We start from the raw sequence: 115,343 nt of genomic DNA, 5'->3' as shown, positions 1-115,343 counted from the left end.
AGTACTCTACCATTACCAAACCTTTGGTTTTCTTATCTCTAAAACCAAAGCGATTTTTGGTGAGCATTTTATTCAATCGGTCAACCCAATAAACACTCCTAAATTTAAGATTCAAAAAACCCTTTACAACAGAAAATGATTCTAAATCTTCTGAATTGCCAACCATATACTGACCCAGCGCATTGCCGGTTTCTTCGGGCGACTTGGCCGATAATTTGGTAAGGGGAAATGTAACAATGGTAAACTCTCCTTCAAATTCCTTCCGTGTATTCTGAATCTGAATCTCTTCTGGCTTTAAATCTGCATTAAAAATTTCCTTTACACCTTTTGAAGCGAGTTCTTGTATCTGTGTTTCTATTTTTCCCATCCGTTCTAATCTTTTTTTGGCAGAAATATTTCTGCCATCATACATCGCGCACTTCCGCCACCCAGTGCTTCAATAGTATCAAGCGAGCTGTGCAGTATTTTCGCGTGATTTTCTATAATTTCTATTTGATCTGGCCGCAGGGAATTGAATGCTGCCGTGCTCATTACACAATACTCCTCGCCTTTATCATTGCACACATTAAGCATATTTCCTGCAAAATGTTCCTTCTGGGCTTCAGTGATTTCAACTATCTTCTTACCCGTTTCCTTTAAGGTGTCTTTTACAATTTTGCGCTCATTCAAATCATCGATGCAATTTAAGCAAATTACCGAGAATTTTGATCCCAAACACATCATTACATTGGTGTGATAAATGGGTAGTCGCTCATCATTATGGGTTTGGTAAGCTTTAAAGGCAACAGGCTCATAGCCAAATCGCTGGCAAAAAGAATCGAGTACATCCATATCGGTACGCTCACTAATCGCAGCATATACCAGCATGTTTTCACGATCGAGAATCATACTCCCCGTTCCTTCCAGGTAAAGCCCTGCATTTTCGAATTCTGAAAAATCTTCAAGCTCTTCTACTTCAAATCCGAAATCGTCGGCCAGAATATCAAATATTTCTTCACGTCGTTCCAATCGGCGGTTTTCGGCATACATGGGGTACATCGCTATGCGCCCATCTGCGTGAAATGAAACCCAGTTGTTTGGGAAAATAGAATCGGGCGTGTGGGGCTCGGCGTCATCTTGAAATACATAAACGCTTATCCCTTCGGCACGGAGCTTTTTTACAAAAGTATCAAACTCTACAGTGGCCCTTTCATTTGCTTCGCCGGGGTCTAAATTGTCCAGAACTTTCTGGTAATAGTTATTCACTGCGGTTTCGGCGTTGTAATCAAAACTCGCCGGTCGCATCATCATTATATGTGCTGTAATCTGTTTGTTCATATCGTTATTTCGTTCTTCTAAGTGGCAATGTAGAACATCGCAATAAGCCTTCCTGCTTACTTATTTCGCCGTAAGGCACTTCTTCTACTGTAAAACCACGTTTTCTCAACTCAGTATTTAATCGTGTAAAATTCTTTTCAGAAACAATGACCTCGGGCGAAATTGAAAAAACATTTGAATACATATTATACATTTCTTCGCGGGTTATTTCTATTATATTCTCTTCTCCAAAGTAGCTGCGCAAAAATTCAACATCTTTTTGATTCTTAAAACCGCCGGGGAAAATTATTGCCTGATCTTTTCCTATTGGCTGAAAGCAACAATCCAGGTGTAGCGCATTTGCCCTTGGGTCATCATCGCTCTTTACAAGTTCAAAAGCGTGCACCTCATAATGCGGAAATTGGTTTTTCAAAAAATCCACTCCTTCCCTATTTGTTCGGCTTACCTGATACATGTTAAAATCTTCGGGTTCAGAATAACCTATAAACAACTTTCCGTTCCAGGGCATTACATCGCCACCTTCGGCGCGTATTCCGTCGGGCATTTCGATGATTTGGTTGGGGTTGATTTGATCAAACACGTAATCAATGGCATGTACCTCTTCATCGCGTTCTTTGAGCACATTTGCTACAACAATCATATTATCAATTACAAAACAAATATCGCGGGTGAAAATTTGATTCAAATCTTCCAATATTTCCGGCCTATATACTTTTACTCCGTATTTGGTGAGTATATTTGCAAAGGCATCCATTTCGCGAACAGTATCTTCTTCGGTAGGGTATTGTCCTTTCCGGATAAACTCTTTCGATTTTGGGTCGTAGGCATTGTCAATGGTTGGAACAGATCCCGGAGAATTTGCAACACCCAAAACCACAGCTTCGAGCTTACTGGTTTCATTTTTAATATGAAGGTCTATCATAAAATAATTCAAGAAATGAATGGCCAAATTTAGCCAAGAAAGCCTGATTATAAAGAATGAAGTAGAGATAATGATAGATTAATCTTGAAACCTTGCCTAAAAATGTTCGTATTGCTTGAATGAAACACTCCGAAAAGGGTTAAAACTGTCTTAAAAGTCAAACTAATACGTACCACCGTGAGTACCAATACCCCAGAAACTTCCAGATACACCGCCTTAATTATCAAACTTTTATGGCTTACCCCTATACTTATTATGGGTGTATTAATTGTAGCCTGCAATAAAATTTCGCCCGGTAGTTTTTCAGGCAACATAAACGAAGGTATAATAGAGTATAAAGTCAGCTTTCCCGAAATGGGAGAAGAAAGCCTTACGGCAACTCTAATGCCGGAGATTATGATTTATGCATTTAAAGAGAATGCTTTCGCATCTTATTTTGAAGCGGCAGGTGGCGTATTTAAAAACCGCATTATTGCCGATAGAAATCTCAAAACGGTAGAGCATCAGCTCAAGGTTTTTAGAAAGAAGGTAAAAGTAATGATGGATGAAACTGAAGTGCTGCAAATGCTGGCTGAGTATCCAAAAATGCAGGTTATTGAAACAGAAGTGATTGATACTATTGCGGGTTATCCCTGCCAGAAAGCTATTATCGTATTTGAAGATGTAGAAAAGTCTCAAATAGACGTTTATTACACCAAAGCCATTGATATGGAAAAGCCGAACTGGTGTACCCAATACCACGAAATAGATGGTGTATTGATGGCTTATGAAATTGTAGAATTTGGCATACGAATGCGACTTGAAGCGATTTCAGTTAGGCCTGAAAAGGTAATGCCCGATTTATTGAATCCCAAAGAAGACTTTACCCCCATCTCAAAAGAATCAATGGATGTAGAACTTTCGCAGCTTGTAGAAACATTTGAACTATGATAAATCAAAAGGCACCTTATCTCGTATTTCTTTTCGTTTTTGGTTTTTCGAATTTTTGCTTTAGCCAGTTTGAAGGAAAGGTGTATTATGAAATGACTTATGAAAGCAACGATCCAGAAACACTAACATTTATAGACATGCTTCCAAAACAGAGCACTATGTCTATAAAAGGTACCCAAATGCGGCTTAATCAATCTCTTGCAGGCGGTGGATCACAGGCTTTTATCACCAATTCAGATTTGAAAACAAGCATTTTGCTCATGAAATTTATGGGTCAGGAATTTCAAGTAAAGATGAATGAAATGGAAATGCTAAAGCTCGAAAAAGCAGAATCTTTTAAGATTGTAGACGGCACAAAAACGAAGGTAATCGCGGGTTATACGTGTAATCAGGCGTTTGCCCTTTCGGGAAAAGATTCACTCGAAATTTATTACGCTCCCGAATTAAGAACCCTATGCGTACTGCCACAATTTGCAGATTTAAAAGGAATTCCACTACAATATGAAATTGCAAAAGGCAAAATGCGCATTTCTTTTCAATGCTCATCTGTGTCGGTAGAAAAAATTGACCAAGCCGTTTTTACCGTTGATGAAAGTATTAAGCAAATCCCCTTTGAGCAGTTCGCACAGTCGTTTGCAGTTTCGAAGTAGGGTTGGTTCTAGTTTCGATATCTTGTGCTCAATTTGTTTGCCATTGACATAAAATTTGGACAGACAAAATAAGCTTTCAAAAACCCACCGAGCATTGCACCTCAAATCATAAACCTGAAGTCATAGATCAATTAAACCAAAATCGAACCTCAGTAGCCCCCTGCCCATAACGTTCAAAATCTGCATCGTAAAAGTTACAATTTTCTATTTTTGAAAGTATGTGCCGTATTTCTGCACGCAAAACACCTTCGCCAACGCCGTGGATAACAACCAGCTTTTGATATTTCTCCTTTTTGGCCAGTCGCAGCAAGCGTTTAAAATGATCTAACTGGATCATTACCATCTGATGGTTTGATAAATGTGCGGTGCGATCTACCAATTCATTGATGTGCAAATCTATCTCCAGGTAAGTCATTTTGCCATGAGCAGACACAAATTGCAAAATCTCTGCTTCCTTTGCCTCGGTGAGCGATTCAGGAAGATCGATTTCCCGCTTTGAATCCAGATCTGAGTGGTCAATATTGTATTTACTTTCCAGATGCGTATTTGCGGGCACCACATCATTTACTGACATTTCCCATTCAAAGCCGTGCTCATCTTCCACCACAACAAGATCTACGCCAGCGGATATTACTACTCCACTGCCAACTTCATTCAAAAATCTAACCCTATCGCCTATCTTAAAATTCACTTCCAGTTAACAAATGCTAGCACGGTTTTCGCTAAGTTTGCCGCAAATTTACAATCTTGTCAGCGTTCTCAACTATTTATTATGCTTAAAAAACCCACATTCGTAATTCTTACTCTTGCGGCTCTAATTGCGTTTTCTATCGCAATTTCTGCATATACCAGCGCCGAAGACAAAGATCAAAAACAGAGGGAAATTTCAATTGGTTTTTACAATGTTGAAAATCTTTTTGATACACTAGACGACCCTGATAAAGACGACGATGAATTTTTACCCTCAGCCGAACGCGAATGGAATGAAGAGCGATATGCAGATAAAGTGGAAAAATTGAGTACCGTAATTTCAAAACTCGGCAAAACACTTCCAACGATTGTAGGATTGTGCGAGGTGGAAAACAAATCAGTAATAGAAGATTTGGCCAATGCCAACGCACTAAAAAATGGCGACTACGCAATAGTGCATTACGAAAGCGGCGATGAACGCGGTATTGATGTGGGAATGCTTTACCGCAAAAAGCAGTTTAAAGTCATTTATTCAAAACCCATTTTTGTTCCCCTTCCGGAAACGGAAAGACCCACCCGCGACATTCTTTATGTAAAAGGAAAAGTAACTAAGGGGCCAGAACTCCACATTTTTGTAAATCACTGGCCATCTCGCTGGGGCGGACAGGAAGAATCTGAATTTAAACGATTGAGCGCCGCAAAAACCCTCAAAGCTGCTATAGACAGCGTAATCGGCACCAACCCCGATGCACTTATACTCTGCATGGGCGATTTTAACGATTATCCGAGCAACGTATCTATTACAGAAGTTCTCAAAGCCGACTCGCTTAATACCAAATCGAAAATGGTAAACCTAATGCACGGCCTTCAAAAACAGGAACGCGGATCGTACAATTACAAAGGAGAATGGGATTTTCTGGATCAAATAATCGTGAGCCGCACCCTTACAGATTACAAACTTCCGGATATCGTTTCGGCCAGCACGAAACCTTTCTTCTTTGACGATATGCTTTATCTTAATGAAGAGTATGGCGATATAAAAACCAATAGAACTTACGGTGGTACCAAATACTTTGGTGGCTATAGCGATCACTTGCCGGTTTATACGATTTTGGCTTATTAATCTCGACTCCGCATTTCGACAAGCTCAATAACCACTCGATTACCGCTAAGTTTTTGGTGTTTGATTTTTGGTTTTTCGTTCCCCGTTCGGGCTCTTCTGGTCGTTGGATTTTTGACAAAGTCATCGCTGCACGTCTCTTGAGGGGGCGCTTAGTCCGGCGTACCGCCGGGATACCTTTTTGAAAAGATTTCCAGACCAGAGCGAGTTAATACCTCTCAATCTGGCATTGAGTTTGTCAAACGCCGCCTACACCTCATTGCTACTATCGAAAATCAGAAAAGAAAGCCGAAAAAATCTTGAAATACTCTAAACCAAACACTAAAAAAAGAAGAAGAACCATACGCCCCGCAATCTGCTTATAGCTTAAAGCTAATGTCTTACAGCTTTTTCAAAAACCCACTAAACCCAGCGCAACCGACCTCGAGACGAGCGACTCGAGACTCGAGACTTTTAACTAAATTCCTCTCCCAGGCAACCATTCCCTAAATTGACCCCTCTAAGCTAATAGAACAAAAAGAATTGTACACGACCGAATCTGAAATATTAGATGGCTGTCGCAATGGGGAACGCATTGCACAGAAAGCGCTGTACGACCAATATAAATCGCAGATGTACTCACTGGCTTATCGTATAACAGGAAATTTTGAAGACGCAGAAGATGTGCTCCAAGAAGGTTTTCTGAAGGTTTTTCGAAGCATTGAAAGTTTTCGGGGTGACAGTAAGGCAGGTACTTGGATTCATACGATTATGGCGCGGACAGCTTTAGATCGCGTAAAAAGTAAAATGCAGTTTACCGATTTGGAAATTGTGCCTGAAGTGGCAGATGAAAGCAATTATCTTTCTGTAGAATCAGAATATCTTGAAAAAGCAATTCTCGGACTTCCCGACGGATACCGTAGCATTTTCACTTTGTTCGAAATAGAGGGTTTTAAGCACCGGGAAATTGCTGATATGCTCGCCATTTCAGAAAACACATCGAAAAGTCAGTTGCATAAAGCGAAACGGATGTTGCAAAACAAACTCAAAACCGAAATGTGATGACCGGAAATGAGAAGCGACATATCAAAGACCATTTGCCGAAGCATTCACCGGATGATTCTGTATGGGATAAAATTGATGCACAGCTAAATTCAGAAAGCGGTGAGAAGTCAAAAAACAATTCTAAAAAACTGAAGATATTTTTACCGCAGCATAATCCATCAGAAAATGTTTGGAATGAAATTGATCACAAATTAGCTGCTGCAGAAATGCGGAGCAATTTGCCGAAGCATGAGCCTGATGATGAACTATGGACAAAACTGGAAGCGCAGATTGAGCAGCCGGAAAAAACAGAAGGAAGAAGATATTTAATTCTGAAATGGGCTGCGGTACTTATTCTCGCATTGGGATCGGCAGTGATTTTAAAAATTATAATAAACGATAAACCGAAACTGGAATACCATGTAGAGTGGGAAGATGCTCGCGAACCGGCAGCTGCCGATACAGATCGCAACGGTTGGGACGGCATTGCAGGCAACGAGCTGATTGAGCAATTGTGCCTGCGCTCAAAAACAGTCTGCGAAACGCCCGAATTTAAAAATCTGGAAGAAGAATTAATACAACTCGAAAAAGATCGCGCAGAGATAGAAGCACAGATAAACCCCTATGCTGACAATGGAAAACTTGAGCGCATGCTCGTTCACCTTGAGATTGAACACAGCAAAATAGTAAATGAAATGACCCGGAAATTACTATGAAAATTAGTCGTATCCATATCGTTTTAGTCATCCTGCTTATGCCCATTGGGATTCCATTCGCGGAAGCGCAACAAGCCATACAGGTGGTGAGCACTACCCAGAAAGAAAGCTACTCGTGGACAGATAAATCACGCTTGTTTATAAACGGCGAGCAGGCAACTATTGAATTGAGCACTTACGGCGGCACTGAGCTAAAATGCGAAATTGTACGCGCATCCCGCCACAGCAATAAAGAGCAGGCAGAAACAGATTTGAAGAAATTGAAATTAATCGCAGATCAATCCGGAAAAACCATTTCACTGCGCAATTATGTTGAATTATCAGGATCCGATAAGCGTCCCGAATCAAAACTAAAGACCACTTATAAAATTCAAATTCCCATAAATGTAAAAGGCTCGATTGAAATCTGGAATTATTTTGGAAATATAACTGTAGAGGATATTTCAAGCGATATGAAGTTCAAGCTCGAATTTACAAACCTCAATCTCACAAATTTTTCCGGGATAGCCGAGATGAAATTAAAATACGGAGAGATCAACCTCAAAAACATTTCAGGAATCATTGATTTAACATCCAACCGAACGAATATTACCATTGAAAACCTCACCGGCTCTGCCGAAATAGATGCGACCTACGCTGAATTGCGGATTTTGAAAATAAGTAAAGCCTTGAGATTTGCGGTAAACGCAGATAGAAGTGAAATCTTTCTTGACATCGCTTCAAAAACATTAATGAACTATGAAATAAAAACTCAAAATTCGGAAGTAAAAAATCTTTCATCCAAACAATTGGAATCAGTAACCGACACGGACGGGAGCCAAAAGTATCACTATAAGGCTGCCGGCAACACCGCCAACGCTGTAATTCAATTGAATACCGGAACCCTAAATTACATTGTGCAATGAGGAAATTAAATACATACCTATTGATATTTACAATTCTCGTGTCCGTAATTCTTGTCGCGCCTACAGGTTTATCTGCCCAGCGAGACACAACCGGAACTGCTGCAAAAACAGATTCCATAATTGAGTACCTCACTCCTCTGGAATACGCATTTATGATGCACGAAGAAACCAAATTTATGCTTCGGGCACCTGCTGTAGGTGTGGGTGCGGAAGTAGAACTCCTTCCTTATTTCACATTGATGGGACAACTGGAATTGCGCAGCAGTCAAATATCTTCTCCTTCTTATTTTACTTTAAATGCAGAACTACGTCTTTATTATAGTAGTAAAAAGAAGGGTGTAAGAAATATGTCAGGAAATTACTTTGCCTTGGGTTACGATAATCCTACTATTCCAAATGAACAAAATGAGCAGTATTATTACGGGCGATGGGGCATTCAACGTCGATTTCTAGGGAATGGACTTATTGACTTCGGTATAAATGCTGGGTATAGCACATACAGAAAGCTTAATAGATTTACCGATAACACTTATTCGCGGGATGCCATTTTTATTCAATCCACAGCTCTAGTTGGATTGGGTCTTGTCTTCGGTAATGAAAAGGCACTAGATAGAGATAGACTTTGTCCGGTAGTGAAGTGTTATAAAAAAGAAACCCTCCTACTTAAAATAAACACCACCGACCTGTTTTCGGTATATAAAGCTACAACTGAACGCTATGATGAAATAAGGATAAGGCCAAAAATTGCTATTGAGCAAAAACTTTTTGATCTGCCTGTTTCAATTGGTGCCGACTTCGGGCTAGAATATTATTCTCGGACAAGTAGTAAAGAAAATCCGTATTCAAGAAATGGCAGATCTAGTCAATTTACGGCACGCCTGCAAGCGCGCTATTATTACAATTTAAAAAACAGAATCCGCAAAGGAAAATGTGGAGATGGGCTTTCGGCTAACTATATATCTTATGGGTATAATAGAAATTATGAATTCTATAATGATTCTTTCAGATCAGGAGGATCCGGGTACACTATTTCCACAGGTATTCAACGCACATTTAGCGACCATTTCTACTTCGATGTTGAGATGGGTTATCAAAACGGATCGAATCCATACAATAATAATATAGATTTTAATCTTTTCGGAGATATCCAACTGGGAATAAAATTTTAACTAATTCAGACTTTCCTTTTAAATATTTTATTAAACAAATTAACACTAAAAAAAATGAAAAATGCTCTACTTTTAATCGCAATTACAGCCAGCATGGCCTCATTTGCACAACCTTCTTATACGCTAACTACTTATACTTCAGATTATGCCGAATTAACCAACCCTGCTATCGTCACCTATAATGATGTGGATGATGACACGTGGAACGACCCCTTGTTTATTTTTTCATTTGGCTTTGATTTCGAAATAGGAGGTGAAATTTACCCTTCCGTAACCCAGTTTGGTGAAGGGGCTTATATGGCTTTTGGCGATATTGAAGTTGAAGATACTCTACATATTTTCGGGCTTCAAGAAGATCTAGTAGATGGAGATTATCTTGAGGGTCTTGCATCATCAGAAATATCTTTTAAAACAGTAGGAACTGCCGGAGATCGTATTGCTAAAATTCAATATCAAAACGTAGCGTTTTATGACGAAGTAACAAGCTCCGAACCTGCTGCAGAGAACAGAATGAATTTTCAACTCTGGTTTTATGAAAATGGCGGAATAATGGAAATTCACTATGGCAATTCTAATTTGCCCAATCCTGATGTGGCATTTTTTGGAAATCAAGGCCCGACAATGCTTCTGGGTATAAATGTAAGCCTTTACACAATATGGGTAGAATATGGGGCTACAATAATCGGCGACCCTACGAATCCCACACTATTTGAATTTACGACCTTCCCAGATGGAGAATTGCAAATAGGACTAGATGGAATACCAGAATCTGGGCGTGTTTATCGCTTTGCTCCATCAAGTCCGGTAGGAATTTTTGAAGCAAATGCTCCAGAATTTAGCGTGTATCCAACAGTTACTGAAAGTAATCTACTGGTTAAAGGCGAAACGGATGCCAATTCCGGGTACCGTATTATGGACATTACCGGTAAAGAAGTAATGACCGGGAAAATGCAAAACAACAGCCCGATTAATGTATCGAATTTAAATGCAGGAGTTTATCTTATCTCAATAAATGGGATGAGCAATGCTGCTAAGTTTATTAAGCAATAAAACTCCGAAATAGAAAATCTAAGAGACGTTAAGCGCTACGTGTGGCGGCTTTGTTAATTGGTAAGAATTTTTTTTTGTAAATAGAATTAAAAAATGCTTTTCGCAATATTCCTTGAATTGTAAAAATTATTCATGTATTTCGACTTCGCTAAACACGACCCGCTTGTGGAGAAGAAGGAAAGGAATCACAAAAAAGCTCCTGGCTCCTTTCGCCCAATCTAAAAACCAAAAACCAAACACTAATCACTTGTATCCACCTGCCGCTCAATCTCTCCCAAAGAATCAAAAAGCTGCTCAAAGCTATCAATCACAAAATAAGTATCCTGAATAATCATATTGTTATACGTCTTGTTCAGAATCGTTTTTACATCAAAAGGCAAGTGGGTCGGTTCGTTACTCACACTATATTTCGTTTCGCCGTGCGACGACATAATTCCGGCGCCGTAAATTTTAAGGTCTCCGCTTTCGCGAATAAGGCCAAACTCGATGGTAAACCAGTACATTCTGCCCAGTTTTTCTAGTATCTCGGGATTATCGAGATGCTTCATCGCAATTTTTGAGAGTCCGTGAAAGAAGGCGCAGAAGGTTGTATTACTCAATAACGGCACATGGCCAAAAACATCGTGAAACATATCGGGCTCTTCGAGGTAATCGAGCTCACTCATTTTTCGCAACCAGGTGGTAGCTCCGAAAGTCTTACGCTCCAGTTTTGGAAAAAACTCTTCGACAGGGATAATATGTGGCACCACATCAATCTTCCAGCCTGTAGTTTCGCCCAGAAGTTTATTCACTTCGTTAAAATGTGGAATGCGGTCGGCGGTAAAATTAACCCGCTCCAGCGCGTCGAGGTATTCCTTTGCTGCGAGCTTTGGCAAAATCTCCATCTGGCGGCTGTATAGCAATTTCCAAACTGCAAAATCTTCATCGGTGTAAGCCGAATAGGTCTGAATCATCATTTTTTTAAAATAAAAAACCCGGGTCAAACGAACCGGGTAGTGTAACTTATTAAGTGATATACTTATCCCAGCCCGAAATAATCAGAATAGTAATAAGTATATGTGTTGTTCATTTTCATTTGAAAATCAAATCTATGAAAGTAATTTTTACCAAACAAAATTTTTCGTAATTTTATTCCAACTCAATTCCACCAACATGAAGTACCTAAAATACGCGATGCCATTTATTCTGCCGGTTCTATTCTTTTGCGGATTGAACTTTGGAGATTGGGTGACTTTTGCACCTGTTATTTTTGCCTTTGGCTTTATTCCCGGATTGGAATTGCTGATCAAACCAAATGCACAAAACCTGGAAACCGCAGAGAATGAAATGCGTCGTGAAGACCGGAAGTATGACGTTCTGCTTTACCTTGTTGCTCCGGCAATATATGCCTGCATTGTATTTTATCTATTTGCGTTGCAGCAAATGCCGCTTGAGTTTTACGAAAAAATGGGTCTCACACTCTCGCTTGGTGTCATTCTTGGCGGGCTGGGAATAAATGTTGCACACGAACTCGGACACCGAACCAAAACATTTGAGCAAAATCTCGCCAAAATACTTTTACTGCCAAGTGCCTACATGCACTTTTTTATAGAGCACAACCGCGGCCATCACAAAAATGTGAGCACACCCGATGATCCCGCATCATCGCGACGGAATGAATTAGTTTACCAATTTTGGATTCGCTCGGTGGTTTTGGGCTATATCTCTGCCTGGAAAATCGAAAACCAAAGACTTATCCGACAAAACCAAAAAGCCTTTACACTGAAAAATGAAATGCTAAGGTTTCAGCTTATTCAAATAGCTTTCTGGTTGCTTATCGGTTTCACTTTTGGATTGGAAATTCTGATCTGGTACACAGGTGCAGCGATTATAGGCTTCTTGATGCTCGAAACAGTGAATTATATAGAACACTACGGATTGATGCGCTCAAAAATAACCGATTTCAGATACGAGAAGGTGCAACCAACCCACTCGTGGAATAGCAACCACGCAATTGGCAGGCTCATGCTTTTTGAACTTTCGCGGCACAGCGACCACCACTTCCAACCTCAAAAGAAATATCAAATATTGGAACACCACGACCACAGCCCGCAAATGCCTACCGGCTATCCCGGCATGATGCTTCTTAGCCTTATTCCGCCACTCTGGTTTGCGGTAATGAATCCAAAAATCACAAAACCTCTAAAAGCAACTCAAATACAAACGGCTTAAATCTACGTATCTCTTAAAGAAATACCTTAGCTTCGCTTTTTTAAAAAATACCAGAATCCTATAAATGGCCTTTACGGAAGACGAATACCGTGATGAAGAGAATCGGTTGGAGCATAGCCCCGTGCGCCGACGGCTTTTTATTATAATTTTTGGCACCAGCACCTACATCGGAAAGCTTTTTGACATTATCCTCCTCGTACTTATCGGTGTGAGTGTTTTGGCTGTAATGCTCGAAAGTGTTAGCTATATACAAGCTACTTACGGAGCTGTATTGCGAATAATAGAATGGGTAGTAACTATATTTTTCACAATAGAATACATCGCCAGAATATGGGTGGTAAAAAAACCGGCCCAATATATTTTTAGCTGGCTGGGAATAATCGATCTGCTTTCTATTTTGCCGACTTATTTGAGTTTCATCTTTGTAGGCTCACAGGGTCTCGCCATTATACGCGCATTGCGGTTGCTACGGGTGTTCAGAATATTGAAGCTTATGCGCTTTGTTTCAGAAGCACAGGTGCTTGGAAAAGCACTAGTTACCAGCCGACATAAAATTACAGTATTCTTCTTCTTTCTGCTCATACTCGTTTTTATCCTCGGCAGTATAATGTACCTTGTAGAAGGTGGAAAAGGCGGATTTAACAGCATTCCGCTAAGCATTTACTGGGCCATTGTAACCCTTACCACAGTTGGGTTTGGCGATATAACACCCACCACCGTGCTGGGCCAAATGATCGCTTCGGTAATTATGCTTCTCGGATATTCCATAATCGCCATTCCCACAGGAATTGTAGGAGCCGAGATTTACAAAGGTGTAAGCGGCAAACAAGCTGCCAACGTTAATACCAATCGGCTTTGCACATCTTGCGGAGTTGAAGGCCACCGATACGATGCCGAGTATTGCAGGAATTGTGGAGCAAAGTTGAACCATTCTGAATCTAAATAGCTTTTCCTGCGTATTCACGTATTGAGTACTAAAATTTATAAAAAGAAAATCTTGATAAGTTTGAAATCACGTGTAATTGCCACTGCGCTCAAACACTATCTTTGATTTACCCTATAGCTTAAACAGCATGCAAATGAAAAAATCTACCCCTGCTTTTTTATTGCACAAACATATTCTTATCCTTTTCGGATTCTTCTTATACTTCGGCACTCTGCACGCCCAGGTATCTATAATATGTCCTACCGATATTGTGCAAAACAATGACCCTCTTGAATGTGGTGCAATCGTTAACTATACTCCACCTACAGGAACAGGAAGCGGCACAAACATTACAACAACTCGCATTGCGGGCCCGGCTTCCGGGTCGTTCTTTGACGTGGGTACCACTGAAATAATCTTTGAGGTAACCAATGATGAGGGTGCGCAAAACCAATGTGCATTTTACATCACTGTAAACGACACCGAAAATCCAGTTTTTCAATGTCCCGCCGATTTTTCAGTAAATGCCAACGCGACCACCTGCTCGGTCGTTGTAACTTTCGCTCTTCCGGTTGCCACCGACAATTGTGGTATTTTTGCTATTTATCAATTTGCAGGTTTGCCCAGTGGATCTTCTTTTACGGTTGGTGAGCATTTTCTCGATTTTACAGCTTTCGATCTGGAGGGAAATCAGGCGTTTTGCCGCGTTATTCTCACCGTTCTTGATGTTTCCGATCCTATTATTACCTGCCCCGCCGATATTACCGTGTCGGCATCTGCCTCATGCGATGCTGTGGTAAATTATACCGCACCGGTTGGTACTGATGGGTGCTCTTCGGTAAATACGGCGCTCACTGCGGGCATTGGTTCGGGAGGATCTTTTCCTCTTGGCACAACCATTGAATCTTACACAGTTACAGATGCTTATGGCAATACAGCCTCGTGCAGTTTTAATGTGAATGTAGTTGACAATACACCACCTGTAATTAACTGTCCCCCAAATATTACAATAAATATTGGCGCTACCGGTTGCTCTGAAATAGCTACATACGATATGCCTACTGCTACGGACAATTGCGGGCCGATAACCATTACCCAAACCCAGGGGCTTCCATCTGGCTCCACTTTCCCTTCGGGATACAATGTGCAGAAATTTACAGCAACAGATGCTGCCGGAAATACTGCCATTTGCCAGTTTACCATCTTTATACAGGAAACCGTTCCACCCGTAATATCGTGCCCTGCAGATATTGTTGTGAGCAACGACCCGGGCGAATGCGGCGCAGTAGTAAACTATCCGGCTGTAGTATCTTCTGATAATTGCTTAGACGCCAATACTGATTTGATTGGAGGTTTGGCATCAGGTTCAAATTTTCCGCTGGGGGCAACGCTAATTACTTACGAGGTTCGAGATAATTCTGACAACGCAGCGTCGTGTAGCTTTACTGTAACCGTGCTCGATACTGAAGCTCCGGTTTTTGAATGTTTGGATATTATCGTTCTGGCAGCTCCGGGCACTTGCGATGCCGAAGTTCTATTTTCTGCACCCACAGTTTCAGATAATTGTCTTTTAGATAACATAGTGCAAACTGGCGGCCCTATCAGCGGAAGCACTTTTACTCTTGGCAGCACTCCAATTGAATACACCGCCACAGATGATGCCGGAAATGTTCAAATCTGTACATTTAATATTATCGTTACCGACGATGAAGCACCTGAAATTACCTGCCCTGCCGATATTAGTTTTACCATTCCCGGTGATGCGTGTACAACCCTGCTCACTTACCCCGACCCAGTAATTACTGACAACTGCTCCGTGGCAGGATTTACCGTAATAAGCGGCCCCCAAAGTGGCGACGTAGTTGACGCCGGGATTTACACCGTAGAATTTGAAGCGACTGATGGAAGCGGTAATACAGCTACTTGCTCCTTTAATATTACGATTGCAGAGACCGAAGATCCTATTTTTGTGGATTGTCCCGGCGATCTGGTTTTCTCGTCCGATGCTGAAAGTGTTTGCGAGGGAATAGCGATTTTTGATACCCCCACGGCGAGCGATTGCAGCGACGTAACTGTTGCTCAAACAGGTGGTTTGCCTTCCGGCGATGTATTCCCGGGCGGAATAAACCCCGTAGAATTCACTGCTACCGACCTATTTGGAAATACCGCCGTTTGTACTTTTAACATTATCATTCAGCAGGCCGATCCCATTGCGATTACCTGTCCCGAAAATATTATAATCGCCGCCGATGCCGGAACCTGCGAAGCCGTGGTAATATACGACGACCCGGAAACCAACGACTCTTGTAATATTGCCACCACTACCCAAACTGCCGGTCTGCCTAGCGGTAGCCTTTTCCCGGAAGGGGAAACTACAGTGGCTTATGAGATTACCGATTTGGCCGGCAATACAGCCACTTGCAGCTTTACCATTACAATAGTTGATGAAGAAGCACCCGAAATAACCTGCCCTGCCGACATTAGCTTTACCATTTCCAATGACGAGTGTACTACATTGTTGACTTATGCCGATCCGGTAATGACCGATAATTGTGCCGTTGGTGGATATACCTTAATCAGCGGCCCTGCGAGTGGCGATGTGGTAAATGCTGGAATATATACCGTAGAATTTGAAGGCACAGACCTAGCCGGAAATACAGCGTCTTGCTCATTCGAAATCACGATTGCTGAAACGGAAAATCCTGTTTTTGTAGACTGTCCTGGCGATCTGGTTTTCCCGACCGATCCCGGTATTGCATGTACCGGTATTGCTATTTTCGATACGCCCACAGCAAGCGATTGCAGCGATGTAGTAGTTACTCAAACAGGTGGTTTGCCTTCCGGCGATGTATTCCCGGCAGGGACAAACCCGGTGGAATTTACTGCAACCGACCAATTTGGAAATACGGCTGTGTGTACCTTCAATATTATTCTTCAACCTTCCGATCCTATTGCCATTACCTGTACTGACGATATTGTAACCCCAGCAGATGCCGGAACTTGTGAAGCCCTTGTGAACTACGACGCACCCACTACGAACGACTCATGTAATATTGCCACAGTTACCCAAACGGCCGGCTTACCGAGTGGAGCTGTATTCCCGGAAGGGGAAACCACTATAACTTACGAAATTACCGATCTGGCCGGCAATTCGGCGACTTGCAGCTTTACTGTAACAGTGGTTGATGAAGAAGCACCAGAAGTAACCTGCCCGGCCGATATTCTTGTAAACATTCCCGATGGAGACTGTGCCGCCGTAGTTGCCTACGGAGTGCCGGTTGCCACTGATAATTGTGCATTGAGCGATTTAAGCTTAACAGCAGGACTTGCTTCGGGCGAATCATTCCCGGCAGGCATTAACACTGTGACCTTTACCGCCACCGACGCTGCCGGAAATACAACATCATGCAGCTTTACGGTTAGCATTATCGAAGCCGTGCCGCCAACCATAACTTGCCCAGTCGATATTATTATCGACAACGATCCCGGAATTTGTGGAGCTGTGGTAGATTATACCGCTCCCGAAGGAGATGACAATTGTGGTGGTGCTGCCACTGCACTTACTGCCGGCTTAGCTCCGGGTAGCGAGTTTCCGGTGGGCATAACAGTTGTAACTTATACCGTTACCGACTTATCAGGAAATCAAACAAGCTGTTCGTTTAACGTTACCGTAAATGACACCGAATTGCCGGTATTTGACTGTCCGGAAAACGTCGCTGTAAATTCAGCACCTGATATCTGCGGAGCGGTTTACAATTTTGCCCTTCCCGAAGCGACTGATAATTGTACCGACATATTGATTGTATCTCAAACCGGTGGACCAACCACCGGAAGTACACTCGCGCTTGGCGAAACCGCATTTGAATTTACCACCCAAGACGATGCCGGCAACACGGCAACTTGCAGCTATACGGTAACGGTAGTTGATGCCACTGCGCCTGTATTTACAAATTGTCCAACAGATTCTACCTTGTATCTGGCTCCGGGATCGTGCACAGTTGTAGCAGATTATGGGAATCCACTGGCATCTGACAATTGCAATGTAACCGTTTCGCAAACTGCAGGCCCATCAAATGGTGCTTCGCTAAATCCGGGAAGTTACGCCTATGAGATTACAGCCACCGACAATGCCGGAAACAGCACGCTTTGCACCTTTACCTTTACGGTTCTTGACACTATTGCGCCGGTTATTATATGCCCTGCCGATTTTGAAACCTGCGATTTAGTTCCCGAATTTGACTTGCCTACTGCTACTGATAATTGCGAGATTGCGGCAATTGTGCAGATTGGCGGACCGGCGGCAGGAGCCACATTCCCGGAAGGGGAAAACACACTGACCTTTGTAGCGGCAGATGTAAACGGAAATACCGATACCTGCTCGTTTAAAATAATGGTATTAGAAAATGCTCCAACGGCAAATGCGGGCGCAGATGAAACGCTCTGCGACGAGACTTTTACTACCCTTACCGGAAATGACCCCGAAGGTGCAGCTGCGGAATGGACTCTCGTGGAAGGCAGCGGAATAATAGACAGCCCTAACAGCGCGCAGACAGCTGTAAGCGGACTTGGCGCGGGAACGAACCAATTTGTTTACGCGCTTGACCCTGAAACGGGATGTGATGTAAAGACCGACACAGTAACGATTTTTGTAGAAATAGGAGTAAGTGTAATCGCCAGTGCCGACAAGCTGATCATGTTTGGAAGCTCTACTACCCTCTCTGCATCACCATCGCCGGAAGGCGGAACTTACAACTGGTCGCCACCCGTGGGGCTTAGCTGTACAGACTGCGACCGACCTGTAGCGATGCCGGGCGAAACCACACCATACTATGTAACCTACACGAGTGTAATGGGTTGCCAGGCTACGGACTCAGTGTTAATTCGCGTATTTAAAGAATTGCCAAATACCATAACACCCGATGGCGATGGGGCAAACGATGTGTGGAATATTCCTGAAATTGAAAAATACCCCGATGCCCATGTCGTCATTTACAACCGCTGGGGAAATTCGGTTTATGAAAGCACGGGCTACCGCGATCCGTGGGACGGAACGAACGATGGAAAGGATCTGCCTACGGGATCTTACTACTACATTCTGGATTTCAAGACTGCCGGAATGGATAATTTGAACGGAACAGTGAACATAATTCGATAAGACATGAAAACGAAAATCTACATACTCGCAGGTTTGCTTTTCCTTTCTTTACAAGGAATTATGGCACAGCAACTGCCACAGTTTAGCCAGTATATGCAAAATATGTATGTGCTAAATCCTGCAGCATCGAGCCTTGATAAAGATATTGATATAAATCTGGGATTCAGACAGCAATGGGCTGGTTTTGATGGTGCGCCGCAAACCTATTACGCAAATGGATCTGTAAATCTGGGCAAAAAGCCAAAGGTGTTGCAAAACCGGTATTCCATCCCGATTAGTCGTCGCGACCTCTATAAAAGTACTGAAACCATTCGCTATGCCAAGCATGTGGTGGGAGGAATGGCGGCAATAGATGAGTACGGTCTTTTTAAACGCACCTCGGTAATGGCGAGCTACTCGTACCATATGCCGATAGCCGATAAATACTGGCTGGCAATTGGAACCAGCTTTGGCTGGTATGGTCTTACTTTTGGAAGCGATATGGTGGTTTTGGAAAACCCAACAGACAATACCTATTCCGATTTTATTGCAAATGGTACGCAATCAAATTTATTCGATATCAACGCCGGAGTTTTTCTGTACAGCGACCGCGCATTCTTGGGATACTCAGTGTATCAGATTGCTCAAAATGAGATTAATCTAGGCAATGAAGGTACTGAAATGAACTTTAGCGATGCCAGATTAAAAATACACCAGTTTGCAACGGTTGGCTACAGCATTCCGGTTTCTGAAAACGTAGATCTTACGCCCAGCCTACTATTTAAAATACTGGGTCCTGCCCCACTCTCTGTTGATGTTAATGTGAAGGCCGAATTTCGGGAAAAGTTCTGGCTGGGACTGTCATATAGAAATGAAGACGCCGTATCTGTGCTGGCAGGTCTGCACATAAACGACTGGATGAAGGTAGGCTATGCATATGATTATGTTACCTCTTCAATTAATAATTTGAGTAGCGGAAGTCATGAAATTGTACTCGGATTTCAATTCAACAAAAAATAGAAGAAGAATGAACCCATTTAAACTATTTCTCATCATTGGTTTTATCGGATTCTGTGCATCTGCTACCGCACAAGACGAAACTATATCTTTCGCTCCGGCGCAGAAAATGACCAAGGCTATAAATAGCGATGCCGAAGAGAGTTTTCCTGTTATAAGCGCTGATGGCAAGAAGATGTATTTCGCAAGAACGTTTCACGCTTCCAATAAAGGTGGGAAGTACAGCGGGCAGGATGTGTGGACGAGCGATTTAATAGACGACACTTTTGATAGTGCAAAGAACTTTTCGGAGATCAACACCAAAAAAAGTGATGTGGTGGTGGGCACTACAGTAAATGGAAACCGGCTTTACTTGCTCAACCAAACCAATGCTGCCGGCGACCCAGTTCCCGGTTTGTCTGTTATAAATTATAGCGCTTCCGCGAATAAATGGAGTGATCCGAAAGCGGTGGTGATTCCCGATTTGAATATTACGACCGAATTTTACAGCGCTTATGTGAGTCCCGATGAAAATTTTATACTTTGGTCGTTGCCGGTAGAAGGCAAGACCCAAAACAACGATCTATTCATTAGCCTTTCCGGCGATCAGGGCACGACGTGGACTCAGCCCATACCCTTAGGAAGTGAGGTGAATAGCGCCAATGACGAAATAAGTCCTTTTTACGATACCCAGAAAAAACTGCTTTTCTTTTCGGCAAACCGACCTGAAAATCCGGATGATTACGACATTTATTATTCAAAGCTGCAAGACGATTCATGGACACAATGGTCGGAACCGGTGAATCCCGGAAACGCTTTGAACTCCAAGTATTTTGATGCCTATTTTTATTCGACAGAAGATGGCACTGCCTACTTTAGCAGCAATAGAAACGATTCGCTTTCGAGCATTTACCTTACAGATTTAACTATTTCAAAACCTGTTTTAGACAGTTTGGAAATGGTGGATGCCGATTTAGAAGTGGAACGGAGAGAGCCGGTGTTGATCATAGAAACTTCTGCAAGCGGCAAGCAGGTAAACCGCTCACTTGAGACCATGACAAAGGCTGAGCTTCTCGACTCCGAAACGTATATCCGTTTTGTGTATTTCGATTACGACAAGTACGATATCAGTGCAAAATACATTGAAGTACTCGATGCCGTGGCGCGTATTCTGGATGAGTATCCGTATATGACCTTGCGCATAGAAGGACATACGGACGCCATAGGAAGCGATGCTTACAACAAGGTATTGAGCGACAACCGGGCTGCTGCCGCAAAAGAGTTTTTGGTGATAAACGGAGTAATTCCCGAACGGATTGCTAACGAAGGAATCGGCGAAAAAGATCCGTATGCGTCAAATCTTACTGATGAAGGTAGGGCTTTGAACCGACGGGTTGAGTTGTTCTTTAGGGAAAAGTAATTGATTTGTGGATTTGCGGATGTGCGGATGTGCGGATTTGAGAATTTTGTAGAGAGAGAGAGAGAGAGAGTTGATTGATTTCATGTTTTCCCGTTCTATTTTTCAAGATAAACTGGTTCTCATGGTTATGTGGGTTTCTCCTAGGCTCGTTTGAGCTAATTACGATTCGGTGCGCAAACGCTCTCGTCCCGCTATGCCTTTGGCTTGATAAACTACGGGTTGTTTTTTCTGGCGTCCCGCCAGGCATTCATGATGATATGTTTGTTAGTTTTTGATCCATGTTTTCGTTGAGATATGTCGCCCTGTAAAGGCTTTGATGAATTTGGTTATATAACACAGGGCTGCACAGCCTCGACGATTTTTAAGCTCCCGGGGCTGGCTGCTTACTCCCGCGGATCGGGATCTGAAGACCTGTGCTATTATATGTCGGCCATTCAGGCCTTGAGCGTTGCGGCAGTAAATTTACGTCTTATTCAATCCAAACTAGATGAAGTTTTCTGCGACCACTCCACGCGAATATTTGCGATTCACGTGGTTTCAGTCAGCTTTTAATAAATCAATCTCGTTCTAATTGCTGTTTCAATTATCCTGAACAACCTGATCAAAGGATTGAACATTTATTAACCCATCAGTTAAACTATATTTCAAGACCCAAAACATTTGTTTGTTTGCTGATGGATTATACTCAGGCGAGATCAATTGCAGAGATAAAGTGTATTGGTTGTCATCTACAGAAAATTTTTCTATTTCGAAATATTTCTGGATTGATAAGAAAAACATATCCTGTTTTTGCTTAGCTACAATGCATAGTTCAGACTCGTTAAAGTAAGCAGCAGCAGACTTGTCTAAATTCTTTGTGGAGTTAACAACTACAATTTTTTTACAATTCTTTTTATCTGATGTAGCTTCTAAACCATAGGCATCAGCTATTTTCGACTGGGTTAATGCATATTCCAGTCCTGATATAAGAGCAGTTTTAGATGATTGATTTGAGGTACCCGGAAGCAATCCAACAATTGCAGCGATAATGAAAAATTTGGAGATCATGGTTGATGTGTTTAAGTTAGACTACTAAGATACAAATCTAAAATCAACAAATTACTTTGGAAGTGCGTAAGTAGCCTCGCGATAAATCGACGAGGCTACTAATCATAAATCAACCTTTGTACCGAGAACGGTTGGCGTAATGGTGCGCATATGCAAGGGAATAATTAAAACATGCCTCGCGATAAATCGAGGAGGCTACGAATCATAATCTCAACCGTTCTGCTTTTTTCTTTGCTTCTCCATTTTTCGCTGAAGGCGTTTGTCTTTGGCTTCGAGCACATCTTTGGCAGCGGGGGTTTTTACGTCGCGTAAGTCAACTTCAATCTGACCCGACTCAATCATTGACACAATTTCTTCTATCTGGTAGTCGGTATTATCTATTGCAGGATCGTAATTTACCTTGAGGTCAGAACCAAACATTACGGCTATTCCCTGCCACATAAAAGCGGTAAATCCATTTTTGAGTTGCTTGATAAGTTCATAGCTGGTATTTCCGGTTTCGCGGTCTATGAGTTTGATAAGTACCACACCCTGGCTGCGTGTCATTTTATTGATTTCGCCCTCAAACTCGGCTTTTAAATCTTCCTCGCATTTATCGAGATATGCGTCGCGGGCGGCTTCGGTATCAAGGAGCGAAAGATTTTCATTGTATGCTTTAATGAGTTTTCCGGCGACTTTTGCGTAAGGATAAGTCTTAACAACATTGCGATGCAACTTGTCGTACTGACGCTGATAGCGTTGACTTCTCCCTTTTCTACTGCTTGAAATATGTGCTGGACGTAGCGTAACCACTGGAATTGTATCGCCATCTACCACTATGGTTTCAAGCAGGTACAAGCCCTGATATGAATCAACATTGGTTCCTGATTGCGCATTCGCCGAAAGGCAAAACAAAAAACTTAAAAATACGAATGAAATTAGTGGGCGCATATATCGTTAAACGTGAATTTTTTGCGAATGTTTTATCGCTATGGTACCACATAAACAAAAAGCCTGCCTAAAATTTTTCTCTTAGTAATGTATTTGGTGTGAAGACCGACGTGCGCAGATATTCTGAACAAGTAAATAAAAGCGCGCAGCTTATAAAACTGCGCGCAATGAACGTAAATATCTAATAAAGTATGAGGAATAGAAAATGTAGTTAAGCCATTACTTCTTTAACTCTGTCGGCAGCATCTTGAAGCACTATGGCCGAATGTACTTTTAAACCTGACTCATCAATAAGTGCTTTTCCCTCTTTGGCATTGGTACCTTGCAGGCGCACGATGATAGGTACATTTATATCGCCTATGTTTTTGTACGCATCTACAATACCCTGCGCTACGCGGTCGCAACGAACGATACCGCCGAAAATATTAACAAGGATAGCTTTTACTTTTTCATCTTTCAAGATAATTCTAAAGGCTTTTTCTACACGTTTGGCATCGGCTGTACCCCCTACATCTAGGAAGTTTGCCGGCTCACCACCGCTTAATTTAATAATGTCCATGGTAGCCATTGCGAGACCGGCACCGTTAACCATACATCCCACATTACCATCTAGTTGCACGTAGTTAAGACCTGCTTCACCGGCTTCCACTTCTGTAGGGTCTTCTTCGCTAAGGTCGCGCATTGCTGCGTAATCTTTGTGACGGAAAAGAGCATTGTCATCAAGAGTAACTTTTGCATCAACAGCTATTATGCGGTCATCTGATGTTTTAAGTACAGGATTAATTTCAAAAAGGCTGGCGTCGCAACCTACGTAAGCATTGTAGAGAGATTCTACAAATTTTACCATTTCTTTAAACGCTTTGCCACTAAGGCCAAGGTTGAAAGCAATTTTTCTGCACTGATAGCCTTGAATGCCGAGGCCTGGATTTATTACTTCCTTATAAATAAGTTCGGGCGTTTTTTCGGCTACGGCTTCAATGTCCATTCCACCTTCGGTAGAGTACATAATGGTAACTTTTCCGGTAGCTCTGTCGAGCAATATGCTCATGTAAATTTCGCTTGGCTCGCTATCGCCAGGGTAGTAAACATCTTCGGCAATAAGCACTTTGCTCACCAATTTACCTTCGGCAGACGTTTGGGGCGTAATAAGCTGCATACCCAATATTTGCGAAGAAATTTCTTTCACTTGATCAAGGTTTTTGGCAATTTTTACTCCCCCACCCTTACCTCGGCCTCCGGCGTGAATTTGCGCTTTAATCACAAACCAGTCCGAACCGGTTGTTTCGTTGATTTTTTTAGCTGCTTCTACGGCTTCTTCGGGAGTATCGGCAACGAGACCGCGTTGTACGGCCACGCCAAATGAGTTGAGTATTGATTTACCTTGATATTCGTGAATGTTCATGGGTATATTTTTGTTTGCCGCAAATGTACGCAGCCCTGTTAATTATTCAAAGGAATCTTGATTTCAGATTTATGATTTATGATTGGGGTCCGGGTTTGGTGGGTTATTTTGGATAACAGCTTGCATATAGTCACTCCTCGAACACCCTCAGTTTACCACGCTTTTTAGCGTGGCGTCTCGCCATGCCTTTGGCTTGGTAAACTACGGGTGGCTTTTTCTGGCGTCCCGCAAGGTGGTTTTTGAGATAATGTTTTAGGGGATTCGCTGATATTGTAATGCTGCGGCAAAAATTGATGATTAGACTATTTATGTGATTGATTTCAACAATCTCTTTAAACGCGACAGAAAGAGATGCGGAGCATCGCGGCTCTCCTATATCACATTTTTCATTAATGATGGTTTTTGTTGCGTTTGCGATTAATGAAACTTCATTCTGACCCCATTACCCAACCATAAATACAGAACACCACAAATTCCAATTTTCCACGACGAAAAATATTCTGATTTACTACATTCAACTCTCTTTCTTCTTCCATTCTACAACATAACGATCCGATTGGAACAATAAATTCTACTTTTTCCATAAACTGCCGCGAGACTAGCGACTCGAGACTATTTTCAGCGCATAAAATCAACCAAAAGGCTTCATTTAAAATTACCTGTCATTAAACTCAATCTTTAACTTAAATTTGTGCTTGTTGTTACTTTTTTCAACCATTAGCCGTCACAAGGTTTTAAAATATGAATAGATTTTTCCTTTTTCTCATTCCTATATTATTTATTCCTGCATTGGCAAAAGCCCAAGGCATAAGGGGAACAGTAATTGACCAGGACGGCGAACCTCTGCCTTTTACTACAATTTATGTGCAGCAAACCGGTTCGGGCAGTGTTACAAACCAAATTGGGAAATACGAACTTCGGCTTTCACCGGGCACCTATTCCATAAGTTTTCAATTTCTAGGCTATAAAAGCGAGCAGATTTCGGTAACTGTCGCCAGTGAATTGCTAACGCGCGACATCGTTTTACAACAGCAAGCATACTCCTTACAAGCCGCCGAAATAGACGGAGGAAAGGAAGACCCGGCCTATAAAATTATGCGAAAAGCCATTGCTAAAAGCAGCTATCACCGCCAGCAAGTAAACCATTATACATGCGAGGTGTATTTAAAAGGAGGTGGCCGACTGGTTGATGCACCCTGGTTTTTGGAAAAGACATTGAAAAAAGAAGGGCTAGATACCTCGGCGACCTTTGTTACAGAATCGGTTTCGGAAATAACCTACACCAGGCCAGGCGATTATAAAGAGCGGGTAATTAGTATTCGCAGCACTGGCGACGACCAAAATACGAGCCCGATGAATTATATTAACAGCTCGCTGTATGAACCTGAGATTGCCGGTCTTATCTCTCCTTTTTCGCCAAAAGCTTTCGCATACTACAAGTTTAAATACGTGAGTACTTTTTCTGATAGAGGCTATCAAATAAATGAAATTCAGGTTATTCCGCGTAGCCGCGGCGAAGATGTTTTTGCCGGAAAAATATATGTTGTAGAAGATCTTTGGGCTATTCACAGTATAGATCTCTACTTTGTAATTCAGGGAATTCGCATTGAAGTAAATCAAGTTTTTGCACCAATAAAACCCAGTGTATGGATGCCGGTATCGCACAAGTACGATGGTACAGGAAAAATTCTTGGATTTACATTTGAGTTTCAATACCTCGCAACGGTGAGCAAATACGACATTACAGTAAATAACGAACTGGCAGACACCTTTACGGTACTCGACGAAAAAACAGAACAGGAAGCCATAGAATCTCGCGACAGCAAACCGGAAACCGATTTGGAAAAGGCAAAAAAATCATCAGAAGACAAACTGATGAATGGCGAAGAGCTTACCCGAAAGGAATTGAGACACCTCATGCGCCAATACGAAAAGCAGGAGCGCCAACAGACCGATGAGCCCGCTGTAATACAGTCGCGGGATGTAAAAATAGATTCGACAGCTTATGGTAACGACAGCACTTATTGGGCACTAAAACGCCCTATTCCACTCACTGTTCGCGAAGAAAAAGGATATGATCTTCAAGACAGCCTGGCCATAGAGCAAATAAAACGCGAAGAAGGCGACACGCTTAATACCGGTAAAGAGTTTAAAATCTATGACTTAGTATGGGGCAACAGATATGACTTGGGAAATGACAATACCCTCCAGATAAAAAATGCACTCGCATCTATCCGGTTTAATAGCGTAGATGGATGGAACTTTAAATACGCACTTAGCTATTTCAAACGTATTGACAAGGACAGGAAGCTAGAGATTTCTCCAGTTTTCCGGTATGCTTTCGCGCGAAACCGAGGGTTTGGAACTCTAAAATCTGAATTTTCATATGGTAAAGGCCTGATGAAAGGAAGCAAGATAAATGTAGAAGGCGGCTATTATTACAGCCAGTTTAATGAACGTGAACCTATTGCCACATTTACCGATGCAATTTCGTCGCTCTTTGTAGAAAACCACTTTATGCGGGTGTACGACAAAAAGTTTATTGAAACCAATTGGGAACATCGCGTAAGGCATAACCTCAAATTAAAACCATCGGTAATTTTTACCGAGCGCATCGAAACGTTTAACAATACCGATTATGTGTGGTTTGACAATCCTAAGAAAGAATATTCAGAAAATGCACCCGTAAGCCTCGAAATGCCAGATACTCATTTTGGACGTTCACGGGCTTTTAAAGTTTATCTGGGTTTTACCTGGAAGCCCTGGTCGCGCTATTATAAAAGCGGCGAAACGTATTCAAAAGCAAACAACCCACCCGAGATTAATGTAACTTATGTTAAGGCCATTCCGGGTGTTTACGAATCTACAGCAGATTACGACCTGGCGAAAATTGAAGTGAAATACCGCTTTGACCTCAACCTATTTGGAAAAATTGCTGTACGCAGTGAGGCCGGTAAGTTTTTGCGCAACAATACCATGGAATTTATGGATTACGCCCACTTTATGGGAAATCAAACCATATTTACCCGCTTCGCGCAAATGCAGGGTTACTCTATTGCTCCCTACTACGATTATTCCACTAACGATCAATACGTAAGCACTTGGATTAATTACGAGTTTCGTCAGTTTCTGCTTACCAATATCCGCGTTTTGCGGCTAACCGGGGTGAAAGAAAACATCAATATCAACCACATTATTACCCCCACGGTTAATCATTATTTAGAGGTAGGATACAGCATCGATAATTTATTCCGGTTTTTTAGAATTGATGTTACCGGTGCATTTCTGGATGGAAAATACGCTGATTTCAGAATTCAATTGGGAATTACTACCGATTTAATTTCTTTCCAGTAATATATTTTATACCTTTTGCCTGAAAATCTTAAACACTATGATCTTAGCAGTTGGACTCACTACACAATTAGGACTTGTAATCGGCTTTATTGTTGCCTTAATTATTTTTGCGAGGTATATGAATGCCCGATCGAAGAAAAAGAAAAAACACAAGAAATATAAATAAGCCTTTTTTCTAATTGGGTCAAGCTTTTCCTTTTCGGCGAATGACAGCAAGCAGATTGCCCTGCTTAAATGACATTCGTTTCTAATCGATATATCAAGAGGGTAAGCCGCTACGATAAAAGATGATGGCGTTCTTTTCGATAAATTACACTTAATTAACTGACATCCAAATGGGTATAAACTGGATATTTCTATTGATCGGCGGTCTATTTGAAACGGGCTTTGCAATAAGTCTTGGAAAAGCTCAACATGCCTCAGGCAAAGAAATGTGGATGTGGTTGCTCTCCTTTATTATTTGCGTAAGCATAAGCATGCTGCTTCTTTTTAAAGCTATGGGTGGCGAGAATGCCATACCGGTAGGAACAGCATATGCCGTATGGGGTGCCATAGGTGCGATTGGAACAGTGATAATGGGGATTATTTTATTTAAAGAACCGATAACCTTTTGGCGCTTATTTTTTCTCTCAACACTTGTTATTTCTATTGTGGGTTTGCAAATAGTGAGCAGTAATGTTCCAGCAGAGTAGCGAGTCTGATCCAACTATTTGCTAAGGTGATCCAATGATGTAAAGCTGTTTTTATGCCTTAAACTATAAACAGGAATAAAAGCCGAGCTCATTCTTTTGCCTCAAATTATAATTTCCGAAAACCCTTCGTTTCATTTACTCACAAACCCTATCTTCGCAGGCTTATGATCAAGGCGAGTAAAATTATAAAAACTTACGGTGATTTAGAGGTGTTAAAGGGCGTGAATCTGGAGATAAAAGCTGGAGAAGTGGTTTCAATTGTCGGCGATTCAGGTGCGGGAAAAACAACTTTGCTGCAAATTCTTGGCACGCTTGATAAAGCTACTTCGGGTAGTCTGTTTATTAAAGGCACGAATATTAACAAACTCAGTAAAAGTGAATTGTCGGTTTTCCGAAATCAGGAAATCGGATTTATTTTTCAGTTTCATCACTTATTACCCGAGTTTACTGCACTGGAAAATGTGTGTATGCCCGGTTTTATTGCCGGCTTAAACAAAGAAAAAGCAGCTATCCGCGCATCGGAATTGCTAGAAAGGCTGGGCTTGAGCCACCGGAAAGATCACAAACCCGGACAGCTGTCTGGCGGTGAGCAACAACGCGTGGCCGTAGCTCGCGCATTGATGAACAGTCCCGCAGTAATCTTTGCCGACGAACCTTCAGGAAATCTCGATTCAAAAAATGCAAACCATCTGCACAACTTGTTTTTTGAGCTTCGCCAGGAATTCAATCAAACTTTTGTAATCGTAACTCATAATAAAGATCTGGCAAAAATGGCCGATCGAACACTTACGATGGTTGATGGTAAATTTGCAGCGCCACTGCCAAAAATTGCAATTTGAAGAAATCAGAATTAATAGTTTTACTGAATGAAAAGGCTGAACAATACAATCGCACCGATTTTATTGAGACCGATCCTATTCAGATTCCACATCGCTTTTCAAAGAAGGAAGATATTGAAATCGCTGGCTTCCTGACATCTGTAATTGCCTGGGGTCAGCGCAAAACCATCATTAACAATGCGCTAAAACTAATGGAGTTGATGGACAATGCTCCGCACGATTTTATTCTCAACTTTAAGGAGAAAGACTTAGCCCGGTTTCAGGGATTTGTTCACCGCACATTTAATTACGATGATTTGCTGGCTTTTTTAAATGCTTTGCAGCGAATATACAGATCAGAAGGCGGGCTGGAAAACGCTATAGCCGAAAGTTTTAAAGTCGATTTGCAAAATCCCGGTACCGGATGGAATACATTTAAAACTAATTTCTTCTCTGGCCCACATTTGGTGAGAAGCAAAAAGCACCTACCCGATCCCTTAAAAGGATCTGCTGCCAAGCGGATGAATATGTATTTGCGTTGGATGATTCGATCAGACGAAAAGGGCGTAGATTTCGGAATTTGGAAAACCATGTCGCCCGCCCAGCTATATCTCCCGCTCGATGTGCACACTTCGCGTGTTGCGCGCAAACTCAAACTCCTTTCGCGTAAGCAAGACGACTGGAAAGCTGTTGTAGAACTCACAGAAAAGCTAAGAAAATTAGACCCGGAAGATCCGGTTAAATACGATTTTGCCCTGTTTGGACTTGGCGCCTTTGAGAAATACTGAGTTTAATTCTAAAAATCAAATCACCGGATTGCTAAGTGCGTACCCATTTTTAATACGCTTCGTATTGATAAATAAATCAAATTTGCAGCTATGATAAAGCTCCTCTTAACTATTCTGCTTCTGGCAATTGTGTATTTTCTGGGGCCGTCGCCAAAAACACCCGAATACGGCTCTGCCCTCTCTGTAATCCCTGAGAATCATACAGAGTTACAAGACTTTGTAAACAATCAGAATGCGCTGCACACGCTGAAACGAGGGAATGAAGCGAAAATTGTTTGGAACGATCCATCAATAAAATCCAAAACGAAGGTGTCCATACTTTACCTCCACGGGTTTTCGGCCAGCCGACGCGAAGGTTTCCCAACACATGTGCGATTCGCAGAGAAATACGGTTGCAATCTTTATCTGGCTCGGCTTTCAGATCACGGCATAGACACCACTGATGCAATGGTTCAACTCACCGCCGACCGTCTCTGGAATTCTGCAAAGGAGGCATATGCCATAGCCAAAAATCTGGGCGACGAAGTAGTAATAATGAGCACTTCGACCGGGGGCACGCTCGCCATTAAGCTCGCTGCAACCTATCCCGAAATAAAAGGCCTGATTAACTTTTCGCCCAATATGGAAATAAACGATCCTGCTGCATTTCTGCTGAACGATCCCTGGGGTTTGCAAATTGCCAGACTCGTTTTTGGTGGCGATTTTAGAACCGTTGAAGCGAGCGATGAATACAAGAAATTCTGGTATTCTACCTATAGACTTGAAGCGGTTGTGGCGCTTGAAGAATTGGTAGAAACGATTGCCACCAATGACACCTATCGGGAAGTGCATTGCCCTGTTTTTAGCGGTGTTTATTACCGGAATGAAGAAAATCAAGACCCGGTGATTAAAGTATCTGCTGTGCGTGATATGCATAAAAACCTAGGCACACCAGCCGATAAAAACGTTTTGGTTGAATTCCCAACGGCAAACAACCACGTTATTGCCAGCGATTTACAATCTGGAGCTGTTCCTGAGGTTTTCGAGGCTATTTCTGCTTTTGCAGAAGAGAAATTGGGAATGACTAAAGGTGGTGAGTGATAGTTCCATAAAAACGCCTTCCCGCCCCATCACTGAGCTAATCTCTATACACATTTCGACGCCGCTCAATGCAACACATCTTTTGAGATCTAACTTACTTGGTATAATGTAGGAGCGAAGAAATATGATACTTTTAGAATCCTTATTTCAATAAATCCATTTCTACGACAATCCAAAGCACTGTCTATCAATGCTTCGCGCACACCCAACCTACTTCGACAAGCTCAGCACATCGCCTAAATGGGGAGCTTCCAACGCACACATTAATGTTCCATGAGAACCATAATTTCAGATAACCTTCAGGTCGTGGTGAGGTGGTATTTTTATGAATACCATTATTCCCTTATAAGAGGTGTGCGGTGGTGCCCTTTTACTCATAAGTGTTTATTTTATAAGGTATTCGTGAGTCGTTACGCTAATTTGGGATAGGGTGCGGGAAGGCCTTGGTATTCAGACAATTGTATGATCTAAAATTAAAAATTGAATTTCACCTGACGATGTGTATAGAGATAAGATCCCTGAAGGGCGCCACCGCACATTTTAATGGTTCATAAGTGGATTTAATTTTTAAGAACGACCCAACAGAAAAATAAACACAAAACACTTATTCGTGCATTACCTTCGGTGAGATCGCTTTCGCTAAGTTCGTGGCAATTTTTTTCCCGCCACAAAATCTTTATTCGTGCATTTCGACATGCTCAATAACCACATTAGTGGCAACTCTTTTCCCACAAGTCCTTATTACTTGGCATCCCTTTAAATCCCATTTACCAAAATTTAAAACTAACCATCCGCCCTAAAATTATAATCTGTGTACATTCGTCGCTCAATAAAATTTGGAAATGAAACAACTTTTACTTCTCTGCTTGCCCTTTCTAATACTGGCTTCGTGCACTTCTGATAAAGGCAAAGATCCCATTTTACTAATCACCAAAGAAACCGGCATTGAGCAACTCTATAAAATGAACGGAAAAGGGAATATCGAACCGCTCTTAAATGATTCGGTAAAAATCTCAAAACCAATGTTATCTCCCGACCGCACAAAACTTGCCTATATGAGCGAAGACTTTGGCAACTGGGATGTTTATATATACGATTTAGAGAGCGGCGAGACAGTAAACGTAACGAACAGTCCGGCAATCGAAGGCTTCCCCGCCTGGTCGCCAAATGGCAATAAACTTGCCTTCATGTCGTCAGCCGAAAACAACCGTGACATTTACACCAGCAATCTAGATGGGTCAAACTTAGTACGTATTACTACTAAAGAATCTATTGAGTCTGAACCACTCTGGAGTCCTTCAAAAAAAGAGGCTTTGTATTTCAAGTCAACCGATGGGCGCTTTGAGACCCTTTATCGAAAAGATTTGGAAAGCGGACAAATGAGTGAAATCGGACTACGAGGAGGCGCGCGTAACTCGCTGCGCATCGTGCCGGGCGAAAAACAGATTTCGTATATTCAAAATGAGCCAAATAAAAATTCGTTTATGCTTTTTGACGAAAACGAAATGAAGAATTATTCCCTCTACGAAACCTCTTCGCGCATGTCGAGCTACGACTGGTCGCCTGATGGTAAGCAGGTAGCTATTGCTATAAACGGGCAGTTAGAAGTTTATGATTACTCTTCAGAAAATGGTCTTGGACCTAAATTCGTAATAGAGAATGCTGCGTATCCCGCCTGGGCTAAATCCGGAAAATCAATTTATTATAATAAGCGAATTGACGGTGTTTTACAAATATTTAAACGCAACCTGGAGTCAAAGAAAGAAGAGCAACTTACCAATTCTACTTTTGATAGTACCGACGCGCTTCCTTATTAAAATAGCATCTTTATATAAAGTCCGCTATCTGCTTTGCACCTCTTTTGCAAACAGTCATCCCGCCACAGCGGGACTCCTTGGCATATGTACGCACTCCCTATGGTCGAAAGTTCGCGCGTCTGGTTATTGAACTCTATTGGTCAGACACTTAAATGTCTTATCAGAGCTGAAACACGCAGCATTAACAGGTTTTATTAATCCGGTGTGCGCGCATCCTTGATTCTTAAAACATTCAATGTATATTTGACCCCCGACGATCATAAACGAGTACGTCTGTATGCAGTTTTTATATCCAGCTTTTCTTTACGCCCTTGCTGCCCTTGCGATACCCGTTATCATACACCTTTTTAATTTCAGGAGGTTTAAGCGCATTCCCTTTACCAATGTGCGGTTTCTGAAGGAAATTAAACATCAAACGCAAAGTCAGAACCGTTTAAAGCATCTGCTTATTCTTTTAATGCGCCTCCTGGCCGTTGCCTTTTTGGTCTTTGCATTTGCCCAGCCATTTATTGCCGAAAACGACACAACTGCCTTAGAAACGGGAAAATCTGTTTCGGTTTTTATAGATAATTCCTTTAGCATGGAAGGCGAGAGCGAAGCGGGTGTGATGCTCGAAGTAGCCAAAAACAGGGCTTTAGATATTGCCGAAGCCTACGCCGCTACAGATCGTTTTCAATTGCTTACCCAAGATTTTGAAGGGAAGCACCAGCGCCTTGTCGGCAAAAATGAGTTTACCGATATGGTACAAAACATTGCGGTGAGCCCACAATCGCGCGGCATTCAAGAAATACTAAACCGGCAAAACGATTTGCTAAAATCAGACGATTCGGGAAACGTAAAAGAGAACTACATTATTAGCGATTTTCAAAAATCTAGATACAACTTAGCCGAAATTGAAACCGATACCACAAGTACCATTTCACTGGTTTATATCAATCGAAATTCTCCCGCCAACCTCTACATCGATTCGGTTTGGTTTTCGTCGCCCGTTCGCAAAATAGGCGATTCTGAAAAGTTGAATGTGCGCATTGCCAATACGGGATCTGAAGCGGTGAAAGATGTACCCCTTAAGCTCACGATCAATGGAGCGCAGGCAGCAATAGGTAGTTTTGGAGCTTCCGCGAATAGCGCGACAGACACCATTCTTTCGTTTGTCCATGACACTCCCGGCATCAAGCGCCTTTCGGTTACGATAGATGATTTTCCGGTAACTTACGACGATACTTACAACCTTTCGTACAACGTATTTAAAGAGATTAACACCCTTGCTATCAGGCCAAACAATGCCGAGCGCGATCCGTATCTTACAGCGGTTTTTAAAGGCGACTCGAGCTATGTATATCAAACCGTATCTGTAAACGACGTGAACTATGCGGAGCTTCCCAATTACGATTTGATTATTCTTTATGAGTTAAATCAAATTTCGTCTGGCCTTTCGGCAGAGCTTAAAACATTTGCTTCAAGTGGTGGTAGCGTTTGGCTTATCCCGTCCGAAAATCCGGATTTAGATCAGTACAATGGCTTTCTCGCCGATATGGATGCGGGTGGAATTGCGAAAATCGTTACTGGCAATTTTCAAGTGCGCAGCTTAAACACCGAGCACCCGCTTTACAAAGGAATTTTCCAGAAGCTTCCGCGAAATATCGATTTGCCAAAAGCCGAGAAATACCTCAAATATTCACGTTCATTAAGTTCAAATGCAGACGATTTGATGACCCTGGGCAACGGCGACATTTTCCTGACAAGTTACAATACCGGTCAGGGAAATTTTTACGCCCTGGCTGCCCCGCTAAGCATTCCCGGCAATAGCTTTTCGCGACACGCCTTATTTGTAGCCACCACGTTGCGCATGGCCGAGATGAGCCGCTCCACTTCAGTAAACGCGATAGATGTAGGCAATTATTTTACCCTTCCGGGAATGGCGATGGGAACAGAATCTGTATTTCACTTGGTGGGAATAGATGGAAAAGTTGACGTAATACCACAGCACAATGTGCGCAATGGGCGAATAGAAATCAACCCCGGCCCTGATGTAACCGAAGCTGGAAATTACGACGTAATTTTGGGAAACGACACGCTGGCCGCAGTTGGTTTAAACTACCCACGTTCAGAGAGCAATCTCGCCTCGTATACCATGGCCGAACTGGAAGAAACAGTAAAGGCTATTCCCGGAAATCCAATAAGAATTTACGATGGCGATTCTGCTCAATTGAGCAGAAGAATTGAGAAAGCGAGCAAAGGCACCGAGCTGTGGAAAATCTGCTTAATTTTAGCTCTGATTTTCCTCCTTGCCGAAACACTCCTTTTACGCTTTTGGAAAACACAAAAAACCAGAGTTCAGACCCCACAGATATAATACCTGATCCGCATGAAAATCCGCATTTCAAAAGCCACAATCGTAGATGAACGCCATCCCGACAATGGAAAGAAAAGGGATATTTTAATCGAAAACGGTAAGATTACTAAAATTGCTGCTTCTATAAAAACCGAGGTTGATAAGGTTATTGAAAGCGAAGGACTCTGTGTATCTATAGGCTGGATGGATATGCGCGCCAATTTCCGCGATCCGGGCGATGAGCAAAAAGAAGATCTGGAAAGTGGATTAAAGGCTGCTGCAAATGGCGGATTTACCGCTGTGGCGCTTATGCCATCTACCAATCCGCCGATAGACAATAAGGGGGCAGTGGAGTATTTGCTCAATCGGGCAAAATCGGGTAAAGTACAAGTTGTACCAATTGGTACGATTTCTAAAAAGCGCGCCGGCGAGAGCCTTGCCGAAATGTACGATATGTACCGCGCCGGGGCAAAAGCATTTAGTGACGATAAAGAATCTATTTCAGAATCGGGATTGCTGCACCGCGCACTTCTCTACACCAAAAATTTTGATGCAACTGTTATCCATTTCCCTTACGATGCCACGCTCATTCCAAATGGGCAAATTAATGAAGGTGTACAATCTACACTGCTCGGCTTAAAAGGTATTCCGGCTATTGCCGAAGAGATGATGGTTGCACGCGACCTAACCCTCCTCGAGTACACAAATGGGCGACTTCATCTCGGCCCGGTTTCATCGGCAATGTCTATAAAGCGTATCGCTTCCGCGAAAAAGGACGGATTGCGGATAACTTGTGAAACCACTGCCGCTCACATCGCCTACAGCGAAAATGAGCTCGAAAATTTTGACACGAATTTTAAAGTTCTTCCTCCACTTCGGTCAGAACAGAATAGAAAAGAACTTATTAAGCTCCTCAAATCGGGAAAGATAGACGTAATAAGTTCTGATCACAGCCCCGAAGATGAAGAGCATAAAAAACTGGAGTTCGATTACGCCAATTTTGGAATGGCCAGTATCGAATCTTTCTTTCCGGTGCTTTATACAGCCGTGGGCAGCTCAATGGATTTAGCTAAACTTGTAGCCACTTTCAGCATTAATCCCCGGCGTATTCTCGACTTAGAGATTCCCGAAATAAAAGAAGGTGTTCGTGCAAATTTGACTCTTTTCAGCATTTCAGAAAAAACTGTTTTTGAGAAAATGAACCTGAAAACAAAAGGGTATAACGTGGCCGAAATTGGAAAAGAATTGAACGGAAAGGTACTGGCGATATTTAGCTAACCGTACCACTCATGCCAACATTCCTCTTAAATTCAGCTCTTTTTTCTTGCCTCTCATGAGGAAATAATTGCCCTCAGAATGTTGCGGTTCTTCCCAATACGTTCCCCAATACTAGACTCTACACAATATTTCACTTTTTAAATTTCGCTTTGTAACCAGTACTTGCAGCGATTTTTAGATCATGTTAAAAGCGTTTCCTTACAGTAGGCACTAATATTGTCCTACTTAAGAAAAATACTGTTATGAGCATTAAAGACAAATACAACGAAGAAGCAATTGAAAAAATAAAGGATCTTGCAGAAGCAATAGACTTCACTATGTTTATTACCAACCTGGAGAACGCCCCACTTCACTCCGTCCCAATGAGTACTAAAAAAGTAGATAATCAGGGGAACATTTGGTTTTTGACAAGTATCGAACATGATACAGCCAAGCACATTGCGCAGAATGAAAAAGTGCAACTAATATACAGCAAGCCCGGCAATATGGAATTCCTTAATCTATATGGCGAGGCCCATCTTGTTGCAGATAGAGTTATAATCAAAGATCTCTATCAAAGTGCAGATGATTCGTGGTTTGACGGCGACGGTGATCCCAAAATCAGAGCTATTGTTGTAAATCCGAAAGAGGCTCAGTACTGGGAGCCAAAAAGCAATAAAGCGGTTACGCTCTTTAAAATGGCCTATGGCGCCATAACCGGAAATAAGGTAGATATAAGCCAGGAAGGTGAGCTGCGACCGTGATAGATTTATCAGCTCAATGATCACTTTTATGCATTTAGTGAATGTGCATTGATTATTTATGAATATTAAACTTTACAGATTTATCTAAGCACTAAATTATTGCGCTCATTGAGTCGCTTTAATAATCATTAATCCCAAAAGCATTTCAGTCTTTTTTCTGCGCAAAAATTTTTTAGAATTTCGCTAATGAAAACAACTGTAAAAAAAAAGTACTTTATTATTAGGTAGTGATAAGTGATCATTTACAGATCACTCGTTTATATTTAAGTGTATTTATTTTATCTTTAGCCTTCACAATTAACCAAAACAACCATGGCTCAACCAACTTTTCAAGTTTGCGATACAAATCCAATTCCAATGGCGTCTGTGGGTATCTCTAGTATCACTAACTTCTCTAATTTCAAAGCTAATTGGCATCATTTCATCTCTGCTATTTCCAGAATGGGTGCAGAACATTTGAGAGGCGCGGATGAAAATTTCCAGACAATGTTATTTATTCATTTAATAAGAACGCGCGATGTCAAGAATTAAAGTTTATGATCCATTCAATACGGCTTGTTCTTTAAGTCCTCCAGATGTGCCTGTTGAAACACCTCATATCATCAAAGCCTATTTTGCGCAAAAAAAGCTAACTAGCAATGGCCAGGAAAGTACTATGTTTCATACCGTCGGCAGTGGAGATACACTTGGAAAGCTCGCCAGAGAACATAATACGACTGTTCAACGTCTCGTGGATCTAAATCACATTCGAAATGCAAATGTAATTCACGATGGTCAGCAGCTTATCATCCCTACAACCGTCGCTACCGGAAATAACGTCTCTTTTGAGCGAATTACCGAATTGCCTCTAAACGGCGAGGCTTACATTGTGGTAGAGACATTACATTTTAGAGAGAAAACGCTCAAAATCAATATCAAACAGGGAGTGCAGGATATGCTTCAATCGGTTGACACAACGATAGAGGTGGAAGTTGATGGCGAGCGAAAAGCGATTATAGAAGCCGAAGTGAGCCGTTTTGCCCTAGATGAAAATCCCCTAAACGTTGATGATTTATTAGATTTTGCAGCAGTCAAAGTAAAATTCACCGCAGCAGATGATGAGAGTAATGCCCGTTGGGTTGAACTAATTAGAAATTCAGAGGAAGGCTATGCCCCTGTCTATTTATTGGTTGACGCACATACCGGAAATACTGACATGCCCCAACGGAACTTCCACTATTACGGTAGGAATGAAGGAACAAATTCTTTGAGAAATGGATGGCTTGACATGGATGGCTCTTGGTTTAGGTTGACCTCTTCTCGGGCTCCGTGGATGGAAGTGGTCTTAACAGAGGCAAGAGAAGCCGCAGGGGTTAGGGAAACTGTTACTCCGTTAAGGCAAATGATAGAAGATAAATATCATCCCCATGTTAGACTTTTTCATGCAGATGCAGCGGCGCAGGCATGGTGTGCCTCTTTCGTCAGTTGGGTTCTTTCCCAAAAGGGTTACGAAAATCCAAGATCAGCAGGGTCAAGAAGTTTTCAAGATAAAAATGAAACATATTTCACAAAAGTTGACCAACCCGTTTATGGAGCCATTGCAACTTGGTCAGATTATAGCAAAAATGAAGCAGGGAAGTATAAAAGGGAATACCAAGGTCATGTAAGTTTCGTATTTGGAAAGTATTCCAATTCAGAAACAACAAAAAGGTATTTATTTTTAGGTGGAAATCAAGGAAATATGCTTAAGGTTACTGATTACAATTGTACGGGTAAAATCTTTCGTTGTTATACTAGTCGTTCGACAGGAGCTATTGTATATCGAAAATTTATGGGTTATTATATTCCTAATACCTACAATGTGACTGCAGCCGATGAATTAGGCCCGGACGATACCTACGCAACTGAGACTAGCGCTAGTCTAAAAGTTACTTCTGTGGCTCTAGCATCTACGGAAGGAGAATCTACCAGGTAATGACAAAAACCATTCTTACACTATCCATAACCCTTCTATTGCTAAGCGCTTGCAATAAGCATTCTTCTATAGCGCGTGCCACAGATCAGATAAGAAGTGAAAACAGCGTTGCTTCAAAAAAGAAGACTCCAGATTTTAATTCTGAAACGGAGGAAGAAGTTGCTGAATATCTCTCTTCAGATTGCCTCACCCCTGCTGATAACGAAGATATTGATAATTTTATAGCGCAACTTAAAATTGCCATTGCTAAGAATGACACTATTTTTATTGAGTCGATAATCTCTGCGCCTCCTATGGATGCTGATGTTTACAATATAGACCTTGTAAAAGAATACTTTAACCTTGATTTGATTAAAGAAAGTTTGAAATCAGAATTAGAAATCGATGAGCGTTTTTCTCAACCCGACGAAAACGGATGTTGCTACTTCATCGTAGGCAGAGACTTTCCAGAGTTGGAGTATTCAGTCGTTTTTGACTTAAGAAAACGTGATTCGAAAATCACAATTAGCACTATTACATTAATTGGATAATAAAACAATAACCAATGGGATGCACAGTTAATCTTAGAAATGAACTCGACACAGAGCCCGAATACAGTGGATCTGAAAACGATGTTGAAAGTGGCACTCAGGCTTGTCCGGCGAAAAAAGAAGATGATAAGCAGTCGATTACAGACTTCTATTTTTCTGACAAAAATGGAAAAAAGCTTGAGAAGATTACCAGTCAAGAAGAAGTAGAACTTGTGGTTTGCTCGAAAAATATGGCAGGCGAAGAACTTGTAATCGACATTCCCGAAATAGCGGGAAATTTCAAATTTAATGACCAGTTAATGACTTCAGATCATGTTTTTGTGCTCCAGATACAAGGCGATCAAGAAAAAATTGCTTTAGAAGTAGTTCCCCAGCGACTTGATATTGATTAAATCAAGATGCTGACATTTATGGTCAGCACCAACCTACCCCACCATAAACTTCCCTGAAGACTTTTCTTTCAACATTTCTTTAGCTGTTGCCTTAATATGTTCTATACTAAAACCAGCTTCTGCATATAGTTCTTCTTGTGAGCCGTGCTCAAAAAAGCAATCGGCCATACCTAACCGTTTTACTTGTGAGCTATACCCGTGATCTACCATAAACTCAAGTATAGCACTTCCCATACCACCCATCAGGCATCCATCTTCCAGAGTTATAACTTTATCGAATTTGGCGAAAACTTCGTGAAGCATTATTTCGTCGAGTGGCTTTACAAAACGCATATCGTAAACCGCCATATCAATCCCTTTTTTTGAAAGCTCTTCGGCGGCAGATAAGGCGTAATTGCCCTGATGACCGATGGATAAAATAGCAATATCGTTCCCATTTCGCACCTTTCGGCCTGTACCAACTTTTATTTTTCTAAAAGGTGTTTTCCATTCTATCATTACACCTTCACCTCGTGGATAGCGAATTACAAATGGACCGGCATTTTCAAGTTGAGACGTATACATCATATTGCGCAGCTCCTCTTCGTTCATCGGTGCGCAAATTGTGAGGTTAGGAATACAGCGGAAGTAAGCTAAGTCAAAAGAACCGTGATGCGTTGGGCCATCGGCACCTGCAAATCCCGCCCTGTCGAGACAAAATACCACGTTGAGATTTTGAAGAGCCACATCGTGCACTACCTGATCGTAAGCGCGCTGCATAAAGCTGGAGTAGATATTGCAAAAAGGAACGAGCCCTTGCGTGGCAAGCCCCGCAGAAAAGGTAACAGCGTGTTGTTCTGCTATTCCCACATCAAAAGAGCGGTCGGGCATAGCTTCCATCATAATCTTAAGCGACGAACCTGTAGGCATGGCGGGCGTAATACCCACAATCTTTTCATTCTTTTCGGCAAGCTCAACAATAGAATGGCCAAAAACGTCCTGATACTTTGGGGGCTGTGGATTAATAGGAACGACCTTAATAATCTCGCCGGTATCTTTATTAAACAAACCGGGCGCGTGCCATTGTGTTGGCGAACCTACTTCGGCAGGCTGATACCCTTTTCCTTTTACGGTAACGCAGTGCAGAATTTTAGGCCCGGGAATATCTTTTAGATCGCGAAGCACGCTTACCAAATGGTTTACATCGTGCCCATCAACGGGGCCGAAATAGCGGAAATGCAGCGATTCGAATAAATTACTTTGCTTGAGCAGCGACGACTTTATAGCATTTTCCACTTTTTGGACTATCGCCTGGGCATTAGGTCCAAATTTGCTTATTTTTCCCAGCAAATTCCACACCTCATCCTTCACCTTATTGTAAGTAGGTGAAGTAGTGATATCAGTTAGATAATCTTTTAGGGCTCCTACATTGGGATCAATTGACATGCAATTGTCGTTGAGGATAACAATCATATTTGAGTTTTCAACTCCTGCGTGATTGAGTCCTTCAAATGCAAGACCGGCAGTCATAGCTCCATCGCCAATTATAGCAATGTGCTGACGATCAAGCTCACCTTTTATTTTGCTGGCCACAGCCATACCGAGAGCCCCGGAAATGGAAGTGGATGAGTGCCCAACACCGAAAGTATCGTATTCACTTTCAGACCTTTTCGGAAAACCGCTAATACCTTTATACTTTCTATTGGTATGGAATATTTTACGACGACCGGTAAGAATTTTATGTCCGTAAGCCTGATGGCCTACATCCCAAACCAGCTGATCGTATGGCGTATTGAATACATAATGCAGGGCAACCGTGAGCTCAACTACACCAAGGCTGGCGCCAAAATGACCACCTTTTGTAGAAACAACATCAATAATAAAGTCGCGAAGTTCGTCGCAAAGCTCAGGCAGCTCTGTCTCTTTTATATTTGCACGAAGGTCTTTCGGAAAATCAATCTTTTCCAATAAGTGCCCTGCTTTGTATTCCATAAACCCTATTTAGTATTGCTTAACAAAAGTATAAATAATTTGTTGCGTAGCGTCTTGAAAAGTTATGAGGTTTCAACTAAGTATAGTTAAACAGTTGAGATTTTGCCACAAGGCCTATTCTCCATTTCATTGGGTTCAAAAAAAATTAACCATTAAGAAAAAATCATTAAGGAGTTAAGGGCATTAAGGTTGTGGTTGTCAATCTGCCGTCGCCAAGCTTTTAGCTTGGGGACTTTTCTTCCTGCGTCCCGCCGGGTTTCTGATGCGGAACTCTTTTTAAATTTAAGCTGCCCACTTCATCTTTTCAATTGAGCTTTTACAAAGGGAGGCTGGAGACGCCAGAGTAGGCTGCCCGTAGTTTACCAAGCGGCAGGCATGGCAAGATGCGAGCGTTGGTACCAGCAAACCTTAATTTTCTTAACTCCTTAATGGATCGAAGACTTAATGGTTCAAAGAAATTAATGGTTCAAAAACCTATGCTTCAATATCGTAAGACGTATCCTTTTTGTAAACCAATCGGTATTTCATCTTAGCCAACAATAAATACATTACCGGCACAATAACCAATGTAAGGAAAGTGGCAAAGGTTAAACCAAAGATGATTGTCCAAGCTATTGGCCCCCAAAACATTACGTTATCACCACCCACATATATCTGCGGATCAAATTCGCTGACAAGCGTAAAGAAATTGATATTTAACCCTATAGCAAGTGGAACAAGCCCCAGAACTGTGGTAATTGCCGTAAGCAATACCGGTCTCAAACGCGTTTTACCCCCTTCTATTACTGCTATAACCGTTTGCTGAAAAGGAAGGGTATCCTCCTGATCAATATCCATATCATCCTTCAACCGCGAGCGTATCAAATTGGTATAATCAATCAATACAATCGCGTTGTTTACGACTATCCCCGCAAGGGAAATGATACCAATCATAGTCATAACGATTACGAAATCCATTTGGAAAATTACCAAGCCCAGGAGTACACCAATCAAGCTAAAAATTACAGCAAAGAAGATGATAAAGGGCGTGGAAATTGCGTTAAACTGTGCGGTGATGATCAATATAATCAGGAACAATGCCAGAGCAAGAGCGGTGCTTAAGAAGTCCATTTCTTTGGCTTGTTCTTCCTGCTGTCCGGTAAAGCTAATTTCAGTACCCTGATGTTTATCATATTCACCGACAAAGCTCTTGAGCCTGGCAACAATTTCATTGGCATTATAGCCGGTTAGTACATTTGAAGTTATCGTTATTACCCTGTCTAATTCTTTCCGCTTTACAGCGCTAAAAGTGCTGCTCTTTTCGGCATGAGCCACAGAAGAAATAGGTACCTGAACAATTTTGCCAGATGACTGATTTCTAAAGGTGAGCCTCATATTCATTAAGGCATCTTCGCTGTCGCGGAAGCGTTTTTGCAATCGAACATTGATTGGATAATCATCTTCACCTTCTTTATATGTTGATACTTCGCGGCCAAAAAGGGCTGTGCGCAAAGCATCTCCTATCTGATAGGTTGAAAGGTTGAGTCGGCGTGCTTTCTCACGATCTATAATGATTGGCATTTCAGGCTTACCTGTTTCTACGTCGAGTTTCAATTCTTCTATTCCGGCTACATTTCGCTCATCAATAAATGCCCTAAGGCCTTCAGCATCGTCCATAAGCTTTTCGTAATCGTCGCCAGTGACTTCAATGTTAATAGGAGCACCTTGCGGCGGACCCGCTTCATTTTTACTTACAGAAATTTGGGTACCCGGGTAGCCCTTTAAATCTTTCCGAATTTCTTCCAAAACATCGCCGGTACTAATTCCCTGGCGATCTTGAAACTTAGAGAACTGCACAGTAATTCTACTTTTATGAGGCGTTTGAGCAGCCGAATTTCCTTGAGCCGGGTCGCTGGCTCCCTCTCCTACCTGAGCAATTACAGATTTTATCAAAAATGATTCTCGTTCGCCATTTTCATTGGTAGTGAAGTATTTATCAAGTAGCGACATTACCTTCTTCTCTAGCTCAATAGTCGTTCTATTGGTTTCTTCAATATCTGTTCCAATGGGTTTCTCAATGAAAATATTGAGGTACTGCGGCTCGTTTACAGGGAAGAAATCAACCTTCGGCGGGAAAACACTAAGCAAAACAAACGAAACAATTAAGAGTAGAAAAGTTCCAATCAGAAATCCATATGGCCTTGCTCCTTTAAGTGCATAAGTTAAAAACCGCTGGTAGCCATTCTCCATTTTGGGAAGAATCTGATTTTGAAATTTTATGGTACCAGGTGTTAGAACATAAACATTCAATAATCCGGCAGCACCAATAAAGAGAAGTAAATTACCCAAAGTAATAAACCCTTTAGCTTCTGAAAGCAAGCCCACCGCGTCAAAAACGATTCCAATAACGATAAAAATAAGACTATTGCGCACCATACGCCTCTTATTGATATCGGGCTCACCGGTTTTCATATACATTGCCGTTAGAACCGGGTTGATAACCAAGGCCACAAACAGCGAAGAAGTAAGTACGATAATAAGCGTAATGGGAAGGTAAAACATAAATTCACCCATCATTCCCGGCCAGAATGCCAGGGGTAAAAATGCCGCCAGTGTTGTGGCGGTAGATGCAATAATAGGCACCGCAACTTCACCAACTCCCAGCTTGGCAGCCTCTTTGGCTGTATAGCCTTCATCCATTAGGCGGTACACGTTTTCTACAACAACTATCCCGTTGTCAACCAGCATTCCCAGAGCCAGAATAAGTGCAAAAAGTACAATTACATTGAGCGAAACACCCAGCGCACCGAGAATTAAAAAACTCATCAGCATAGAAAGCGGAATGGCAATACCAACAAAAAGTGCATTTCTTAAGCCAAGGAAGAATAGCAAGACACCAACTACAAGTAGCACACCGAAGATAATGCTGTTAACCAACTCATCAACCTGCGTTCTGGTTTGATCGCTGGTATCGTTTGTAATGGAAATCTTAAGATCTTCGGGAAATTGATTTGCCTTAGCCTCGTCTACAATTTTTGATATATTTTCTGATGCTTCTATTAAGTTTTCGCCTGCCCGCTTCATAATGTCAATCATTACTACCGGATTTCCATATTCGCGCGCATAGCTCTCCTTTTCTTTCTCTCCAAACGAAATATCGGCTACATCTTTTAAGTATACCACCTCCTGATTTTCACGCTTCACTATGATGTTACCAATTTTCTCAACATCCTTAAACTCGCCAATAACGCGCACATTTCTGCGCATATCATCTACCAAAAGGTCACCCCCCGAAATAGTGGTATTCTCTGAGGAAATGGCATTGGCTATATCATCAAAGCTAATTTCCATCGCTTCCATAGCGAGCAAATTCGCATTGATTTTCACCTCTTTATCCATCACACCGCGAATTTCTACCTTGGTAATTTCAGGCAAATCTTCAATGGCATCTTCCAGATATTCGGCGTAGGTCTTAAGCTGATCTATGGAATAATCTCCCGAAAGGTTGATATTCATTATCGGAATAAGTTCCGAAAAGTTGAGTTCAAAAACATTGGGATCGGCAGGCAAATCGGTCGGGAAATCCCGGTCGCTCATGGCCACATCTATCTTGTCTTTTACTTTTCGTAATGCCTCTTCGGGCGATATGTCGAAGTTAAACTTAACCTGAATAGACGAGAATCCCTGCGTGCTTGTAGAGTTAATTTCGTCAACACCACTTATTGCGTTTATCTCCTTCTCAAAAGGTCTGGTAATCAATTTTTCAATATCGAGCGGAGAGTTTCCCGGATAGGCAGTACCCACGTAAATCTCTGGAGTTACTACATCCGGAAAATTCTCTTTGGGCATACTTAAGTATGAAAATACGCCGCCAATCAGGATGATAACCGCAAGAACGATTACCGTAGTTCTGTTTTCTACAGAAAGAGAAGAAAGACCAAACTCTTTGTAGCCTTTGCTTCCTTTTTCAAGGTGTTTTTTAGCCATAATTACTTAAATCGTTGCGGTGTCAACTCTATCACTATCACGAACACTTCGCGCACCTTTTTCAATCACTTTATCTCCCGGATTAATACCTTCGAGTACAACCGTTTTACCCTCGTAAGACGCACCTGTTTGAATACTTTTTTTAAGCGCTACCTGCTTAGCTTTATCGTCTTTACCAATTACATACACGTAGTCTTTTCCTTTACCATCCTGCATAATGATAGATGATGGCAAAACAATTGCCCCCTTCTTAGACATGTCATTTATCTTCATAGCTACCAAAGAGTTGGGGCGGATTCCATCTACTTTATCATCAACTGCCACGCGAATTTCAAACGAGCGATTGGTTGCGTTAATGAATGCGCCCACTCTGGTAATTTTGCTGGTAATTGTATCTTCGTTTATTCTAAGACTCACCTCATCGCCCACCTTTAACGTATTGATATAGCGCTCCGAAACGTCGGCCGTGATGTACATGTCGTCCAGATTCACAATACGCGCAACGGGCATTTGCATGCTTGCCATCTCCCCAACTTTCGGAAAGATCTTGTCAACCACTCCATCAAAAGGTGCTACAACACTTGATTTGCTTTTCTGCTCGCGTAAGGTTGCGATTGAATTCTCAAGCGATTCTTTTCTATTTTTTGCCTCCAGGTATTGCACCTCGCTGCCTATATTCTGATCCCAGAGCCGCTTTTGCTTATTAAAAAGTGTTGTAGCCAAATCAAGCGATGTCTGCAACTCCTGCAAATTGCTGGAATACACATCATCATCTACGCGTACAAGCAATTGACCCTTTTTAACCTGCTGACCTTCTTCAACCAATATTTGGGTTACATTACCCGGATTTTCGGCAAACAAGGAGGCAGTCTTGTCAGATTGCACATTTCCATACACATCAAAATAGTGCTTAAAAAGTGCTGTGTCGGCTGTAATAGTCGTCACCAACTTATTGGTAATGGTGGAGTCCAATTCCTGAATCTGCTCATCAAGCTCATGAATTTTATCATCCAGTTCTTTTCTCTCCGTTTTAAGAGAATCTCTTTCCGCAACGAGCGCGGTTAATTTAGTATCAGGCTGATTATCGCAGGATACAACGATAAAAATGGCTATCAGGAAAATTCCCGTTGTAAATAAGCCGTTTAGTTTTATACTTTTCATGGTTAGTTAATGTTCAATGCTCTGTCTAAGTTCTGTTTGGCTGTCAGCAAATCCATTGCTGCCTGTATGTATTTGGTTTGTTCGTTTAGGAGTTGACTCTCGGCAACGTTGAGTTCAAAACTTGACGAAATGCCTTCGCTGTATTTAATATTTGTTTTTTCGCTGATGCTTTGAGCAAGGGCAATACTTTCTTTTTGATTTCCCCAGGTTTTAAGCGCATTTTCATAATTGCTTCGCGCCCTGTCCACTCCCAGCTTCAAGCTCTCTTCGGTTTGCTGCAGTTGCATAACGCTTTGCTGAAAACCTATTTCAGCTTGCTGTACGCGTGCTCTACGCTGCAGGCTGCTCCAGATTGGCACATTTAAGCGCAAGCCAATGATAGATGTTGGAAACCAAGGTTGGTCTGTATCGGTAAAATTGAATTCGTTTCTCAGCGCCGTTTGTTGATAATTGAAGAATCCGCTAAGACTCGGATAATAAGCTGCCTTATTGCCGCGAATCGTCAAGTCTTGAATTTCCAGATTGGTTTTAGCAATCAAATAATCGGGATGGGTATTGAGCTGCGGTTCGATCTCCAGGTATTTTTGGTCGTTGCTTACCTGAACCAGATTTTCAATATTATCGGTGAGAGTAATCTGGCGATCTAAATCAATACCGATCAAAAAATTCAGTGTTTTTCTCGAAACCTCGAGGAATTGCTGAGTGCGGTCAATATTAATCGTGATTTGATTTTTATTGAGTTTAATCTGATCAACATCTTGCTGTTCGGTAAGTCCATTGTCGTAAAGCGCCTGTGTATCGTCAAGTGTTTTCTGAAAATTACCGAGATTTTCCTGAAGAATATTTAAATTTTCTATGGCGAGCAATACCGTATGATACGCTTCGGCGACATTAAATTTAATGTCTTGTTCAGATTTTAATTCCTGATTTGTGGTAAGCTCCACAACTGTTTTAGAAGCCTTAATACCAATCAGATACGTACCATCGAAAATCAGCTGGGTAGCACTTAAGCCTGCAGTAAAATTATATTTTGTACCAAACTGAATTTCGGCAAATTCGCCTTGTTCACCACCAAAAAACTCGGCGGGAACGAGCTGCGTAGGAATTTTCAAGAAATCCTGGAGCTCTGCGGTACCGTTAATTTGAGGAAAACCATTGGCAAGCACTTCTCTCACTTCTTTTCTTTTTTTCTCGGTGTTGTAGCGGGCATTTCTGGTGGCATAGCTGCTGTCAATAGCCATTTGCTGTGCTTCTGCGAGCGATAATGAAAGTGACTGTGCCGTGGCAATACTACTTAACAGTATTAAACCAAGTAGGGTAAGTATTCGCGACATCATTTAAGGTTTGGCATTTTTATTCAAATTCTTTTCTAATTCCTTCAATCCCTTTGCATTTGCAATTCCCCTAATGTGATGGATAAACATTTCGAGGTATACATCTTTGGGATGAAACTCATCCATTGGGAAAAGTTTTGGGTTAAAGATTACATTCAATCGTAAAACCCAAAGCTGGGTCATTATTTCTACATTCAGTTCGGGGCGATAAACACCTTCCGAAATTCCTTTGTTCAGATTTTGGCGCATTACTCCACCAATAAAATCATGGCGCATTTCTACCATCATCGCCATTGCTTCGGGATAGTATTTTTCCAGATCGTAAAATATAGAAGGGTGAATATTTTTTAGTTCTTCGACAATAACAGAACTAATGGCAAAATTTTCGTCAATGGCCTTTAGGTTTTGCGCCTGAATGTCTTGCACGCTATTTTCGATAGAATTGCAATCGCGGCGCACACATCTATTTACCAAATCTTCTTTGTCTTTGACAAATTGATAAATGGTTTTCTTAGATACCCGTAAGTGCCGCGCCACATCATCCATCGTCACACTCTTGATGCCATAGGTGAGAAACACGTCAATGGCATCTTTAATGAGCTGATCTTCCTTGCTTAAATTTTCTTCAGACATATCATTTTCCAAGCGGCAAATGTATAAAACAATTTAAACTATGGAAACGTTTTGAGAGTTAAAATGTTTCCGGTGGGTAAATTTAATAATGGTTCGGAAAAAGCGCTTTAGAATCCAAAAACCTAAATGGTTATTCAAAATCCAATTTTGTATCTTTGGTATTATGGAGATTAAAGTACAAGTTCCGTTTCAGCAACTTCTAAAGCTGGTAAAAAGTTTGTCGCCTTCGCAGAAGGCCAGACTGCGCAAAGAATTGTCCGAAAAGAATCCATCCATGGATAAAAAAGACGAATTCATTCAAGACTTGCTTAATGGCCCTGTTTTATCGGAGGAAGAAATAGGGAGAATTGAAGATAATAGAAAAAGTATTGCTGCATGGCGGACAAAAAGTAAATGATTGATACAACCATCTTGATTGACTATTTTCGAAAGTCAGAAAAGGCAAATTCGAAATTGGTTTTACATTTTAAGCATTTTGATTACATCTATATTTCCAGTATAACCCAGTTCGAGATTCTTAATGGTGCACCAAAAGCCCAGATGCAGTTTTGGGATAATTTCTTAGAAAAGTTTACCATAATAAGTTTTGACAGTCAAGCTGCAAAATCAGCAGCAAGAATTGTTGCTCAACTTAAATCAAAAAGAAAAACAATCGACAAGCCTGATTTATTTATTCCTGGGACAGCCGTGGCACATGGGCTAACTTTAGACACTTTGAATATGAAGCACTTCGAAGACATTGAAAGCTTAAAGTTACTTAACTCCTAAAGTTTAAATCACCTTACATTTATTTGCACCACTTCATTACCAGTATAACCACAAAAGTTCGTTCTTTTGTACCCGCAAAAATTTCAATTTATTATGAGCAAAAGCAGTGTAAAAGATATTCTAAGCCTCGACCCAAAAGGTCAGGAAGTTGAACTCTCGGCGTGGGTACGAACCTTTCGCAGCAACCGGTTTATCGCATTGAGCGATGGAAGCACCATAAACACCATTCAGGCAGTAGTCGATTTTGAAAATCACGACGAGGCGCTTTTGCGAAAAATAAATACGGGTGCGGCCATTACCGTAAAGGGAAAACTGATTGAATCGCAGGGAAAAGGTCAAACCGCTGAAATACAAGTAAGTGATGTTCTAATCAACGGCGAATCTGATCCGGAGAAATACCCGCTCCAGCCAAAAAAACACAGCATGGAATTCTTGCGTGAAAAAGCGCATTTGCGTTTTAGAACCAATACGTTTGGAGCTATTTTTAGAGTGCGACATGCTTTGAGTTTTGCGATTCACAATTATTTCAATGAAAAAGGATTTTTCAATATTCATAGTCCCATCATTACAGGTTCTGATGCTGAGGGTGCCGGTGAAATGTTTCGGGTAACCACGCTCGATTTGAACAATGTGCCAAAAACCGAAGATGGAAAAGTCGATTTTTCGGAAGACTTTTTTGAATCGGAGACAAATCTTACCGTTTCGGGACAACTGGAAGCAGAGCTTGCCGCGCTTGCACTGCGGAAGGTTTATACGTTTGGCCCTACTTTTAGAGCAGAGAATTCAAATACCTCACGCCACCTGGCAGAGTTTTGGATGATTGAGCCGGAAGTAGCTTTTGCCAACCTAACTGATAATATGGATCTGGTTGAAGATTTTCTTCAATATTTGGTTGACTACGCGCTAAAAAACTGCAAAGACGATTTGGAATTTTTGGCGCAACGCGAAGCGGAAGAAGAAAAAAGCTTGCCCCAAAATGAGCGTCGCCCAATGGGACTTATCGAAAGACTCGAATTTGTGCAAAGCAATAAATTCCAACGAATTACTTACACAGAAGCGATTGATATTTTACGCAACTCAAAACCTTACAAAAAGAAAAAGTTCAAATTTCCGGTTGAATGGGGCACTGATTTGCAAAGCGAGCACGAACGCTTTCTGGTAGAAAAGCATTTTGAAAAACCGGTTATCATTACCGATTATCCGGCATCGTTTAAAGCATTTTACATGCGCTTGAATGACGACAATAAAACAGTGGCTGCAATGGATGTTTTATTTCCGGGAGTTGGCGAAATAACCGGAGGATCGCAGCGTGAAGAGCGGCTAGATGTACTTTTGCGCCGCTGCAAAGAAATGGGAATTGAAGAAGAGCACGTGTGGTGGTATATAGAAACCAGAAAATTCGGAACCTGTGAACATGCAGGTTTTGGACTTGGTTTTGAAAGGCTGGTGATGTTTGTAACAGGCATGACCAATATCCGCGATGTCATTCCTTTTCCTCGAACTCCGGGACATTGTGAGTTTTAAGGCGCAAATCAAGGATGACGCATTTGGCGTTAGGGTTTGTATGCTTGTGCTTCGCACTTCGCATTAGGTCTCGCCAAGGCGCAAAGACGCAAAGGAGAATTGGGGTGGAGTTTTTTGGGGAGATGTTCGCTACGCTTACCTTTTTTGTCTCGCGAAGGTGAAAAGGGAATTCGGTTGGTTCTTGGGAGTGGTGTGCTAGGCTAAATTCAACATTCGTAATTCAACATTCGTAATTCGACATTCGTAATTCGTAATTGAATCTAGCAATCAACCACAAGACCATCATAAGCCAAAAAGACATTTGGCGGAAGCTCCTTGCTCACATCTTCATGCTTACCCATAAGATGTGAAATATGAGTGAGATAGGTACGTTTTGCTCCGAGTTCTTGCGAAAGATCAATGGCTTCCTGTAGGTTAAAATGTGAAATATGGGTCTTTTTGCGCAAAGCGTTTAGCACTAGCACGTCAAGGCCTTGAAGCTTTACTTTCTCCTTTTCAGAAATAAAGTTGGCGTCTGTAATATAGGCCATATCCTTGATTCGAAAACCCAAAACAGGTAGTTTATAATGAAGGACTTCAATGGGTATAATTTCGGTGTCACCAATAGAGAATGCAGACTGTGCAGAGATTTTGTGAAGGTTTACTTCGGGTACACCCGGATATTTTAAAGCATCATTAAACACATAATGATATTCGCGCTTTAAAGCCTCTTCTACCCTATCGGAAGCATAGACATTCAGGGGCATTCCGGTTTGAAAATTAAAGGGTCTGATGTCGTCGAGCCCTGCAACATGATCTTTATGCTCGTGTGTAAATATTACGGCATCAACCCTTCCCGGTTTTGCGCGGAGCATTTGCTGTCTAAAATCAGGACCGGTATCAATCACCAGAATTTTTTGATCAATCTCAATCATTGCAGAGGTGCGCAAGCGATCGTCACGCACATCCACAGAAGTGCATACCTCGCATTTACATCCTATTACAGGAATTCCCTGTGATGTTCCGGTGCCGAGAAAAGTTAATTTCATAGAGTTGCACAAAACTAAGAAGATCATTTAAACTAACGCAATCCAAAAAGGATGCTAAAATCTATGTTGTTTGCGTTAAAGGCCTTAGTTTTGTAGCACTTCTCACTATAAACCAAAAAATAACTTTGGAAAGAGTAATTCTCACTGCCAAACAAAAAGCGCTTCGGGTAAATCTCGATCCTGCTATTTATGGAACTTTTGCTGAAATTGGCGCAGGCCAGGAGGTCGTTCGCCATTTCTTTAGAGCGGGAGGGGCCTCGGGCACTATCGCTAAAACCATGTCGGCATACGACAAAGATGTAAGCGATGCCATTTACGGGCATGAGGATAAGAACCGCTACGTATGTGAGACGCGATTGCGCAAAATGATCAATCACGAGTACGCGCTGATTGAAGAGCGCCTGGACAGAGAAAAACATCCGGGAAAAAAGTTTTTTTCGTTTGCCAATACGGTAGCCACAATCGACTTTAAAAAACGCTTTAAGGGTCACGGCTGGCTGGGAATAAAGTTTCAAACTAGCCCTGAAAAATCGCCGAATGAAGTGATTCTACACGTGCAGCTTCACGAAAATGAGGCGGCACAGCAGCAGGAAACAATTGGAGTAGTAGGCGTTAATATGCTCTATGGTTGCTATTTTTACTATCAAAATCCGCGTGAGTTTCTCAAATCGCTTTACGATAATTTACAACGCGACCAGATAGAAGTCGATATGGTTTCTATGAATGGCCCTGATTTTGAAACCCTCGACAATAGGTTGCTAAGCCTTCAGCTGGTTAAAAACGGAATGACCGACGCGGTGATTTTTAGCCCTGACGGAAAAAATCTTCAGCCGGCAGATTTGCTCTACAAAAAAAATATTCTCGCCATTCGCGGAAGCTTTAGACCTGTAACCAAGGTGAATATCGACATGATCATTAACGGTTACAACGCTTTTGTGAAGGAGCAGCGCGTTGATTCTGACAACTTGCAGGTACTTTTTGAAATAACGCTGAATAATCTGCGTGTAGATGGTGATATTGATGAGCAGGATTTTCTCGACCGGGCAGATATACTTTGCTCGCTTGGTCAAACGGTACTGATTTCAAACTATCAGGAATATTTCAAGCTCATTCAATATTTCTCTACGTTTACCAATAAGCGAATGGGGTTGATTATGGGCGTCACCAATATGATAGAGCTATTTGACGAGAAGTACTACCGAGAGCTGAATGGCGGAATACTCGAAGCTTTTGGAATTCTGTTTACGCGCGATCTCAAAGTTTATCTCTATCCTTCTAAAGGTGCTGATGACGAAGAAATTATGTCTAGCAAAAACATGCCTATACACCCACGCATACGCCCGCTGTACGACTATTTGATTTTTAATGGAAGGGTGGTTGATCTAAAAGGATACGACCCAGAAGTACTTGCTATTCAAAGTCGTGAAGCATTAAACTTGATCAAATCTGGCGAGTCGGGCTGGGAGAAAATGGTGCCAAACTATGTAGATGTCATGATCAAAAAGAATAAACTTTTTGGATTTGACCCAGATCTTTTTGATGAAAAAAATCCTGAACTGGTCAAGGATAAGGAGGGCAAATAGTATTTCAATTGGCATACTTTTTACCTTAAGATTTTTCTAGAACAGAATCAGGAAACTGCATTTGTTAAAGTCCGCAAGCTAAATCTGAGAAAGTGTTGAGATATGGATGTGAAAGCTTAACTTTAACCAATAGCAAACCAGGACAGTTAAATAACGACTTCTGTAACGTTTGCGCGGTTTTGATAATGGAAAGTAAAAGACACATCTTTATTTCGCAGAGTCAAAAACATGCACTAAGCATTTTTGGATTACTAGCTACTTTCTGTTTTCCGACAGTGCTTCACGGTCAAAACAAATTACATCCCGTTATTCTTGAATCTGCCCAGCTGGAAATATCAGGAAACACAAATATTAGCGACTTTATATGTCAATTAGCTGAGCTGGATTCAAATGATACTCTGTCTTATGTATTAGACACAAAGACTGGTGCGGAATTGTTTGAAGGTATGGAATTGAAGTTTTGCGTGGCTGATTTTATCTGTGACAAAAGCCTTATGACCAGCGATTTGAAAACCTCCTTAAAAGAGAAAGAATTTCCATACATCACCATGAAAATCAATAAGGTAACGGCTATAGAACCTCATAAACAAAATGGCTCACAAATGATTAGCGCATATATTACGCTGCTCATAGCGGGCTATGCACAGCATGAATATATTGAGCACGCTTTAATAACTAATACCAATAATCACCTGACACTTACGGGCATGCATAATGTGCTTATGACAAAATTTCAAATTGAGCCTCCAACCAAATTATTTGGCGCAGTGCACACAGACGACTCAATAGAAATTTCTTTTTCGATTAAGCTTAGATAAGGAACTATTCTGAAATCCTTTTATGGTCGAAAATCTTATTCAAATCAGGAAAGCACCTCGATTCTAAGCAAAAAAACTACCCCCCAAATATTTGAGAGGTAGCGTAATAATTGATTTTAAGGACTTTTTAGAAACCTATAACTGCTTCGATCATTATCCCTTGAATGTTTCCATTTTCAAATCGAGACCCAATGTATCCATCTCCTGAATAGTTCTGATTCATATATTCAATTTTAGCAAGCACATTTTTGGTCATAAACCAGCCCAATCCTAAATTTAATCTATCGATTTCATTGGTTTTAGACACCCCGGTTGATTCTCCGCTCACCATATTGTAGCGTCCTCCAACATATAAGTTTTCGTTCGTTCCAAAGCGATATAAAAGTTCAGCACCCAACTGTGTATAGCTTCCGTCGCCAAGCTCAGAGTTGCTCAATGCAGCAAGAGTTGTTCCCGAAACAATTTCATATACTCCGAAGAACTCCAATCCTTTGTATTTTACGAAAGGATTTATTTGTATCGCAGTCATTTGTCTAAAATTGGGATTAAAGCGTGGGTCAAAGTCACTTCCTGCGCCTGATGTGTCGTGCATCACTTTGTAGTAACGGGCTCCTGCTCTATCGCCATTGTACATCCACTGGCCCGTTGTTTCTCCACCATTGGTATAAATGCTTGCAGTAAGTCGTACGCGCAAGTCTTCATTCACTTGTTTATCATACCCCAGCTTTGCGAAAATCGATGGCTGGTTGTCCGATTTGTCGTTTATCACAACACTCTGATTAAGTTTTCCGTTTGTCAAACCAACCAACCCCAGGAAGCCGTTTTTTTGTACAATTACTTCACCAAATGCTTCTGTAGAGAAAGAGTCCATAATGTAATTGCCTATAAATGGATTGTAAATGGCACTTGCATTATCCGTTCTTCGATATACCAAATCACCATATCCAAATTCGTCCATCCCTACTCGGATTGTGGCGATATCCATAAACCCTTTAAGAAAACCTTCTTTTATAAAATCAAGTTTATCGACCTGAAGGTAACCACCTTTAACCCATGATTCAGCGTGGTGACGAGAAGACAGGTAGGTTCTTAAATGCAAGCGCATCCCGTCGTAAAGTTGAGCATTCAGATTTAAGTTGGCAGTGGGTAGGTTAAAATTCGAACCCAGATCTATTAAAGTATTGTTTTCATTTGAATGGTCTAGCGACTGAAACTGTAGCGCAAAATCGCCACCTACACGTACTTTCACACCATCGAAGCCAACGGTATCGGTTTTGCTGGTTTCAAACACGTTGATTCCACGCTGATCATTGGGTCTGAAGTATTGTAAATCGGGTTGCAGCTGCGCCAAAAGTGGACTCGTAAATGCTGCAATCATCAGGGTAATTAATACCTTCTTAGTTTTCATAATTTGATTTTTTAGATAAATGATTAGGTTCTTTTTAGCTTAATATTATTTGTATAAAACAAGGTTAAAATCAATGGTAATTTCGTCGCCGGTGCGTATAGTTCCGAGCATTGCCCGTGGAGGGTCAATTCCGAATTCTGACATTTTAAAGGTATATTTACCTTTTACAGTCATGCTTTTTTCTGCCCATTTCTCCAGGGTTGTGTTCATTGTTATTGGTTTGGTAACTCCCGCGATGGTTAGATTACCTTTTATAGTAAGCTTTCCTTCTTTTCCTGAAATTGAACTTGACTGAAAACTGATACGTGGATAATCCTCCTCTTTCATGGCCTCGTAGGTATTGTCGTCCATTGAAGAGGTTCCGCTTTTCATAGACTTCACTTCAGCTGTAAAGCGAGCGTTTTCCAGAGATTCACCATTTAAGCTCGCCTTAGCGGTAAATGACTCTACATCCATATGCCAGTCGTGCAGGGTTGACGTGCCTGAAACCTTCATAGAACTTTCAGACTGATTTGATTGATACTCCTGCGCACTCAATGAGATTGAAAATGCAAACAAGGAGAATAAGATTAATGTGTACTTCATGATATTGTTGTTTTTAAGAGGTTCGTTTTTAATGTATTCCTTTCTTGTATTGAAAGTGTAAATGTACAGGGCAGTCAATCCATAAGAAATGATGGACATCAACTTAAAACAAGACAATTATCATGTTTTATTCGAAAAAGAATTCTTACCTTACAAGTTAATTGAAGTGAGATCTCTTTAAAAATCAGGGAGTTTCCATAGCTGAAATGGCTCATTCGAATGAAGCAAACCCCTTGCTTTCTGAAAGTGTAGGTGAAATTTGAGTATTTTCAATCCGCTACGACTTTTGCACAGAACGATTGTTATGCAAATGAAATCTAAAATTTGGCATAGAAACAAGCCGGACAGAACTAAAATAGTGCAAAATTTAATGCATTACTGGTATTGGATTCAAATGGTGCACAAGGCGCTCTACCGCATAATCAATCTCTTCGCGGGTAGTATATCGGCTAAAAGAAAAACGAACATTTGGTGATTTTTGATCTACGTGCAGAGCGCGCAAAACATGGCTGCCCTGATTGCTTCCGCTGCTGCAGGCACTCCCGCCAGAGCAGGCTATACCGTCTATATCCATCAAAAACAGAAGCATTGAGGCATTATCAGTCGGGGGCAGCTTTACATTTAAAACAGTATAAAGACTTCGGTCTTCGCACCCGTTAACGGTCACATTACGCACCTTTTCACAGAGTTGTTTCTTCATATAATCTTTCAACCCTTGCACGTATTTTTGATGCCCTTCTATATCGGCGCAAGCCATTTCAAGCGCTTTTGCCATACCAACAATTCCGTAAATATTTTCGGTTCCGGCACGCATATTTCGCTCCTGCGACCCACCGCGTATAAGGGGTTCTATATGAACATCTTTGCTCAAATATAAAAATCCAACACCTTTGGGACCGTGAAATTTATGAGCAGCACCAGTAATAAAATGCACTTTGGTTTTGGCCATATCCAGTTTGAAATGTCCCATCGTTTGCACGGTGTCCGAATGAAATAGAGCACCGTATTCTGCACATATATCACCTATCTCATCCAAATCTATCATGGTACCAATTTCATTGTTGGCATGCATAAGCGAAACAAGCGTTTTTTCTTCAGAATCGGCAAGAAGCTTTCGCAAATGCGCAATATTCACATGCCCCTGCTTGTCGAGATCTACCATACTAATGCGAATATCGCGGTCAGTATGGCAATGGGCAACAGTATGTAGCACAGCGTGATGTTCTACCTCCGAAGATATAATGTGGCGCACTCCAAGCTGACTCACGGCGCCATTTATGGCCATATTGTCTGCCTCTGTTCCACCCGAAGTAAAGCAAATTTCCATCGGCGAGCAATTAAGCTGACGGGCTATACTCTTTCGCGCCGTTTCTACTGCCGACTTTACCGTTCGTCCAAATTGGTGGGTGCTGGAAGGATTACCGAAATGTGTGGTAAAAAATGGCATCATTGCCTCAAGCACTTCTGGTGCCATAGGCGTTGTAGCGGCATTATCGAGATATACTTTCATTGTACTATCGGCTTAGCGGGTGCAAATTTACGAAATTACCGCTTTAATATCGGCTATGATTCTATTTGCCAGTTGGATTGCTTCCTGCTCTGAAGCGTGTTCGGCATAAATGCGAATAATGGGTTCGGTATTTGATTTTCGCAGATGTACCCATCCATCGGCAAAATCAATTTTCACTCCGTCTATCCGGTTCACCGATTCATTTTTATACTTCTCGGCAACTTGGTCTAAAACGGCATCCACATCAATTTGCGGAGTGAGATCAATTTTATTCTTCGAAATAAAATATTGTGGAAGAGAATCGCGTAGATCGAGCATAGACATTCCGGTTTTTGCCAAATGAGTCAGAAACAAGCCAATTCCAATCAGCGCATCTCTACCATAATGAAAATCAGGTACAATTACTCCCCCATTTCCTTCACCACCTATTACGGCTTGTTCGGCTTTCATGGTATTTACCACGTTCACTTCGCCTACTGCCGATGCGAAATATTTTCCGCCGTGCTTCTCTGCCACATCGCGCAAAGCTCTGGTAGAAGAAAGATTAGAAACCGCACTTCCCTTTCGCTGCGAAAGCACATAATCTGCTACTGCAACGAGGGTATATTCCTCGCCAAAAACCTCTCCGTTTTCGCAAACAAAAGCCAATCTGTCTACATCGGGATCTACCGTAATTCCGAGGTCGCATTCTTGTAAACTCACCGCATCAGAAAGATCGGTTAAGTGCGCCGGAAGCGGCTCCGGATTATGCGGAAACTCTCCCGTAGGATCGCAGTACAATTTCTCAATCTGTGTAACACCAAGCGCTTCGAGCAAGGCCGGAACAAATATCCCTCCGGATGAATTAACCGCATCAACAGCAATTTTAAAATCAGCTTCGCGAATGGCTTCCACATCTACAAGCGGATAATTAAGTACCAGGTCGATGTGCTTTTGCAAATACGAATCATCTATTGAATAAGTGCCAAGTGCACGCACTTCGGCAAATTCAAAATCTTCATTTTCAGCTGTATCAATAATGGATTGTCCAGCTTCCGCCGAAATAAACTCCCCGCGATTATCAAGGAGTTTCAGTGCATTCCACTGCTCGGGGTTATGGCTTGCGGTTAGAATAATTCCACCATCTGCCTTTTCAAGCGGAACGGCGATTTCTACAGTTGGGGTAGTGCTCAAGCCCAAGTCAATAACGTTTATTCCCTGACCGGTCAAAGTAGATGATACAAGCGAAGAAACCATTTGACCAGATATACGCGCATCGCGTCCTAGTACAACTTTAAGATGCTTACCGGGATGAGCTTTCTTCAGCATTTCGCCGTAAGCGGCAGCAAATTTCACAATATCAACCGGCGTAAGATTATTGCCTGGCTTACCGCCGATGGTTCCGCGAATTCCGGAAATGGATTTTATTAGTGTCAAATCAAAAAATTTTACGCAAAGGTATGATTCCACTTATGATCATCGGCATTTGTCGCTTCTATTTTATTCACTTTTAACCTATCCAAAAGAGTGGTGCTGTGATTTTTTCAGTTTTGGAATTCTGATATATTGCTCTTTTCAAACTATCCATGAATCCTTTCCTCTGACTTAGTTTCAACATGGCGGGAAGCGTTCTTAGCTACTGACTAATCTCCGCGCTCATAGTATTAGAGAACTAAACATTTCAAATTTAATAAACATAATTGACTGCTAATCAAAACTATCGCACACCCCCAGCCCCTGAAGGAGAGCTTCCACCGCACACATTATCATTCTTCGAGAAGCATTATTTCAGATAATCTTCAGATCGTGGTGAGGTGGCATCTTTATGATTACAATTATTCCCTTGCAAGAGATGTGCGGTGGTGCCCTTTAGGGATAGGGTGCGCGATGGCATTGAATAGCAAGTATTTTGATGACGCTCTAAGCCGTCGCATGTTTGTAGCAGAATAAATTACGGATATACATAAATCGACCCTGTAAGGTGTCGCACTTCATTAAACTGGATGAACATTAAAAAGGTACGACACCTTACAGGGTCGACTGAACACACTTCAATCCATGTACTACAGACATTTGACGCCTTACAGGGTCATCAAGAAAATCAATTCAAAACCTCGAAAGTTTCATTTGCATCCTTATTATTAAGACAATATAACGAATTCAATTGAGAAATTTGACGTTAACAAACCACCCATTCCCTAAAATTTGTAAATCCATAAATAAGTACGCGAAGACTGAACTGTAAATAGGTGCTTTTCGATTTTAAATACATTACCTTTGTATGTCCTTTGGGAAAACATAAAAAATGGAAGCATAAAAGTTGTTGTGCATTTCATTGTTAACAACAATTATTTTCCAGCGGAACAAAAGGTGTGTCTTTTTATAAATTTGACAAGGAACGCACATAAACTAGCCTATGACGGAGTACTCAAGTAATTTTTATAGTGAGTCTAATCCAAGACTTATCGAAAAATTTGAAGAAATGCTCAAATCACGAAATTCGTATTTCTTCGATGTGGAGGATATTGAATTTCTGGTTGATTACTATATTGAGCGTGGTGTTCACCACAAAGCGCGAAAAGCGGTAATGCATGGTTTGTCATTGTATCCGCAAAGCTCGGCTCTATTGCTGAAGCAGGCTCACACCCTTTTGCTGGGCAAAAAACCTGTAAAGGCAATGGAAATTCTGGACTATCTGGAAGCCGCAGAACCGCTTAATACCGAAATGCTTCTTTTTAAAGCGGTGGTGCATAGAAATTTAAGCGATTATGAAGGCACAAAATCATGCCTCATAAAAGCGCTCAATGCCACTTCTGAAAATAAAGAAGATATCTACCTCGATCTGGCCTTTGAGCAAGAGATGGTAGAAGATTATGCTGGCGCCATTCAAAGTTTAAAACAATCGCTCGAAATAAACCCCGAGCACGAGCCGAGCCTTTTTGAACTGGGCTACTGCTACGATATGGCGCAAGAACTTGAAAATGGCGTGGATTTCTTTCAGGATTATGTGGATGAATATCCGTACAGTTTTGTAGGATGGTACAATCTGGCGCTATGCTTTGAAAAGCTAAGTCTTTTTGAAAAAGCAATTGAATCTGTAGAATACTGCCTCGTAATAAAAGACGATTTTGTAAACGCGCATATTCTGCATGCCAATATGCTAACCAGCTGCGAGCGGGATAAGGAAGCCATTGACGCATATCTGGAATCGCTTGAATACGACTCAAAAAATCCTATGGTTTATGCCGCTATCGGCGAATGCTATGAGCGGATGGAAATGTGGTCATTGGCGGAAGCCAATTATTTGGAAGCACTCACGCTGGATCCAAAATATGTGGATGCCTTAATGGGACTGGGTGCCGTAAAGGATTTCGAAAACAATTTTACCGAGAGTCTCAGCTTGTATCGCGAAGCGTTGAAATACGATGAGCTGAATATGGACAACTGGCATATTTATGCGGAGCTTCTCGAAAAATGTGATAAAAACGACGACGCTGAAGACGTTTACCAGAAAATGGTAGAGCTTTTTGAAGACGATGAGGAGTCGTGGATCGCTCTTGCCGATCTTCAGGCAATAAGCCTTGGTCATTTAAAAGCAGTAGATACTTTGGAGCTTGGCGAATCGAAAATCACAGGATCTTTAGACTTAATCTGGCAAAAAGCCAAACACTTAATTAAGGCGGGCAAGATAGAGCATGGCAGCGATGTACTCGCCATTGCTTTGAATGATAATTCTAAAGGGTGCAAATATTTCATCAGTATCTTTCCAGAGTCAATTCTAATTCCCAATATTGCAGCCCTTTTAGATATACATACTCAAGCGCATACCAAAGATGAACTTTGATCTCCCTTTTCTTCCCGAACGTACAGAACGACCCCGAACCAATGGCCTAACCATGGTAATGGATAAGGGATTGAGCCTTAGGAGCGCAGAAAATTTTCTGGATGCCAACGGAACACTTACCGATATAGTAAAACTTGGGTTTGGTACATCTTACCTCACCAAAGACCTGAAAGCCAAGATTAAACTCTATCACGACAATGATATGAAAGTATATTTGGGCGGAACTCTTTTTGAAGCTTTTATTGCCCGAAATATGTTTGACGATTTCCGCCGACTGCTCGATGAGTTGAGTTTGGAAACGGTAGAAGTATCTGATGGAAGTATACACCTTGAGCACGACGTGAAACTTGAACATATTTCTACTCTTGCTAAGAACTACAGAGTGCTCTCTGAAGTAGGATCAAAAGAAGAAGGTATTCTTATTGCTCCTGCAAAATGGGTTAAAATGATGGATACCGAGCTTAAAGCCGGAAGTTGGAAGGTAATTGCCGAAGCACGCGAAAGCGGAAACGTAGGGATTTACAGACCAAACGGAACGGCTCACGTGGTGTTGGTAAACAAAATTCTGGCTAAGGTAGCCGCTGAAGATATCCTTTGGGAAGCACCTCAAAAAGCACAGCAGGTTTGGTTTATTAAACTTATTGGCGCTAATGTAAATTTGGGGAATATTGCACCTTTTGATGTTATTCCATTGGAAACTTTGCGTTTAGGACTGCGTGGCGATACTTTCTTTGAGTACCTGCCGGAAGAGGCAAGTTCTTTTAGACCATAAGTTCAATTGGCAATAGGCAATAGGCAAATCAATTAGCAATAGGCAATAGGCTAGTGATTATTGGCATGGACTTAGTTTTTCATTTAAAATAAGGTACGGCTTAAATCTGAAATTAACGCCTCGTGATAAATCGCCAAGGCCACGCATCAATGAACCACCGAGCTTTGCGGCCTAAATCTGAAATCATCACAATCATCACTCTGAAATCAAAAGAATCATGAAAGAAATTACTCCAAAAGAGCTGAAGGAAAAGCTAGATGCCGGAGAGACCATTCAGATTATTGACATTCGCGAAAACTACGAGGTTGACTCGGGAAATATTGGTGGCGATCACATCCGCATGGCCGAAGTAATGGATCATTGCGACAAGATTAGAAAAGACTGTATGGTAGTAATTCATTGCAGAAGCGGTGCCCGTGCCACTGCGATGGTTCATGCTCTCGAAACCGACAAAGGTTTTGAGAATGTATATCACCTAGAGGGCGGAATTGCAGCCTGGGCTCTTGATATTGACCCTAAAATAATTGTATACTGATGCGTAGTGTAAAAGATTATTCGCTCCTGGTGCTCAAAGGTATGGGTATGGGTGCTGCCGATGTTGTTCCCGGTGTTTCAGGAGGAACAATAGCCTTTATTTCAGGTATTTACGAAGAGCTTATTGATACCATAAGCCGTGTAAATTTTAAAACAATCGGCATTCTTTTTAAGCAAGGTATTAAGCCTTTTTGGAAAGCGATGAATGGCAACTTCCTGCTCGCTGTGCTGGGTGGCATTGCCATCAGCATTTTAAGCTTGTCAAAACTTATTTCTTACCTTCTGGAAAATGAACCTATAGGCACCTGGTCATTCTTTTTTGGATTAATTCTCGCCAGCATTCCGCTCGTAGCCAAAAAGGTTAAAAACTGGAGCGGTTCGCGCTACTTTGCCTTTGCCGCCGGCGCCATTATTGCCTGGCTGCTTACAGATTTGCCACCCGTTACCGAACCTGGAGCCACATGGTATCTCTTTATTTCGGGAATGATTGCCATTTGTGCCATGATTCTCCCTGGAATTTCAGGAAGTTTTATCTTGATTTTACTCGGATCTTATTTCACAGTTCTCACAGCGCTCAATGACCGCGATATTACCACCATCCTCGTTTTTATTGCAGGCGCAGTAACGGGGCTCTTGGTTTTTAGCAAGTTTCTGAAATTTATGTTCAGCCGGTTTCACGATATTACGGTGGCTACCCTCGCCGGATTCCTGCTGGGCTCGCTAAATAAAATCTGGCCCTGGAAAAATGTGCTTGAGTGGTTCGTAAAACATCCGGGTGAAGCCAATGAGCAGAAAATTGCACTGGTAGAAGAGAATATTCTTCCCGGTACTTATACCAGCCTAACTGGCGAGCCATCGCAGCTCACTGTGGCAATTATCATGGCGGTTGTAGGCATAGCGATTATTTTCATTTTGGAAAAAGTCGCTACAAAAAAGGCGTAATATGGATCTCTACGGCCTTATCGGCAAAACCTTAAAGCATTCCTTTTCGGAGGCCTACTTTCGTGAAAAGTTTGAAAAGGAGCAGATTGACGCTCGTTTCCAAAACTTTGAACTCGAAACGATTGATGTTTTTCCAAAGATCCTTTCCGAAAACCCAAACCTTCTGGGCTTGAGCGTCACCATTCCGTACAAAACGGTTATCATTCCATTTTTGGATGAAGTTGATCCCAGCGCCAAAGAAATTGGTTCGGTGAACAGCATTCGCGTTAGCAACGGAAAAACGATTGGTTTTAATACTGATGCCGGTGGATTTAGCAATAGCATAAAACCATTTCTAGCTCACGGCATGGAGCGTGCGCTAATACTCGGTACGGGCGGTGCGTCAAAAGCTGTGGCGTATGCCTTACGGCAAACAGGGCTCGATGTAGTGCTTGCAAGCAGAACGCCCGAAGAAGGGCAGCTGGGTTATTCAGAAATAAACCAAAATGCTATCAACGCCTTTAAGCTGATTGTTAATACAACTCCATTGGGCATGTATCCCGATGTTTCCAGTTTTCCGGATATTCCCTATGAATATTTGACTTCGGAACACTTGCTCTACGACCTTACCTACAACCCTGCGGAAACAGAATTTCTGCGCAGAGGAAAGGAAAAAGGAGCTATTGTGGTAAATGGATTGAGCATGCTTAAAATCCAGGCAGAGATGAGCTGGGAGATTTGGACTGGTTAGGTGGGAGCCGAAACAGGCCTGCTAATAAGTGTACAATAAAATTACACGTATTATTATACGTATAATTAATCGTGTAACTCCATTCTACGCCTACGGTACGAAGCAACATTCGTATATAATCGGCCAGAGCTTAAATAGCCTGTCTTATAATTTCTTATACTTGTATTTAGAACATTCTATGGATCATAGACTTTTCAAAAAGCTTTTGGAAAGTATATGGATATAGGTGAAATAAACGCAACTGTTGCGCTTATTGGAATGTTGGGCACAATAAAAAATGAAGGAGCTGTTAAATCTGATATTTTTAATCACACTAAGCACTGGTGCAACAGGACAGCTGTATACGGAAATCAGAGAAGAGAAAGAGATAGGAAAAGAGTTTCACTTCGAGAACTCAGAAGATGGTATGCTCCACTCTTTGGACTTTATCTTCACGGGGTTTGTCGGAACTGAATTGATACAAGCGACATTCGTATACGGGGCTGGAGACTTAAAAACTCGCGAGTCCGATACTCTGATCTTCGACATTTACTGCAGGTGGGTAGCAGATATTGTTAGTGTTGACTCCACGGGATTTGAATACAACGCAAAAGTCTGTTTAGCGAATCAGAACAATAAAGAATACTTGTTCGAGCTTAATGAGAGTCGAACGGACTATCCGTCAGTGAATTTGACAATATTTGACCCAAAGAAAAAAGAAACTCTGACCCAGATAGTATTGACGCGAAAAGAGAAAGAATAAGCTGTGCCCAACATTACCTAAGAATACATGCGGGATCCTTTTAAAATGAAGATTATTACCTTCAACTTAAAACAACTCTCAGGTAAGAGAATATCGGATATTAAGCCGCACGTTTCTTAGCTTAGTCGTTACCCACCATAAAAAAAGATGACATGAGAATCTTAGCTATTGTTTGTTTAACGCTTATTAGTCAAGGCGCGTACTCACAAATTTCTTTCAAAAAAACATATGGAGATATAGGCAAGGGTGATTACGGAGAAGGAATCACACAACTAAGCAATGGTGATTACATTAGTTGTGGGAATCAGGTATATCAGGATACGCTTGCAAACTATGTTGGAGACGCAGTAATAAGGAGAATGGACGTAAATGGAAATGAATTGTGGTCTATTAATTATAGTGACCCGAATTCAGCTTACCAAGATCTTAGTTTCTATAGCATCATTAAAACCATGGATGGTAATCTTGTAATTGCCGGTGTATCAGATTATGGGTTTCAAAATGACTATAAGGATGCCTATTTAGCAAAAATAAATACCGATGGAGATATACTATGGCAGCATAACTACGGTGGGAGTTTTGCTCAGGGTTTAGTAAAAGTAGTTGAAACGTCAGAAGGCGGTTTACTTTCGGTAGGAGCAAACCATACTGCTACGTCTGCAAATTCACAGGCTTTGTATGCTATTAAAACAGATGCTTTTGGTAACGTTGAATGGGTATATACTCACCCTGATGGACTACATCCATCGATTAGGCATCAAGCATACTCGGTGGCAGAAACACCTGATGGCAACTATATAATTTCTGGGAAAGTTACATCAACGATAAGTACACCCGAAGGTATATATGCAGTTGCCTTGGACAATACGGGAAACTTATTATGGAATAATACTTATGACTACTTTGGCGGACAAGGTCGAGTTGTATTCATCAAAAACAATGGGAATATTTTAGTTTGTGGGTGGTATGCACCTAATTGGATTGCAAGACCATTGATTATTGAGCTTGATGCAAATGGGGTGTTTCTGAATGATTACGAATTTAATTATGACAACACGATTAGAGAATGGGCTTATTCATATTATAAAGATGATTTTGACGTAGTTACAATGTTGAGTTTTGATATTGAATCAAATTATAGAATTATTCAGATAGATAATGCTTTTGATATAGTTTGGGATCGTTTTATCACCTACGATTCTGGAACTGCCGCCGAAGGACATCATATAAAAAAAACCAATGACAATGGATTTATATGTACAGGTACATCCATTATACAAGGAGACATACAAGCTGTAGCCTTTAAAGTTGATGAAAACGGAGTGCTTTCAACGCCACACTTGTCTAATCAGCTAAACCAGATTAATATTTTCCCAAACCCTGCGAGTGATCTGCTGCACATTTCTATTAATAGAGATGCTAAGGTACTACGGATTACATTACTTGATTTAAATGGAAAACGAATAAAACAATTCGAATTATTTGAAAGACAGTTAGATATTTCAGGAATTTCAGGTGGCCAATATTTTTTGAAAGTTGAATTTGATAATAGCGTTGTAACAGAAAAAATTATTATCAAATAAGGAAATACAGACCCCTTAAAGAATGGGAAATAAGAATCCCGTTTGCTTCTTTTTTCTTTAAAACAAATATTATATGATTATAAGATCATTTAAATGACTCTATTTCGTATATTTGGCATCAAACACGAATGAAATGATAAGAGAAATATCTAAAGATCAGATATTGGATCGAATTCGATTTGAAAATCCATGGTGGATAGAAGGCGAAATTGAGACTGACTACAATGAGATGCCACGAAGATTGTACTTTGAACTATTTAAACCATTAGTCAAAGAAAGAGAAATTAGGAGAGCCGTGGTATTGATGGGCCCGAGAAGGGTTGGAAAAACGGTTATGCTCTATCATATGGTTCAAGAATTAATCGAATGCGGGACAAATCCAAAAAAAATAATATTTATAACCATAGAGAACCCAATTTATAACAACATATCTCTTGAGCAACTTTTTATTGATTCAAAACAAGCCACTGGTCTGACTGACAAATCTGATTGGCACATAATATTTGATGAAATTCAATACTGTAGAGATTGGGAAGTACACTTAAAATCATTAGTAGATAGTTATAGAAAAGATAAGTTTATCGTATCTGGTTCTGCTGCAGCTGCCTTAAAGTTTGCAAGCAACGAAAGTGGGGCTGGCCGCTTTACAGATTTTTTACTTCCTCCCCTTACTTTCAATGAATTCATATCTTTAAAAGGTTTAGACACGTTAATTAAGCCTATAAAGCTAAATTGGCATGATAAACAGACAGAATTTTATTCTACAACTCATTTAGATGAGCTTAATAGGCATTTTTTAGATTACATCAACTTTGGAGGCTATCCGGAAGTTATACTTTCTGAAAAAATTCAAGCAAACCCGGGGCGATATATTAGGCAAGATATTGTAGACAAAGTTATTCTAAGAGATTTACCTAGTCTCTATGGCATAAGCGACACAAGAGAATTATATTCTTTGTTTACAACCATTGCATACAACAGTGGCGGTGAATTTTCGCTTGAGACCTTGAGTAAACAATCACAAGTACCTAAAAACACATTAAAAAAGTATATTGAATACTTAGAAGCAGCATTTTTAATAAAGCAAGTAAGACGAATTGATCAAAGCGGAAAAAGATTCAAACGAGATAACTTTTTCAAAATTTACCTGACTAATCCATCATTAAGGAGCGCCTTATTTACACCTATAACATCAACTGATGAAATGATAGGAAATATGGTTGAAACTGCCATATTTGCTCAATGGATGCATAGAGATTGGTTTACGCCGTATTATGCTAGATGGAGTAATGGTGAGGTGGATATGGTGGGGCTGAGTGATAATACACTGAAGCCTATTTGGGCTCTCGAAATCAAATGGTCTGATCGATATTATGAAAAGCCAAAAGAATTAAAAAGTTTGATCAAATTTTGTCAAGAGAATAATATTAAAACACCCATTGTTACTTCAATAAGCAAAGAGGGGGAAGTGGAACATGCAGAAGTTCATTTTCAATTTTTACCTTCTTCAGCTTATGCATATACAGTCGGAAAAAATACGCTTGATATGAAGAAAATAAATAAATAGGGTTATCCATTTAGATATCGAAATGCGTTGCGTAGAGCATTTACTTGCTTCGCAGCGGAGATGACCTGGCTATGTGAAACCGATAGGCTAAGAGCAGGCGAGGCGGCCTCAAAAAAAACTGCGTTCTGATCGAAGCCAATCCTTAGTAAGACCGGAAAGCTCCGAGGCACAAGGAGATCACCCGGCCGCACTTAGGAGTGGAGAAGTTTAGGTTGCTGTTTTATTTGCAGCCTTGAATTTTATTCGTTTGCATTTGTTTTTATAGGTACTCATGAGATCGGCTGTCGCCTTAGTTGCTCCACTTTATGGCTGAATTATTAAAAAATATTATGGTAGCCATGAGCTCATTCCTTCGTCATTCGGTTGTTTCAAGAACTAAGAGAGCGAGAGCGAACGATCTCACAGAAACCGCTAAAAAAACAAATTATTACTTCTGTACAACCGAAAAGCTGTGCTTGAGCTCACGAATACCAATTCGATTAATTAAGCATGAGTAAAGTGGAAAAGAAATCTCTAAATGAGTTCGGTGACTCAAAATCAATTTCTCACTATCGCGATGGCAAACAGTGCTTTACGGAATTACTTCGATAATAGGCATATTGTGCAGGGGAAATTTTACGTTTCGCGACTTAAATGGATAACCCTATAAATAAACACGCTACGATAACTTAAGTATTCGTCCAGCCCATACCTAAAAAGATGGCACAAGTAGGGCAGAGTTGAAAATCTTGAACACCGTTTAAAAAGATGTATTTAAACGCATTTTTAACTGAACATTAGCCGCTACTCCCCTATAGTAAGCCAAAGTCAGGCTTTAAGAGATCAGCATGTACATAGTAACAGACGGACAACAAACCACAAACTGCAAATGAAATCTATTTAGCCGCAGAAAAAAATCCAGCACCTAAATTCACTTGCAGCCATGCGTTCCGCTTATTCTAAAGACTTGCAGCCCGAAGCTTATAGCCAATCTTAAGCCACCGTATCCACAATTCCGTAAGCCACACTTTCTTCAGCGTCCATCCAGTAATCGCGGTTAAAATCTTTCATGACTTTCTCAACGCTCTGACCACAGTTCTCAGCCAAAATTTTCGCGCCAAGTTCTTTAGTTTTCAAGATTTCAATGGCTTGAATTTCAATATCTGACGATTGTCCGCGTGCACCACCGCTCGGCTGATGAATCATTACTTTTGCCATTGGATAAATCTTGCGTTTTCCTTTGGTTCCGGCAGAAAGCAGAATGCTTCCCATTGATGCTGCCAATCCGAGACACACAGTCGAAACCGGACTTTTTAGCGATTTCATGGTATCGTAAATCGCAAATCCGGAAGTTACATATCCACCTGGGCTGTTTATCACGAAAGTAATTTCCTTTCCCGGTTCTTTGTGATCCAAATACAACATGCGGTCTATTACATATCTCGCCGAGTCATCGTCAACTTGTCCCCACAAAAATACTTTTCGCTCTTCGAGGTGTAGTTTTTCAATTTCGCGGTTTATACCGCCATCTTTCTTTTTGTCGTTGTCTTTATCTTCGCTCATTTCTTAATATATTTCGCTGATTTTCTAAATATTGCTGCAATATAAGGGTTGCACTGATTTTATCTAAATTTCCTTTCTCTCTTCTTTTCTTTTTATTTGCTCCAGATTGTATCATCGTCTGCATAGCGAGCTTTGAAGTAAAAGCCTCGTTTATTCGCTCTATGCGAATTTTGGGATGCTTGTTTGAAAATTTCTTGATGAACTTCAAAATATCTTCTTCTACCTCATTTAATTCGCCGCTCATACGCACCGGCAAACCAATTACGGCTGCTTCTACGCTGTTTTTCGCACAATAATCGTCCAAAAACTTAAATATTTCATTGGTTGGAACTGTGGTTAAAGCGCTTGCAATAATCTGTAAATCATCGGTTTCGGCTATTCCACAGCGCCGAGTTCCGTAATCAATACCAATTATTTTTGCCATGGTCAAAAGTAATCATCCCAAAGAATTATTACCTTATGCTCGAAATTCTTTCAATAAATCTTTGAATTACAACCAATATGAAACTTAAAAATCTACCACTCCCATTGCTTCTATTGCTTTTATTTCTGTCTGCCACTGTGAAATCGCAGTATTTGGTAAATAGCGAGTTTTTGAATTTCACAAATTCATTTTCACTCGGTTTCGTTCCTGGAATTCCTGCTCAATACGATGTAGATTTTTACAGAATTACTTACAATACCACCAACACAGCCGGAGAGCCAACGATTGCTTCAGGGGCTGTGGCTATACCTGTTAGCGCTGCATCATGCAATAGCTTCCCGATGATTGCCTATTGTCACGGAACGGTTTTAAAACAACTCGATGTACCGAGCTACAACAATCTGGAAGGGTTCTTAACCAAAGTATTTGCCAGCACAGGCTTTATTGCGGTTGCTCCTGATTACTTGGGTCTGGGCCAAAATCCAGGTATTCATCCGTATGTACACGCAGAATCGGAAGCTACTGCAACGATAGACTTAATTCGAGCGGCTCGTGAATTTTTGGAAACAAAACCCCAGCAAGACAATGGTGAGCTTTTTATAACCGGCTATTCGCAAGGCGGACAAGCTGCAATGGCTACACTAAAATACGCCGAAGAGAATGATTTGAATGAAGAATTAGGAATAGTGGCAGGCGCGCCGTGCAGCGGCCCATATGACCTGTCTGGCTCGCAGGCTGAAGTTATTCTTAGCGATGCACCCTACTCCAATCCGGGATACATCGTTTATCTTTTAATTAGCTATCAGCTGGCTTATGGAAATTTATACACCGACTTGAGCGACATCATACAAAGCCCTTATGATACTATAGTGACACCTTTTTTTGACGGGGTTCAAAATACCTATTCTATGAACGTGGTAAATGATACTTTGCCCAACCAACTTTCAAATCTTTTGGTAGATTCTGTTTACAGTAATTTTCAGAGCAATCCCAATCATCCCCTTTGGCTAGATCTAGAAGACAACGATACACACAACTGGACGCCGCAGGTACCCTTACGCATGTTTTATTGTACCGGTGATGAGCAAGTGAATTATCAAAACAGCATTACTGCAGATTCTGCAATGAATGCCAATGGTGCTGCAGACGTGCAGGCGTTAAACTCGCTTGCCGGTGCAACACACGGCCAATGCATTCAACCTGCTCTAGTAGATGTATATGAATTTTTTAGCGGGCTCGCCACGGCTTGCGATTTGGTGTCTGGAATAGCTGAAAATAAACAGCTCAAACTTGACGTTTACCCAAATCCTGCCAGTGATTGGCTAAACGTTATTATTCCCGAAAAGGGCGGCTACCTCATTGTACAGGATACATATGGCAGAGTAGTCATGGAAAGGAATATTGCAGAAGGCCAAACTCAAGTTGACATTAGCAAGTTAGCTGCTGCAACATATGTAGTATCCTTTCAAGCCGGTAAAATTATACGTAGATCAACCCTTGTGGTACAATAATCTAAAAACTATTCGGAGACTTTAGATTTAATTTTATTGACAATCTTGGTCAAAAATTTTGGTTCGGAGTCTTCTGTACCCGGATCGCCCAATAAATAGCCATAAGGCTCTAAGCCATCTATTGCTCCAAAAATCTCTTTGAGGATGGCCACCAGTGGTATAAACAAAATCATTCCTACGACACCCCAAATAGAACCTCCGACAATAAGCGCTACAAGCGTAATGAAAGGATTAAGGCTCACATTATTACCCACAATTTTAGGGGTGAGGAAATTTCCTTCTACAGCCTGAATAACTACAAAACAACCGAGTACAGCAACGGGATAGAAAAGTGAATCTTTAGTAATGAATGCAAACAAAATAGGAAGAGCCGAACCAATAAACGGGCCTACGAAAGGAATAATATTGAGCGAAGCGGCAATGGCAGCAAATAGCATTGCGTGCTTTATTCCTAATGAAAAAAGCGCGATACTGTAAAGCACAAAGAGGATGCACATAACGTAAAAAACACCTGTAAGATATTTTTGCACTACCCTTCTTATTCGCGGCACAAGTTTTCTGATGCCTTGGCCTTCATCGTGTGAGCTCTTTGCCTTCTTTCTGTCAAAAACCCGAAATAAAAATTCCTTTAAATGATCTCGATAAACCAAAATAAGCACAATGTAAATTGGCACTATAATCACAACACTAAAACTTCCGAGAAAGCCAGTTAAGCTTGTAAATATTTCGCCCATGTGGGACTGAACAAATTTAATTCCTTTTTCTACCGATAAGTCATCTATATTGCTCATTACAACATCGGGCAGTTTGTCTTTTAGCTCTGAAAATTTTTGAACCATTTGATCAGCATCACTCGCAAACCGCTGAACCTGTGAACCTAACAGCGTGAGCAGCCCGGCTAGAACAATAATGGCTACGAGCACGCTTACAATAGCTGCCAGCACCCGTGGAAAATGAATGCGCTCAAGTAAATTTGACAAGGGCACCAGAAAAAAAGCAATAAAAAAGGCAATAGTTAAAGGCACTATAATGCCTTGACCCACAATCATGATATACACCAAAAGAGTAGCAAAAATTAAAAAAATTGTAAGTTTTTTTAAGCTGTCAAAATTTAGATCTTTCATACCATGTATCGAAGACAGAAATAATTCTGTCATTATTTAGATTGTAAAGGAAAGGAAAGTTTTTTACGTTGGTAATAAATTAAGACAGAATACGCATAATGCATTCATTTTGTATCAAAATTTTAGCAAATGAAGACAGTCTTGCTGATTTTCACTCCATAAAAAGCTAAATCGGAATGTAGTTTCAAATATTTACAGAAAGGAACAAACCACTACCTGAACAGGAATTAAATTTTAAATAAGCCAAGAATAATCAACTATATTCGCCAGCCCTTTTTAGATTGCTATCTTTGCTAAACTAATGTAGCATTTATGACAACACCCGAAAGAATAGAAGCGGCCTGGGAAAATCGGGATCTTCTTAAAGATAAGGAGTCTTTAGAGGCCATTGAGGAAGTTATAGATGGCCTGGACAGGGGGAATTTACGCTGCGCATCTTTTAAAGATGGAAAGTGGGCAGTAAATGAATGGGTAAAAAAAGCCGTAGTGCTTTATTTTCCCATTCGGAAAATGACGACGATAGAAGTTGGCCCTTTTGAATTTCACGATAAGATGAAACTTAAAACAGGCTACGCTGAAAAAGAAGTACGTGTAGTGCCTCACGCCATAGCGCGATATGGTTCCTATCTCGCTCCGGGCGTAATTATGATGCCGAGTTATGTAAATATTGGCGCTTACGTAGATAAAAATACCATGATAGACACGTGGGCAACTGTGGGCAGCTGTGCACAGATTGGAAAAAACGTGCATTTAAGTGGCGGTGTAGGTATAGGTGGTGTTTTAGAACCTTTGCAAGCCTCGCCGGTGATAGTTGAAGATGGTGCATTTATAGGCTCACGATGCATAGTGGTAGAGGGTGTAAAAATAGGCAAAGAAGCAGTGCTTGGCGCCAACGTAGTGATCACAAAAAGCACACACATTATAGATGTAACCGGTAGTGAACCAAAAACCTATAAGGGTGAAGTTCCAGAGCGAAGTGTAGTCATACCCGGTTCTTACGAAAAAGAATTTTCTGCAGGAAAGTATCAGGTACCCTGCGCACTTATTATTGGCAAAAGAAAAAAAAGCACAGACCTTAAGACCTCTCTTAACGAGGCACTTAGAGAGCATCAGGTAGCCGTATAAAAGAATGAAAAACATTTTGATTATTCAAACAGCTTTTATTGGTGATGTGATACTGGCTACACCACTTATCGAGAAGCTGAAACGTTTTTACCCGGAAAGCAATATTGATTTTTTGCTCCGCAAAGGAAATGAAGGTTTGCTTAAAGGTCATCCTAAATTAAACCGGGTTTTGATTTGGGACAAGAGAAAATCAAAATACAATACCCTAGCAAAAATTACGGCAGAAATTAGGAAAAACAAGTACGACGTGTTAATTAATTTGCAGCGTTTTGCCTCATCCGGTTTTCTCACCACTTCTTCCAAAGCCAAAATTAAAATTGGCTTTTCCAAAAATCCGTTCTCTTTCGCATTTACCCACAAGTTTCCGCATGTTATAGATCAAAAAATGCATGAGGTAGATCGCAATTTAAGCCTGATAGAGCATCTTACAGATCCAAGTTTTCAGCGACCGGTCTTATATCCTTCCACGGCAGATTATGAGAAAGTAGGCCAGTATCAATCCAGTCCTTATTTTTGCCTAGCGCCGGCATCTGTTTGGTTTACCAAGCAATACCCAGAAGAAAAATGGGTAAAACTTATAGACAAATTAAACCCCGAGAGGAAAATATTTTTGCTTGGAGCTCCATCAGATATAGATCTTTGCGCTTCTATCAAAAATAAGAGCGTGCATGACAATGTGGTTATCCTTGCCGGCGAGCTAACTCTATTGCAATCGGCAGCGCTTATGGAAGGTGCCCGAATGAATTACACAAACGATTCTGCCCCAATGCATATTGCATCGGCTGTAAATGCGCCTATTACTGCGATTTATTGCAGCACAATTCCCGAATTTGGTTTTGGGCCGCTTAGCGACAACAGCAAAATAATTGAAACCCGCGAAAAGCTTGAATGTCGCCCTTGTGGCCTTCACGGCAAAAAAGCGTGTCCGGAAGGACATTTTAAATGCGCATATACCATAGATCTCAACCAATTTTTTGAGCCTTGATAGAAATTACAATTAAAGAAGCACCACTGAAAATTAAGGATGGTGCTATAATCCTGACCTATTTGGAAGACAGTATTTCGCTGATTTGCGATGCGCGTAATAGCGCGTCGGTAGATCATTTGCGGAAGCTAAAAAAACGAAAAGCAGATAAGGGTTTTACCATTTTAATGGATAGCGATGCACGTGTAAACAAGTACGTGCACGATGTGCCACCACTTGCGTGGGATATTTTTGATACAGCCGATTCTCCTATTATTCTGGTACTACCCGGAGGTAGAGATATCGCCAAGAATGCACTGGCCGCTGATGGTACAATTGCTGTGAGAATGGTGACAAGTATGGAAGAGCGAAAACTTGTGCAGGCTGCAAATGGACCTGTAGCGGCTACGGCTTTGCTAAAGGCTGATGGAAGTCTGGCCAGAACGATAGAAGAAGGAGATACGGCAATTTTGGATGAAATAGAATATGTGCTAACTTTGCCGCCCGGAATTAAAAGCTACTCAATGAAGAAAATTCCGATTATTTATCTCGACCTGGCTAGCAACGTTAAAATTATCCGTGAATAAGTCTGCAACAACCAAAATGCCCTTTGATGAAGTTCTGGAATCGACTGTTTTTAAGATGCTTAAAAAAGTTGTAGAGAAAGAAAATTGCGAGGCCTACGTAATAGGAGGATTTGTAAGAGATACACTTTTAGGAAGAGAAGGCAAAGACCTTGATATAGTTGCCGTGGGTGATGGCATAGCTCTGGCCAACGCAGTAGCTCAAGAAATTGGAAATACAAACGTGGCTATTTTTAAAACTTTTGGCACAGCCATGCTTCACTTTGAAGAGTGGGAACTGGAGTTTGTGGGAGCACGTAAGGAAAGTTATAGCCCTGATTCGCGAAAGCCAAGTGTGACAAAAGGCTCTTTAAGAGATGATCAATTGCGACGCGATTTCACCATAAATGCAATGGCTCTTGCGCTGTCGAAAAATGATTTTGGTAATTTTATTGATCCTTTTTATGGACTAGAAGATCTTGAGAAAAAAATAATACGAACTCCAACCGATCCTGAAATAACCTATAGTGACGATCCGCTGCGCATGCTGCGCGCTATTAGATTTGCTTCGCAGCTAAACTTTAAAATTGACAAACTTTCGATTCAGGCCATTGAAAAAATGAGCGATAGAATCAGCATAATAAGTGAAGAGCGAATAAGCATAGAGCTCAATAAAATCATTCTCTCTCCAAAACCGTCTATTGGCTTTAAGCTCTTGTTTGACACCGGATTACTACAGATGTTTTTTCCAGAAATGGTTGACCTTTACGGCACAGAAGAGCGCGATGGGCATATGCATAAAGATAATTTTTACCATACGCTCGAGGTTCTTGACAATGTGGCGCGTACCAGCGATAACCTCTGGTTGCGATGGGCTGCCATACTGCACGATATTGCCAAACCGGCCACCAAACGATTTGTACCGGAAATCGGCTGGACTTTTCACGGACACGAAGACCGCGGAGCACGCATGGTGCCGAGTATATTTAAGCGGCTGAAGCTACCACTCGATGCTAAGATGAAATATGTGCAAAAGCTGGTTGCGTTGCACCTGCGACCTATTGCACTAACCAAGGAAGAGGCCACCGATTCGGCTATACGACGATTGCTTTTTGATGCTGGCGACGATATTGACGACTTGATGACGCTATGCAAGAGCGATATTACATCAAAGAATGAAGCTAAAGTAAAACGGTATCTGGCCAATTACGAAAAAGTAAAGAAAAAGCTTGTAGAAGTTGAACAGAACGACCGCGTAAGAAACTGGCAGCCACCCATAAGCGGCGAGTTGATTATGGAGACCTTTGGTATAGAACCCTCTCGCGCTGTAGGCACCATAAAAAATGCCATTAAAGAAGCTATTCTCGATGGAGAAATTCACAATAGCTACGACGAAGCATTTACATTTATGCTTAACCTTGGTAAAAAGCTCGGTTTAAAACCCGTTTAATTCTCCTTTACTTCTACCCCGCGCCAAAAAGCCACGTAATTGGTTATTTCTTTTGCGGCCGGCTTCGCATCAGGATAATACCATGCCGCATTTTCGTTTGTGTCGCCATTTACTTTTATATCGTAATAAGCTGCAACTCCTTTCCAGGGACATATGGTATGAAAATCATTTTTGTGTAAATATTCAGATTTCACAGCTTCCTGCGGGAAGTATTCGTTCCCTTCAATGTTAATTGTCTTGTCGCTTTCGGCAAGGACGTGCCCTTTCCAGATGGCTTTCATATTTTCTTAGCTAAAGTATCAACGTAATAATGCTTACAATCGAAAAAATGTTTAGAAACATTAAAGTTGGCATTTTCAAATAGTGTTTCTATTTGGTTAATCCCGTATTTACGGCTTATTTCTGTGTGTATTGCTTCTCCTGCATCGAAGACAAATTGCTTCTTCAATCCCTTAATATTTACCGTTTGCTTTTTTAAGCTCACAATATAGCTTTTGGCAAACCCTGTTTCGGGATCATAGTACGGGTAGTGGTCAAAAGCTTCCAAATCAAAATCTGCTTCTAATTCCCTATTTATCCGTTTCAATAAATTGAGGTTAAACGCTTTAGTTATCCCCTGCTTATCGTTGTATGCTTCAAGAATGGTTTTGGGATTTTTCTTCAGATCAAATCCAATAAGGGTAAAATCACCAACATTCAAAACGGCATACAGCGCGTTCAAAAACCGAACTGTTCTATCTTCCAAAAAATTACCAATACTCGATCCCAAAAACAGAATTACTTTGGGATTTTCAGATTTTCTATTTATGCTTTCCAAGGCTTCAAAGTATTCAGCATTTTCTGCTAATATTTCGAGATCAGGAAAGCGCTTTTGAAAATCAGATTTCAGGGTATTTAGCACATTTTCAGAAATATCGATTGGAATATACCGAAAATTTGCCCCGGCTTCGATAAGGCGTTCAATAAGAATTCTGGTTTTAAAACCATCTCCGGCGCCGAACTCTACTAAATCAAATTTACGACCATTTACGTCAAGTTCAGAGAGAATTTGCTCCGCTTGGGTTGAGAAAATTTCAAACTCTGCATTTGTCAGGTAGTATTCGGGCATTTTCATAATAGCCTGAAAAATCTTGTCACCTTCGGCATCGTAAAAATAACGCGAAGACAAATACTTTGGGTTCTCACTCAGACCGGTGCCTACATCTTCTTTAAAACTCATATCCTACTTGGCAAGCCTTAAGCCTGCATATTGCCATTGTAAATGTGGATGAAAAAAATTGCGGTAAGAGTTACGGCTATGCCCCGTAAAAGAGGCTTTCGACCCACCACGCAGCACCATCTGATTTATCATAAACTTGCCGTTATACTCACCTATCGCTCCCGCAGCTGTTTTAAAACCGGGGTAAGGCAAATAGGCGCTATTGGTCCATTCCCAGCAGTTTCCCCATGCAAACAGATCAGATGCCGCTTCCCACTCATATTCAGTAGGTAGCCTGCAATCTTTCCATGCGGCATAAGCCGAAGCTTCGTAAAAACTAATGTGCATAAGTGTGTCGTTTGGATTTATAGGCTTATAACCGCTCAGAGTATATCTAAACCATGTTCCGTTTTGCTCATACATAAACATGGGTGCCGCAATTTTGTTTTGATTAACCCAAGCCCAACCGTCACTATGCCAGAATTTAAAGTTTTTATACCCGCCATCTTCCACAAAATCAATATATTCGCCAAAAGTAACCGGCTGAGAAGAAATTTCAAAATCGTGGAGATAAACCTTGTGTCTGTTCCACTCATTATCAAATGAGAAACCACTTCCATGGAATCCGATCTCATAAATTCCCTGATCGACAGCAATAAAATCAGTATTTGAATTGACGGGAATCCGATCTATTTCGCAGTTGGCATCGTAAACCGGAAATATGGGATTGTGCCCCAGAATATATTTGATATCTGTAAGCAAGAGCTCCTGGTGTTGCATTTCGTGCTGCAAACCAAGTTGAATAATTTCCAGAAGTTGCTGGCTAGCCGTTTCCTCCCGAAGGGCTTTTACGATATGCTCATCCACATATTTGCGGTAAGCATAAATCTTATCTACTCCGGGTCGTGTAATGTTTCCGCGGTCAGTGCGCAAAACACGTTTGCCGACAGATTCGTAGTAGCTATTAAACAAGTAGTTAAAATCAGGATCAAACTTCTGATATTCGGGCAATATCTCTGATAGAAAAAATGTTTCAAAAAACCAGGTGGTATGCGCTAGATGCCATTTTGGCGGGGATACATCATCAATGGGCTGAACGACGTAATCTTCTTTTTGAAGCGGCTGGCAAATATCTTCTGTGCGTTTTCTAACCGCAATAAACTGATCTACAATCTGATTTTGAATATTTGGCGCTTCCGCAATTGGGTTTTCTATCTCTTTCATGGGATTACTTTTGCCATGAAGTTAGATAAATTCAGAATGAGAAGTGGGTTTAAAAACTCAATTTTTTATAAAAACCTTTTCAGAATGGGAATCGAGGCCTCCGGAAATGTGAAAAATGTAATAACCTGATTCTATAAAGCGTTTAATCCTAAAAGAAGAACTGCCCAGAAAATGATCAGAATAAAAAAACCTTCCATTCAGATCGTATACTGAAACTGTGTAAATAACATCGGACTTAAGCGAGCTGCAATACAAGGGAAGCCCGATGGTGTAAGGATTTGCAAAAAAGCATTCTATTTCGTTTCTTCCTTGCGATAAATTGCCACGATTGTACTCACTCCAATAATGCACCTGCTTTTGATAATTATCCCAGACACCTGAACTTTCATCCCAGGCACTTTTTACGATTTCGCCAATATTACCTTCTGAATCGTAATTTGCAGTTTCAGATTGGGAGGGTATAAATTCAGAATTTTGATTAAGAAGTTTCTGTGCACTGCCTAAAAACTGACCCTCGTCATTGTATTGAATAGAAACTACAGATGTATTAATCCATCCATTCTCCAAATTATTCCATGTACTGCGGGTAGTAGAAATAAGATCATCGGATTCATTGTATTCGTAAACTTTACTGGTTTCATTTTTCCAGGTATTCAGACTATCGACCCAAATTTGAAACACCTCTTTTTTAAGGTCATCTAAGCCATTGTAGGTATACAAATAACGCGAAATTCTTTCCCATTTCATTTCAGATTCCATCCACTCAAAACTCGACTCTTCAGAAATCAAATAATCCGAATTGTACGTATAACTGGTTTTGGAATCGGCCACCCATTGCGTATTTACGTTTTCAAATGTGGTAATTTCACTTATTAGACCCACATAATTATAACTAAAATCGCGTTTAATTGACGGCTCGTAAACAGCCTTATTTTCAGCTCGGATAAGCTCTTCTTCTGCAGCAAGAAAATCTGATATATAGGTGCTTTTTTTCTGTTTGTATCCTTTCCACGCATCGTTCTCCTTTGCAAATATTTGGCGTAGTACTTCCCTACCCTGATTGTCGTATGAATAAACCGCTTTCTCCTTTAGCAACCATTCTTCTTCTGTAGACTCAGCTGTGGAAATATAGGTAAAGGTAGAATCGCGCAGGTAGGTTTTATCGATGATCTCGTTTATGTCAACGCGTCTTAAACCTTCATCTCCATAGTTGGGAAATGAACCCGATCCGGTCTGCGCATGAATTGAGAATGAGCCTAAAAAAGCCCATGCAGCGCAGAATGAAAGCAGCAACGGTTTAAGATAAATGATCTTCATATCTACTAAACAGGGTAATAAATTTACGAAAAGTTAAATAGAAATCACAAAGTGATTCATTTAACTACCAAAACGCTGCTTATATGACGAGAAAATGAATGGAAAGATGCCTAAATCAGGAGCCCGATTTAACCTTTGCAATTACGAGCGACATAAAAAGAGATGGCACGCCTGGGTTTCGAATCAACTTTTTTATTTTGAGGTCATCACCTAGAAACATAACGTGGAGTTTCTTATCAATATCAGCTGACTGAAGAATGATTTCTTTAATTTCATTGGCCGAAAGGTTGGGATAAGCTCCTCGCAATACTGTCGCTATTCCACTCACAACCGGTGCAGCCATGCTCGTACCCGAGTAGCTATCAACTCCGCCACCTGATACAAGGCTCAATATATCAACTCCGGGTGCAAGAATATCAACTGATTTTTTGCCGTAATTCGAAAACTCTGCAATAAAGGTCATATCACGCAAAGGCCCGCTAGCTCCTACTGTAATCCAATTTTCAAAAGACTTTCGCTTTCCCATTGTACCATCGGGATAGTTAGCCAACTTATCATTGTTTTCAGAGTCATTTCCAGCTGCATGAATCAGCAAAACATCATTCGCGGAAGCGTATTCTATTGCGCTGTATATCAATTCTTTTTCGGGTGAATAATCTTTTCCAAAGCTCATATTAATCACTTTGGCGCCATTGTTAACTGCGTATCTGATGGCTAGAGCCACATCCTTATCGCGTTCATCGCCATCGGGCACCACACGAAGCGACATAATTCGGGCGTTTTTCGCGATACCGTTTATGCCGTTGTCATTGTGTCGTACGGCTCCAATAATTCCGGCCACATGGGTACCGTGATCGGGATTACCCGCCCAAACCATTGGGTTGCCGTAAGCGGTATTATTTCGTTCAGCCTCGGCTTCATTTACAATAGTTCTGGGATTAAAATCAATATTGTAATGATACTGAATTGAAGACTCAAAGTAAGAATCATTTTCGGTAAGATACTGCCTAAGCCCTTCCTGCTCGGCCATCAAAAGAAAATCGCGAACCTGACCATCGTCTTCATTTTCAGGTTGATATTTGATCAGGTCGTTGATTGTTAACTCTTCAGATTTCAGCTGCTCTTTCATATATGCCGAAGCGCCCTGATAAAGTGCGGCAAGCTGAGCATATTGCGAATACTCGGAATTCAGTTCACTTATTTTTTCATCGTAAGCGGCTTTGTAAAAGAGATATTCTTTGTACGCTTTTTTATCAGCTTTGGGAACTGCCTCGGCATCCACATTTTCAAAGCGTTCTTTCAAAGGTCGGTAAAGACGAACAATCTCAATATTTTCATGCTCAATATTTTCACCGTCCGGATTTCCCAGATAATTCCATCCATATATATCGTCAATGTATCCATTTGCATCATCATCAATTCCATTTTCCGGTATTTCATTGGCATTTATCCAAAGTTTGCCTTTCAAATCAGGATGAGATACATCTACTCCATCATCAATAACTGCGACAATAACTGGCTGAATTTCTGGATCTGCAAAATGCTTATAAGCCTCGTTTACCGAAACACCAAAGACATTATTTTGCTCGGGACTCAGGTTAAACCAATCGCCTTCATATTGGTCAAGCAACCCTTCCGGCTCATCTTGCGCAAGAGCAAGATTAACAGAAAGAAAAAATGAAAGAAAAAGCACTAAAGCATGTTTCATAGATTCAAGATTTTTACAAACAAACGGATGAAAACTGAACAGTTGCGCAGCACATTGCCAATACTTGTTAAGCGGCAAGCGTAATTTAATAGAAATGAAATATGTTCTCTCAGAGCTACCTATTTAAGTAGGCATTAACGGATGTTTTAGGTATCCATCTGTTTATTGTAATCCAGGAATACTGACTATTTCGTTAGACTCCTTGTCGTAATCAACTTGATCGTAACTAAAACCAAAGAGATGAAAGAAATCATTTTTATATCCTTCTAAATCGCCAATAGATGGAAGCGTTTCTGTGGAAGCCTGCTCCCACAATTTCGAAACTTCGGCTTGAATATCAGAGCGCATTTCCAAATCGTCTATGCGTATTCTACCTTCTGAATCTTGTGGCACCTGATTGAGAAATAATCTTTCGGAATACAGCCGCTGAATCTGCTCAATACAGCCTTCATGCACACCTTTTTCTTTCATAACCTTATACAACAAGGAAATATATAATGGAATTACGGGAATAGCAGAGCTAGACTGGGTTACCAATGCCTTATTAACCGAAACGTACGCTTTTCCGCCAATATCTTTTAGCAAATTTGTAATGGTAAAAGCGGTTTTCTCTAAATGGTCTTTTGCCTTTCCAATCGTTCCTTTTCTATAAACCGGTTCGGTAATTTTTGGCCCAATATACGAGTAGGCCACGGTCTTGAAATTAGAAGAAAGCAAATTTTCTTTTTTCAATTCACTTATCCACATCTCCCAATCTTCGCCTCCCATTACTGCAATCGTATTCTCAATATCTTCTTCTGTACCCGGTTCTATGCTTATCTCTTTTACTTCTCCAGTATGAAAATCTACTGTTTTATTGGTGAAAGTATCTCCAATTGGTTTTAGGGTCGATTTATATCGAATTCCACTTTCAGGATGCGTTCTTACAGGTGACGCCAGGCTATAAATCATCAAATCAATTTCACCAAGATCTTCCTTGATTAGTTTTATAGTTTGAGCTTTTACTTCTTTTGAATAGGCATCGCCGTTTATACTTTTGGCATATAGGCCTGCATTTTGAGCTACTGTTTCAAAAGCAGCGGTATTGTACCACCCCGGTGAAGCTGTTTTTCCTTCCGAAGGTGGTTTTTCAAAAAAAACACCTATGGTAGAAGCCTCTGAGCCAAAAGCACTTGTAATTCTCGAAGCCAAACCAAAACCAGTTGATGCTCCAATAACAAGCACGTTTTTAGCACCTGCGATTTTTCCTTTCGATTTTATATAATCAATTTGATTTAAAACATTTTGCTCGCAGCCTGTTGGGTGTGAGGTAATGCAGATAAACCCACGCGTTTTAGGTTCTATTATCATTTAATATTGATTTTTTAGCTCCAACCACCTAATGATCAAACCAGTAAGACACCGCAATTAGTGCTTAATGCGCGAGCTATATTCTCAGTAAATCAGCTAATTAAAATCTTTTAGAAAGGCCAAAACGACCACCATTGAGATTATTACCTCCTCCCAATTCAAGATTGATGCCCCAGCTACTATTCCAATAATATCTCCCTCCGATTTGGAAGCCCAAATCTAGACCGCTCACGTGGTCGTGATTCTTATTATGGATGCCGTGATCGTGATCATCCTCAAAACCGATAGCAAATCCGATATTAAGTCCGGCATAAAAGTCCCAGTCACGCGGAATATCGAGAATCGTATTAAAATGGTAATCTCCTCTACCGGAAATGCTTAAGTAGTCTAAGTTAAGATCGAGACCTATCTGTGGACCCACCGTAATATCTGGATGTACCCCAAAGTCTAATCCGGCATAAACCGGAATTCCGGAACCGTAAAGACCCAAACCAAAATTAAACTGCTTACCATCGGCTCCGATAGGGCTCTGCGCAAAGGCCGAAACACCAAGGGTAGCGAATACAAAGAATACAAATATCTTTTTCATAGTTGGTTTTTAAAAGGAACAAAAGTATCTATGTTTTGTTGATCCAAAACACAATAATCCCTAATAATTTCGGCGTAAGATTTCTAATTTCTAAACCCCTTCAATGCAGCGATTCTCCAGCATTTTTCCCTGCCAAGTAGCCACTTGTCCATGCATGCTGGAAATTAAATCCACCTGTAATCCCATCAACATTAAGCACTTCGCCGGCGAGGTATAAACCCGGAACCTTTTTCGACTCAAATGTAAGTAGGTTAACTGCATCAAGTTCCACACCACCACAAGTCACAAACTCTTCTTTAAAAGTAGTTTTTCCGGATACATTGAATCCGCAACGCACCAAATTTTCCATCAATTTATTCGCCTTTTTAGCCGGTAAATCAGCAAATTTTAAGTTTGCGCTTATTTCTGCCATGGCACAAAGCTTTTCCCACAGTCGCGCCGGCAAACCAAACATGGGATTAGAGACCACAACTTTTAAAGGATGTTTCTGACGCATACCGCTTATTTCTTCTCTTACGAATGGCTCACCGGCTCCTGCCCAATTTATTAAAATGGGAAACTTGTAATTAATTTCATTCAGATAAATAGCAGCCCAGGCCGAGAGTTTAATTACTGCAGGCGCGCTAAATCCCCAATGTGTAATCAAAACAGGGCCTTCGCTTTTCCATTTTGTGCCTGGTATTTGTACGCCGCCTTGCGAAACGGAAAGCCCCATTAGATCTTTCATTTCACTATCGGGCACATTAAATGTAAATAAACTGGGAACAGGTTTTGCTATTTTTAACCCCAGATCTTTAAGCCATTGATAGCCTCCTATTTTATTAAATCCGCCGGTGGTAACAATAACTTTAGCTGCCAGAATTTGATCTCCGCTTGAGAGTTCAAGTCGAAACCCTCCGTCTTCGATCATTGTTATTTTTGCTACTTCCCTTTTGTAATGAACTTTTACTCCATTCTCTTCTGCAGCGTGCCAGAGTGCATCCACAATCGTTTTGGAATTGTCTGAAACCGGAAAAACCCGTCCATCCGATTCTGTTTTAAGTTGAATCTCACGGTTTTCAAACCAATTTTGAGTGCTTTTAGCGTCAAAAAGCTCAAATGACTTCCTTAGTTTTTTACCTCCTCTGGGATAGTTTTCTACCAGTTGCGATGGGTAATTGCAATCATGGGTAACATTGCATCTACCGCCACCACTTACTGCAACCTTCGTAAGCACTTTATTGGTTTTTTCCAGAATCACAACAGAATTCGCGGAAGCGTTTGCTGCGTGAATAGCAGCAAAAAACCCCGCGGCGCCGCCTCCAATAACTACTATGTCGTAAGATTCAATCATTTAGCAATCTAAGATACCTATACAAAGCAAAAAAGCCACCTCAAGGGTGGCTTTTTGCGGTCCGGACGAGACTCGAACTCGCGACCTCCTGCGTGACAGGCAGGCATTCTAACCAACTGAACTACCGGACCTGGTATAAGTTGTACTCCTTGCGGAGCGGTGGCAAAAGTAATCGAAATTTCCATTGTCCAAAAGAATTTCAGCAGAAATTAATCAAAAAATTAAAATTGGTTTTGTAAAAATCTATTGCTGCCATTCTATAAATCAGATTATCAACCAAATGAATCAAAAAAGTTTCTTTCGCTTAATCATGTATTTTAACAATACATCATTAAACCCATCTGCGATATCGGCAGAAACGAAATCTATACCGTACTGGCCGCATTTTAGCTGAAGCTCGTACATAAACTTATCCATTTGATTGAGGTAAGTTTCTCTGATTTCATTTGGATGAGCCTTAACCTGCTCGCCGGTTTCAGTATCTACGAATGTGTATGGCCGATTTTCAAATTCAAAATCAAGCTCAGTACTTTTATCCGTAATGTGAAATAGAATAACCTCGTGCTTATTAAATTTCAATCGCTGCAAAGCTGAAAAAAGCTCGTCTTGCTTTTCGGAATTGTCAAACATATCACTGAGCACAACTATTAACGACCGGCGGTGAATACGCTCTGCAATTTGATGCATGGCATCTACAGCCGAGGTTTGCTTAGCGTCTGGCTCTGCATTGAGATAGGCTTCCATTTGGTTAAACAAAAACTTATGGTGAGCCATTGTTGACTTGGCGGGTGAGTGAAACTCTACCGTTTCTGAAAAAGTGGTCAATCCCACAGCATCGCGCTGGCGGCGCATCATTTCGGTAAGAGCAGCTGCCGCGTAGGTGGCAAAAGTAAGCTTGCTGTGCTTGTCGTCGCCTTTTGCTTCGGGATAGCGCATAGAAGCAGACGTGTCAAGCACGATACGACATCGCAAATTTGTTTCTTCTTCGTAGCGCTTTACAAAAAGTTTTTCGCTGCGCGCATATAGTTTCCAATCTATATGGCGCGTGCTTTGGCCAGTATTGTATAAACGGTGCTCGGCAAATTCAACCGAAAATCCATGAAAAGGGCTTTTGTGCATTCCTGTAATAAAACCCTCAACCACCTGTCGAGCCAGAAACTCCATTTTTGTGAGGTTCTGGTATTTATTCCTGTCAATATTTATCGCCATAGCCGACGAATTTACAAAGAATTAAAACGCAATTGGAATGAGTGATCAAAAAGGAATGCCAATTTTATATAAGAAAACCCGATGCCAGGTGGCAACGGGTTTTCAAATTGATCTGTTTCATAATAAATCGAACTTATACGTTGTCGATGAATTTTTTAATATTTTCTTTCGACTCTCCAGTTTTTTTCTGAACTCTACCCAGCATTTCGTCTTCTTTACCTTCTGCGTATGTTAAATCGTCGTCGGTAAGATCTCCGTATTGCTGTTTTAGTTTCCCTTTAATAGTATTCCAGTTTCCTTTAATTTTATCTGCTGTTGCGCTCATGATATGTGTTTTTAAATGTTAGTAATAAATCTTATACTACTATATATGCGAGATTTATACCAGAATCAGCTCCACCGAAAGGAATTAGAACAATTAACTGATTTACAATGTAATAACGAGATGAAAAAAATTAAAAACATCGATTCAGTGCGCATATTTTGGGGTAAGATTACACATAGAAGGGTAATAATCCGCACAGAATGGGAACCCTTCTGCAGTGTTATGCCAACTCTTCTTTTTTATCCTGCTTATGAGCTATTAGTTTACTGACTATTACATCAAGTTCATTTTGGTTTTCGGCTATGTAAGCTTTGGCAGCTTGGCGCAATGCCTCCATATTTGCAGGGCTGGCGTCGTCCATTTCAGGATTTGCAAGACCTATGCCGGGATCTACCCTATGGTAGTCATTTTTATCGCTGGGGGTCATGGTATCAAAGATCTGCATGAGTTGATAATCTACCGTTTCGGAGTTTCCGCTAGTCATGATATCTATTACTGCCGGAATCCACTTTAATTTGCCAGCATCCTTGTACTTTCTATACAGGTAAGGCCTTTTTCTAGCCATAGACTTGGCGCCTGAACCAAGGCTTATAATAAGCATCTCTTCGCCGCAAGGCTCTATAGCTTTGCCAATGTTGCTAAAATTAATCTTGCGTGCTTCCGCATACGCACACAACGCGGGATTATTGGCAAATACTCCACCATCTATCAAGGCATAAGCGGCGCCATCTTCAGCGTAAATAAGCGGAGGCTCAAAGTAAGTAGGTGCCGAGGATGTGGCTCTAACTACATCGCGCATTTTAAAATTACGCACTGCAGTTTCTTTAGCTTCTATGGATGTAAAGAATACTGCTCTACGTTTTTCGATATCATAAGCGGCTATAAGAGAAGGCTTAAGAAGATCTGATAGCAATGAATCGCCAAAATAGTTTTTTAGTGCCTTTTCAAAATAGGCGGCATCGTATTTCTCATCGGTCATACCACCGAGTGTGCGGATGCGATTCCAAAGATTTAAATCAAATATTTTAGGGCCATTCAGAAAGTAGAGGTTTACGGCTTCAGAGGCATCGTATTTAGGGCGTGTTGGATTGCTTTCATCCGGAATCAGATAGAGACCGGTAAGAATTCCACCGGTACTTGTTCCGGCAATCAAATCAAAATAATCTGCTATCCGCTTGTCATCTCCTTCTATTCTTCTCAATTCTCCTTCTATATATTCCATCACTACTCCGGGTATAATGCCGCGTATGCCACCACCATCAATTGAAAGAATTGTTACTTTTTTTTCACTCATAATTATTGAATTATTTTGCGAAGTGTGAATTTCGCCAATCTAAACCAATTGTTTTTCTTTTCGTTTTCAAATTCTAAGGTTCGGTTTCAACAAGTATTTTTTGGGCTAAAATACGAAATGGTAATGGATGAAAATCCTTCTCGGAAAATCGAAGAGATCGTTATTTTCCGAGATTACGCATTTTAACTTATAAGACGGGTCTTGATAACACTGAATCACTAAAAAAATAACTATCTTCGCGCGCTCAAAAATCAATGGCTTTCAGATTATTAAATTAGCCGGCTAAGAACATCTACAGTATCCGTAATTCAATGAAAAAATACCTTAACTTTTTTGATTTTTCGCAAAAAGTAAATTACCGCACAGAGGTACTTTCCGGACTTACCGTGGCACTCGCTTTGGTTCCAGAAGCGGTCGCCTTCGCGATTATTGCGGGACTTTCTCCACTTACAGGCCTTTATGCAGCATTTGTTATGGGGCTGGTTACTTCTATTTTGGGCGGAAGACCGGGAATGATTTCCGGAGCAACGGGAGCAATTGCCGTAGTAATTGTTTCACTGGCAATGGATTACGGCGTAGAATATGTTTTCGCAGCTGTAATTCTTGCCGGGATTCTTCAGCTCACCGCGGGCTTACTGCGGCTGGGCAAGCTTATGCGGCTGGTGCCACACCCCGTTATTTTTGGTTTTGTAAATGGGCTCGCTATTATTATTTTCATGTCGCAACTCGCCCAATTTCAAGACCTTGACGGCAACTGGCTTACAGGTCAACCACTTTATATTTTACTCGGGCTCGTGCTCCTTACCATGGCTATAATCTACTTTTTGCCAAAATTGAGCAAAGCCATTCCCGCTTCTCTGGTCGCTATTCTCACCATTTTTGGCCTCGTAGTATTTTTGGATATAGACACCAGAACCGTTGGCGATATTGCTTCAATTAAAGGAACATTTCCACCATTTCATATTCCGCTAGTGCCACTGGAGTGGAAAACACTACAAATCATATTTCCCTATGCCGCAATTGTGGCAGGGGTAGGCTTGATAGAGAGTTTGCTTACGCTGAATATTATTGATGAAATTACCGAAACCCGCGGCCGGAGTAATAAAGAAGCTGTGGCGCAGGGAACGGCCAATATTCTTTCAGGCCTGTTTTCGGGAATGGGTGGTTGTGCCATGATTGGCCAAAGCCTTATCAATACTTCAAATGGTGCCAGAGCGCGACTTTCAGGAATTGTCGCCGCAGTAATGCTGCTGGTATTTATCATGTTTGGCTCCAGCCTGATAGAGCGCTTGCCTATGGCGGCACTTACGGGACTTATGATTATGGTTGCAATAGGAACCTTTGAATGGGCGAGCCTACGAACATTTAAACGAATGCCAAAATCAGATATTTTTGTGATGGTAATGGTTACCCTTGTTACGGTTTTTTTACACAACCTGGCACTCGCCGTTTTAATAGGCGTAGTAATAGCCGCCCTTGTTTTTGCATGGGATAATGCCAAGAGAATTAGAGCGCGTAAAATGATTGATGCAGACGGTGTAAAGCATTATCAAATTTATGGCCCATTGTTTTTCGGTTCTGTCATGGCCTTTAACGAAAAGTTTGACGTGCTGGGCGATCCTGAAGAAATAATTATAGACTTTGCAGAGAGCCGCGTAGTAGACATGAGCGCCATAGAAGCGCTCAATAAAATAACGGAACGCTACCTCAAAGTGGGTAAAAAAGTGCATCTAAAGCATTTAAGCCCAGACTGTCAAAAGCTTTTGGCCAATGCCAATGAAATAATAGATGTAAACGTGATGGAAGACCCTACCTATAAGGTTTTGATGGATTAAGAACCCTAAAAGATTAAGTCGATTTTACTTTTAATAAATTTAAAATGAGTGATGATACCGCTCTACATTATAATGAGTAAAAATGGTTTTTAGAAAGTCTTCATCCTCGGCGGTAGGCCAGTTATCCTTGTCAAAACCCGGTGCAGATTCCAATTTTTCCTTTGGCACATCGAGAATCATCATTTCTCTGATAGTATCAAATCGGTAACGCTGTAGCGGAACCGCGAAATATTTGCTCCCCATATCAAGAAATCCCGTATCGACTGAAAGTACTGTATAGAGCATTTCACCGGTTTGCGTATTGATCATTAAATCTTCAATTTTTCCGATCGACTCGTCTTTATCGTTGCGTACGGGTGTACCTATTATACTTGTTGCCGATAAAATAAGTCCTTTGTTTGTAGTATTTGAGAGCGTTTCCATATTCCTAAATTTTTGTTATTCAGTTAATCAAAGAAGTAAAAGCAATTTACGCTCCTTTTTTAAATCATTATTAATCAGAACTATATGAAAATGGATTGTGTATGAAATGCAACACTTTCACCTCATTTTCTTTACTGGCGGTGCCTCATTCATTCTCAAGAATTTCTTCGCCTGCATCTATTTCGTCACGTTTCTTTGCTCCCGCATCAGGCCACTGCTCTTTTACCGCTCCAAGCTTTTGTGCCACAATGGACGTTACAATTGCTCTAGCGTCGTCTTTATCATCACCGGGAATAACATACCAGGGCGCATCTGGCGATGCCGTGTTTCTAATAGCATCGTCAAAAGCGCGCATATACTTATCCCAGTATGGGCGTTCTGTGACATCTCCCAAATTAAATTTCCAATGCTTGTCAGGCTCGCCGATACGGTCAAGCAATCGCTTTTTCTGCTCATCTTTGGAAATATGAAGAAAGAATTTCATCACATGCGTTCCCGTATGGACGAGATTTTGCTCAAAATTTCGAATCATTTTAAAACGCCTTTCCCAGAGGTCGTCGTTCACGTCTTCAATAGATTCTATTCCGGGAATATTCTGTTGAAGCAAATAAGACGGATGAACACGTACCACCAAAACCTCTTCATAATGCGATCTATTAAAGACGCCTATTATGCCTCGTGGAGGAAGTTTTAATTGTACCCGCCACAAAAAGTCGTGGCGCAATTCCATAGGAGTAGGCGCCTTAAATGGCCTTACCAAAACTCCCTGCGGATTTACGCCTGTTACAAGCCGCTCAATTGTTCCATCCTTTCCGGCAGCATCCATCGCCTGAAAAACAATTAATGCCGACCTTTTTTGATTGGCAAACATTCTTTCCTGAAAATCTGCTATTTCTTCAACATTCGCTTTAATTATTTTTTTCGACTCCTTAGCGGATAGAGAAAAATCGGGTTTCGTAGAATAGTCTGCCAGACGAAAGCCATTCCCACTTATTACTTCATATCTATTAAAATCCAATTTCATACCCTTCCGAATTATTTTGATCACAATATAGCAACCCGAATGTGAATTGCATTGAAAGATAAGAGATTTTGTCTGAACTCAATTAATTTTACCAACCTGTTTTCGTGAAAAATCAGCATATGCACTTATTCAAAATTCTTTTTAAAAAATCAAAGTGCTGTTTATAACCCATTATGTCGCAGCAAATATCAATTAACAGTCTAATTACAGTATTTTTGTTTGGTCAATCATTCAATCACCAATGAGAAAAATTGAAAGTCTGGAGCAATTTAAGTCCAAGAAAGCAGGCATCGCAATTCTTTTGGTTCTGCATTTACTTGGTGCTGCGGGCTATGTATCGCCACTTTCGGCTTGGTTTGTATATCTCACTCCCATCTTAATTTTCATAACAGGCGGAATGATTTGGCTCGATTCAAAATCAAATAATAAATTGGGATGGCCCGTGGCAATTACCATAATTTTATTGGGCTATGGCGTAGAGATATTAGGAGTAAATACGGGTTTCCCTTTCGGGGAATACACTTTTGGCGAAATGCTTGGCTGGAAATTTTTTCACACCCCTCCTATTATTGGTTTGCAGTGGATGATCTTAATTTGGGGCAGTTATTCTATATTTAAGATGTCGAAATTGCATCCGGTAATAACCTGGCTATTAACAGCTGCGCTCGTTACTCTTCTTTATATGCTCATTGAGCCGGTTGCTGTTTATTTTGACTTGTGGGCATGGGAAGGAAATCACATCCCTGTTCAAAATTACGTTTCGAGATTCGTCGTTGCCTTCTTTTTGGCGGCTATATTTCAAAAATATCCTTTGGTAGCGAAGCCCCGACTTGGGCAAATGGCAATTATTTGCCAGTTTCTTTTTTATGGAATTCTCTACTTATCTATACGGTAGTTATGATCAGAAAAGTGTTACAACTGCTACTTATACTCACTTTGATATTCATAGCCGGATGGATTCTTTATCAAGCTTCTACTATTTTGCTCTATGTTTTGGTGGCGGCAATAGTAGCTCTAATTGGAAGGCCGCTTTCTAATTTACTCGAAAAAATAAAAATTAAAGGCAAGGTATTGCCCCGTGCTCTTATAGCTGCTTTTACACTTATTACAATTATTGGCATTCTTGCAGTACTAATAGGCGCTTTCTTGCCGGTAGTTTTCGGTCAATTTCAACAGCTTTCAAAAATCGACTTCGTTCTTTTTCAAGAAAAATTTCGACCATATATAGATGGTTTTAACGATTTTATCGTTGCATATCACATCAATCCCGATATGAAAATAGATATAAACCAATCAGTAGATTACATCTTTAGCTCACTTAATTTCACCTTATTATCCGGGTTTTTAAATACTGCAATCGGTGTCTTCGGTAATTTTCTGATCGCCATATTCTCTATTTCCTTTATCTCATTTTTTTTCTGAAAGACAAAAACACAATACGAAAACTTGTTTTAGCTATTTCGCCAATGCGAATGGAAAAAGCGGTTGATCAGATTTTTGTCAATACAAACAAGATTTTGTCGAGATATTTTTTAGGTCTTCTTGTTCAAATAGTAGCAATAACGACTTGCGTTTATATCGGATTAAGTATAGTGGGTGTGCAAAATGCATTGCTCATCGCAACCTTTACAGGCATTGCAAATTTAGTTCCTTATCTCGGCCCGTGGATTGGCGCAAGTTTTGGCGCTTTTATACTTCTGGCCAATAATATCGCTTATAGTTTTTCTGATGTGGTCGGTCCCAAAATGTTAGGACTGGTATTGGTTTTTACGATTACTCAACTGCTCGATAATTACATTTTTCAGCCTGCCATTTTCTCAAACAGCATAAAAGCTCATCCCTTAGAAATCTTTTTAGTCATCCTAATTGCATGTTCTCTTGGCGGTATATTGGGAATGGTTGCTGCCTTGCCCGTGTATTCTTTTTTACGAATCGTATTTACTGAAATGAATCGGGAATTTTCATGGCTTGATTCTATTAAATCGAGAAAATAAGCGGGCCCAGCTTAAACAACTCTTTTAATTCAGTCTGTTTGATCTAAGTTTAATACTTCTTTAATTTTCACCACATAGATATATAGGAACATAGAAATTGTGCCTGCGAGATGCAGCCATATGGACTCTCTCCATACGGGCTCCTGAGGTCTACGGTGATAAGTTACCTGCGACTACAACGATTGCGCATTCTAAGATTAAACCAAACACCTATGTAACTATTTCTTGTTGTGGTTATTCAGCAGAAGTTGAATTCTATTCTCTGAAATGAATTGGCTTTAAGTCGCTAGATAAAACCGGACGAAAGGTAGGTTGCGAAATGACTTAAAACCTAAAAACCCTTCTCGATTGAAGGGTTTTCAGGGCTATGAAACAGAAAAACTATCTTGGGGTCATGAACGTGAGAGTCTTTAGAGTGAGACGATGAAAGATAGGGGACTCCCACAATGACTTATCCAAGTGACACAAATATAATACAAAGATTCTTAATAAATAAACTTTTCTATAAGAAAATTGGATTGCCATTGAGTAAATATTTTGACATCTCATTCTAATACTGAACTTTACCTACTACAATTCAATGAATTCTTTGTGAAACTTTTTCTCACCCTTAGGGGTGATACGGTATTTTATTGAAATCAATAAGCAACTAGATTGCATTTAAAAATATTTCATAAGCAAAATGATTTGGCATCGTTTGTGTAAATCGAAATTCCTATATTCACCGCCGCTTCTGTAATTTTTTAATTTAATGAATCTGATTTATAGAGTATCGCTGGCAATTTTTTGCCTCTTAAGTGTAACAGTCGCAACCGCGCAAGACAATAAAATTTCTATCGAAAAAATTTGGAAACAAGGAACTTACAGCCCGGAATACGTGCAAGGAATTGTAAGCATGAGCGATGGAATTCATTATACAAGAAGCGTCTCTGAAGGTAGCAACCAGTACATCGTAAAGTACGCATACGAGAGCGGAAATGCTGTAGATACATTAATAAGGAGTTCGGATTATGAAGGCGTAGATGGCAATGAAATTCAATTTTCCAGCTATTCATTCAGCCCCAACGAAGAAAAAATTCTGATTGCCACCGATGAAGAAAGCATTTATCGACGATCGTCTAAAGCAAATTTTTATGCCATTGACTTAAATTCGAATGAAATAAGACCTATCACAAATTTCGAACTTGGAAAACAACAGCTTGCGGCCTTCTCGCCAACAGAAAATCAGGTGGCCTTCGTTAGAAAAAATGACCTTTTTATTTCAAATCTCGATGTGCGTACAGAAACCCGCGTAACCGACGATGGGAAATGGGGTGAAATAATTAATGGCGCAGTAGATTGGGTTTATGAAGAAGAATTTGGATTTGCCAGAGGTTTTTATTGGTCTCCAAAAGGAAGTAAGATAGCCTACTATCGTTTTGACGAATCGAAAGTGAAAAATTTTGACATGCTCATTTACGATAACCTCTACCCTACTACCTACGATTTTAAGTACCCCAAAGCCGGAGAAGATAATTCGAAAGTGGGCATAATGGTCTATGATCTAAAGAAATCGGCTAAGGTTGAAATAGATGCAAATGCACAGGCCGATCAATATATTCCGCGAATCAAATGGACCCAAAATGATGACGAATTGGCGATTATGCGCCTCAACCGCCATCAAAATCATCTGGAATTTTTGCTTGCGAATGTGGCAAACCCGAATAAGCATATTACGGTAAAGACTATATACGACGAAAAGTCGGATACTTATATTGAGGTTAATGATAATCTGATTTTTCTAAATGACAACAAACACTTTTTGTGGAATAGCGAGAAGGATGGCTGGAATCATATATATATGTATGATTTAAAAGGTACCGAAGTGGCTCAGCTCACAAAAGGAACCTGGGAGGTTGTGGAATTTTATGGTGCTGATCAAAATGATAATAAATTGTATTTCTCTGCCGCTATTGAAAGCCCTCTTGAGCGCGAAGTATATAGCCTCGACTACCAGCCAGTATTCAAAACATACAATAAGACAAAAAGCACGGTGGTACCCGCCAAGGATATGCGCGGAGAGCTAACCAAACTCACACCAAACGGGCACACCAATGATGCCTCTTTTAGCAAATCGTTCGACTATTTTATAAATTTTGAAACGGCTGCCGATATGCCTTATAAAATCGCACTTTTCAATTCTAAAGGAAGGAAAATACGCAATTTAGAAACAAACGCCGCTCTTCAGAAAAAAATTGATCAGCTTGATATTTCCAAAAAAGAGTTTGGAACCTTTAAAACGGTCAGCAATATTGATCTGAATTATTGGATCATTAAGCCGAAAAATTTCGATCCCACCAAAGCGTATCCCGCTATTTTTATGATTTACGGAGGGCCTGGTCGAAATACTGTAACAGACTCGTGGGATGGCTCAAACTACTTTTGGCACCAAATGCTGGCTCAGGAAGGGTATATCGTAATTTCTGTAGATCCACGCGGAACGATGTACCGCGGTAAAGATTTTAAGCACAGTACCTACTTAGAACTCGGAAAACTTGAAACCGAGGACATGATTGAAGCTGCGAAATTTTTTGGGAACCAAAAATACATCGACCAGAACCGCTTGGGAATGATGGGATGGAGCTATGGCGGATTTATGACTTCGCTTGCTATGACCAAGGGTGCCGATTATTTTAAGATGGGAATCGCTGTGGCGCCCGTTACCAACTGGAGGTATTACGACAGTATTTACACCGAAAGATTTATGCGCACTCCACAAGAAAATGCCAAAGGATACGATCAAAATTCGCCAATAAATTTTGTAAATCAACTTAATGGCGCATATTTGCTAATTCACGGCTCTGCCGATGACAATGTACATTATCAAAACACAATGGAAATGGTCAAAGCACTTGTGGATGCCGATAAACAGTTCGATCTATTTATTTATCCCAATAAAAACCATGGCATTTATGGTGGAAACACACGCTTCCATCTCTATACCAAGATGACGAATTTTATTAAAGACAATTTGTAACAAATGATCTTAGACGAGAACAATCAATCAACAAATCCATCAATAGTGCGAGAAGAATTTATGGGGCACCCGAAAGGGCTGTACATTTTATTCTTTACAGAATTATGGGAACGCTTTTCTTATTATGGAATGCGAGCCATACTTGTACTGTACCTTATTTCATCGTCCACAGGCGACAATCCCGGATATGGATGGGATGAATCTGATGCTTTAGTTCTTTACGGATGGTACACCATGCTGGTTTACGTAATGTCGATTCCCGGTGGTTGGCTCGCCGACAAAGTTTGGGGTCAAAAAAGAACGGTGTTAATAGGTGGTCTCTTGCTTTGCGCCGGGCATGGTATTTTGGCTGTTGATGCACTTTGGGCATTTTACGCTGGTCTGGCTTTAATTATTTTGGGAGTCGGTGGCTTAAAGCCAAATATTTCTACTATGGTTGGCGGGCTCTACGAACCGGGCGACGATCGCCGCGACAAAGGTTTTACTATTTTCTATATCGGAATAAATATAGGTGCTTTTCTTTCAGCTCTCATAGTAGGATACGTAGGTGAATTCTATGGATGGCATCTCGGTTTCGGGCTTGCTGGCATAGGAATGGTGGTAGGCCAGGTTGTATTTATGTGGGGACAAAAATTCTTAAAAGGTATTGGAGAATCTACTACAGAAATGAGCCGTGAAGAGCAGGCAGCCAAGAAAAGGCCACTGACGCACATAGAAAAAGACAGGATGAAGGTTATGTTCATTTCCTTTGCTTTGATCATTGTTTTCTGGGGTTCATTTGAACAAGCCGGAGGTCTTTTAAATATTTACACCGCTCAAAAAACCGACCTCTATATTGGATTTCTGGACTTTATGGTTCCTGCATCCTGGTTTCAATCTGTAAATGCCTTCTTTATTATTACCCTTGGAGTTCCGATTGCCGCATTTTGGGCAACCAGAAAAAGACGCAACAAGGAATCTTCGTCGCTATTCAAAATGGCAATTGGAATAATCATTATGGGCTGGGGATTTTTGTTTATGACAGGCGCTTCCCTGCAATACGCAGCTGAAGGAGAATCGGCAATGTACTGGTTGGTATTTGCGTATCTACTTCACACTATTGGTGAGCTCTGCGCCTCGCCGGTTGCGCTTTCATTCATCACAAAACTTGCTCCGCTTAAATATGCATCTTTTATGATGGGTGCTTATTTTGCAGCCACAGGTTTTGGAAATAAACTGGCAGGTTTGCTTGGAGAGTGGTCACAGTCTGCAGGCGAGCTCGAAATTTTTACAGGAATCGCCATTTTCTGCACGTTAGTCGGCCTGCTGGTTATAGCCTTGCTTAAACCGCTTAAACGTTTGACTCACGGTGCTGAAGATTTACAAATCGAAACACCACCCGAACAAGAAAAATTTGAATTAGCCGACAAGTCACTTTAAAACTTAACCAATTTTAAAACATAGTGTTGCTCACAACCTAATACATCTGCCTTATGGATAATATAGCTTTCTGGATAATGGTCGTAGCCTGGATATTTGTAATTATCTGGGTACCAATAATTATTTATTCCAATAGAAAACTTCATCCCAGAGCGCTGTTCGTTCTGTTTTTTGCAGAAATGTGGGAGCGGTTTTCTTATTATGGAATGCGGGCACTCCTTACCCTCTATATGGTTAAGGAACTCTTTAACCATTTGGGGCAAGGCGAAGCCGATAGCAAAGCGCTCGGAATTTATGGCTCTTATACCGCCATGGTTTACCTCTTTCCGGTAGTGGGTGGTATTATTGCCGATAAAATTCTGGGCTTCAGAAAAGCTATTTTATTCGGAGGTATTCTCATGATGGCAGGCCACTTTGCCCTTGCTCTTGAAGGGATGTATTTTGGCGGAAATATGCAGCTTTTCTTTCTTTCGCTTGCTTTTATTATTATTGGAAATGGATTCTTCAAGCCAAATATCTCCAGCTTTCTCGGTAAGTTTTACGGCGTAAATGACAGTAGAAAAGACGGTGCATTTACTATCTTTTACATGGGTGTAAATATTGGAGCTCTCCTTGCCATTGTAACTTGTGGATACGTAGGCGAAGAAATAAGCTGGCACTATGGATTTGGTCTTGCAGGTATTGGAATGCTCGCCGGCCTACTCGTGTTTTGGCTTATGGGGCCTCGTGCTTTTGGGAAAAAAGGAATCAACCCAAGCCAATACGATATAGATGAAGAGATAAATGAGAAAGAAGATGTAGCCAGACTCGAAGCCGGATCTGAAGCAATTCTCGACGCGCATATGCGCGAAGCTGAATCTTTTGAAAAATATACTTCTCCAAACCTGAAGCGAAATCAGTGGCTTGCCATTATCGGCACCTTGATTTTTATTCCTATTTGTGCCCAATTTTTAAATTTGAGCGATGTCGTAACCGTAATTCTACTGGTATTGAGCATCGGAATTCTGGCAGTTATTTTTGTCATGTCGCTCAAACAAGACGATAAATCCAAAAAAGAACGGATGTGGGTAATCATGGTTCTCTTTGTCTTTCACGCCGTATTTTGGGCGCTTTTTGAACAGGCCGGTGGCTCCATTACCTTATTTACCGAAAGGAATATTGTCCGTCATGGAATTCCCGCATCTACCTTCCAGTTCTTCAATAGCTTCTTTATTATTATCCTTGCTCCGCTTTTCTCATATATGTGGATAAAGCTAAACAGCAGCGGCAAAGAGCCATCAACACCGATGAAATTTGTTCTCGGTTTGTTCTTCCTCGCTGTCGGTTTTGGGGTTATTGTTATCGGATCAAAATACTTTGCAGTAGAAGGAATGGTCTCTATGGTGTTTTTGATTGCCATGTACTTCTTTCATACCACTGGTGAGCTTTGCTTATCGCCGGTTGGGTTATCTATGATTACAAAACTATCACCTGCCAAAGCCGTAGGATTTGTTATGGGGGCTTGGTTTTTATCTATCTCTCTTGCCAACAAAATGGCGGGTTTGATTGGAGAGCTAACAGCTGGTGAAGATGTGGGTGATACTGCGCCCCCTTCTGAAACGCTCTCTGTATATGCAAATACGTATTTAATTTGGGGTGTAGCTGTAGTACTTGGTGCCGCTTTGATACTATTCCTAATGGTTCCGCTTCTGCGAAAATGGATGCATGGAATACATTAAGGCATTATCTTTGCCTTAAATCTGCCAAACCAAATTATTATGAAAAAATTACTCTTTCTTCTACTCTTCTTTCCATCACTAATTTATGCTCAGAATAAAACGGGTGGAATAAACTGGATAAGCTGGGATGAAGTAGAAGCCAAAATGGAAAAGGAACCCCGAAAGGTGATGGTGGACGTTTACACAGATTGGTGTGGGCCGTGTAAAATGATGAACAATACTACTTTTAGCGATCCGCAAGTAGTACAGTACATAAATGAAAACTACTACGCGATTAAGTTCAATGCAGAAGGTTCGGGCGAAGTAACATTCAGAGGCACGACTTATAAGAATGAAACCTACGACGCCAATAAGGCAGGTAGAAACGGCACCCATGATCTTACACGGGCCATAGCGCCTGTAAATGGCAGAATTGCCTATCCCACAATTGTATACATGGATGAAGATTTCGGGATTTTATCTCCCGTTCAGGGCTTCTATAAACCAGAGCAAATTATGCCTATTCTCACCTTCTTTGCAGAGAATGTGTACAAGGATAAAACCTGGGAAGAATACACAAAAGCTCCTTAATATAGCGAAGATTATTTGCGGAAGCTAAAAATGGCAAAAATATCTGCTATACTCTCCTACTTTCTGAACAAATAACAGGAATGTGCGTTAAGTTAATTATCTTTAGCGCACTAAAATAAATTTAAAATTATTAAGAATAAAATGAGTGAAACTGCCAAGCTTATTGTAAACGGTGAAACATACGAACTACCTTTGGTAACAGGTACCGAAAACGAAGTTGCAATTGATATATCAAAACTAAGAGCCACTACAGGACTTATCACCTTAGACCCGGGCTACAAGAATACGGGGGCAACTAAATCGGCAGTCACTTTTCTTGATGGCGAAAAAGGAATTTTGAGATACCGGGGTTATCCAATTGAGCAGCTTGCCGAAAATTCTGATTTTTTGGAAGTAGCTTATTTGCTGATAAACGGCGACTTGCCAAACAAAAAACAAAGTGCCTACTTTAAAGAAAGAATTACCAACCATACATTGATTCATGAAGATATGAAACGCTTTTACGAAGCGTTTCCATCTACGGCTCACCCAATGGGTATTTTGTCGTCTATGCTTTCTTCTTTGAGTACCTTCTATCCCGAGTCACAAAATCCAAATCGCTCTATAGAAGATATTGAACTTACTTTTCATCGTTTGGTAGCTAAAATTACCACCCTGGCTGCACTTTCGTACAAATCGAGCAAAGGGCAACCGTACATTTACCCCGACAATAAAAAATCGTATGTAGAGAATTTCCTTTACATGATGTTTGCAGTGCCAAGCGAAAAGTATGAACTTGACCCGGTAGTAGTTGATGCACTTAATAAATTGCTAATTCTCCACGCCGATCACGAGCAAAACTGCTCTGCAAGTACTGTACGTATCGTTGGTTCTTCACAATCAAATCTTTATTCAGCTATATCTGCAGGAGTTTCTGCGCTTTGGGGCCCACTGCATGGAGGTGCAAACCAAGCCGTAATTGAAATGCTTGAAATGATTATTGCCGATGGTGGTGATTATCAAAAATGGATTGAAAAAGCAAAAGACAAAAACGACTCATTCAGACTGATGGGCTTTGGGCACAGGGTTTATAAAAACTTTGATCCACGCGCTACGATTATCAAAAAGTCTTGCGACGAAATACTCGCTAAAATGGGTGTGGACGATAAGGCTCTTGGGATAGCCAGGAAACTGGAAGAAGTTGCCCTAAAAGATCCTTACTTTATAGAACGTGGATTGTATCCAAACGTAGATTTCTATTCTGGTATCATTTACCGTGCAATAGGCATTCCTACCGAAATGTTTACGGTACTATTTGCCATTGGTCGCCTCCCGGGATGGATTGCCCAATGGAAAGAAATGATAGAAAATCAGGAACCAATTGGCCGTCCACGTCAGGTGTACGTTGGAGCAACCAAGCGAGATTATGTTCCTATTGAAAAAAGAAAAGACTAAAAGTCATATTGCATAAAATGTAGAGACCATCACAGCTGTGATGGTCTTTTTGCATATAGTCGGCAGATTCTTCTAATTTTTATATTCTTTTACGAAATAAGTTTTCTGTAATGCCTTTCCGACTTATCTTTACAGTAAACAGAATTTAATTCGCTAAAACCTACATAATGAATACCATCCTTGTACCTACCGACTTTTCTGACGGAGCGTTTAACGCCCTTGGATACGCCATTCGCTTAGCAGAACTCTTAGACTATTCTATCCACGTTGTTCATGCGTACAGTATGCCAGCTACCGGATCTGCAATAATGGTAGACATTACCGAGATTTTGGAGAAAAATGCAAACGAAGAGCTTGAGCTTCTCAAAAGAAAAGTGGAATCGATCAACAAATCAAATGTGCTTATTACCTACAATGCCCAGCATGGCACTGTTGTAGAAGTAATAAACAGAATGAGCCGAACTGAAGGAATTGAATTTGTGGTAATGGGTACCCAAGGTGCCAGCGGTATCACCGAAAAATGGCTTGGTACAAATGCGGCTTCAGCTGCCAAAAATGTGGAAGATCCACTTATGATTGTTCCCGCAGATCATGCTTATAAAAATATTGGGCATATACTGTTTGCAACAGACTTGAAAGTAACTGAAAACGACAAGCACCTTCAATTTCTCTCAACGCTCACAAGCAAATCAAATGCTAAACTTGATTTTCTGCACATTAGAAAACAGGGTCAGGAATCTGACGATGAGAAAATAGGAAAATTCCGCAGCCAGCTCGATCGCATTTTCGGAGAAGGTAAAACACGTATTACTTATCTATTTGATAACGAGATAAATGAAGGCATTCAGGATGGTATAGAAACGCACAATCCCGATGTGCTTGTAGTAGTGCGACACCAATATGGATTTTTTGAAGGCCTGTTTCGAAGTTCGGTAAGCCGCAAACTTATTTCTCATTCTGCATTGCCCATATTGGTGCTTCAGGATAAGTAAAAGTTAAAGAACCTCTGTAAATTAAAGAAAGGAGCTTTAAACTCCTTTCTTCAACTAAACATTAAACAAACTAAACATATTGACTAAAATGGTATTGAGGCGATCAACAAACAACATATTCACCTCAACACGTTTCACAATAATACACTCTTTCGATTGAAAATAAAAACCGAAATTTAATCATTCTTGAGAAGGACAACCTTCAACGATTTGAAAAAAGGACTGCCAAACCAGTTCGATCTTTGATGAGCAGTTCTTGAACTTCGATAAGATTCGTGTTTTCTTGTATTTCAGCTACGCTTTATTTCGTCAAGCAGATTCTTTTAAAAAGAAAAAGCTGTTTCTCCTATCGGGCGAAACAGCTTTTTTAATGATGGGTGGAAGATCGGGTTCGAACCGACGACCTCCTGGACCACAACCAGGCGCTCTAACCAACTGAGCTACAACCACCGTGTATATTGAGGGTGCAAAATTAGTATTTTCTATATTCTTTGCATAATATAAAGTGCTATTTTTTTTAATCAAAAAAGCCTTGACCACTAATTTCACGAATTTCTGCTCGAACGATTCGCTCCTTTGCCAAGAGTGCATTGTACTTCATTTCGGCATCTATCAATTTGGTTTCACGCGCATTAACCAGAAAAAGACTGCTCTCACCATTTTCAAAAAGCTGCTCCTCACCAACGCGCATGCGCTCCAATAAGGCAATGTTTTGTTCGTAAAAACTGATTTGATCACTTAAATTTGCTAAATATCCAATCAAGGTGCTCAACTTTGCATTGAGTTGCGCCTGCTTTAAATCGAACTCCAGGCCGGTTTGATCTATTTTGATCTTCGTCATTCCGAGTTTTCCGCGTGCTTCGCGAATAAATAGCGGAAAAGAAACCTTAGCTCCAAAATTGTAATTATTCTCAAAGAATCGGGAAGTACCAAACAGCTCAGTATCCGAATTGGCGAAAGCATTTTCAGAAAGAAAATTATACTTCAACTCAATTTTTGGACGCAAGTATTCGGAAGCTAGCCTTCTGTCAATATTCAAATAATCTATCTTAAACTCGAGTTTCTGCAATTCGGGATGATTGTTGTTGATGGCAAAAAGTTCTTCGGTAAATGAAATGGCTCCAGATAGGTTTGGATAAACGCCTGGTGCTATATTCAGTGGCAATTGCTCGCCTGTCCACAAATAAACGGAAGCTGCGTTTACATACTTAATCCATTGCGATTGTGCATCGCGTAACTGATAGAGCCGATCGAGCACTTGCGTATAAGCCTCTGTGGTATCGATAGCCGGCAAATCGCCAAACTCAAAACTCACCTTGGTAGCCTCGTAGCGAGTGGCGGCCAGCGACAGCGCGTTCTCTGTGACCACCAGATTTTCGGCGGCAAGGGCCCACTCAAAATATACTGTTGAAGCTTCCACAAATAGCCGATTAAGCAAAATCTGCCTTTCAGCTTGAGTGAGATCGATGCTAATTTGCGCCTGGCGAAGTGCAGCTCTTCTGCTATCCATAAGCAATCCCGAACCGAGTTGCGCTGTAATACCTGCATTTATAAGTCCATTGCCGGGCACGGTATTTTCGGGGTTGAGATATTGTCCTTGATTGTCTTCGTATCCGCCACGAACCGTGATTCCCATCCAGGTAGGGATTTCGAGCCCGGCATTTAATGCCGTGTAATAATCAGTCTCACCAAATTCTTTGGTTCTGTAATTACCATAAAGAAGCGGGTCAAAGCCTCCTCTTGCAATCATTAGATTTCTTTCGGCAATGTCCATATTAAAGTTGGCGCTAAGCGAAACCGGATGATAGGCTTCTACCAACTTAAGAAAACTATTATAATCTAAAACCGAATCGCGCTGAGTAGATGTGCTGATTGACTCAACCTGAGCCAAGGCGTGATAACCAAAGATCATTGAAAGAAGAAAAAAAACTATTCTCATCCTATTTCTTTTCACCATTACCTTCATCCTCACCAAAAACCGTGTAATAATCTGGCGGAAACCCATTGAGTTGACGCCACAATTCATACCAGAGTGGCACATTTCGCAGAAGCATAATTCCATCTGCACCTGAACCCACCCGCAAGTCTTCAGGCCAGCCACCTTCTTCGGTTTCGGGAATTAAAATAATACGATACTTTCCATTGGATGAAATAAAATTGTCAATAGCCCATACTTCACCACCAAAGGTTCCGTTGCTGAGCTGGGGCCATCCCGAGAAAACAATCGCAGGCCAACCATCGAAAATAATATTGGCCTCATCACCAATTTTCATCAATGGCAAATCAACGGGTTCGATGTATAACTCAACCGCCAGATCGTAATCAATGGGCATAATGCTCACTATCTCGGTTCCTTCCTTTATTGTTTCACCCAAACCTACTGACAAGGTGCGCGTAATATGGCCCGCTTGAGTGGCCGTAACGAAGTAATTATCTCTACGTACCTGGTAATTTGAGAGCTGACCCTGCATTTTAGAAATTTCCGCCTCGGTGTCATAGAATGTTGAGAGCGCAGAATTACGATCTGATTTTGCCTTTCCAAGCATCTCTGCATAATAATTGTCAATAGAATTCAGTTCTATTTTTGCATTTAAAAGCTCGTTTCGGGCAGTAAGGAGTTTATTCTCTGCACTAATCTGTTTAGCTTGTGACTCTTGCACTTTGAGCCTACGACTTTCTAAATCAGTAAGCGACTTCAAACCTTGCTTGTAGAGCTCCTCCATTCGTTGAAGGCGCTGGCTTGCTATAGCGTAATCTAACTTAGACGCCTCGAAATCGATGCTATCCGAAACGAGCTTTAGCTGAGCCTGAATAACCTCGTTTTCAGCTTGCTCCGCTTTATTGATCCTGTTTTTTGCCAAGGCATCAATTTGATCAGTCAGAGCGCCAGCTTTCTGCTTATAATTCACTGCAGCATTCTTTTTAGAGCCAATTTGATCATCTGTTCTCTCGATAAGCTTCGGATCAAAATAGGCATCCTTCACTTCCGACATTTGAATAATAGTATCGCCCTTTTGAACCAACTGACCTTCGCGCACAAACCATTTTTCAATCCTTCCCGGAATAATATTCTGTACCGTTTGTGGTTTTTGGTCGGGATACAGCGTGGTGAGATTTCCGGGAGCCCTAACATTTTGTGTCCAGGGCAGAAATAGAAAAACGACAAAGATGACAGAAACAATAACTACGGTTCTTATTTTTCTTAGTGGCTTAAAGCTATACTCTACGCTTTTGAGCGACTCAAAACGCGAGATATATTTACCCGGCTCAATTCTGTTATCTGATAAATTCAACATGATTTGAAGCTTTAAGAGATTTATAATCGCCTGAAAACAGAATACTTCCTGCATCGAGAATGAGTGTTCTGTTGCATTTTTTAATAAAATCTTCGTCTCTGCTTACGCCGATAATGCTCCAGGATTGGGCAAACAAATAATCGTAAAAAACTTGTTTTTCTAAGTTGGTGAAAATATCGGCATCAACCTGTAAAATCAGGAGTTTAGGAATTGACACAATTGCTCTGGCAAGAATTAATTTGCTTACCAAAACGCGAGAAAGTTTAAGTCCTTCAGGGTACAGCATTGTATTAAGGCCTTCGCTCAATAGATTTACCATGGGTATGGCACCTACCTTTTCGAGTGCGGTATAAATCATTTCATCAGACACGCCATCTTTAGAAAGCGAAACATTTTCTCGAAGCGTACCGTGAAAGATGGTTTCCTGCCATACATTTGCACCAATATCCATTCTCAACATATTAAGCTGCAAGGCACTAAGTGGAATATCGTTGTATGTAATGCGCCCCTTAAATACCTCATAAAACCCACAAATAAGCTGCAACAAGGTACTTTTACCAGAACCTGATGGCCCTAAAAGGCAGACCTTCTCGCTTTTGGCTAGCTTAAAACTCAAGTTGCGAATGGTAGGAAACGAAGAGCCCGGATAGGTGAATTCCAGATTCTCAACACCTATTGAAAAACCGTTCTTTTCCACTATTTTCTGGCTGTTTTCATTCACGTCTTCTTCTAGTGGCAAGTCGGTAATTGATCCAAGCTTTTCTACAGAAGCGAGAACATCATAAACAGTTTCTAAGCTTAGAATTATTTTCTCTATTGAATTCATTATGAGAATTACAATGATTTCTGCTGCAACGAACTGCCCTAAACTTATCTGGTTATCAATTAATAACAAGCTACCCAAAACAATAAGAGAGCTAATGGTAACAACCTTTAGGGCAATCATAATTTTATACTGCCTGAGCAATACACCAAAATGCTCGTTTCTAAAATGTAAATAACCGGCCAGTAGCTTATCAATTCTAAAAAGTGGGAGATTTGAAATGCCGCCTAATTTGAATGTACCCGGCGTACGTGCTAGCTCTTCCAGCCAATTCGCAACATCGTATTTTTTGGTTGATTCCTGAAGAGAAGTGCGTATACCCTTGGGTCCTGTGTACTTGAATAGCAAGAACAGAAAAATGATTACACCAATCGAAAACAGGACGAAAAACGGATGATACAATGCAATAAGCAGAAATCCAAAAAACACCTGAAGGGTTGACGTAGGAAGCTCCACAAGCAATTTTGCGATACCTTTTTGAAGATTTACAGTATCAAAAAAGCGGTTAATCATCTGAGGTGTGTATTGATCATGGAGAGCTTCCAGTTTAATACGCGGAAGCCTTACGGCAATTTCGAAAGACGACTTTGCAAAAATGCGTTGCTGAAGTTTTTCTGTAAGCGACAATTGTACAATTTGAACCCAGCCTGAAACGGTGAGACCTGTTATAACAATGAATACCAAGATTACCCACGATGAGCTAACCCGCCCACCGAGAATAAAATTCAGAATTGCTTGAATCCCCAGCGGAATGGTGAGTACAATGATTCCATTAATTATTGCATAAGTAAATATGAGATAAATCATTTTACGCTCTTCCGAAAGCAATCTGCGTAAGCGTTCTATTGGAGCCTTATAGTTTACTTGTTTTTCCATGCCAACAACGTGCTAAATATTAACTCATTAAAAAATTCAAATCGCATGGTGTCATTTTCCAGCTCTGTGAGCGCAGGCAAATGATTATAGAAAAAATGCTGATCAAGATGTGCCTGGATTAACATAGACGACAGCGAGTGTGCGTATGGATAGCCTGGCGCAAAATCGTGAAGAAGCAAACTAAACCGGTTACATAGATTCTTAAACTGCAGATAAATTCCGTCTTTGTTTGCGTGATCTACATCTTTTATAAGATAGGCCTTAGATGATTCTGAGATTACCACGCGATAAAGTCGCTCAATACTAAATACCACACTATTTGAATCTTTCAAATCGTTGGTAAGGATTTTTATAGCCATTTCCAGTTTTAGTTTGGGATCTGAAATATTCGCCAAACCAAATACCAGATTATACTCCATCCATCCCCAGTACCAAGCTATGTAGTACAATACCAGCCTGTGCTTGCTTTCAAAATATCTGTATATAGCACTTTCGGTGGTATTAATTTCATGAGCAAGCTTTTTGAAAGTAAATTTTTCCATTCCCAACTCGTCAATCAGCGCAAGTGCATTTGCGACGATATTCTTACCCAAGTCAGATGAATAGGGGTCTTTAAGATAAATCTTGGCACTAACATCAATACGAATATTTGCTAAACTAGATGGCATTTGTTCAATTTTGCGATTTATACTCGCAAATATATAGCTTTACTCCCAATTTGAATGTTAAATTCACGTTAAGTTTAAATTAGCTCCGAATTCTAAAAGCCGAATCACCATTCATTTTCCTAATTTTCCCTTATGGAAACAGCAGAAATTTCAGTCGTTGTAGAAGGGATGACCTGCAACAATTGCGCGGCAGGAATCAGCAATTCGCTGCAAAAAGCCGGATTTGTTGCTATTCCTATTGACGCTTTCGGGTTTTTAAATCAGATGGTTGCTGCGCTTGCAGTGGCGTTTAGTGATGTAATTGTTATTGGGAATTCGATGCGGCTGAGGGTTAAGAAGTTGAGCTGAAATGAATGGGCAATGGGCAAAGGGCAATGGACAATTTGCAATTTAGAGGTTGATGAATAGTATGTTCTGGGTCTGGGCTGCATGGCATGCTGATATTAATCATTAGTATAGCGAAGCTGGCTTTGTCTGGCGTTCCGCCAGAATTGAATTGCACAGCTATTGTTGCAACAACGTTATACAAATATTAAAATCTCTCTAAAACCAATTTTCTGCGGAGAACAATTACGAATTTGGGGATAAAAGAGCCTTTTTTTTTTAACTGATGTAACCCTTTTATTCAGTAACCACATTTTCGTTTTTTGTACAGGCTACCTACGCTGGAGTTCCAGTAACAGTCACGCTTTCGATTTAGCCGTTCCTAACGGTTAAACACAGATACTTAAAATTTCGTGGAGATTTTATTAACAAACCTTAAACCGAAATCAGGGTTAAGTCTCAAAAGGGCTTTGTTCATTTCGAATTCTACTTTTCACCGGCGCTTGTATTTTCCGAAGTAGCTGAACTGGACATAATTAAATGTTGTAACAATACTTCTTTGCTTGGTTAATATATGCGTTTGTGCTAAATTTGAAAAAACGATCCTAACTGGCTTATATAAGCGATATAAACGATATAGAAATTTGAGAAGTTGCGTTTATAGGGATGTTGGTGGTAATTAGAAGAATTATGAGAAAAAAACTGTTGAATATATTGATCTGTGTAGCCTTAATGGGGCTCGGTGGGTGTGCCTCGACTGTTAATTCAACGGGACAGACCACCTTCAACTCAGACATCAAAAATATTGCACTGGTTTGCTGGACGCCTGATAACGTAGAGAAATTCAGCAAGGAATTGTGCGCTAGCTTGAAGCAAGGACTAAAAGAAAGTGGTATAGACGCTACCACCAAAGTTATCAATGAAATGGATCCAAATTTAAGTTCTGAAAGGGCAGAAATAACGACAGATCAGCAGGCCGACATAATCATGACAATTAATCACGTGCGAGTTTCGCTATACAACGGACAACCTAGCAACACATTGCTAAATATAGAACTGCTGAACCCAAAAGAAAATAAAAAGATTTGGGCCGCCCGAGTCTACACGAAGGGTTCTAATGTAACGGGGCCTGGCAATCCAGAAAAAGTAGCCACTGAAATTATTAATCAGATGAAGCTAGATGGATTGAAAATTTGAAATAAAGAAAAAACTACCACCAACATTCTGTAAAGTGCATACCCTCCGGGATACGCACCTTACAGTGATCGTTGGTGGTAATTTAAAATGAGAAGCGCGAAAGTCATACAGATCATAATCATTTTAGTTTCTTTAAATGCCTGTATCACCATATACAATAAAGAAAATCTCTCCACAGATAAACTCCACAATCGACCACGGCCATTGAATGTAAATGGATACTATGTTGCAGAAACTGAAAATGGATATTTACCCTTCGTCCTCTTTGACAATGGCTACATGAATAACATTTGGACTACACAGGACGATCCAACTGACATAAAGAGTGTGTATTACCAAAAGTTCAAAAATGATTCACTTTTCTATCCTATGGATAAAAAATATGGGATTTGGGGATGGGGTATCTGGTGGGTAGAAAACGACAGCATTTTCATTGAACACTATGTAAATCGAGCGGGCAACTATGACCTGAATTTCTATAGTGGTAAAGTTGAATCAGATACTTCATTCAGATTGAAATACAATTTGTGGAATAATGATCTCAACAAAATGAATCCAGATACTTTAAGTTTCTCATTGTTTAAGACAGATTTCAAACCAGACTCGGCAAATTATATTCAGCTTAATCTTGATAAATTCGGAAAATAAAAGAAAACTACCACCAACACTGCATATGGCTTATAGCGGGATTTTCCTACATTCGAAACATGATCTTCGGATCGAGATTATCCTGGAATGAAAGATTTACCTTCGGAAGCCGCCACAAGCCATATGCGCAAAACGTTGTGGTGCATTAAAATAGAACATAAAATGGGCAAAAAGGAAATTTTTAAAGTAATATCAGAATCAAGAAGTAAACTCGGAGACTTGGGTGAGCAAGACCTTAATTCAATCGCAAGAAGTTCTTTAGAAGCTATAAGAGAATTAAAGAATATAAACAAAGATAAAAAGTTTGATTTTATAATACGAGATGTAATTGATGACATATCTTATCAAATAGAGAAAGAGTTTGATATTTATAAAGAACGAAAAAAGAACGCTCGTAAAAACTCTTACGAAAGAGAAAGGGATAAACTCAAGGAATCTCTCGACCGAGTTTGCTAAATACTTCTCTACGAAATACAGGGTCATACGAAAGAAGATTAAAAAGTTCGTCTAAACTTACAAACTCAATGCTCTTCTAATATGCTTTTCGAACAGCCGAAGGTGATACTATTAGTAGGATGAAACTTTGGCTCTTTAGTATCAAAATTATGCAATTGTAGCGAAACTGTTCTTTTGATATTTGACATTGACGCTTAAATTTTAAGGTGAGTAACTAAAAACACGCAAACACGAGATTACCTAAGAAAAACAGTCTTAAATAAATAAATAAGATGAAGATATTTTACATTTTGCCACTTCTCGCTGCCATCAGTTGTGACCCAATAGGTAGCCAGAACCACAGCAAACCCCCAAAGGTGATAGAAGTCATCCAATGCGGGAATGAAAAAACTTTTGGGGACATTTCAATTTGCCTACCGGAAATTGAGGGAATGAACGAATGTTACTCTGATCCTAAAATCTCATCAATGCATGACGAATTAAGTCGGGAAAAAGAGGAAATTATAGGAATATACCTAAGCGACAGCGATTATGCTAAAAGAGAAAGCTATGGTGAATTCGCCCACGATGATTACTTTAAAATATATGCAGGAAAGATTGCTAAAGGCATGAAGATGGGAAAGCCTGAATTAGACCTAATCAACGACGAGGTTGGAGAGGGATTTTTTAAAGAAAGGTGGAGCGATTTTAAACCAAAACTCGATTCTCTTACTAAACACGTCACTTTTGACCGGCCTGTTTTGCTTGAGTCCTATAGAACTGATGACCGAAGAATATCTCAAGTTTATTTAACAAAATTGCAATCTGATAGCAATGAAAATTTTCTTGTTATGGTTCTTAATATGGTTTTGATAAAGGAAAGGTTGATTTTTTACGCGTACTACAAAGAATATGATGGTGAAAAATCAATAAAGCAAGCTAAGGCGAAGAGCGACTACTTTGGTGCTCGGATTACAGACGAGAACCAATAAACAATAGCTCCCGTTCCGAAGTATATAATTAACGTGCTCCAATGCATTTACCTTCGGTGTCAACGCTAAACTAAATGGCTACTAAACGAAGTGACCAATCTACATTCACAGCATGTCTTGATCTAATTAGACACTAAAAAATTATACATGAAAAATAAATTTTATAAAGCTGTTCTATTCTCTGTTGCGGCAGTAATACTTATTCGAGTTTCTTCGATCCTATTTAAGGATAGTATAAATACTAAAATGTATCCAGGAATGACGCAAAGACAAATTGAAGAAGAGCATTTGAGAGATAAGTTTAATAAATTAACGCCGAATGATATTCAAATACGAAGGGATCTCAAAGAGTTGATTATAGATCTAAAAAACAAACTTCCAATGAAAATGGAAGACGGAAATATTTGGGACAGTTGTAGTTTTGTATCCAAAACAACTATTAGCCCTTTCAAATTGCAATATTACTATACTGCTTCTAATGTTAATGAAATTGAAAATGATTGGCAACTGCTAAATACCACTCAATATGAATTATATGACTCTTTATACAGCACACCTGAATATGCCTTTTTCAAGAATAATGAAATTACGCTTGAATTTTTTTATCATACTAAAAATCAAGAGCTTTTAACCTCATTTTCTGTTCCAGATCCCATGGGAAGATTAAAGATAAAGCCGCTTATGAAAAAACGCTATAATGAATGAGTTAACCGCTAAAATAATATTGGACTAGAAAACTATTCTTTTTACTTCTGACATAATTTTAAATTAACGATCACGCACCACAACATTATATAAGAGATAATGGGGCTTTACGTCTAAATATGAACATTATACAATCAATGAACTTTACGGTAAATTGAAAAGATGTTCTTCGAAATGCCCCACTACTCTTATATTTGCCGTTGTAGGGCATTTAAAAAATGACAAAATCGAATTCAAATACACTCTTCGGAATTTCAATTGCATTATTTGCTCTTGGACTTTTTTGCTTCATCACCTTTTGGTTAATGTATTTGGGATTTGGTTTAATGATTCTCGGAACAATCTTGTGCTTACTTTCAAGGAAAAAATGGTTTTATAAAGTACTTTTAATTGGACTTCCTTTTGGCTTTGTAGCATTTACTTTTTTGAACGCTATGGAAATTCCTGAACGGTATCTAATACCTGAAGATTTTCGTGGTGTTGTATATGTGATTTTTGACCAAGAAAATGGAAAAGAAAAGGAATATGAAGGAATTCATAGAGTTTATAGAATCCCTGAAAACGGAATACTTTTTACAAAGTTCAGTCAGAATGACGATGTATATACATTTCAGGAATTCTTCTTTGTAGATAGTAATGGCATACGAAAGGAGCTCGGAGAACTTGACAATCGACACTTCAATGGTCCTAATACTATTAACCCAAGAGCTACCGAACCACCAAGAGACAGTTTAGTAGTTTTTAACGAAAGGACTACAGGCAGAATATTAGCTGCTGATGGACAAAATTATTACAATTACAAAGCTCTGACTGTCGGAGTTTACAACAATATTGAAAAATGGGATTATATTGACCTACAAGATATTGAAAAAGCTAAAAAGGAACAATTAAAGGAATAAAAACGCCCTACAACAATGTATATAAAAAATAGGCGAAACAGTAATAAAATCAAGGCTTGTGGCTCGTATCAAATTTTGTGTTTACCCGAAAGTTTCGTGCTTCGTAATCGCCTACTTTTCATATACTAACCGTTGGCAAACATTAAAAAGAACCATGAACTGTAAATTTTATATCTGGACAACCCTGATTTTGTTAGTTGGGTGTAATACAAATAACACTGACTATGAAAAAATAGCATCCTATCAAGACAATTCGGTAATACCGTTAGAAACCTCTGTCGATGAAAACACCAGAGTCTTACTCATTTTCCCGCATGCTGATGATGAAATCACTTGTGTTGGTCTTGCCTCCTATCTGAAAGAAAAAGGTGCAACTATACATTTACTAACTCTTGGACACAACCCAGAAACAGAAATAAATGAAACCAGAATAGAAGAACTGAAATGTGCCGCAACCAAAATAGGTGTGGAAAAATTAGAAATAG

At 40.7% G+C, this 115,343-nt stretch carries 99 protein-coding genes and 2 tRNA genes (1 of these 101 running past the window's edge); 61 read left to right on the top strand and 40 right to left on the bottom strand.

Features of this window, described 5'->3' with window-relative positions; translation table 11 throughout:
• The 3 genes in view from argS to G3O08_RS06635 are tightly spaced (at most 5 nt apart) and all read right to left on the bottom strand, a layout consistent with a single transcriptional unit that may run on beyond the window.
• Nucleotides 1-367, bottom strand: the 5' end (the start) of a protein-coding gene (gene argS, locus G3O08_RS06645; RefSeq protein ID WP_163284123.1) for an arginine--tRNA ligase. Its footprint begins 1,418 nt before the window's first position; 367 of the gene's 1,785 nt are visible here — the first part of the coding sequence; the start codon lies at nt 365-367; its stop codon lies off the left edge, out of view.
• Between the two features lie 5 nt (nt 368-372).
• Complete coding sequence (gene ctlX, locus G3O08_RS06640) at nt 373-1,317, bottom strand: citrulline utilization hydrolase CtlX (protein WP_163284121.1); 945 nt, start codon at nt 1,315-1,317, stop codon at nt 373-375.
• Nucleotides 1,318-1,321: 4 nt separating this feature from the next.
• Nucleotides 1,322-2,239, bottom strand: a complete 918-nt coding sequence (locus G3O08_RS06635; RefSeq protein WP_163284119.1) for a dimethylarginine dimethylaminohydrolase family protein — start codon at nt 2,237-2,239, stop codon at nt 1,322-1,324.
• Between the two features lie 177 nt (nt 2,240-2,416).
• Here G3O08_RS06635 and G3O08_RS06630 point away from each other — a divergent pair, with 177 nt between their 5' ends.
• Together G3O08_RS06630 and G3O08_RS06625 are read left to right on the top strand one after the other, a co-directional pair.
• A complete protein-coding gene (locus tag G3O08_RS06630; protein ID WP_163284117.1) occupies nt 2,417-3,169 on the top strand; it encodes a hypothetical protein in 753 nt (250 codons plus the stop codon).
• Complete coding sequence (locus G3O08_RS06625) at nt 3,166-3,819, top strand: hypothetical protein (protein WP_163284115.1); 654 nt, start codon at nt 3,166-3,168, stop codon at nt 3,817-3,819. Before G3O08_RS06630 ends, G3O08_RS06625 begins: the two co-directional genes overlap by 4 nt.
• A gap of 127 nt (nt 3,820-3,946) precedes the next feature.
• Here G3O08_RS06625 and G3O08_RS21675 read toward each other — a convergent pair whose 3' ends face one another.
• A complete protein-coding gene (locus G3O08_RS21675) occupies nt 3,947-4,510 on the bottom strand; it encodes a Smr/MutS family protein (protein ID WP_163284113.1) in 564 nt (187 codons plus the stop codon).
• Between the two features lie 81 nt (nt 4,511-4,591).
• On the opposite strand from G3O08_RS21675, the gene G3O08_RS06615 reads away from it, so the two are divergent.
• The 6 genes from G3O08_RS06615 (at nt 4,592) to G3O08_RS06590 (ending at nt 10,492) form a co-directional block, all read left to right on the top strand.
• The gene (locus G3O08_RS06615) at nt 4,592-5,632 is read left to right on the top strand and encodes an endonuclease/exonuclease/phosphatase family protein (RefSeq protein ID WP_204336798.1); all 1,041 of its coding nucleotides are present in this window, start codon (nt 4,592-4,594) and stop codon (nt 5,630-5,632) included.
• Between the two features lie 519 nt (nt 5,633-6,151).
• The gene (locus G3O08_RS06610; RefSeq protein ID WP_204336797.1) at nt 6,152-6,670 is read left to right on the top strand and encodes an RNA polymerase sigma factor; all 519 of its coding nucleotides are present in this window, start codon (nt 6,152-6,154) and stop codon (nt 6,668-6,670) included.
• Entirely contained in the window at nt 6,670-7,368 is a 699-nt protein-coding gene (locus tag G3O08_RS06605) for a hypothetical protein (RefSeq protein WP_163284112.1), read from the top strand. The genes G3O08_RS06610 and G3O08_RS06605 overlap by 1 nt, the downstream gene beginning before the upstream one ends.
• Nucleotides 7,365-8,273, top strand: coding sequence for a DUF4097 family beta strand repeat-containing protein (locus G3O08_RS06600; RefSeq protein ID WP_163284110.1), 909 nt, complete (start codon nt 7,365-7,367; stop codon nt 8,271-8,273). Before G3O08_RS06605 ends, G3O08_RS06600 begins: the two co-directional genes overlap by 4 nt.
• Nucleotides 8,270-9,442, top strand: coding sequence for a hypothetical protein (locus tag G3O08_RS06595; protein WP_163284108.1), 1,173 nt, complete (start codon nt 8,270-8,272; stop codon nt 9,440-9,442). The genes G3O08_RS06600 and G3O08_RS06595 overlap by 4 nt, the downstream gene beginning before the upstream one ends.
• 54 nt (nt 9,443-9,496) lie before the next feature.
• Nucleotides 9,497-10,492, top strand: coding sequence for a T9SS type A sorting domain-containing protein (locus G3O08_RS06590; protein ID WP_163284106.1), 996 nt, complete (start codon nt 9,497-9,499; stop codon nt 10,490-10,492).
• A 239-nt stretch (nt 10,493-10,731) separates the two neighbouring features.
• Here the strand turns inward: G3O08_RS06590 and G3O08_RS06585 are convergent, their stop codons facing one another.
• Complete coding sequence (locus G3O08_RS06585) at nt 10,732-11,448, bottom strand: phenylalanine 4-monooxygenase (RefSeq protein WP_163284104.1); 717 nt, start codon at nt 11,446-11,448, stop codon at nt 10,732-10,734.
• Nucleotides 11,449-11,644: 196 nt separating this feature from the next.
• Between G3O08_RS06585 and G3O08_RS06580 the strand changes: the two genes are divergently transcribed.
• From G3O08_RS06580 to G3O08_RS06560, 5 genes are all read left to right on the top strand, one after another.
• A complete protein-coding gene (locus G3O08_RS06580) occupies nt 11,645-12,703 on the top strand; it encodes an alkane 1-monooxygenase (protein ID WP_163284102.1) in 1,059 nt (352 codons plus the stop codon).
• Between the two features lie 64 nt (nt 12,704-12,767).
• Nucleotides 12,768-13,649 carry an ion transporter gene (locus G3O08_RS06575; RefSeq protein WP_163284100.1) on the top strand — a complete coding sequence of 294 codons (882 nt, stop codon included), beginning with the start codon at nt 12,768-12,770 and terminating at the stop codon, nt 13,647-13,649.
• A 133-nt stretch (nt 13,650-13,782) separates the two neighbouring features.
• The gene (locus G3O08_RS06570) at nt 13,783-18,783 is read left to right on the top strand and encodes an HYR domain-containing protein (protein ID WP_163284098.1); all 5,001 of its coding nucleotides are present in this window, start codon (nt 13,783-13,785) and stop codon (nt 18,781-18,783) included.
• A gap of 3 nt (nt 18,784-18,786) precedes the next feature.
• A complete protein-coding gene (locus tag G3O08_RS06565; RefSeq protein ID WP_163284096.1) occupies nt 18,787-19,782 on the top strand; it encodes a PorP/SprF family type IX secretion system membrane protein in 996 nt (331 codons plus the stop codon).
• A gap of 7 nt (nt 19,783-19,789) precedes the next feature.
• Nucleotides 19,790-21,178 (top strand): OmpA family protein, encoded by a 1,389-nt coding sequence (locus G3O08_RS06560; RefSeq protein WP_163284094.1) that lies wholly within the window; start codon nt 19,790-19,792, stop codon nt 21,176-21,178.
• Between the two features lie 579 nt (nt 21,179-21,757).
• On the opposite strand, the gene G3O08_RS06555 is transcribed toward G3O08_RS06560, so the two are convergent.
• The 3 genes from G3O08_RS06555 to sucC form a co-directional block, all read right to left on the bottom strand.
• Entirely contained in the window at nt 21,758-22,225 is a 468-nt protein-coding gene (locus G3O08_RS06555) for a hypothetical protein (RefSeq protein WP_163284092.1), read from the bottom strand.
• Between the two features lie 210 nt (nt 22,226-22,435).
• The gene (locus G3O08_RS06550; protein WP_163284090.1) at nt 22,436-23,155 is read right to left on the bottom strand and encodes a DUF4294 domain-containing protein; all 720 of its coding nucleotides are present in this window, start codon (nt 23,153-23,155) and stop codon (nt 22,436-22,438) included.
• Between the two features lie 211 nt (nt 23,156-23,366).
• Entirely contained in the window at nt 23,367-24,557 is a 1,191-nt protein-coding gene (sucC, locus tag G3O08_RS06545; protein ID WP_163284088.1) for an ADP-forming succinate--CoA ligase subunit beta, read from the bottom strand.
• Between the two features lie 741 nt (nt 24,558-25,298).
• On the opposite strand from sucC, the gene G3O08_RS06540 reads away from it, so the two are divergent.
• The 12 genes from G3O08_RS06540 to G3O08_RS06485 all read left to right on the top strand — a co-directional run bounded on the left by G3O08_RS06540 (nt 25,299) and on the right by G3O08_RS06485 (nt 40,338).
• Entirely contained in the window at nt 25,299-27,911 is a 2,613-nt protein-coding gene (locus G3O08_RS06540) for a DUF5686 and carboxypeptidase regulatory-like domain-containing protein (RefSeq protein WP_163284086.1), read from the top strand.
• Nucleotides 27,912-28,252: 341 nt separating this feature from the next.
• Complete coding sequence (locus G3O08_RS06535; protein WP_163284169.1) at nt 28,253-28,603, top strand: DMT family transporter; 351 nt, start codon at nt 28,253-28,255, stop codon at nt 28,601-28,603.
• Nucleotides 28,604-28,767: 164 nt separating this feature from the next.
• Entirely contained in the window at nt 28,768-29,442 is a 675-nt protein-coding gene (locus tag G3O08_RS06530) for an ABC transporter ATP-binding protein (protein WP_163284084.1), read from the top strand.
• Nucleotides 29,439-30,209, top strand: coding sequence for a TIGR02757 family protein (locus G3O08_RS06525; protein ID WP_163284082.1), 771 nt, complete (start codon nt 29,439-29,441; stop codon nt 30,207-30,209). The genes G3O08_RS06530 and G3O08_RS06525 overlap by 4 nt, the downstream gene beginning before the upstream one ends.
• Before the next feature lie 90 nt (nt 30,210-30,299).
• The gene (locus G3O08_RS06520) at nt 30,300-31,289 is read left to right on the top strand and encodes an alpha/beta hydrolase (protein ID WP_163284080.1); all 990 of its coding nucleotides are present in this window, start codon (nt 30,300-30,302) and stop codon (nt 31,287-31,289) included.
• 842 nt (nt 31,290-32,131) lie between these two features.
• The gene (locus tag G3O08_RS06515) at nt 32,132-33,106 is read left to right on the top strand and encodes a DPP IV N-terminal domain-containing protein (RefSeq protein ID WP_163284078.1); all 975 of its coding nucleotides are present in this window, start codon (nt 32,132-32,134) and stop codon (nt 33,104-33,106) included.
• Between the two features lie 277 nt (nt 33,107-33,383).
• Nucleotides 33,384-35,462, top strand: a complete 2,079-nt coding sequence (locus G3O08_RS06510; RefSeq protein WP_163284076.1) for a BatA domain-containing protein — start codon at nt 33,384-33,386, stop codon at nt 35,460-35,462.
• A 12-nt stretch (nt 35,463-35,474) separates the two neighbouring features.
• Complete coding sequence (locus tag G3O08_RS06505; protein ID WP_163284074.1) at nt 35,475-36,719, top strand: dihydroorotase; 1,245 nt, start codon at nt 35,475-35,477, stop codon at nt 36,717-36,719.
• A 242-nt stretch (nt 36,720-36,961) separates the two neighbouring features.
• On the top strand, nt 36,962-37,462 hold the full coding sequence (locus tag G3O08_RS06500) for a pyridoxamine 5'-phosphate oxidase family protein (protein ID WP_163284072.1): 501 nt from the start codon (nt 36,962-36,964) through the stop codon (nt 37,460-37,462).
• A 517-nt stretch (nt 37,463-37,979) separates the two neighbouring features.
• Nucleotides 37,980-39,416 (top strand): LysM peptidoglycan-binding domain-containing protein, encoded by a 1,437-nt coding sequence (locus G3O08_RS06495; protein WP_163284070.1) that lies wholly within the window; start codon nt 37,980-37,982, stop codon nt 39,414-39,416.
• Entirely contained in the window at nt 39,416-39,946 is a 531-nt protein-coding gene (locus G3O08_RS06490; RefSeq protein WP_163284068.1) for a hypothetical protein, read from the top strand. Before G3O08_RS06495 ends, G3O08_RS06490 begins: the two co-directional genes overlap by 1 nt.
• 14 nt (nt 39,947-39,960) lie before the next feature.
• Nucleotides 39,961-40,338, top strand: a complete 378-nt coding sequence (locus G3O08_RS06485; protein WP_163284066.1) for a hypothetical protein — start codon at nt 39,961-39,963, stop codon at nt 40,336-40,338.
• A gap of 33 nt (nt 40,339-40,371) precedes the next feature.
• Here G3O08_RS06485 and dxs read toward each other — a convergent pair whose 3' ends face one another.
• The 5 genes from dxs to G3O08_RS06460 all read right to left on the bottom strand — a co-directional run bounded on the left by dxs (nt 40,372) and on the right by G3O08_RS06460 (nt 49,403).
• Entirely contained in the window at nt 40,372-42,309 is a 1,938-nt protein-coding gene (dxs, locus tag G3O08_RS06480) for a 1-deoxy-D-xylulose-5-phosphate synthase (RefSeq protein ID WP_163284064.1), read from the bottom strand.
• A gap of 474 nt (nt 42,310-42,783) precedes the next feature.
• On the bottom strand, nt 42,784-46,275 hold the full coding sequence (locus tag G3O08_RS06475; RefSeq protein WP_163284062.1) for an efflux RND transporter permease subunit: 3,492 nt from the start codon (nt 46,273-46,275) through the stop codon (nt 42,784-42,786).
• A 6-nt stretch (nt 46,276-46,281) separates the two neighbouring features.
• Nucleotides 46,282-47,436 (bottom strand): efflux RND transporter periplasmic adaptor subunit, encoded by a 1,155-nt coding sequence (locus G3O08_RS06470; RefSeq protein WP_163284060.1) that lies wholly within the window; start codon nt 47,434-47,436, stop codon nt 46,282-46,284.
• 2 nt (nt 47,437-47,438) lie between these two features.
• Nucleotides 47,439-48,773 carry a TolC family protein gene (locus tag G3O08_RS06465; RefSeq protein WP_163284058.1) on the bottom strand — a complete coding sequence of 445 codons (1,335 nt, stop codon included), beginning with the start codon at nt 48,771-48,773 and terminating at the stop codon, nt 47,439-47,441.
• Nucleotides 48,774-49,403 carry a TetR/AcrR family transcriptional regulator gene (locus G3O08_RS06460; RefSeq protein WP_163284056.1) on the bottom strand — a complete coding sequence of 210 codons (630 nt, stop codon included), beginning with the start codon at nt 49,401-49,403 and terminating at the stop codon, nt 48,774-48,776.
• Nucleotides 49,404-49,566: 163 nt separating this feature from the next.
• Between G3O08_RS06460 and G3O08_RS06455 the strand changes: the two genes are divergently transcribed.
• The 3 genes from G3O08_RS06455 to asnS all read left to right on the top strand — a co-directional run bounded on the left by G3O08_RS06455 (nt 49,567) and on the right by asnS (nt 51,695).
• The gene (locus tag G3O08_RS06455; RefSeq protein WP_163284054.1) at nt 49,567-49,800 is read left to right on the top strand and encodes a hypothetical protein; all 234 of its coding nucleotides are present in this window, start codon (nt 49,567-49,569) and stop codon (nt 49,798-49,800) included.
• Complete coding sequence (locus G3O08_RS06450) at nt 49,797-50,171, top strand: type II toxin-antitoxin system VapC family toxin (RefSeq protein ID WP_163284040.1); 375 nt, start codon at nt 49,797-49,799, stop codon at nt 50,169-50,171. Before G3O08_RS06455 ends, G3O08_RS06450 begins: the two co-directional genes overlap by 4 nt.
• A 93-nt stretch (nt 50,172-50,264) precedes the next feature.
• Nucleotides 50,265-51,695 carry an asparagine--tRNA ligase gene (gene asnS, locus G3O08_RS06445; protein ID WP_163284037.1) on the top strand — a complete coding sequence of 477 codons (1,431 nt, stop codon included), beginning with the start codon at nt 50,265-50,267 and terminating at the stop codon, nt 51,693-51,695.
• 260 nt (nt 51,696-51,955) lie between these two features.
• On the opposite strand, the gene G3O08_RS06440 is transcribed toward asnS, so the two are convergent.
• Nucleotides 51,956-52,723: an MBL fold metallo-hydrolase gene (locus G3O08_RS06440; protein ID WP_163284035.1), complete on the bottom strand. Its 768-nt coding sequence runs from the start codon at nt 52,721-52,723 to the stop codon at nt 51,956-51,958.
• Nucleotides 52,724-52,848: 125 nt separating this feature from the next.
• Between G3O08_RS06440 and G3O08_RS06435 the strand changes: the two genes are divergently transcribed.
• Entirely contained in the window at nt 52,849-54,306 is a 1,458-nt protein-coding gene (locus tag G3O08_RS06435; protein WP_204336795.1) for a TonB-dependent receptor, read from the top strand.
• A 185-nt stretch (nt 54,307-54,491) separates the two neighbouring features.
• Nucleotides 54,492-55,124, top strand: a complete 633-nt coding sequence (locus tag G3O08_RS06430; RefSeq protein WP_163284033.1) for a hypothetical protein — start codon at nt 54,492-54,494, stop codon at nt 55,122-55,124.
• A 127-nt stretch (nt 55,125-55,251) separates the two neighbouring features.
• Here G3O08_RS06430 and G3O08_RS06425 read toward each other — a convergent pair whose 3' ends face one another.
• The 4 genes from G3O08_RS06425 to glmM form a co-directional block, all read right to left on the bottom strand.
• Nucleotides 55,252-56,532 (bottom strand): hypothetical protein, encoded by a 1,281-nt coding sequence (locus tag G3O08_RS06425; RefSeq protein WP_163284031.1) that lies wholly within the window; start codon nt 56,530-56,532, stop codon nt 55,252-55,254.
• A 45-nt stretch (nt 56,533-56,577) separates the two neighbouring features.
• Complete coding sequence (locus tag G3O08_RS06420; protein ID WP_163284029.1) at nt 56,578-57,117, bottom strand: YceI family protein; 540 nt, start codon at nt 57,115-57,117, stop codon at nt 56,578-56,580.
• 367 nt (nt 57,118-57,484) lie between these two features.
• Nucleotides 57,485-58,627 (bottom strand): cysteine desulfurase family protein, encoded by a 1,143-nt coding sequence (locus G3O08_RS06415; RefSeq protein WP_163284027.1) that lies wholly within the window; start codon nt 58,625-58,627, stop codon nt 57,485-57,487.
• Between the two features lie 27 nt (nt 58,628-58,654).
• Nucleotides 58,655-60,043 carry a phosphoglucosamine mutase gene (gene glmM, locus G3O08_RS06410; protein WP_163284025.1) on the bottom strand — a complete coding sequence of 463 codons (1,389 nt, stop codon included), beginning with the start codon at nt 60,041-60,043 and terminating at the stop codon, nt 58,655-58,657.
• A gap of 979 nt (nt 60,044-61,022) precedes the next feature.
• Here glmM and G3O08_RS06405 point away from each other — a divergent pair.
• The 8 genes from G3O08_RS06405 (at nt 61,023) to G3O08_RS06370 (ending at nt 69,320) form a co-directional block, all read left to right on the top strand.
• A complete protein-coding gene (locus tag G3O08_RS06405) occupies nt 61,023-62,450 on the top strand; it encodes a tetratricopeptide repeat protein (RefSeq protein ID WP_163284023.1) in 1,428 nt (475 codons plus the stop codon).
• Nucleotides 62,440-63,222: a phosphosulfolactate synthase gene (locus G3O08_RS06400; protein WP_163284021.1), complete on the top strand. Its 783-nt coding sequence runs from the start codon at nt 62,440-62,442 to the stop codon at nt 63,220-63,222. Before G3O08_RS06405 ends, G3O08_RS06400 begins: the two co-directional genes overlap by 11 nt.
• Nucleotides 63,223-63,439: 217 nt before the next feature.
• Nucleotides 63,440-63,757: a rhodanese-like domain-containing protein gene (locus G3O08_RS06395; RefSeq protein ID WP_163284019.1), complete on the top strand. Its 318-nt coding sequence runs from the start codon at nt 63,440-63,442 to the stop codon at nt 63,755-63,757.
• Nucleotides 63,757-64,698 carry a DUF368 domain-containing protein gene (locus G3O08_RS06390; protein ID WP_163284017.1) on the top strand — a complete coding sequence of 314 codons (942 nt, stop codon included), beginning with the start codon at nt 63,757-63,759 and terminating at the stop codon, nt 64,696-64,698. Before G3O08_RS06395 ends, G3O08_RS06390 begins: the two co-directional genes overlap by 1 nt.
• Nucleotide 64,699: 1 nt before the next feature.
• The gene (locus G3O08_RS06385) at nt 64,700-65,428 is read left to right on the top strand and encodes a shikimate dehydrogenase family protein (RefSeq protein ID WP_163284015.1); all 729 of its coding nucleotides are present in this window, start codon (nt 64,700-64,702) and stop codon (nt 65,426-65,428) included.
• A 277-nt stretch (nt 65,429-65,705) separates the two neighbouring features.
• The gene (locus G3O08_RS06380; RefSeq protein WP_163284013.1) at nt 65,706-66,170 is read left to right on the top strand and encodes a hypothetical protein; all 465 of its coding nucleotides are present in this window, start codon (nt 65,706-65,708) and stop codon (nt 66,168-66,170) included.
• A gap of 152 nt (nt 66,171-66,322) precedes the next feature.
• Complete coding sequence (locus tag G3O08_RS06375) at nt 66,323-67,753, top strand: T9SS type A sorting domain-containing protein (RefSeq protein ID WP_163284011.1); 1,431 nt, start codon at nt 66,323-66,325, stop codon at nt 67,751-67,753.
• A 133-nt stretch (nt 67,754-67,886) separates the two neighbouring features.
• Complete coding sequence (locus G3O08_RS06370) at nt 67,887-69,320, top strand: ATP-binding protein (RefSeq protein ID WP_163284009.1); 1,434 nt, start codon at nt 67,887-67,889, stop codon at nt 69,318-69,320.
• 972 nt (nt 69,321-70,292) lie between these two features.
• Here G3O08_RS06370 and G3O08_RS06365 read toward each other — a convergent pair.
• Together G3O08_RS06365 and ruvX are read right to left on the bottom strand one after the other, a co-directional pair.
• Nucleotides 70,293-70,862, bottom strand: a complete 570-nt coding sequence (locus G3O08_RS06365; RefSeq protein ID WP_163284007.1) for a ClpP family protease — start codon at nt 70,860-70,862, stop codon at nt 70,293-70,295.
• The gene (gene ruvX / locus G3O08_RS06360) at nt 70,849-71,286 is read right to left on the bottom strand and encodes a Holliday junction resolvase RuvX (RefSeq protein ID WP_163284005.1); all 438 of its coding nucleotides are present in this window, start codon (nt 71,284-71,286) and stop codon (nt 70,849-70,851) included. The genes G3O08_RS06365 and ruvX overlap by 14 nt, the downstream gene beginning before the upstream one ends.
• Nucleotides 71,287-71,363: 77 nt before the next feature.
• Between ruvX and G3O08_RS06355 the strand changes: the two genes are divergently transcribed.
• Nucleotides 71,364-72,797, top strand: coding sequence for a T9SS type A sorting domain-containing protein (locus G3O08_RS06355; RefSeq protein ID WP_163284003.1), 1,434 nt, complete (start codon nt 71,364-71,366; stop codon nt 72,795-72,797).
• Nucleotides 72,798-72,805: 8 nt separating this feature from the next.
• On the opposite strand, the gene G3O08_RS06350 is transcribed toward G3O08_RS06355, so the two are convergent.
• Complete coding sequence (locus tag G3O08_RS06350; RefSeq protein ID WP_163284001.1) at nt 72,806-73,954, bottom strand: AI-2E family transporter; 1,149 nt, start codon at nt 73,952-73,954, stop codon at nt 72,806-72,808.
• 279 nt (nt 73,955-74,233) lie between these two features.
• Here G3O08_RS06350 and G3O08_RS06345 point away from each other — a divergent pair, with 279 nt between their 5' ends.
• The 4 genes from G3O08_RS06345 to G3O08_RS06330 are packed head-to-tail and all read left to right on the top strand — an operon-like array spanning nt 74,234 to nt 78,023.
• Nucleotides 74,234-75,046 carry a 2,3,4,5-tetrahydropyridine-2,6-dicarboxylate N-succinyltransferase gene (locus tag G3O08_RS06345; protein WP_163283999.1) on the top strand — a complete coding sequence of 271 codons (813 nt, stop codon included), beginning with the start codon at nt 74,234-74,236 and terminating at the stop codon, nt 75,044-75,046.
• Nucleotides 75,047-75,050: 4 nt separating this feature from the next.
• A complete protein-coding gene (locus tag G3O08_RS06340) occupies nt 75,051-76,031 on the top strand; it encodes a glycosyltransferase family 9 protein (protein WP_163283997.1) in 981 nt (326 codons plus the stop codon).
• Complete coding sequence (locus tag G3O08_RS06335; RefSeq protein WP_163283995.1) at nt 76,028-76,597, top strand: L-threonylcarbamoyladenylate synthase; 570 nt, start codon at nt 76,028-76,030, stop codon at nt 76,595-76,597. Before G3O08_RS06340 ends, G3O08_RS06335 begins: the two co-directional genes overlap by 4 nt.
• Before the next feature lie 16 nt (nt 76,598-76,613).
• Entirely contained in the window at nt 76,614-78,023 is a 1,410-nt protein-coding gene (locus G3O08_RS06330) for a CCA tRNA nucleotidyltransferase (RefSeq protein WP_163284165.1), read from the top strand.
• Here the strand turns inward: G3O08_RS06330 and G3O08_RS06325 are convergent.
• The 12 genes from G3O08_RS06325 to G3O08_RS06270 all read right to left on the bottom strand — a co-directional run bounded on the left by G3O08_RS06325 (nt 78,020) and on the right by G3O08_RS06270 (nt 89,570).
• Nucleotides 78,020-78,304, bottom strand: coding sequence for a DUF427 domain-containing protein (locus G3O08_RS06325; protein WP_163283993.1), 285 nt, complete (start codon nt 78,302-78,304; stop codon nt 78,020-78,022). The genes G3O08_RS06330 and G3O08_RS06325 overlap by 4 nt on opposite strands.
• Nucleotides 78,301-79,242, bottom strand: a complete 942-nt coding sequence (gene egtD / locus G3O08_RS06320; protein WP_163283991.1) for an L-histidine N(alpha)-methyltransferase — start codon at nt 79,240-79,242, stop codon at nt 78,301-78,303. Before egtD ends, G3O08_RS06325 begins: the two co-directional genes overlap by 4 nt.
• A 3-nt stretch (nt 79,243-79,245) precedes the next feature.
• Nucleotides 79,246-80,445: an ergothioneine biosynthesis protein EgtB gene (egtB, locus tag G3O08_RS06315; RefSeq protein WP_163283989.1), complete on the bottom strand. Its 1,200-nt coding sequence runs from the start codon at nt 80,443-80,445 to the stop codon at nt 79,246-79,248.
• Between the two features lie 57 nt (nt 80,446-80,502).
• Nucleotides 80,503-81,762 carry a hypothetical protein gene (locus G3O08_RS06310; protein WP_163283987.1) on the bottom strand — a complete coding sequence of 420 codons (1,260 nt, stop codon included), beginning with the start codon at nt 81,760-81,762 and terminating at the stop codon, nt 80,503-80,505.
• Between the two features lie 115 nt (nt 81,763-81,877).
• Nucleotides 81,878-83,470 carry a S8 family serine peptidase gene (locus G3O08_RS06305; protein ID WP_163283985.1) on the bottom strand — a complete coding sequence of 531 codons (1,593 nt, stop codon included), beginning with the start codon at nt 83,468-83,470 and terminating at the stop codon, nt 81,878-81,880.
• A 162-nt stretch (nt 83,471-83,632) separates the two neighbouring features.
• On the bottom strand, nt 83,633-84,820 hold the full coding sequence (gene fabV, locus G3O08_RS06300; RefSeq protein WP_163283983.1) for an enoyl-ACP reductase FabV: 1,188 nt from the start codon (nt 84,818-84,820) through the stop codon (nt 83,633-83,635).
• A gap of 100 nt (nt 84,821-84,920) precedes the next feature.
• Nucleotides 84,921-85,409 carry a hypothetical protein gene (locus G3O08_RS06295; protein WP_163283981.1) on the bottom strand — a complete coding sequence of 163 codons (489 nt, stop codon included), beginning with the start codon at nt 85,407-85,409 and terminating at the stop codon, nt 84,921-84,923.
• Between the two features lie 100 nt (nt 85,410-85,509).
• Complete coding sequence (locus G3O08_RS06290; RefSeq protein ID WP_204336794.1) at nt 85,510-86,742, bottom strand: BaiN/RdsA family NAD(P)/FAD-dependent oxidoreductase; 1,233 nt, start codon at nt 86,740-86,742, stop codon at nt 85,510-85,512.
• A gap of 57 nt (nt 86,743-86,799) precedes the next feature.
• Nucleotides 86,800-86,873 (bottom strand) — tRNA-Asp (locus tag G3O08_RS06285).
• Between the two features lie 154 nt (nt 86,874-87,027).
• Complete coding sequence (locus tag G3O08_RS06280) at nt 87,028-87,951, bottom strand: DUF58 domain-containing protein (protein ID WP_163283979.1); 924 nt, start codon at nt 87,949-87,951, stop codon at nt 87,028-87,030.
• Between the two features lie 133 nt (nt 87,952-88,084).
• On the bottom strand, nt 88,085-88,276 hold the full coding sequence (locus tag G3O08_RS06275) for a CsbD family protein (protein ID WP_163283978.1): 192 nt from the start codon (nt 88,274-88,276) through the stop codon (nt 88,085-88,087).
• Nucleotides 88,277-88,496: 220 nt separating this feature from the next.
• The gene (locus tag G3O08_RS06270; protein ID WP_163283976.1) at nt 88,497-89,570 is read right to left on the bottom strand and encodes a patatin-like phospholipase family protein; all 1,074 of its coding nucleotides are present in this window, start codon (nt 89,568-89,570) and stop codon (nt 88,497-88,499) included.
• 311 nt (nt 89,571-89,881) lie between these two features.
• On the opposite strand from G3O08_RS06270, the gene G3O08_RS06265 reads away from it, so the two are divergent.
• On the top strand, nt 89,882-91,405 hold the full coding sequence (locus tag G3O08_RS06265) for a SulP family inorganic anion transporter (RefSeq protein WP_163283974.1): 1,524 nt from the start codon (nt 89,882-89,884) through the stop codon (nt 91,403-91,405).
• 39 nt (nt 91,406-91,444) lie between these two features.
• On the opposite strand, the gene G3O08_RS06260 is transcribed toward G3O08_RS06265, so the two are convergent.
• Together G3O08_RS06260 and G3O08_RS06255 are read right to left on the bottom strand one after the other, a co-directional pair.
• Nucleotides 91,445-91,828 carry a PRC-barrel domain-containing protein gene (locus tag G3O08_RS06260; RefSeq protein ID WP_163283972.1) on the bottom strand — a complete coding sequence of 128 codons (384 nt, stop codon included), beginning with the start codon at nt 91,826-91,828 and terminating at the stop codon, nt 91,445-91,447.
• A 145-nt stretch (nt 91,829-91,973) separates the two neighbouring features.
• Complete coding sequence (locus G3O08_RS06255; protein ID WP_163283970.1) at nt 91,974-92,852, bottom strand: PPK2 family polyphosphate kinase; 879 nt, start codon at nt 92,850-92,852, stop codon at nt 91,974-91,976.
• 241 nt (nt 92,853-93,093) lie between these two features.
• Between G3O08_RS06255 and G3O08_RS06250 the strand changes: the two genes are divergently transcribed.
• The 9 genes from G3O08_RS06250 to G3O08_RS06210 all read left to right on the top strand — a co-directional run bounded on the left by G3O08_RS06250 (nt 93,094) and on the right by G3O08_RS06210 (nt 103,995).
• Nucleotides 93,094-93,747 carry a carotenoid biosynthesis protein gene (locus tag G3O08_RS06250; RefSeq protein ID WP_163283968.1) on the top strand — a complete coding sequence of 218 codons (654 nt, stop codon included), beginning with the start codon at nt 93,094-93,096 and terminating at the stop codon, nt 93,745-93,747.
• A gap of 2 nt (nt 93,748-93,749) precedes the next feature.
• Entirely contained in the window at nt 93,750-94,274 is a 525-nt protein-coding gene (locus G3O08_RS06245; RefSeq protein ID WP_163283966.1) for an AI-2E family transporter, read from the top strand.
• Nucleotides 94,241-94,846: an AI-2E family transporter gene (locus G3O08_RS06240; RefSeq protein ID WP_163284161.1), complete on the top strand. Its 606-nt coding sequence runs from the start codon at nt 94,241-94,243 to the stop codon at nt 94,844-94,846. Before G3O08_RS06245 ends, G3O08_RS06240 begins: the two co-directional genes overlap by 34 nt.
• Before the next feature lie 751 nt (nt 94,847-95,597).
• Nucleotides 95,598-97,862 carry a S9 family peptidase gene (locus G3O08_RS06235; RefSeq protein WP_239541025.1) on the top strand — a complete coding sequence of 755 codons (2,265 nt, stop codon included), beginning with the start codon at nt 95,598-95,600 and terminating at the stop codon, nt 97,860-97,862.
• A gap of 3 nt (nt 97,863-97,865) precedes the next feature.
• Entirely contained in the window at nt 97,866-99,281 is a 1,416-nt protein-coding gene (locus tag G3O08_RS06230; RefSeq protein ID WP_163283964.1) for a peptide MFS transporter, read from the top strand.
• Between the two features lie 53 nt (nt 99,282-99,334).
• Nucleotides 99,335-100,999 (top strand): peptide MFS transporter, encoded by a 1,665-nt coding sequence (locus tag G3O08_RS06225; protein ID WP_163283962.1) that lies wholly within the window; start codon nt 99,335-99,337, stop codon nt 100,997-100,999.
• 39 nt (nt 101,000-101,038) lie between these two features.
• Nucleotides 101,039-101,569 carry a thioredoxin family protein gene (locus G3O08_RS06220; RefSeq protein ID WP_163283960.1) on the top strand — a complete coding sequence of 177 codons (531 nt, stop codon included), beginning with the start codon at nt 101,039-101,041 and terminating at the stop codon, nt 101,567-101,569.
• 141 nt (nt 101,570-101,710) lie between these two features.
• Nucleotides 101,711-103,003 carry a citrate synthase gene (locus G3O08_RS06215; protein WP_163283958.1) on the top strand — a complete coding sequence of 431 codons (1,293 nt, stop codon included), beginning with the start codon at nt 101,711-101,713 and terminating at the stop codon, nt 103,001-103,003.
• A gap of 167 nt (nt 103,004-103,170) precedes the next feature.
• Nucleotides 103,171-103,995: a universal stress protein gene (locus tag G3O08_RS06210; RefSeq protein ID WP_163283956.1), complete on the top strand. Its 825-nt coding sequence runs from the start codon at nt 103,171-103,173 to the stop codon at nt 103,993-103,995.
• A 375-nt stretch (nt 103,996-104,370) separates the two neighbouring features.
• Here the strand turns inward: G3O08_RS06210 and G3O08_RS06205 are convergent.
• From G3O08_RS06205 to G3O08_RS06185, 5 genes are all read right to left on the bottom strand, one after another.
• Nucleotides 104,371-104,446, bottom strand: a tRNA-His gene (locus tag G3O08_RS06205).
• Between the two features lie 66 nt (nt 104,447-104,512).
• Nucleotides 104,513-105,934 carry a TolC family protein gene (locus G3O08_RS06200; RefSeq protein WP_163283954.1) on the bottom strand — a complete coding sequence of 474 codons (1,422 nt, stop codon included), beginning with the start codon at nt 105,932-105,934 and terminating at the stop codon, nt 104,513-104,515.
• Between the two features lies 1 nt (nt 105,935).
• Entirely contained in the window at nt 105,936-107,291 is a 1,356-nt protein-coding gene (locus G3O08_RS06195; RefSeq protein ID WP_163283952.1) for an HlyD family secretion protein, read from the bottom strand.
• The gene (locus G3O08_RS06190) at nt 107,272-108,990 is read right to left on the bottom strand and encodes a peptidase domain-containing ABC transporter (RefSeq protein WP_163283950.1); all 1,719 of its coding nucleotides are present in this window, start codon (nt 108,988-108,990) and stop codon (nt 107,272-107,274) included. Before G3O08_RS06190 ends, G3O08_RS06195 begins: the two co-directional genes overlap by 20 nt.
• Entirely contained in the window at nt 108,975-109,658 is a 684-nt protein-coding gene (locus G3O08_RS06185) for a TetR/AcrR family transcriptional regulator (RefSeq protein WP_163283948.1), read from the bottom strand. Before G3O08_RS06185 ends, G3O08_RS06190 begins: the two co-directional genes overlap by 16 nt.
• A gap of 132 nt (nt 109,659-109,790) precedes the next feature.
• On the opposite strand from G3O08_RS06185, the gene G3O08_RS06180 reads away from it, so the two are divergent.
• The 8 genes from G3O08_RS06180 to G3O08_RS06145 form a co-directional block, all read left to right on the top strand.
• The gene (locus G3O08_RS06180; protein ID WP_163283934.1) at nt 109,791-110,006 is read left to right on the top strand and encodes a hypothetical protein; all 216 of its coding nucleotides are present in this window, start codon (nt 109,791-109,793) and stop codon (nt 110,004-110,006) included.
• 666 nt (nt 110,007-110,672) lie between these two features.
• On the top strand, nt 110,673-111,179 hold the full coding sequence (locus tag G3O08_RS06175; RefSeq protein WP_163283946.1) for a hypothetical protein: 507 nt from the start codon (nt 110,673-110,675) through the stop codon (nt 111,177-111,179).
• An 87-nt stretch (nt 111,180-111,266) separates the two neighbouring features.
• Nucleotides 111,267-111,827: a hypothetical protein gene (locus G3O08_RS06170; protein ID WP_163283944.1), complete on the top strand. Its 561-nt coding sequence runs from the start codon at nt 111,267-111,269 to the stop codon at nt 111,825-111,827.
• A gap of 87 nt (nt 111,828-111,914) precedes the next feature.
• Nucleotides 111,915-112,283, top strand: coding sequence for a hypothetical protein (locus G3O08_RS06165; protein WP_163283942.1), 369 nt, complete (start codon nt 111,915-111,917; stop codon nt 112,281-112,283).
• A 272-nt stretch (nt 112,284-112,555) separates the two neighbouring features.
• Nucleotides 112,556-113,254, top strand: a complete 699-nt coding sequence (locus tag G3O08_RS06160) for a hypothetical protein (protein ID WP_163283940.1) — start codon at nt 112,556-112,558, stop codon at nt 113,252-113,254.
• A gap of 147 nt (nt 113,255-113,401) precedes the next feature.
• Nucleotides 113,402-113,959 (top strand): hypothetical protein, encoded by a 558-nt coding sequence (locus tag G3O08_RS06155; RefSeq protein ID WP_163283938.1) that lies wholly within the window; start codon nt 113,402-113,404, stop codon nt 113,957-113,959.
• Nucleotides 113,960-114,177: 218 nt separating this feature from the next.
• Nucleotides 114,178-114,858, top strand: coding sequence for a DUF6843 domain-containing protein (locus G3O08_RS06150; protein ID WP_163283936.1), 681 nt, complete (start codon nt 114,178-114,180; stop codon nt 114,856-114,858).
• Nucleotides 114,859-115,012: 154 nt separating this feature from the next.
• Nucleotides 115,013-115,343: PIG-L family deacetylase (locus tag G3O08_RS06145; RefSeq protein ID WP_204336793.1), on the top strand; the 331-nt coding region annotated here is incomplete at its 3' end.

This window comes from Cryomorpha ignava (assembly GCF_010686655.1).
Classification (GTDB): domain Bacteria; phylum Bacteroidota; class Bacteroidia; order Flavobacteriales_D; family Cryomorphaceae; genus Cryomorpha; species Cryomorpha ignava.
The sequence above is the reverse complement of the archived record's forward strand: the minus strand, read 5'-3'. Positions and strand labels throughout refer to the sequence as shown.

What these genes read in the sequence shown, in the direction of transcription:
- ctlX (WP_163284121.1), bottom strand. Translation starts at nt 1,317, where the DNA reads ATGAACAAACAGATTACAGCACATATAATGATGATGCGACCGGCGAGT.
- G3O08_RS06635 (WP_163284119.1), bottom strand. Translation starts at nt 2,239, where the DNA reads ATGATAGACCTTCATATTAAAAATGAAACCAGTAAGCTCGAAGCTGTG.
- G3O08_RS06625 (WP_163284115.1), top strand. Translation starts at nt 3,166, where the DNA reads ATGATAAATCAAAAGGCACCTTATCTCGTATTTCTTTTCGTTTTTGGT.
- G3O08_RS06615 (WP_204336798.1), top strand. Translation starts at nt 4,592, where the DNA reads ATGCTTAAAAAACCCACATTCGTAATTCTTACTCTTGCGGCTCTAATT.
- G3O08_RS06605 (WP_163284112.1), top strand. Translation starts at nt 6,670, where the DNA reads ATGACCGGAAATGAGAAGCGACATATCAAAGACCATTTGCCGAAGCAT.
- G3O08_RS06600 (WP_163284110.1), top strand. Translation starts at nt 7,365, where the DNA reads ATGAAAATTAGTCGTATCCATATCGTTTTAGTCATCCTGCTTATGCCC.
- G3O08_RS06595 (WP_163284108.1), top strand. Translation starts at nt 8,270, where the DNA reads ATGAGGAAATTAAATACATACCTATTGATATTTACAATTCTCGTGTCC.
- G3O08_RS06590 (WP_163284106.1), top strand. Translation starts at nt 9,497, where the DNA reads ATGAAAAATGCTCTACTTTTAATCGCAATTACAGCCAGCATGGCCTCA.
- G3O08_RS06585 (WP_163284104.1), bottom strand. Translation starts at nt 11,448, where the DNA reads ATGATGATTCAGACCTATTCGGCTTACACCGATGAAGATTTTGCAGTT.
- G3O08_RS06580 (WP_163284102.1), top strand. Translation starts at nt 11,645, where the DNA reads ATGAAGTACCTAAAATACGCGATGCCATTTATTCTGCCGGTTCTATTC.
- G3O08_RS06575 (WP_163284100.1), top strand. Translation starts at nt 12,768, where the DNA reads ATGGCCTTTACGGAAGACGAATACCGTGATGAAGAGAATCGGTTGGAG.
- G3O08_RS06570 (WP_163284098.1), top strand. Translation starts at nt 13,783, where the DNA reads ATGAAAAAATCTACCCCTGCTTTTTTATTGCACAAACATATTCTTATC.
- G3O08_RS06565 (WP_163284096.1), top strand. Translation starts at nt 18,787, where the DNA reads ATGAAAACGAAAATCTACATACTCGCAGGTTTGCTTTTCCTTTCTTTA.
- G3O08_RS06560 (WP_163284094.1), top strand. Translation starts at nt 19,790, where the DNA reads ATGAACCCATTTAAACTATTTCTCATCATTGGTTTTATCGGATTCTGT.
- G3O08_RS06555 (WP_163284092.1), bottom strand. Translation starts at nt 22,225, where the DNA reads ATGATCTCCAAATTTTTCATTATCGCTGCAATTGTTGGATTGCTTCCG.
- G3O08_RS06550 (WP_163284090.1), bottom strand. Translation starts at nt 23,155, where the DNA reads ATGCGCCCACTAATTTCATTCGTATTTTTAAGTTTTTTGTTTTGCCTT.
- sucC (WP_163284088.1), bottom strand. Translation starts at nt 24,557, where the DNA reads ATGAACATTCACGAATATCAAGGTAAATCAATACTCAACTCATTTGGC.
- G3O08_RS06540 (WP_163284086.1), top strand. Translation starts at nt 25,299, where the DNA reads ATGAATAGATTTTTCCTTTTTCTCATTCCTATATTATTTATTCCTGCA.
- G3O08_RS06530 (WP_163284084.1), top strand. Translation starts at nt 28,768, where the DNA reads ATGATCAAGGCGAGTAAAATTATAAAAACTTACGGTGATTTAGAGGTG.
- G3O08_RS06520 (WP_163284080.1), top strand. Translation starts at nt 30,300, where the DNA reads ATGATAAAGCTCCTCTTAACTATTCTGCTTCTGGCAATTGTGTATTTT.
- G3O08_RS06515 (WP_163284078.1), top strand. Translation starts at nt 32,132, where the DNA reads ATGAAACAACTTTTACTTCTCTGCTTGCCCTTTCTAATACTGGCTTCG.
- G3O08_RS06510 (WP_163284076.1), top strand. Translation starts at nt 33,384, where the DNA reads ATGCAGTTTTTATATCCAGCTTTTCTTTACGCCCTTGCTGCCCTTGCG.
- G3O08_RS06505 (WP_163284074.1), top strand. Translation starts at nt 35,475, where the DNA reads ATGAAAATCCGCATTTCAAAAGCCACAATCGTAGATGAACGCCATCCC.
- G3O08_RS06500 (WP_163284072.1), top strand. Translation starts at nt 36,962, where the DNA reads ATGAGCATTAAAGACAAATACAACGAAGAAGCAATTGAAAAAATAAAG.
- G3O08_RS06495 (WP_163284070.1), top strand. Translation starts at nt 37,980, where the DNA reads ATGTCAAGAATTAAAGTTTATGATCCATTCAATACGGCTTGTTCTTTA.
- G3O08_RS06490 (WP_163284068.1), top strand. Translation starts at nt 39,416, where the DNA reads ATGACAAAAACCATTCTTACACTATCCATAACCCTTCTATTGCTAAGC.
- G3O08_RS06485 (WP_163284066.1), top strand. Translation starts at nt 39,961, where the DNA reads ATGGGATGCACAGTTAATCTTAGAAATGAACTCGACACAGAGCCCGAA.
- dxs (WP_163284064.1), bottom strand. Translation starts at nt 42,309, where the DNA reads ATGGAATACAAAGCAGGGCACTTATTGGAAAAGATTGATTTTCCGAAA.
- G3O08_RS06475 (WP_163284062.1), bottom strand. Translation starts at nt 46,275, where the DNA reads ATGGCTAAAAAACACCTTGAAAAAGGAAGCAAAGGCTACAAAGAGTTT.
- G3O08_RS06470 (WP_163284060.1), bottom strand. Translation starts at nt 47,436, where the DNA reads ATGAAAAGTATAAAACTAAACGGCTTATTTACAACGGGAATTTTCCTG.
- G3O08_RS06465 (WP_163284058.1), bottom strand. Translation starts at nt 48,773, where the DNA reads ATGATGTCGCGAATACTTACCCTACTTGGTTTAATACTGTTAAGTAGT.
- G3O08_RS06460 (WP_163284056.1), bottom strand. Translation starts at nt 49,403, where the DNA reads ATGTCTGAAGAAAATTTAAGCAAGGAAGATCAGCTCATTAAAGATGCC.
- G3O08_RS06455 (WP_163284054.1), top strand. Translation starts at nt 49,567, where the DNA reads ATGGAGATTAAAGTACAAGTTCCGTTTCAGCAACTTCTAAAGCTGGTA.
- G3O08_RS06450 (WP_163284040.1), top strand. Translation starts at nt 49,797, where the DNA reads ATGATTGATACAACCATCTTGATTGACTATTTTCGAAAGTCAGAAAAG.
- asnS (WP_163284037.1), top strand. Translation starts at nt 50,265, where the DNA reads ATGAGCAAAAGCAGTGTAAAAGATATTCTAAGCCTCGACCCAAAAGGT.
- G3O08_RS06440 (WP_163284035.1), bottom strand. Translation starts at nt 52,723, where the DNA reads ATGAAATTAACTTTTCTCGGCACCGGAACATCACAGGGAATTCCTGTA.
- G3O08_RS06430 (WP_163284033.1), top strand. Translation starts at nt 54,492, where the DNA reads ATGGAAAGTAAAAGACACATCTTTATTTCGCAGAGTCAAAAACATGCA.
- G3O08_RS06425 (WP_163284031.1), bottom strand. Translation starts at nt 56,532, where the DNA reads ATGAAAACTAAGAAGGTATTAATTACCCTGATGATTGCAGCATTTACG.
- G3O08_RS06420 (WP_163284029.1), bottom strand. Translation starts at nt 57,117, where the DNA reads ATGAAGTACACATTAATCTTATTCTCCTTGTTTGCATTTTCAATCTCA.
- G3O08_RS06415 (WP_163284027.1), bottom strand. Translation starts at nt 58,627, where the DNA reads ATGAAAGTATATCTCGATAATGCCGCTACAACGCCTATGGCACCAGAA.
- G3O08_RS06405 (WP_163284023.1), top strand. Translation starts at nt 61,023, where the DNA reads ATGACGGAGTACTCAAGTAATTTTTATAGTGAGTCTAATCCAAGACTT.
- G3O08_RS06400 (WP_163284021.1), top strand. Translation starts at nt 62,440, where the DNA reads ATGAACTTTGATCTCCCTTTTCTTCCCGAACGTACAGAACGACCCCGA.
- G3O08_RS06395 (WP_163284019.1), top strand. Translation starts at nt 63,440, where the DNA reads ATGAAAGAAATTACTCCAAAAGAGCTGAAGGAAAAGCTAGATGCCGGA.
- G3O08_RS06390 (WP_163284017.1), top strand. Translation starts at nt 63,757, where the DNA reads ATGCGTAGTGTAAAAGATTATTCGCTCCTGGTGCTCAAAGGTATGGGT.
- G3O08_RS06385 (WP_163284015.1), top strand. Translation starts at nt 64,700, where the DNA reads ATGGATCTCTACGGCCTTATCGGCAAAACCTTAAAGCATTCCTTTTCG.
- G3O08_RS06380 (WP_163284013.1), top strand. Translation starts at nt 65,706, where the DNA reads ATGAAGGAGCTGTTAAATCTGATATTTTTAATCACACTAAGCACTGGT.
- G3O08_RS06375 (WP_163284011.1), top strand. Translation starts at nt 66,323, where the DNA reads ATGAGAATCTTAGCTATTGTTTGTTTAACGCTTATTAGTCAAGGCGCG.
- G3O08_RS06370 (WP_163284009.1), top strand. Translation starts at nt 67,887, where the DNA reads ATGATAAGAGAAATATCTAAAGATCAGATATTGGATCGAATTCGATTT.
- G3O08_RS06365 (WP_163284007.1), bottom strand. Translation starts at nt 70,862, where the DNA reads ATGAGCGAAGATAAAGACAACGACAAAAAGAAAGATGGCGGTATAAAC.
- ruvX (WP_163284005.1), bottom strand. Translation starts at nt 71,286, where the DNA reads ATGGCAAAAATAATTGGTATTGATTACGGAACTCGGCGCTGTGGAATA.
- G3O08_RS06355 (WP_163284003.1), top strand. Translation starts at nt 71,364, where the DNA reads ATGAAACTTAAAAATCTACCACTCCCATTGCTTCTATTGCTTTTATTT.
- G3O08_RS06350 (WP_163284001.1), bottom strand. Translation starts at nt 73,954, where the DNA reads ATGACAGAATTATTTCTGTCTTCGATACATGGTATGAAAGATCTAAAT.
- G3O08_RS06345 (WP_163283999.1), top strand. Translation starts at nt 74,234, where the DNA reads ATGACAACACCCGAAAGAATAGAAGCGGCCTGGGAAAATCGGGATCTT.
- G3O08_RS06340 (WP_163283997.1), top strand. Translation starts at nt 75,051, where the DNA reads ATGAAAAACATTTTGATTATTCAAACAGCTTTTATTGGTGATGTGATA.
- G3O08_RS06330 (WP_163284165.1), top strand. Translation starts at nt 76,614, where the DNA reads ATGCCCTTTGATGAAGTTCTGGAATCGACTGTTTTTAAGATGCTTAAA.
- G3O08_RS06325 (WP_163283993.1), bottom strand. Translation starts at nt 78,304, where the DNA reads ATGAAAGCCATCTGGAAAGGGCACGTCCTTGCCGAAAGCGACAAGACA.
- egtD (WP_163283991.1), bottom strand. Translation starts at nt 79,242, where the DNA reads ATGAGTTTTAAAGAAGATGTAGGCACCGGTCTGAGTGAGAACCCAAAG.
- egtB (WP_163283989.1), bottom strand. Translation starts at nt 80,445, where the DNA reads ATGAAAGAGATAGAAAACCCAATTGCGGAAGCGCCAAATATTCAAAAT.
- G3O08_RS06310 (WP_163283987.1), bottom strand. Translation starts at nt 81,762, where the DNA reads ATGAAGATCATTTATCTTAAACCGTTGCTGCTTTCATTCTGCGCTGCA.
- G3O08_RS06305 (WP_163283985.1), bottom strand. Translation starts at nt 83,470, where the DNA reads ATGAAACATGCTTTAGTGCTTTTTCTTTCATTTTTTCTTTCTGTTAAT.
- fabV (WP_163283983.1), bottom strand. Translation starts at nt 84,820, where the DNA reads ATGATAATAGAACCTAAAACGCGTGGGTTTATCTGCATTACCTCACAC.
- G3O08_RS06295 (WP_163283981.1), bottom strand. Translation starts at nt 85,409, where the DNA reads ATGAAAAAGATATTTGTATTCTTTGTATTCGCTACCCTTGGTGTTTCG.
- G3O08_RS06290 (WP_204336794.1), bottom strand. Translation starts at nt 86,742, where the DNA reads ATGATTGAATCTTACGACATAGTAGTTATTGGAGGCGGCGCCGCGGGG.
- G3O08_RS06280 (WP_163283979.1), bottom strand. Translation starts at nt 87,951, where the DNA reads ATGGCGATAAATATTGACAGGAATAAATACCAGAACCTCACAAAAATG.
- G3O08_RS06275 (WP_163283978.1), bottom strand. Translation starts at nt 88,276, where the DNA reads ATGAGCGCAACAGCAGATAAAATTAAAGGAAACTGGAATACTATTAAA.
- G3O08_RS06270 (WP_163283976.1), bottom strand. Translation starts at nt 89,570, where the DNA reads ATGAGTGAAAAAAAAGTAACAATTCTTTCAATTGATGGTGGTGGCATA.
- G3O08_RS06265 (WP_163283974.1), top strand. Translation starts at nt 89,882, where the DNA reads ATGAAAAAATACCTTAACTTTTTTGATTTTTCGCAAAAAGTAAATTAC.
- G3O08_RS06260 (WP_163283972.1), bottom strand. Translation starts at nt 91,828, where the DNA reads ATGGAAACGCTCTCAAATACTACAAACAAAGGACTTATTTTATCGGCA.
- G3O08_RS06255 (WP_163283970.1), bottom strand. Translation starts at nt 92,852, where the DNA reads ATGAAATTGGATTTTAATAGATATGAAGTAATAAGTGGGAATGGCTTT.
- G3O08_RS06250 (WP_163283968.1), top strand. Translation starts at nt 93,094, where the DNA reads ATGAGAAAAATTGAAAGTCTGGAGCAATTTAAGTCCAAGAAAGCAGGC.
- G3O08_RS06245 (WP_163283966.1), top strand. Translation starts at nt 93,750, where the DNA reads ATGATCAGAAAAGTGTTACAACTGCTACTTATACTCACTTTGATATTC.
- G3O08_RS06235 (WP_239541025.1), top strand. Translation starts at nt 95,598, where the DNA reads ATGAATCTGATTTATAGAGTATCGCTGGCAATTTTTTGCCTCTTAAGT.
- G3O08_RS06230 (WP_163283964.1), top strand. Translation starts at nt 97,866, where the DNA reads ATGATCTTAGACGAGAACAATCAATCAACAAATCCATCAATAGTGCGA.
- G3O08_RS06225 (WP_163283962.1), top strand. Translation starts at nt 99,335, where the DNA reads ATGGATAATATAGCTTTCTGGATAATGGTCGTAGCCTGGATATTTGTA.
- G3O08_RS06220 (WP_163283960.1), top strand. Translation starts at nt 101,039, where the DNA reads ATGAAAAAATTACTCTTTCTTCTACTCTTCTTTCCATCACTAATTTAT.
- G3O08_RS06215 (WP_163283958.1), top strand. Translation starts at nt 101,711, where the DNA reads ATGAGTGAAACTGCCAAGCTTATTGTAAACGGTGAAACATACGAACTA.
- G3O08_RS06210 (WP_163283956.1), top strand. Translation starts at nt 103,171, where the DNA reads ATGAATACCATCCTTGTACCTACCGACTTTTCTGACGGAGCGTTTAAC.
- G3O08_RS06200 (WP_163283954.1), bottom strand. Translation starts at nt 105,934, where the DNA reads ATGAGAATAGTTTTTTTTCTTCTTTCAATGATCTTTGGTTATCACGCC.
- G3O08_RS06195 (WP_163283952.1), bottom strand. Translation starts at nt 107,291, where the DNA reads ATGTTGAATTTATCAGATAACAGAATTGAGCCGGGTAAATATATCTCG.
- G3O08_RS06190 (WP_163283950.1), bottom strand. Translation starts at nt 108,990, where the DNA reads ATGGAAAAACAAGTAAACTATAAGGCTCCAATAGAACGCTTACGCAGA.
- G3O08_RS06185 (WP_163283948.1), bottom strand. Translation starts at nt 109,658, where the DNA reads ATGCCATCTAGTTTAGCAAATATTCGTATTGATGTTAGTGCCAAGATT.
- G3O08_RS06180 (WP_163283934.1), top strand. Translation starts at nt 109,791, where the DNA reads ATGGAAACAGCAGAAATTTCAGTCGTTGTAGAAGGGATGACCTGCAAC.
- G3O08_RS06175 (WP_163283946.1), top strand. Translation starts at nt 110,673, where the DNA reads ATGAGAAAAAAACTGTTGAATATATTGATCTGTGTAGCCTTAATGGGG.
- G3O08_RS06170 (WP_163283944.1), top strand. Translation starts at nt 111,267, where the DNA reads ATGAGAAGCGCGAAAGTCATACAGATCATAATCATTTTAGTTTCTTTA.
- G3O08_RS06165 (WP_163283942.1), top strand. Translation starts at nt 111,915, where the DNA reads ATGAAAGATTTACCTTCGGAAGCCGCCACAAGCCATATGCGCAAAACG.
- G3O08_RS06160 (WP_163283940.1), top strand. Translation starts at nt 112,556, where the DNA reads ATGAAGATATTTTACATTTTGCCACTTCTCGCTGCCATCAGTTGTGAC.
- G3O08_RS06155 (WP_163283938.1), top strand. Translation starts at nt 113,402, where the DNA reads ATGAAAAATAAATTTTATAAAGCTGTTCTATTCTCTGTTGCGGCAGTA.
- G3O08_RS06150 (WP_163283936.1), top strand. Translation starts at nt 114,178, where the DNA reads ATGACAAAATCGAATTCAAATACACTCTTCGGAATTTCAATTGCATTA.